This window comes from Thermococcus sp. M36 (assembly GCF_012027355.1).
Taxonomy (GTDB): domain Archaea; phylum Methanobacteriota_B; class Thermococci; order Thermococcales; family Thermococcaceae; genus Thermococcus.
The window spans coordinates 597,781-706,631 of sequence record NZ_SNUH01000001.1 but is presented as its reverse complement, the minus strand read 5'-3'; the positions used below and the strand labels follow the sequence as shown (position 1 = coordinate 706,631).

Below are 108,851 nucleotides of genomic sequence, written 5' to 3'. Positions count from 1 at the left end.
CTATGAGCAGCGTCCCGCCGTTGGGCTTCGTGAGGCCGAGTATCTCGACCACTTTCAGCCACTTTCCGGCTGGGATGTGGTCTATGACGGTCCCCTCGGGGATGACCTCAATCTTAAGGCTCTCCGGCATCTGAATCACCCCAAAACTCCGAGCGCCAATCCAAGAAGAGCCATCCTGACCGGCACGCCCGAGAAAACCTGCCTGAAGTAAAGGGCGTGCTCTGTCCTGTCCACTTCGGGGTGGATCTCGTCAACCCTTGGGAGCGGGTGCATTACCCTGAGCGTCTCCTTGGCGTTCTTAAGGAGGGAGAGGTTCACCTGGTAGCTCCCCTTCACCTTCAGGTACTCCTCTTCGTCGGGGAAGCGCTCGCGTTGTATCCTCGTCACGTAGAGGACATCGAGCTCCGGTATAGTCCCCTCCAAATCCGTCGTTTCGTGAACGGTTAAGCCCCTCCCGCGGAGTTCCTCAACGATGTACCTCGGCATCCTCAAAAGCTCTGGCGAGATGAGGTACAGTTCGACGTCATAGAACGCTAAAGCCTCTGCCAGGCTGTGAACGGTTCTCCCGTACTTTAGGTCTCCCAGAAGGCCGATGGTCAGGCCGTCTATCCCCCCGAAGGCTCGCTTTATGGTGTAGAGGTCGAGCAAAGTTTGAGTTGGGTGCTGGTTGCTCCCGTCGCCGGCGTTGATGACTGGAATTTCAGCCACCTCTGCTGCGAGCCTCGCGGCGCCCTCCATCGGGTGTCTGATGACAATTACGTCGCTGTACTGCTCGACGGTCTTTATGGTGTCCGCGAGACTCTCCCCCTTCTTGACGCTCGTGCTCGAGGCGGAGGAAAATCCTATGACCGAACCGCCAAGGCGGTGCATCGCGCTCTCGAAGCTCAATCTGGTTCTTGTTGATGGCTCGAAGAAGAGCGTCGCCAGGATCTTTCCCCTCGCGTAGTCGAGCGGGCCCTTCTTGAGCTCTTCCTCAAGCCTTTCGGCGACCTTCAAAAGGAACTCGATGTCCCCTTTCGAGAAGTCCCTAACGCTTATCACGTCGCGTCCTTTCCAGTCCATAAAAGCCCTTCTAGTGTAAAAATCGATGGGTTTTTAAACGTTTTTTAACATAAATATGTTGATATCTTTCCAGTAACGCTTTAAACCCCGGTTCGAGATTTCAATAACCCGGTTTTAGGGTGGTAGCATGAGGACGCCGAGCGTTTACATCGCCGAGGAGCTGATGCCCTATCTGCGTGCACGGGTGGCAGAGAACCTCTACCGTGAAGGTATGAAGCAGTCGCAGATAGCCGAGTACCTCGGCATAACCCAGGCTATGGTGAGCAAGTATCTCTCCGGCAGGTACAAGAGGCCTCCTGCTGAAGTTGCCGCAAAGCTCGATTCAATAGCGGACGAGATAGTTAAGGTTATCCTTTTCGGGGGAAATAGGTCAGAGGTCATAGTCCTCACTGCGAGGCGCCTTTTCGAGCTCTTCCAGAGTGGCTTTCTGTGCAGGTTCTACGCGGATTATTCCGGTGTGAGTGAAGATGCCTGCCGCTCGATGTTCTCGGTTCAGCGCGACAGGGGCGAGGTTCTTGAGGTTCTCAACCTGGCCCTTGGGGAGCTTACGAGGCTTGAAGGCTTTCCCTCACTCATTCCTGAGGTCAGGAGCAACTTTGCTTACGCCCTGTCCTCTCCGAGGGGCCCCGAAGATGTGGCCGCCGTTCCGGGCAGGATAACAACTGCCAGGGGCAGGATGTTTGCCCTGCCCCCGGAGTTCGGAGCGAGCAGCTTCACAGCGGGCATACTGGTGGAAGTCGGGAGGATAAGGCCCGAAATCAGGAGCGTTCTGAACATACGCTACGGCGGCGACATCGAGGAGGTTCTGGAGTCTGTCGGTTTCAAGGTCGCGAGGGTGAAGACGGGTGGTCTGTCCGAAGAGGAGGCCGTTAAAGCCATAGCGGCGGTTTTTGAGTCTGGAACCTACGACACCGTCGTGGATGAGGGGGGTTTAGGCGTCGAGCCGCTCACATACATCTTTGGCAGGGATCCCTTTGAGGTCGTCGATAAGCTCAGACGGCTGGTGAGAGCACTTGAAAAAGCTGAATGATATCTTTTTAATGGTCTATCTGGTTTTTCTACTGCTCTTGAACCTTTTTCCGAGGGTTCCGGTCTCTCCTGTGGAGAACGGGGACAAACTGGTTCACCTATTGATGTTTTTTCTTCTGGGGCTCATCGGCTCCGGCCGCTGGCTTTACCTCCTTCCGCTCCCCTTTCTCACCGAGTTTCTCCAGCTCTTGGTTCCCGGGAGGACGTTCTCCTTCATGGACATGGCCGCAAACCTAATAGGTTTCTTAGCCGGAGTCCTGCTCGGGTGGTGGCATGAAGGTCATAACGAGGGAACTCAGGTTTCAAACGAAGGGAGAGATTGACCTGATTGATATAACCCGTGAGGTTGAGAGGATCGTCGAGGAGTCGGGAATAGAAAACGGACAGGTTCTGGTCTTCGTGCCCGGTGCCACCGGTGCGATAGTCACGATAGAGCATGAGTTCGGCCTGCTCGAAGACTTCAAGCGCGCTTTGAGGGAGCTCATCCCCAAAAGCGCCGGCTACCTCCACGACAGGATTGACGACAACGCCCACAGTCACCTGAGGGCCACTCTGCTGGGCGCGAGCGAGTGCTTCCCGGTTATAGATGGTCGCCTTATAAGGGGAACGTGGCAGCAGATTTTCTTCGTGGAGCTGGACGTCAGGCCGAGGCACAGGAGAGTCGTGGTGCAGGTTGTGGGGGAGTGATCTTTTATTTTTAAAACGTGAGAATTCGCAGTTCTCAACCATTTATAAAGATTGAGAAATTGAAGTTCTCAAAATTTAAAAATGGACTAAAGCTTGATGGAGAGCTCAGCATTATCACTCTTCTTGAGCTGGATGGCGAAGAGGGCCTTCTCTATGGAGCGCTTGCGGAGATAGAAGATGACGGTTAAAACAAAACCCACCAGAGCTCCCGTTGATGAAATAAAAAACATAAACCAAATGCTGACCAGTTTCTTATCGCAATGTTCCCCGTTGTTGCACCCACTTCAAGTAGTGATGCCCAGATACTTAGCAACAACCAGGATGCTAAGGAGTATTCAAATCCCTCTTTTACAAAAGGACGGCACGTTGAGTAAGCTTTCTCGAGAATCTCCATTTCAGAGACATCTTTGCTCTTGTTGTCCATCTTAAAAGCTTCGACAAATTCCTGGGGGTCTGCATGTGTATGGAACATGATGACAATTAAAAGGATGATTAGTCCAACTGCGGGAATGATTGCGGCAAACACAAACACAGGGGCCCAAGAACTGCTGTCAAGATCTATTGCTAAGAAAAATAACCCTCCTGTGAGCAGAAAGACCCCAACAACCATGCCAACAAAAGATTTAACATCGGCGTCGTATCCTTTTATCCGGGAAATCAACTCACTGGCCCTTTCGCCAGTTTTAACTGCCATTTCCCTCCTCCCGGAGGGTAATATATTGGGAGAACCAGTTCTTTGAGGTTCAACCACAAAAGCCTGGCAGAATAAAGGGGGTAATAACCCGCCCAAGTTCATTGACTCCGCCTTCGGCGGTGCTCCCCGGGCGGAGGGAGTTGGACTTTCTCCCTAAAAGGCTTCCGGTTTGTGGCCTGGCGACATGCCGAACCCCTCGCTGACATGGCATGGGCTATACTGGCACTGCAAAGGTATATAATCCTTGGATACTTAGTGCTTCTGAACGAATGGGATGGAGATTTTTGTGATGGAGGTTATTATATTGGGGTCTGGTGTTTATAGCGGCACTCCTAAACCGCTATGCAACTGCGAGAACTGTTCTAAAGCCAGGAAGTTTCCATTATACCGGAGAACGCGCTTCTCAATCTACATTTCCAAACTTAGGGCACTAATAGATCCCTCACCAGACCTGCACTACCATTTAGAACACTTGAACGAAAAAATCGAGCATGTTTTCATTACCCACGCCCACTTTGACCACATAGGTGGGCTTCCGGAACTTCAGATTTTTAAGCACATTAGGCTTTACGGGCATCCTAAAACCCTCGAGGTGGCTAAATACTTGCAAAAGCTCTTTGTCGGGGAGAGCAGGTGGAACTGGGAGTACTTTCCGCTGGAATTCAACAGGTGGTATGATTTTGGCTTTAGGGTCTACCATTTTAAAGTTGTTCATCAGCCAATAGAAGTAGCAGGAGGGTTTATAGTTCAAATTGGGGGCAAAAAGATTGTGATTACCGGCGACACCGGGCCGGAAATCCTCACTGATGGCAGGACACTGGGCGAGATGAGAGGCGCCGACCTACTCGTGGCGGATTTGACCCATAAGAGTTCAATCCCGAAGGCTCATCTTGGGGTTGATGACGCTGTGAAGCTGGCCCGGATGGTCGGGGCAAAGAAGGCGGTTTTTGCCCACATAAGCCACACGAACTACACGCACGAGGAGCTCGAGGAGATGGTGAAGCCGTACATGGTGGCGAGGGACTTTATGCACGTCCGGATTTAAATGTCAATACTTAGCAAAATATGTGTCAGACATGTTTTGCGCCAACCCTTCAAGTAGAGCGACCCTCTCCTCCACTATTCTCCTGTGCTCTTCTTCCGTCAATGTGGGGGCCTTGTTCTTCCAGAACCTGTCGCATGGAATTTCCCCGCACTGCCCGCAGTGCTCCAGCCCTTTATCGAGCACGCAGCACTCATAAAAATCGCATACCTTGAGCCCCACCTCGTGCAGCCAGCACGGTCCGCCTTCTACGATATAGCATCCTCCACACTCATTTCCATACATTTCACAGTTGCTGCATACACACCCGCATACTCCAATAATTTTTTCCATAACGATGCCTCCTTTGGATTTTTAATTTTTGTTTAATTCTCCATTTAAACTTCCCCTTTCTAGGGGAATGCACTTAAACCTCCGTTTTTGTCCTTAAACGCCAGCCGTCGATATCAAACCCTCCCATCTTTTCAAAGACATGGGAGATGAGCTCCTCAAGCGCTTCAACTTCCTCATTCCTCATTGCCTTCAGGAACAGTTCAACAAACCTCTCATCGGGGAACGGCTCGAAGAGGTATGCCTTTCTAAATCCTTCTTCGGTGAACAGGCGGTAGGCCTTGCTCGCCGGAGGACCTTCCACGCAGAGGAATTTTGAGTAAATTCTAAGGGTCTCGTTGATGGCAATATGGTACAGATGGGAAAAGCTCGGGTCGTTCCTCTCCTTCGCGTCCTTTACGCTGTCGAGGTGGTCCCATAGGCCGTACTTTGCAATCTCGACCCAAACGCCATCTGGCCTCTCAAAGGGCTTTCTCATGTACTCCAAGGCCTCTTTTTTGAGCTCCTCTGTGATGCCGGTTTTATCGAAGAGCACCTTTCCGATTGCCACTATCCTTGCCGTGCACCTGCTGCCCTCCTCATGTTCCTTTTCGAAGTAGTGTTTAATCTGCCGGGGCGGGTTTGCGAAGTATTCTATTAAAACACCGTCGATAACCTTGTTTCCCCTCTCGCGCCACCTGACATCCTCTGAGAGGATGATGTAGACATCAACGTCCGAGTGCACTGTTTCCATACCCGTTGCATGGCTCCCCGTGAGCAGAGCAGCCTCAACAAAGTCTTTCTCCTTCCATTCTTTAAGAAAAATTTCCAAAGCGAATTGCCAGTTGTTTTTGTTTGATAACTTTTCCAAATTCAGTCCCTCCATTTACCTTATCGTTTTCATGGTGCTTAAAACCTTCAATATATGTCTCCTCAGCTCATTGTATGCAGTAGCTCCTGTGACATGCCCTCTGTTTATAATGTGCAGTTTTTTTCTCGTCATAACACTGCTCTTGTCGCTCAAATACGACTATCCGGTCGTGTCTTGCTAGCAAGGCCTCGGGGTCTTTGATGAATACTTTTACGTCCTCCATGTTTTGCTTGAAGTTGTTCGCCAACCTTTCAAGGTGTTCCGTCATCCATGGAAGTTTTGCACCAATTTGCTCTATCTTTGTTCCATCGCTCGCTCTTGCTCCCATCTCCAGCTCCTGAAGTTCCAATATCGGGTCGTCAACCGCACTGAGCCACTCTTTGATGCCCATCCCGGTTCTTTGCTTGAATATCCTCTTGACCCACATCCTTGCGAATCTGTTGAGTTCATTAGTCTCTTTTTCCACATCTTCCATGATTTCCTTCAGCTCCCGGGCTAGTTCAAGTACCGTTTTTCTGCCTGGTGTATCATCCCTCGGAGCAACGGCCTCTGCGTTGGCCACAGTTTCCGATTGGTTGGGGAGTTCCAGTAGACCCGCACCGGCGAGAGGATGGAATGGGTCGGCCACCTGCCCGTGATAGTTTTCCGCGTGAACGATGCAGTAAGCGAGACCCGCCGCACAGTCCTCGGCGGGCATGGGGCCGTCATAGCCGGGGTTTAGGGGTTGGTTGATGAACTCATCATATGTCATGCCGTAGAGGGGAGCCAGCTCACGGGCGGCGCTCCTTATCCCGGGCGTATCCACCATTCCCGGAGCAAAGACGAAGACGGACACGCCAGAGTCTTCACCCAGTTCGGCAGCTAAGGAGAGCCCAAATGAACTTAGGGCAGCTTTGGATGATGAATATGCCGCTACGTAAGGCATTCCTTCCTCAGAAGTCATTGCTACAATGGTTCCCTCTCCTCTTTTCATCATACCGGGTAAAAAGGCCTTTGTTAGCAGAACTGCACCCCTAACGTTAACTTTCCACGAGGTGTCCCAATCATCGATGGATGCATTCAGTATTGAACCGGTCTTCACTACAGCGGCATTGTGAACCAGGATGTCTACCCCGTCGAACTCTTCAAAAACTCTCTCTGCGAGTTCCTTGATGCTCCCCTCATCGGAAACGTCGGTTCTTATGTACAGCGCTTTGCCACCCTCCGAACGGATCAGCTCTTCAACCTCAGCTCCCGATTCGGAAATCTCGGCAATAATAACATATGCACCAAGCCATCCCAAAGCTCTTGCGAGCTCCTTACCGATACCGCGCCCTGCACCCGTGATGAGCGCAACCTTTCCGGAGAGCTCGCCCTTAGACAGACTCATGATTTCCAGTTTTTCATATGGCACATTAACGACCTCCAGATGTTCGGTTTATTTTCCCAATCACCTTTTACAACGACAGTTTTGGCAACTATGTCCCCAAACCGCTGCTTCTTCCTTGATGTTGCGATGAGCAGGACTCCAACTAGATATGAAGCAATCCCGTCCACCGCCCGGAGGAGGTTTCTTATGAGCGCTTCACGCATGCCACAGGGCTCACCGTTTTCTTTCTGCACCATAATCCCCAGCACTCGCTTCCCTATCGTGAAGCCCATTGTTCCTTCAAGCACCGTGAAGTAGCCCAGATACAACCCCAGATAGAGCAGGCAGACGGGATGCGTCGTTAGCAGTCCTTTCATATCTGGCGGATGCCTTACCCAGGTGCCGAAGATGAGAAAGTGCGCCGTCCCAAAAAGTGAGAACAGGACAATGCTGTCCACTATATATGCGAGCGTCCTTCTAAATACCCCCTGGTATTCAACTTCCATCTTCTTCCCTCCCATCCGGATTAATTCAGGAGTGCGGGGCTGTGAAATCAAAACCCCCGCCACAGACCTATTTCTCAGATTCTCAGTGATCTCGCCCCGAATCACTCTTCATGCAACTGGCTCGCCCGTTTCCATCCCTGCGGAGATTATCGTCTTCTCGTGCTTCAGGAAGTAGTACACCGTCACGGCGAACCCGACGGTCCCCGATGTGAGCAGGATTGAATATGGGGCGAAATAATCGAGTGCCGTGCCGGCAATTGCCACACCTACTGGTACTAACGCCTGTGCCAGAAGCTCAAACACTGAAAACACTCTGCCCCTCAGCTCGCTCGGCACAAGCTTCTGCATTTTCGTGAAAAACGGCACGTTTACGAGTGCGTTCGATGCTCCCCATACGACATTCATTCCAGTGAAGATTAAAAACAGTACCGATGCACTAAACGCTACCACTGGGGAGACGAGGAGAGCCAGCACTATGAATAACCCGACCTCAATAAAGAGCGCTTTGAACAGTAGCTTTTCAGCCCTGCTGCCGAGCTTTGCCATTATGATGCCGTTGCCCAAGAGCATTCCAACCATGAACGCCGTCTGCAGGGCACCGAACTGTTCCGATGTGAATCCTATCTCTATCCTGTACACGTATGGCAGAACCACAGTCAGCGCGGGTGTCAGCAGGAAGTTTATCATCAGGGCGTAGCCCATTATGAGCTTCAACGGCTTGTTGTCCCTGAGGAAAGCCACACCCTCCAGCAGGTCTTTTTTAACCTCTCCTAGATTACTGAGTTTTCTGGTCTGCCATCTGTACTCTATGAACACCTCGAACAGTCCCGAGCCAAGGAAAGAGAACCCGTTTATGAGTATCGCGAGTTCAATGCCACCAAGGGCGTAAATTATTCCACCCAGAAGGGGCCCGGATATTCTGGCGACTATTGAGAGCGACTGGACTGTTGATGTTGCCTTGGCCAATTCGTCCTTTTCCACGAGGTCTGCAAACATGGCGCTCGTTGCAGTTCCGAAGAATGTCCCCATTATGCTCATTAACACCTGTGCCACCAGAAGTGCATTCAAGTTCAAAAATCCGAAAAGCACAATTCCAAGGAGCAGAATACCTCGGGCTATGTCAAGCCAAACCATAATGGCTTTTCTGTTGTATCTGTCCCCGACAACGCCCGCTATTGGGGAGAGTATCAGGCTCGGAATCATCCCTGCCATAAGAAAAACGCTCATCATCGCACCGCTTTTCGTAGTATCAAGAACGTACAGAGGAAGGGCAACGTTCTGCACAGCCCACCCAACCTGAGAAATAAAACGGCCTATGGCATAGAGCCAGAAGTTTCTGTTGAGCCTCATTTTGTTTTGCCCCCTTTCCTAGAAACAAGGTAGTAAACCAACGCCAGACACAGCTTGCCTATGGATCCTGCAATGACTGGAACGACTGGGAGGTTCAGCAATATCGCCGCCAGTGCCCACACCGTTTTCTCGCCGCGGGACATGGTCTTCTGCCTTACGATGATGTCAAGGATTATCCACGCGGTGGCCGTCAGTCCTATTACCCACATCGCCCAGAAGGCGCCAAATTCGGTTCCGATATGTGGCATCTTTTCCATCCCCAGCAGGATTTGGTGCTGATTTTAGGGGGTTCCCCATATGGGGAGTAAAAAATGAAACGGTGCTGTTCACCATCTGTTGCTGACTTCGTGGGCCTCTTTGAACGCCCACTCCCTCATGACTTCGCCCTCATTGCGTCCGACCTTTTTCCAAAACTTCAGAGCCTCGAAATCAAACATTTTCTCCACCTCCAGCTTTCAAGTGCCGCTTCCATGCCATGTATGATATGATGTACTTCCCTTCCATGTCAAGTACAGATTTTTGTAGTACACTTTTATGTACTCAACCTCACGGGGGTTTAAAAACTTATCGGTTACTACTTTCTCTGTCAGGCTCTGTGGATGTGACAGTTTATGGAACATCTCAGTTCAGAGCCCAGTTTTCCAGAGGTCACAGCGAGCTCACATGAAACATAACCTCCACCTTTGCAGTTTGCGGAGTGGCTCATCCCTTCTCAAAACATCCCAACAGCAGAAATCTCCCATAGATCAAATGTGTAGTGCCTTCCTTGGATCTGGACATGCCTAAAATGGTGAATTTTCTTGGAATTATCCCCAGGGAGCCGATCCTCCCCAAGCACTGAAGATGTGGATGTTGTATATCTCTAAGGTATCATGCTGTGGAACCCTTCTCCTAATGTCCTCAGCAATACCAGTGGGCCCTTTGTGCTCCCCTTGTATTACTTAGACAGACTGAGAACCTGCCGGAAATATAAAACCTTCATTTGGTTCAGGAATTGTTAAAGTTAAAAAGTAATGAAGATTCAGATCCATCAGTAGGCGGAGGGGACATTATACTCAATGTCCACGATCTCAATCTGGTCGTAGCAGAAATCTCCTGTTTCTAGTTTCCAGACTATGTTGACCCTGCTTGGGACAGTAACGCCGTTGAATTCGTTATATTCCACAATCTGCCCCTCCCAATCCCTTAAAACGAACTTTCCATTCACTTCCATGGTACCGTTTTGTAGTGATTCTAGTTATTTCGCCCTTTTCATTGAAATAGAAGATTGCTGAAGCTGAAACATTCTCACGGGTTATCGTGGCTCTTGCTGAGGTGTTGTCTGTATCTTCCCATGTGATGTGCTCGTTTTAAAACGCTGCGGGGAACCAGATGCACTCGGCGAGAAACCTCAAGAGTTCTCCGTGGTCAATCTCGTCTCCTTTCGCATCAACAACCGTAATTAGCCCTACGAGTTTTACCACCAGATTGCCTTTGCCATCAACAAACTCATCCTTTGCATGTATCTACAGCAGTGGGGCCGCCTTCACTTCCGCCATCCAGATGAACTCGGCGGAGTCCACGCTAAAATACTGCTCCGCTGTTATTGGCATCCACCTTTGATCCTCCTTCATGCGGAAATGTCCACTCTGTTTTAGCCTAACAGTGTTAATTTTTTCCTTGCCTATGACCTGGGTATATCTTAAATACCCTTGAACAGGCTCGGGCAAATCCTTTATTTCTTCTTCGGTAACAATCTTGGATTTCTCTAACTCACTAATTTTCAAAAAGCTTCCTTGCCTCGTCTCTTGTCCTCTTGGTGAACGCAATACCACCGAGAAAGGAGACTGAAACAATAAGGATAACAACTACACCCAGCACGACTAATATGCTTTTCATCATTTCTTTCTAACCTCTTTTATGTAATTGCAACGTTCGTTGCTGGCAAAGGTTATATACCTAATCTGACATATTAGAAAATGTTCACTTGAAAGTCCACAGCAGGTATGCATCTATCATGAGGATAAAGCCGCTGCTTGTTATCTTGGTGGTTCTCTCGGCTTTACTGCTCGGCTGTCTGAGGGAAGGGGAAACCATTGTCCTAACCGAGCCCGGCTCAAATAGAAGGATAGACTACAACGGCACCGAGCTTATAATGGAGCTCAACTTTTGGAACATCAAGACGTTCAACGGTAGCGCTGAAATGATTTATTACAAAAGCAACCATACGATAAGGTTTTACGCAAATCTGAGCGATATCGTGATGAAAGAGCCTCAGCACTACGTTCATGGATATCCTGAGGTTATTTACGGCTATAAGCCATGGACTGGGCATGGAACCACTGGAAAGCTCCCAGAAAAAGTAAGGGACATCGGAAGTTTCAGGATAACGTTGGAATACTTCCTCTGGCACGAAAGGGATCTTCCCATAAACTTGGCCATGGAAACGTGGATAACCTCGGAGAAGAAAGCGGAAGGAGTTAAAGAGGGTGACGTGGAGTTGATGGTATGGCTCTACTCAAATTCACTCCTGAGGCCCGCGGGGAGTGAAATTAAGACTATACAGGTCCCGATGATTGTGAACGGTACTTTGATGGAAGCAGAATGGGAAGTGTGGCTCTACTGTAATGCTTTTCCGTGGGATTTGATAACTTTCCGCTTAACGGAACCTATTAAGAGTGCGAAGGTCGAACTTGATATTGTACCATTTTTATCCGCGGCTGAAGAGGTTTTTGAAGAAAACCCCTGCAGAGTTAAAAGCTTTGGGGAGCTTTATCTGGAAGACTGGGAAATTGGAACGGAGTTTGGGAGCCCTTATAAAAGGAGCGCCAGCTTTGAGTGGTGGATATATGAATTCGATGTTAAAATGAGAGGGGGTAATGAACCCCCTTAAGGGTGTTACTCCCCTGCCTCCTCGTACTTGTGCTCTCTCTTGACTATGATGTAGTAGATTATTGCGCCTATTATGTTGAGGAAGAAAGCAACGAGTATCCATATGATCTTCTCAACATCGGGCATCCTCTTCTGCTTGGCCAGAACGTCGTAGATTACCCAGACAACGGCAATAAGGCCGAGGATTCCTAGAACCATTCCAAAGCCCCACATGGCGAAAAATATTCCTTCTCCAATCATAGCTATCACCAATGAATTATGTGGACTTCTTTTTATAAAAGGATTACTCTCTGTCTGAAGTATAGAAAAGAAAACAGGAAATTAAGAAGCTCACTTCTTGAGCTTCTCGCACTTCTCGACGAACTCCTTGAGGATGTCCTTGAGCTTCGGCTCGCCGATCTCCTCAAGCTCGTACCTGACCCTGACGGCCGGCTTGTTGAGCTTCATGACGCGGCGGAGGTCGATGGGAGTACCCATGATGACGACGTCAGCGTCAGCCCTGTTGATGGTCTCCTCAAGCTCCTTGATCTGCTTGGCGCCGTAGCCCATAGCCGGCAGGATGACGTCAAGGTGGCTGTACTTCTTGTAGGTGTCAATTATTGAGCCGACGGCATAGGGCCTCGGGTCGATTATCTCCTTGGCGCCATACTTCTTGGCGGCGATGTAGCCAGCACCGTACTTCATGCCGCCGTGGGTGAGGGTCGGACCGTCCTCGACGACGAGAACGCGCTTGCCCTTGATGAGCTCCGGCTTGTCCACGTAGAGCGGTGAGGCGCCGTCGATGACGATGGCGTTCGGGTTAACCTTCTCGATGCTCTCCCTGACCTTCTGGATGTCGTCCCTGTTGGCGGTGTCTATCTTGTTGATGATTATGACATCGGCAGCCCTGAAGTTGGTCTCACCTGGGTGGTACTTGAGCTCGTGGCCAGGCCTGTGCGGGTCGGTGACGACTATCCAGAGGTCTGGTTCGTAGAACGGGAAGTCGTTGTTTCCGCCGTCCCAGAGGATTATGTCAGCTTCTTTCTCGGCCTCGCGGAGGATCTTCTCGTAGTCAACGCCTGCATAGACAACCATGCCCCTGTCGATGTAGGGCTCGTACTCTTCCCTCTCCTCGATGGTGCACTCGTGCTTGTCGAGATCCTCGTAGCTGGCGAAGCGCTGGACGATCTGCTTCCTGAGGTCGCCGTAGGGCATCGGGTGTCTGATGGCAACGACCTTGTAGCCCATTTCCTGGAGGATCTGGGCCACCTTTCTGCTGGTCTGGCTCTTTCCACAGCCGGTTCTGACGGCGGTGACCGCTATGACCGGCTTGGTGCTCTTTATCATGGTGCTCTTTGGACCGAGGAGCCAGAAGTCGGCACCAGCGCTGTGGGCCCTGCTGGCGAGGTGCATGACGTGCTCGTGGGAGACGTCGGAGTAGGCGAAGACGACGATATCGATGTTGTGCTCCTTGATGATCTTCTCAAGGTCGTCCTCACTCCATATCGGGATCCCGTTCGGATAGAGCTCTCCGGCGAGCTCGGGCGGGTAGAGTCTGCCCTCGATGTCAGGGATCTGGGTCGCGGTAAAAGCTACAACCTCGTACTCTGGGTTGTCGCGGAAGAACACATTGAAGTTGTGGAAGTCCCTTCCGGCGGCTCCAAGAATAAGAACCCTCTTCCTCCTCTTTTCGGTCATCTCAACCCCCCCAAAAGCTTTCAATTCGGCACTGGTGTATCGTTTTTGGCATTTATAACGGTTTTTGTTTAACAATGCAAGCTTATTGCGTGGTTTATTCGGTGCGGACATGGATGGACTGAAAAACCTTCAAACGGCGCTGGGTGTTCCCCGTCGGGATTTACCAGCCGGGTTGATAATACCGCAGGGGTTAACTTCCCGATTCCCGAAGAGATAACGACCCTAAAGGTTGTCGTCATCGAGGGCTGGAACGTCAACGCCTGCAAGAGGAGCACACTGGAACAACGGGGGAAGTCAGAGAAATAAAAATCTGGAAGGTCAGGTTCCGGAAGAGCAGGGAACTGCTGGAGATCAGCTTCGACGTTATGGATTGAGGTCCCCTCATTCCCTCACCCAAAGCGCCCCCGCCATGCCGAAGTAGGTTGGACAGGCGTAGGCGCTCTCGATGAGCTTTACCCTAACGCGGTGCATTACGCCCAGCATTATCAGCATCTGCCAGTAGCTGTCTGGCAAAGCTTTCCTTATCAGCTCTTCGGAAATTTTTGGGAGCTCATCAAGCCTGTTCTCATTTATCAGCTCCATTATCAGCCCGTCGTACTCCTCGCTCTCCTTCCTGTAGCCGTAGGGGCCGTTCTCGTCGTGTGCGTGTCCGTGGTCTGCGCTGATTATCAACGCTGCTTTCTTCCCGCTTACCTCGATGACATCTCCAAGCGTTTCGCCGAACTTAACTAGCATCTCCCTGCTAAGATTCCTCGCCGGGGTCATGAGGACCAGTGGTTTCCTTTCAAGGAACTGGAGCGGTATGAGTTCGCCCCAGCTCAGAGGCCATCTCGAATACTTCCCGCTCCTGCTGGCGAAGTGGAGGTCAACGACCGGAAAGTCTCTCTCCTTGGCTTTCCGGTAGATTTCCTCTGCCAGCTCTCTGTCGGTCTCCCACTCCCCTGGAAGTTCGACCCCATCGAAGCCGAGCCATGAAATCAGGTGCTCCGCCATGACAATCCCGAGGTGCTCGCTCATTCTGACGTTGTGGGGGCTTATGAGGACGTAGGAGTCTGCTTTAGAAAAAGCTTTTCCAATCCCTTTCAGAACCTCAGCAAGCCTCTTTGTTTCATCATCCTCTGGGTTCAGAACGGGGTTCCCGTGGGGCATCAGGCCGATCCCGACGAGCATGCTATCACCGGTGTTGCTGTGTCCTTTCCCGTTTATACGTTTTGCCCGGTTTTACCCCTCGCTGTTTCCTTCTGGACTTTGAGTCGGAGTAAAGCTTATAAACATTTACACCGTTGTAAATGTTTGGTGGGTGGTGTGGATTTTGGGCTGTTGATGGAGCGTTATGGCTATGCGCTCCTGCTCAGGCTCATGATTGCCCTGTCATTCGGCATTATGGTCGGGACGCTGCTCTTCTGGGGGTACTTCACCAACGGCATCGCTGCATTCTTTGTGGGGCTTTATGCCGGAGTCATGCTCCTCCTGAAGCGCCTTTACGAGCTCCTGTTCGCAGAGAACCCTGATTTGCTGTCCGAGAAAAACGAGGGGAACAGGCAGCGGGCGAGGCGCTTCTTTATGAACCGCTTCTGATGCAGTTTTCCAGCTCTTCCAGCGGACACTCCACTATTCTGCCCCCCGTGATATGGGGGGCCGTCTTCAGGCCGGAACCTGTGAGTATTGAAACGACCTTCGCGCCCTCTGGCAGGTCCATCTTTTTGAGGGCCGCTATGCCTGTCGCACTCGCCGGCTGGACGAAAAGGCCTTCGCTGGCGAGCTTCCTCTGGGCTTCAAGGATTTCATCGTCGCTCACTGAAACGCAGCTCCAGCCGAAGTCCCGTATGAGCTTCAGAACCGCGTTCCCGCTCGGCGGATAGGGGTTGGCTATGGCCTTGGCTATCGTTTTAGGACTCTCAAAGCGCTCGATTCTGGCTTTTCCCTCGCTGAAAGCCCTGCATATCGGTGAGCAGCCTTCAGCCTGGACGGCGATGAGGGTTGGGACTGCATCGATGAGCCCGCTCTCGTGAAGCTCGATAAAGCCCTTGGCGATTCCCCTGAAGAGACCTCCCGAGCTGGTCGGGATTAGAACGTAGTCAGGGCTCAGTTCTTCGGCTATCTCGAAGGCTATGCCTTTGTAGCCCTCAATCCGGAAGGGATTGTCCGAGTTCATGAAGTAGACGCCCAGCTTTTCTCCCAGCTTCAGGCTCTCGAAGTAGAGCCTCCCGTAGTCGCCGCGAACCCTGATGACCTCACCGCCGTAAACTGAAACGGCTTTCAGCTTCTCGTCGCTCGCGTTTTCAGAGACGAGGATTTTGGCCTTCAGACCGGCGCGGGAGGCGTAGGCTGAAACGCTCGCCGCCATGTTGCCGGTTGATACCGTTCCGACCGCTTTGTAGCCGGCCTTTAGGGCATAGCTGATCGCCAGAAACGTCCCCCTGTCCTTGAAGCTCCAGGTTGGGTTTACGGTCTCGTTTTTGAGGTGGAGTCTGATTCCGAGATCTTTACCAAGCTTGGACTTCACCAGCGGCGTGTCCCCCTCGCCGAGGGAAAGCTCCAGTGCCGGTTCCACCGGCCAGAAGTCCCAAAACCTCCCCCAGACGCTCTTTCCTATGTATGGTTCTCCCTTAAACGTCTCAAACTCCACCGGCTCACCGCATTCGCACCTCTGAACCGGGTTTTCATAGATCTTTCCGCAAGCCGGGCAGTGAACTTTCATTCTTCATCCCTCATGGACACCAGTACCGTCGAGTTTCCCTCAACGGACACCTCAAATCTTGCGAAGTCGTCACCCACGGCCAGTTTGGTGAGGACGTCTCGGAAGCGCTCGGCAGTATCCCTGTCTTCGAACGTGACGTTCCAGAGCAGAAGCATCACTGTGCCGTTGACAGCGATGGTGGCGTTGTCTCCGACCCACGCACGTGCGAACTCTTTCCCGCTTCTTCCTGCCCTCTCGGCCACCTGAGCGACGTAGAACGCCCCGAGTCTGTCGGTGTATATCCCAGTAAATCCTTCCGGCAGGTTCGCGCGCACACTTAAAGGTTTCCATCCTTTGAGGTAGAGCTCGGGGAACATGACAACCTTCTGGGAGCTGGGCTCCCTTGAGTACGCTTCGTCCACGAGGCTCCAGCCGCCCTTCCTGTAAAGATAACTGACGAAGTCATAGCCCGCTATGTACGGAAAGAAGTTCAGGTTCGTTAGGGGGTCCACGGTGTACTCCGACAGCCTCTCCACCGGCAGCCCCCTGTCCCGGCAGTACAGGACGGCTGAAAGTGTGGCGTCCCCCTCAACAAGGCTCCTGACGGCTAGGTACCCATCGTACTCGCGGGGGTAATTTACCTCAAAGTTCTGGCTCTGGAGCACGTGGGTGAGCTCGTGGGCTATAACGCCGTAAGCCTGCTGGGGATCCTGGTAGAAGTTCTCCCTGATTATGTACAGCAGATTTCCGGAAACCAGGGCGACCCACCCTGCGGTCTGTCTCTCCTCGCTGGCCCTCAGGCTGTAGTTTGCGGGGAGGAGAAGGGTCATCTTGTAGAGTCTCTCCCTGAGCCACAGCGCCTGCGGGTTCTGTCTTGTGGGGCCCCACCTCTTAACGGCTTCTTCCCTGCTTATTACCGCCACCGCAGGGAGGCCCCTGAACCTCAGGCCTCGTGTTTTTTCAAGTCCGGCGGAGATGTTGTATACAAGCCTTTCGATATCGGGGCCCGCGGTTCTCTGGGGTGCGGTCTGGTAGTATGCCGTGATGGAGGAGACAATGAAAATGATCAGAAGAACGGCCAGGGCCTTTTTCATGCCGTTCACTCCGAGAACTCGACGAACTCCTCCTTCATTCCGTCACGGGTTATTGTGACAACCTGTATCTTCCTACTCCCAGTGTATACGTCCCTCTTGCCCGCGGTTCTAACTGCCCTTACCGCCAGCTCCTTGGCCTCTTCTATGTCCATGCCCTTTCTGAAACCGTCCTCAAGGACGGCTATGGCGAACGGGCTGCCGGAACCGGTCGCGGTGTAGTCGTCAAAGATCAGGCCGCCCAGCGGATCTAGATTAGCTAAGGTCGGCTCCTCGACGTAGCCGCCGATGATTATCTGGACAAGGTATGGGAACCACTTGTTCCCGTTGAGGATGTTGCTCAGCAGGTTTGCCATTGCCCTGGTGCTCAGGGGCCTGCCCCAGGTAAACTGGTAGTACCTCGCTTCCGCCCCCAGCATCCTCGCCAGAGCCTGAACGTCGCCGACGCTTCCTGCAGTGGTTATGGCTATCCTGTCGGTGATTGGGAGGATCTTCTTTATGTTGAGGGTCTCGACCATGTGGTCGAGGGAGGCCTGAGTATCGGCCGCCAGGATGATGCCGTCCCTGGCCCTTATTCCCACGGTGGTGGTTCCGGTCTTTTTCGTTTCCATTCTCTCACCCCAGAGGCTTATTCTCACGTGATGTTTTAAACTTTTGTGAGTTCAGGCAGGACAACCCTGTGCCCGTCCACCTCGGCTATCCTCACCCGCACCCCATAGACCTCAGCGAGCGTCTCAGGCCTCAGGCTGTCGGGCTCCCCCTCCCAGTACTTTCTACCCCTGTGAAGGAGGATCAGCCTGTCCGCGTAGCGCAGAGCTAGGTTCAGGTCGTGGAGAACCGCTATCACAACTTTTTCACTCTTCATCTTTTTCAGGAGCTCCATTATTTCAAGGGCGTGGTTTATGTCAAGGTGGCTGGTCGGCTCGTCCAGGAGGATTACTTCGCTCCCCTGTGCCAGGGCTCTCGCTATGAGAGCAAGCTGGTACTCCCCGCCCGAGAGACTGGTGACCGGCTCCTTTCTGCGCTCCCAGAGCCCCACCTTTCTAAGTGCCTCTCCGACGTCCCCTTTCGTTGCGTACGTCCCCAGCTCAACGAACTCTTCTATCATAAATGCAAACTCCGGGAACGAGCTCTGGGGCACGTAGGTTATCAATCCGGCCCTCTCCTTCGGCCTGAGGTCGAGCAGGTTTCTCCCCTCGAACCTGACGTACCCCCTGGGCCTCAGGATGCCCACCATGCACTTCAGGAGGGTGGACTTCCCGGCGCCGTTGGGGCCGATTATGGCCAGAAGTGCCCCCTTTTCGGCGGTGAACTCGACCCCTCTGAGCACCTCCCTCTCCCCGTAGGAGAACGAGACGCTGACCTCAAGCTTCATGAGTACAGCTCACCCCTCTTGTGCTTCATCAGGAGGTAGAGGAAGAAGGGCGCACCCATTACCGCGGTTATTATTCCCACCGGGAGCTCTGTGGGCCTTGCAACGGTTCTCGCCAGGAGGTCTGAGAGCACGAGCAGGGTTCCTCCAAAAAGGGCACTCGCGGGAACAAGGTTCCGGTGGTTCGGGCCCAGGAGGATGCGGGCTATGTGGGGGCTGACGAGGCCTATAAACCCGATTATCCCCGCGGTCGAGACTGCAAAGGCTGTCAGGAGGGCTATCACCCCGATAAATAGCTTCCGGTAAAGGTGAAGGTCGAGGCCCAGGGCTATGCTCTCTTCTCCGAGGAGTACCAGGTTGAGCTCGCGCCACTTCCACACCAGGAATCCCACGCCCATGAGGGACACCACGGACATCTCCCCTACTTCTTTCCATCCCGACCCGTTGAACGTCCCCATGAGCCACATCCAGGTTATGTGGGCCCGCTCCCCTTGGATTATCACCAGGTACCACGTGACGGCACTGGCAAGGAAGCCGTAGGCTATTCCCGCCAGCAGGAGGGTGTCAACAGGGACGCGGCCGTCCACCCTTGAGACCGTGTACACTATAAAAACAGAAACGAGTGCGGAAATCAGAGCCAGCGTCCCCATGTGGGCTGGGGCGTACACGGCCCCCAACGCGGCCCCCACTCCCGCCCCTGCGCTGACACCTATTATATACGGATCAGCGAGGGGGTTGCGGAAGAGGGCCTGGCTTGCCACTCCAGCGCTCGCGAGGCTGAGTCCGACAAGGTAGGCCAGAAGAACCCTCGGCAGGCGAAGCTCCCATATGATGACGAAGTACCTAGGTTTCTCACCGGAGTCCCCCTGCTGGTAGAGGAGGGATTTTATCCCGTACACTATGCTGGAGGTAATGTCTCCGGGGCTCACACCGACCGAACCGATGTAGACTCCCAGGAAGAGTGAGGCTAGTGAGAGGATGAACAGCGCCGGTAGCCACTTCCTCATGGGGTCGGATTATTTGTCCAGGCGTTTAAACCTTTCGGGCATCAGCCAGGAATCCGGTCATCATCCCTGGGTCAGGTTCGAGAGTGCTCATCACGCCGGGGTGGCCACCCCGCTTAGAGTTCCCTCAAGTCTTAAAAGCTTTGACGCGTGGTTTATAACTTAGTAATCGAAAATCTTTTATACTTCAAATAGTTTACTGTCGGCGGTGGTGTGAATGAGACATAGAAAAATTGTTGCGTTGGCTCTTAGCTTACTGATAATATTGCCTATTCTTTGGGCGATTTTCAGCACGCCGGTTGAGGCGAGCGACTACACGGAGGTTAAGATTGCCTACTATCGAACTCTGCCGTTCAAGGAGCCGGAAGCCAGGATCCTCATTCCGAGCAAAGGCGTGAACACCGTTACCGTCCTTGGAATGCTCCCCAACGGCACACCGGTTGATCTCGGCACTTACGCCGGCAAGGATTCAATCAAGCTGGACTATAGGCGGATTGAGAAATATCTTCAAACCTGGGAGGAATACCTCGAAAAAACCGGAACCGATCCGTCCCTCGTGAATCCGGGAATAGTTCTTCTCGGCACGAGCCACAAAAAAGACGGGCTCAAATATTTTGTGAAGGGCGTGCCCTTGAACCTCAAGGAGGTTCTAAAGGGGAGGAGTTTCAAGGTTTCAGTTGCCAATGACTTTCGCCCCCTACTCTCCCTCAAAGAGCTTGAGCGGCTAAAGCCTCTTGAAGCGAGTGCAATCGCGGGAAAGACAGCTGGCGTTGATTCCTTCCCGCCCGGCTCCTTCCCGGAGGAGTGCTATCCCGGTCCCTACGGCACGTCGGTCTGCTTTGACTGGGTACTCGAAGAGGTCTACGACACAAAGGACAACACCGTAATACCCCTCGCCGCTGCCTTCTTAAACGGGGACGTGGGTGAGATCGACGATGTTCTTCTCAGAGAGCAGTTCAGGTCTTCAAGAACCCTGGGAGTTGAGATAGGATTTTCGGCGGTCGCAGCGGTTGACAGGAGTGGTTCGGGGGCAAACTACGAGGCCCAGATAGCCGGGATGGTGTACACACTCAAAGGAACACGTCTGTGGCTTGATAATGTGACAAGAATTAGGGGAGAAGACATAAGGAGGCCGACTGTAGTCGGAATCGGGATAAAGGGAGACATAGCCCTTGCCAAATATCGCTTGTATGGGCCTTATGGATCATTAAAGGCCACGATGTACGTCGTTATGGCCCAGCCAGAGATAAGGAACGGAAAGCTGATTCCCACGTGGGGCAAGGAGGAAGGGGCACCGTCCAGATACGGTGGGACGTTCAGAAGAGCCATGTACTACATAGAACGCTACTGGAAGCAGGGCTTTACGGTTAAGTCAAAAGACTTCATTGAGGTTAACAATTTCCAAGTCTCTCAGAGCGTATCTACACTACCGCTCTTCAGCATTGCCGCGCCTGTGCTTCCAAAGCTGGACGGCCCACTGGGAACCGAAGTGTATCCGCTGTTGCTTTCGGCTGGTGTTGGAGTGACCAAATACCGCTCCGAGTATGCCCTCGTAGGAATTACAGTGGAGCTCGAACACAGATACAGAGAAGTCTCTGGTACTTTCTACAAGAGTCCAGTTCGCTTTGAGTACAACGGAAACGAATACTGGCTCAGCTCAATGTACGCGGACGTTACAGTACTCCCACAATTCAATCCAAGGTGCGACCCACGTACTGGAATTTGCCCTGAAAATGAAGAAAACCCAGAAAGCTGATGTTCCTGCCATATCTTTACCTTTTTTCGGGAAGGCTAAACATTAAAAGTCTTGACTCGTAGGTTATACTATGAGCGTATCCATCCAACCCGTTGGGGGAAGGGTTCCCCTTCCGATGGTCGTCATAAGGCCGGCCAAGCTCTTCGACATCCCGGACATCGTCAGGATAGAGAGGGAGTCCTTCAGGGAGGAGTACCCAAGGGGAGTCTTTCTGGTCTTCCTTGAGAACAACCCCGAGACTTTTCTGGTGGCCGAGCACAGCGGCAGGGTTGTCGGCTACGTCATGGGCTACCTGAGGCCTGACCTTGAGGGCCACATAATGAGCATAGCCGTTGACCCCGCCTACAGGGGCAAAGGCATAGGCTCCGCCCTCCTCACCGAAGTGATCGAAAGGCTCATAAAGAAGGGAGCCAGGTACATAGGCCTGGAGGTTCGCGTGAGCAACGAAAGGGCCATAAAGCTCTATGAGAGCTTCGGCTTTAGGAAGATAAAGAGAATAATCGGTTACTACGCCGATGGCGAGGACGCCTACTACATGCTCCTGCCCGTTGATGAGTGGGGTGGAAGGAATTGAAAGAGCCTCTGGAGTTCTACCTCAGCGGGGACAGGGTCTTCAGCGGACGGGAGAAGGCCATAAACCAGCTCTACAACAAGCGGTACTTCGGCAGGATAATCAACGGCAAGCTCTTTCTCTCGCTCCTTGAGGCGGCGTATCTTGTTGAACGGGGGAAGATAACGGTTCTCGACGGTGAGAGGGAGCTTTCCTTCGAGGAGATAATGGAACTCGGCAGGAGGAACGATGAGCTCTTTGACGCCAAGTACCTCGTCTACAAAGACCTCCGGGACAGGGGCTATACCGTCAAGTCAGCCCTTAAGTTCGGCTCCCACTTCAGGGTCTACAGGAGGGGCATGGATGAGCACTCCCAGTGGCTCGTCTGGGTGGTTCCCGAGAACCTGCGCTTTAGCCCCAGCGACATAACCGCCCGCGTGAGGGTTGCCCACGGTGTCAGGAAGAACATGGTCATGGCAGTGGTTGACGACGACGGTGACGTTGTGTATTATAAGGTGGAGTGGGTGAAGTTTTAGACATTAAAATTTATTAAGAGCAACTAACTACCTTTCACAAGTGGTGAAAATAGAATGAGTCAATATATTTATGTTGACTCATTAACTCCGAGGCAATTTGAGGAATTGGTTGCTCAGATTTTCCAAAGGCTATATCCTAGTTCTAAGGTAGTAGTGACTAGATTCTCAAATGACTATGGTGTTGATGTTAAAGTTATAAGTTCTTCCAAAGTTGTCTATGTTCAGTGCAAGTACTATAATTCCAAAGGCACAGTAGGTAGACCCGTTATCCAAAAGTTACATTCTATAATGGTCGCTGACAATGTTACAGAAGGAGCCGTTGTAACAACAGGCAAATTTTCAAAATCAGCTATTGACTATGCAAACAAGTTGTTTGAGAAGTTTGACATAAAGATCCATCTAATAGATAGGGATTCTCTTAAAGTACTGTCAAGCAAAGTCGGCATAATATTACTAGATGAAAATGACAAAGAGATTTTATCGTTTACGCCTTGGAACCTCCAGGAAATGAAACAGTTTGTAAAATCTAAAATAAAAAGCTACCCTATTTTCTTTGATTACTTAGTAAAAGCCTTTGATTACAATGTAGAAGCAGTTCCGTTAATATATGTAAGAGCTTTTGTCAACAAGGACTGTACTACTAGTACTGGAAGGATTATACATAGTACTAAGGTGGACAAGCCAATTCTATTTGTTCTAGACAACGGAAAGAAATACGAAAAATATCTATCAAGAAACCTTTCTCAAGTTTTGGGCATTGTCCTTTCAGACAGCTCAAATTTGAGAAAATTCTACTCTATTTATCCCTCTGATACGGTCAGGAAAATATTGAGCTCCTATGCGAATGTTAAACTTAAAGATGTGGTCTCCACCATTAAAGGGAACATTTCCAAGAAGTACACTAAAATAGTAACTTATAGGGGCAGAAACAATGTAATATACCGCAAGCTCTGTGAGATTCGCCCCAAAGATGTAAAGATAAAAGAGACGCTCAAACTTGTGGTTCCTATATTTGACATTACATTAAGAACGCTGAAGAGCAACCACAGAATTCTTGGAATCTCAAGAGAAAGAAAACTCCCTTTGATACTCCATACTACATTGCCATCTGAAAATTTAGATGATCTCAGATTTTGTAATGCATGTGGGGAAATAATTCACAAGAGTGATTCCATTGTATGTGCTGGATGTGGAGCGATTGTCTGTAAGAATGACTCAATAAAGTATGATGATCAAGAATATTGTGATGTATGCTACGAAAAACTTGGATTCAATGAGAGAGATGAGAAAATAGCTCATAAGTACAATTACTCGTTATCTCGCTTGAATATCGCAATGGTGCTTTCGTTCATACCTGGATTTAATCTGATGATACTAAAGAAGAAGTCCCTAAGATTTGTTGGTATTATGCTTTTGTTTTTGATGCTATTTCTGTTTGCTGAGTATCCTTTGTACACGCTACAAACATGGGGAGGTTGTGGAGTTATATCCTTTTTGAGTGCTCTTCTAGAAAGATATAGAGTAAAGAATGCCCTCAATAATTTGGCTACTTTCAGCCGATTAGAACAAATCTCCATACTTCGAAAAGCTCCTGTGGACATGATTGACAAAAAGTGGAGATGGTATAAGAAAGTAAAAAATTAACTTCTATCACTTCGAGAACCCCTTCTTTTTCCCGGGGATCCTCAAAGGCATCCAGCACGTACTGGAGGTCTTCCTTGCTGTGGGCGGCGGAAGGCTCGAGTCTGATACGAGCGGTTCCGAGCGGGACGGTCGGGTAGACTATTGCCTGCGCGAAGATGTTGTACTCCTCGTAGAGCCTCCTGCTGAACTCCTGGGCGAGCTTCTCGTCGTAGAGCATGACCGGAGTAATCGGGTGCTTGGTTTCTGAGAACATCCCCTTCCATCTAAAACGACATTAATAAGGGCAATGATGTCGTGTGCTATAAGGTCGAGCAGATAAAGTTCTGAGGGCTGATTCACTGGCCGGACAGCTTTTTGGTATCGAGGATTTCAAACTCCCTCCGCAGGAGGCCGAGTGTTTTCTCGTCGAGGGTTCTTCTGTCGAGGGGCACCAAAATGATTGTCTCGTTGGTGACGGCGTAGTCCTTCAGGGTTGTCAGGAATTTGAAAACAGGCACGAAGCCGTTTTCAACTATGAGGTTCTCCACCCCGTCCAAGAGTATCAGCTTGGGGCCATGGGTCTTCCTCATAAAGTCTACCAGGGTCTGGAGGAGGTGTTCGAGGTGTGTTGGAGAAACGGTTCCCTCGCCCCTGACCTTGGTGAGCCACAGGACGGGAGTTTTCTCTATTCTCAGGATCCTCCTCACCTCATCTGGAGGGTGTCTGGAGACGATCAGACCCGCCCTGCCCCTGAGGAGCCTGGAGACCACGGAGTGGCAGTTTGCCAGTGTGCAGAGGTAGAGACCGGGCATCATCGGGTCTGTGTTTCCCCCGTCCCCAAACTCGATTACCGGAACCAGCTCGTACCGCTCCACCATAGCGTTCAGCAGCCCAACCCATCCACCCATGAGCAGGAGGACGGTGATCAGGAAAAGCAGGTTCCCCGTGGTGTTGAGGAGGGCCGCCTCTCCGGGGCCGAGCGCTATGGTCCCATCGTTTTTGAGGTCGAGGATTATAAAAACGAGTTTGGCCAGCGAGCCCGTGAAGAACGCTAGGATTCCCAGGTCGTAGAACTTCCTCAGTTCAGGATAGCGTGAGATAAACCTGTCCCTGTGCCTCAGGGCGGTTATAAGGATCCCCACTAGCGCCAGTTCTACGAGCACTGCAACCCCGACCGACATGAGTGCCACCACTGCGGCCGCTCAACCCGGAGTGAGCCTCAGGAGAAATTAATTTTTCGGTTTGAGGGTGTGACCTGCGCATGCAAGTATGGTTCAAAATTTTACCCAATATCTGAATGTCGGTTTAATTTTCGATCTCCTTGGACACAGATGATATAAAAATTAAACCGAAAAACATGAGGTGACTCACTTCAGGAAGCCCGTCTTTTTCCCAAGGTCTTCGAAGGCATCAATGACGTACTGGAGGTCTTCCTTGCTGTGGGCGGCGGAAGGCTCGAGTCTGATACGAGCGGTTCCGAGCGGGACGGTCGGGTAGACTATTGCCTGCGCGAAGATGTTGTACTCCTCGTAGAGCCTCCTGCTGAACTCCTGGGCGAGCTTCTCGTCGTAGAGCATGACCGGAGTAATCGGGTGCTTGGTGTTGCCGAGGTCGTAGCCGAGGTCTCTCAACCCGTTCTGGAGGAAGTGGGTGTTGTCCCAGAGCCTCCTAACCAGCTCGTCGCTCTTCTGGAGTATCTCAACGGCGGCTATTGCTGCCGCGACATCGGGCGGGTTCGGGGCACTTGAGAAGAGGAACGGCCTTCCACGTTGGCGGAGGTATTCGATGGCCTCCTCCGGGCCGGCGACATAGCCGCCTATGACACCGAAGGCCTTGCTAAGCGTTCCCATCTCGAAGTCGATCCTGTCGTGGAGCTTGTAGTGGTCGACTATACCCCTTCCGTGCTCACCGAGGACACCCTCACCGTGGGCGTCGTCAACGTAGACCATCGCGTCGTACTCTTCGGCCAAGTCGGCTATCTCCGGGAGCGGGGCGAGGTCACCGTCCATTGAGAAGACGCCGTCGGTAACGATGAGCTTCTTCTTTTTGTCCTTGACCTCTTCGAGCTTCTTCTTGAGGTCGTCCATGTCGAGGTGCTTGTAGATGACCTTCGGCGCGCCGCTGAGGCGCATTCCGTCTATGATGCTCGCGTGGTTGAGCTCTTCACTGACGAAGACGCCATCGTCCTTCTTTGTGATGAGGGCACTTATGGCACCGAGGTTTGCGTTGTAGCCGCTCTGGAAGAGAATCGCCGCCTCCCTCTTCTTGAACTTCGCCAGCTTCTCCTCAAGCTCGACATGGAGCTCCATGGTTCCTGCAATGGTTCTGACGGCCCCCGCACCGACACCGTAGTCGAGGATGGCCCTTATGGCCGCGTACCTTATCTCAGGGGCCGCGGCGAGGCCGAGATAGTTGTTGGAGCACATGTTGAGAACCTTTTTTCCATCCACCACAACCCAGGGGCCCTGGGAGCTTTCAAGCTTCCTGATGGTTACGTAGAGGCCCTTATCCTTAAGTTCTTGGAGCTCCTCCCTAATCCAGTCAAGCTTCGCCATGAGAACCACCGGTTGTTTTTGGGCACCGAGGTATAAAAGCTTTGCACTGTCCCGTTCGGTACACGGACAGGCAAAAGGCTTAATACCCCGGAAATCCATATGCCCCGGTAGTAGGGTGATAACCATGCCGGAAGAGATTCAGGAAGTTAAGATTCTCGAAAAGCCCTGGGTTGAAAAGTACAGGCCCCAGAGGCTCGATGATATAGTCGGTCAGGCTCACATAGTCAAGAGGCTTAAGCACTATGCCAGGACTGGCTCGATGCCTCACCTTCTCTTCGCAGGCCCGCCGGGAGTCGGAAAGACCACGGCCGCCTTGGCCCTCGCGAGGGAGCTCTTCGGCGAGAACTGGAGGCACAACTTCCTCGAACTGAACGCGAGCGATGAAAGGGGCATAAACGTAATTAGAGAGAAAGTAAAGGAGTTCGCGAGGACCAAGCCAATAGGGGGTACGAGCTTCAAGATAATCTTCCTCGATGAGGCGGATGCTCTGACTCAGGACGCCCAGCAGGCCCTGAGGAGGACAATGGAGATGTTCTCCAACAACGTCAGGTTCATTCTCAGCTGTAACTACTCGTCAAAGATTATCGAACCTATTCAATCAAGGTGTGCCATATTCCGCTTCCGGCCGCTGAACGACGAGGACATAGCGGAGCGGATCAAATATATAGCCGAGAACGAGGGGCTTGAGCTGACAGAAGATGGCCTCCAGGCGCTCCTCTACGTTGCTGAGGGAGACATGAGGAGGGCCATCAACGTCCTTCAAGCGGCAGCGGCCCTCGACACGAGGATAACCGACGAGAACGTCTTTCTTGTTGCGAGCAGGGCCAGGCCAGAGGATGTGCGCGAGATGATGAACCTGGCCCTTGAGGGCAACTTCCTCAAGGCGAGGGACAAGCTCAGGGAGATACTACTCAAGCAGGGCCTCAGCGGTGAGGACGTGCTCATCCAGATGCATAAGGAGGTCTTCAACCTGCCCATCCCGGAGGACAGAAAAGTGGCCTTGGCGGATAAAATCGGGGAGTACAACTTCAGGCTCGTTGAAGGGGCCAACGAGATGATACAGCTTGAGGCCCTACTCGCTCAGTTCACCATAATGGGCAAGTGATAGCTATGCCGAGGGAAGTCCCCTGGGTCGAGAAGTACAGGCCGAGGAAGCTTAGTGAGATAGTCAACCAGACCAAAGCGATAGAGCAGGTCAGAGCCTGGATAGGGGCATGGCTTCATGGCAATCCGCCTAAAAAGAAAGCTTTAATCCTTGCCGGCCCGCCGGGAAGTGGGAAAACGACCACTGTCTATGCGGTGGCCCACGAGTACGGCTTCGAGATAATCGAACTGAACGCCAGCGATGAGAGAACGTACGAAAAGATAGAGCGCTACGTCCAGGCGGCGTACACGATGGACATTCTCGGGAGGCACAGGAAGCTCATCTTCCTCGACGAGGCCGACAACATAGAGCCGAGCGGTGCGAAGGAGATAGCCAAGCTCATCACCAGGGCGAGGAACCCGATAGTAATGAGCGCCAACCACTACTGGGAGGTGCCGAAGGAGATAAGGAGCAAGGCCCAGATAGTCGAGTACAAAAGGCTGACCCAGAGGGACATCGTGAAGGCCCTCGTCAGGATACTCAAGCGTGAGGGCATTACTGTCCCGAAAGAGGTTCTCTATGACATAGCGAAGCACGCCAACGGCGACCTGAGGGCGGCGATAAACGACCTCCAGACGGTTGTCACCGGTGGAATCGAGGACGCCCACGAGGTTCTCGCCTACCGCGACACCGAGAAGAGCGTCTTCCAGGCTCTGGCCCAGGTCTTCGCGACCGACAACGCCAAGCGGGCGAAGCTGGCCACGCTGGGAGTGGATATGTTCCCCCACGAGCTCCTCCAGTGGATAGAGGAGAACGTGCCGTATGTGTACACAAAGCCAGAAGAGATAGCAAGGGCTTACGAAGCCCTGAGCAGGGCGGATATCTACCTCGGGAGGGCCCAGAGGACGGGGAACTATTCCCTCTGGAAGTATGCCACCGACATGATGACCGCGGGAGTCGCCGTTGCTGGGGTCAAGAAGAAGGGCTTCGTGAGGATTTACCCCCCTAGGACAATAAAGCTCCTCACCGAGAGCAAGGCAGAGCGCTCGCTGAGGGACTCCATAGTTAAGAAAATTATGGGCGAGATGCACATGGCGAAGCTCGAGGCCCTGGAGACCCTCAACTACCTCAGGGCGATATTCGAGAACAACCCGGAGATGGCCGCGCACTTCGTTGTCTACCTCGACCTTGATCTCAAGGAGGTCGAGTTCATAGCCGGGGACAGCGAGAAGGCGAAGACGATATGGGCCAAGAGCATGAACATCGAAAAGAAGCTGAAGAGGGAAGGGGAGCTGGAGGCAAGAGCCAGGGAAGCTGGGAAAGGGATCGAGGTGGCCGCCGAGGAAACTGCGGAGGAAGAGGTCGGGGATGAGCAGGAGATAAGCGAGGAGGAGCTCCAGAAGGCCGAGGAGGAGATTGAGCCCGTAGGCAGGGAAAAGTCGGAGAAGATAGACAAACCGAAGAAGAAGGGCAAGCAGGCGACGCTGTTCGACTTCCTTGGACGGAAGTGATGTATTCTATCCCTTTATTCTGACGTCGGCACACACTTTGAAAACGTGCGGCTTGAAGTCGCTCACTTTCTTTATCCTCACCCCGCACTCTTTTCCCTGTCTCCTGCACTCCTCAAGGATCCTCCCCCTGAAGTTCCTGATTTCCGTTTCATGCACGAAGTCGTAGTAGTGGAGCCACCGCCCGGTTTTGCTGAGCGTTAGGGCGAGCGCGTCAACACCCCTCGGTGTTGGGCTTATAACGCGGTCGTAGGTCGGAAGCTCCGGGAGAACCTCGAAGACATCCCCGTGGATGAACTCTATCTCTCCCTTCAGGCGCTTCCTGTTGAGCTCGAGGTTCTCAAGGCCGAGCTTGTATGCCTCTTCGTTCAGCTCAACCGCGGTGATTTTGACCTTTTTATAGCGTGCTATTACGAGGGCATACGGCAGAACGCCGGCGAAGGGAATCAAAATTCGCTCGCCGTCGCGGACAAGCTGGGCCAATCTGTACCGCTCCCCCTTCATCCTCGGGTTGAAGAAAGCCCTGCTTAAGTCCACCTTTATCTCGACGCCGTTCTCCTTGTGGATCGTTTCGAGTCTTCTCTCGCCCCAAATTATGGAGTAATCCCTTATCCTGAAGGCCCCCTCGTGGAAGCCCTTCTTGGCGACCACCCTTATGAAGGGGTGAACCTTCCGCAGGCCCCAGACGATGTCGTCAACCCTGTGCTCAAGCTCCGGAGGGATCTGGATTACCGCGATGTCCCCGATCACGTCATACCTCCTTAGGTGCTTCAGCTCCTCCTCGCTCAACCTCTCCGCCAAAACGCCCTCAAGGTTCTTGTAAATCTGCCTCTCGGGCCTGAACGGGAGCTCAACATTGAGAACCTCATAACCGAGCCTGTGAATCTCGGGATTGTCAAAAACCGGCAGGAGAACGTGCCCATCCTCCCGCTTGGGCCGCCTCTTCCCGTCGTAGAGGCCCAGCTTTTTCAGCTTCCTCTTGACGGGTTCTGCCTCTCGCCTTGGAACTTTTACCGCTGGCAATCTCTCACCGGGGGAAGTTGGGAAAGGGGCTTAAAAACGCTTACCTCCAGTATGGTTCGCGCATGAGAACCGCCCGTCTGAACAGATCCACAAGCTCCGAATCGCTTGCGCCCCTCCTCATAGCGGACACAAAATCGATGAGGTCGTGCTTTCTCAGGAGGCAGGTCTTGAACTTCCCGTTTGAGGTGACCCTTAAGCGGGTGCAGTTGGCGCAGAACACTGTGTTGTGCATTGCCCTCACGACCTCGACTTCGGCGGTTCCATAGTCAGTTGGGACGAAGTATTTTTTCCTGCGGTGCATGCGCCTCTCCCTGACCTCCACTGCTCTTTTCTCAAGCTCCTCCTCAACTGGCTTCAGGGGGTAGAAGTACTTCCTGAAAAATCTCGTTTCGGTGAACTCCCTCGGTGCCTCAAGCTCGATGAGCTGGAGTACGGCCCCTGTTTTTGCTGCGAACTCTATCATTTCCCATATCTCTCCATCGTTGAGCCCCTTCATGACAGTCATGTTGAGCTTGACGGGTGAGAGGTACTTCACAGCCTCTTCGATCCCCTCCAGAACGGCCTCGAGCATATCTGCGCCGGTTATCCTTTTATACACCTCTGGCCTGAGACTGTGGAGGGAGACGTTGACCCTGTCTAGGCCGGCCTCCGCCAGCGGTCTGGCCAGCTCCTTTAAGCGACTCCCGTTGGTTGTCATGGAGAGATCCCGTAGGTAAGGCTTTATCCTTCTGACTATTTCCAGGATGTCCCTCCGGACTGTGGGCTCCCCTCCTGTGAGCTTCACCTTTCTGATCCCCAGGCTGGACGCTATTCTGACCAGCCGTTCTATCTCGGCTGGGGTCAGTTCGAGGGGCGCATTGAAGTGCTGGCCCTCTCTGTGGCAGAAGAAGCAGGAGTAGTTGCAGTCCTGGGTCAGGGATATCCTGAGGTTGGTCACGGGCCTGCCGAAGCGGTCGTAGAGCACCATCACGCGCACCGCCTGGATTAGTTTTCCGGCTTAAAAAAAGGTTTTGGGAAAGCAGTTGTGTTTAACAGAGGCCCATCGAAAACTACAAGTAGGGGTAGGGCCAAGATAAGCCCAGGGGGTTTTCCGCATGAACGTTGACGACATCAAGGCCCAACTCTCCCGCATTGAGGAGCTCCACTCCAATTTTGAGGCCCAGTTTCCGGGGATATACGGGGAGAAGGACTGGGAGTCCCTCCACGATAAGATAAATTCCCTGTACAAAGTGTCCCTTGAGAAGCTGGAGCTGGCCGCGATGCTGTACAGGGAGGCAGGCCAGCTTGGGGGGGCCATCGGGGAAGAGGCCAAAGAGCTCTACAGGAACGAGCACCAGATGAAGTTCCGTCTTGAGGAAATACTTCCACTGCTTGCTCGTGGGCACGACTACGATGCCAGGATGCGGCTCTCCACGGCCGTTGAGAGGCTCGTACAGTTCCACCGGGTCTACGATTACGCCGTCAGGAAAGCCGTGAGTGAAATCCTCCGAGAGGTCGAGGGGCTGAGCTTCTTGGCGGGGGGCGAAAAGGAGAAAAAGGTGCCAGTGGGTATAATGGAAGAGCTCCGGAAAATCAAAAGGCTGGAGGCCGAGCTCGAGGCCCTGAAGGCGCTCCTGTTCAGGCTCTACGTCCACCCCGGAGACGTCCATAAGGTTGAGGAGGCCCTCAGGGACTGGCACTCCAGGGGTTTGCTGTGGGTGGAGGCGAGAAACGTTGAGAAGCTCAGCGGCGTGAGGGATGTGGAGCAGGTGCTTGAAGGGCTCGCGCTCATTGGAGTGGTGGAAAAGAAGATGCGGGGTGGTGAAAGTGTCTACAGGCACAGGAGTTTCAGTCCGGGTTAGGGGCATTTACTCAACGGCCCTGACAAGGCTTTTCCTTGACAGAGGCTTCGGCATATCCCAGCCGAGCAACAGGATCATAGAGCGCTTCGACCTCGAAAAGACTTACGACGAGTTCGATGTGGATGTTTACGACAAGAGGGATCACCACGGGGTGATACTTGTCGGCACCAGGGTCGAGGAGGTTAAGGCCGCCCTCGAAGAGGAGCTCATTGACGTGTTCTTCAGGAAGCTTCCGTACCAGCTCTACGGGATCTACCGCGGCATGGTCGTCAAGAAGGACGAGAGACACGTCTACATTGACATCGGAAGTGCCATCGGCACGGTTCCGGCGGGCGAACTCCCGCATGTTGCCGAAGGGGACGAAATACTCGTCCAGGTCAAGAAGCACAACCTCCTCCCCCACCTGAGCGTTACCCTCACGATCCCCGGGGACTACGCCGTCCTCATACCGAAGCCGGTTGGGGCCCAGAGACACGTCAAGATCTCGCGCAAAATACGCGATCAGAGCGAGCGCGAGCGGTTGCGCATACTAGGCCTCAGCATAGACCTTGGTGAGTGGGGGATCCTCTGGAGGACAGCCGCCGCCTACAAGGACTGGAACACCCTCAGGGACGAGATAATAAAGCTCTCCAGGCTGGCCGACAGGCTCAAGAGGGCGGACTCCTACACCGCCCCTTCGCTCATCATAGAGGGCCGCAACATCTACGAAGTGGAGTTCGGCGGCGGTGCCAAAAAGAAGCTCGACGAGATACGGAACAGGGTCGTCCCCACCGTTGAGGGCCACCACCAGCTGAAGGCCTACGATCCGGAGCTGAGCTTTGCGGTCGAGATAGCCGAGGGAATACTGGCCAAGATGCCCGCCCAGAGGGAGAAGGTAAAGACGGGCTTCTGGGAGGCGCTCATATCCAACAAAGGGCCGAAGAAGGGCTGGCTCTTCAGCCTTGAGCACTACAAGCCCGATGGACAGCGCATCAAGATAGGCCCTGGAGAGATAGTTGAGGTCTCCACGGATCCCCTGAAGGTGACCTTTAAACGCCACCTGAAGCCAGGGAAGTTCTACGACGGGCTGGACATACCTATCGAGTTCGGGGACTACGTTATCACCGAGATAGAGGCCGGGAAGTGGTGGTTTGTTCACCGCTACTACGACAGGAGCGGAAACCTCAAGGGCGAGTACTACAACATCAACACGCCTGTCGAGATATACCCTGACAGGGCGCGCTACATCGACCTCGAGGTTGACATCGTCAAATGGCCAGACGGCAAGAAGGAGGTAATCGACAAGGACAAGCTCACGGAGCACTACGAGGAGGGCATCATCAGCGAGAAGCTCTACAAGGCGGTCCTGAGGATAGTGAGCGAGGTTTACGAGAGGGTTTAATCTCCGAATTTCCCTTTTTTGCAACCCCCTAGTAGTCGGGGGTGAAGGGGACGCAGAAGCGAGGGCTTCATTGTCTTTAGGGCGTTATCTTCTTTGCCCCGTTGATGGCTTCCTCGATCCCTTTCTCCGTTATCCTGAAGTACACCATCCCTCCCTCGGGTCTAAAGCGGTGTCTCTCTAGGATAGCCACCCTCAGGCCTGGACTGCTGAGCCTGTCGAGGCGGAGGATGTCTTTAGTGCGGTAGCCGAGCGTGTGCTCGGCGACGGGCTTCATTCTCTCCACCCTGCTGTCGAAGTGAACCTGGTTGATGACTATTACAGGGATGTCGTTCTTTCTGGCTATCCAGAGGAGAACCTGGAGCTGTTTGCCGAGCTCCGCCGTCAGGTTCCTCCTGTGCTCCTCGACCCTGTAGTGGGCGGTTATGGAATCCACAACCACGAGGGAAAATCCCCTGTCAACAACCTTCTTCAGGTTGCCTATTACCCGCCGTTGCTCCTTGAAGTCCGCGGGGGTAAAGAGAATGAACCTGCTGAGAGCATCTTCAGGGTCAAGGCCCCTCGCCTCTGCAATCTGGCCCAGCCTTTCCGGGGAGAATCCGCCCTCGGTGTCTATGTACGCCACTCTTCCCCCGCTTAGCAGGCCGATTTGAACCGCGAGAGTTGTTTTGCCCGTAGCAAAGCTCCCGTAAACCTGGGTGAGAACTCCCTCCCCTATTCCCCCTCCGAGGAGCTCGTCCAGTGATTTTACACCGGTGGTGAGCATCAGCCCCACCGCTACAGCGTGAGCTCCTCGTACAGGGCCATGGGCCTGACCATCACCCATATGCGGCGCTTTTTGAGCTCTTCCTGGAGCTTTTCAACGCTCCCAGTACCGTAGACACCATAGTGCATGGGTATCACGACCCTTGGCCTGATGTCTTCAATGATCTGCGCCGCCTCGCGTTCGTTGGCAGTCGAGCGGCCGCTTATAGGGACCATCAGAACGTCCACCTTTCCCCGAAGCCGCTGAAGTACCGGGGTGGAGTACGTGTCGCCCGTATGGAACAGCCTCTTGTCGCCCTCTACCAGGTAGCCCACAGGGTACTGGCTGGAGGGGTGCTCCATGTAGACCGCGGTGACTTTAACGCCGTTTTCCAGCTCCAGAGTCTGGTTCTCTTCTATTTCCCTGGCTCTGGTTATGCCGTCGCTTACGGCCATCATGTAAACTGTTGGGGGTCCTATGACTGTGGCGTCCCTGAGCCTGGAGAGGAGCTCCACCTTCCCATAATGGTCTGTGTGCTCATGGGTTATCAGAATGTAGTCGACATCGCCTATCCTGTCATCGTCAACCTCTGGGTACGGGTCTATTAGGAGCCTCACACCTTTGGTCTCGATCCAGAAGCATGCGTGCCCATACCAGATAATCTTCATCGGCCTTACCTCCCTCTGTGGCTTCGGTAAGGTGGACTTAAAGTTTTTCATCCACACGCTCCTGAGGTGCCTTCTGGACATGTCTGTGACGCAGGTTTTATAAACTTCCTTTCACCCTTTCTATTGATGCGCACGGATGGAAGGAACCCCAGGAAGGGCCTGATAGTCCGGGAGCCATTTGCGACCCTCCTCGTGGAGGGTAGGAAGGTCTGGGAAATCCGCAAGTCCCGGACGAAGTTCAGGGGGGAGGTCTTGATACTCAGCGGAGGGAAGGCACTGGGAAAGGCCGAGCTGGTGGATGTTCTCGGGCCGTTCACTCCTGAAGAGCTTGCGGAGCACAGGGACAAGCACCTTGTCGATCAGGAGTTCCTCAGGGAGTACTCGGCAGGAAAGCCGCTGTACGCTTGGGTCTTCAGAAACGCTCGGAAGTTTGAAAGGCCAGTGGATGTTAATATTGCCAGAGGTGCCCAGATATGGGCGAACGTGGTGGTAGAGGATGAGCAGGCGTAGTCTGATAGTACCCCCCGTTTCGCTGCCCGTTCTGCTCGTAATGTTCGTCGTGTTCGTTGCGGTCTTTGTCGTGTTCTCCAGCATAGTCATGGCCGCCTTTGAAAAGCTTGGGATTCCTCCGGAGGTCGCTTACCCCCTGTTTCTGTTTGCCCTTATTGGGAGTTTTATAAACATCCCGATAGCTGAGGAGACCTCCTATGAGCCGGTTCTGGCAGTCAGGGAGGTGAGGTTCTTCGGCATCTCGTATCCCGTCCCCTACGTTGACTGGAGTGAAAGGAGAGTCATCATAGCCATTAACGTTGGCGGTGCCCTGGTGCCCCTGAGCATAGTTCTGTACGAGGTGTTCAGACTCATCTATATGGCCAACTTCTCCCTCCTCTTCAACACCCTGGTTGCGGTCGCAATAGCTGCCATGTTCAGCCACGCATTTGCAAAGCCCGTGAAGGGTCTGGGAATTGCAATGCCGATGTTCTTCCCCCCGCTCATAGCGGTTGTTCTGGGATGGCTCCTGGGCAATGGGAACCCGACCCTTGTAGCCTACGTGAGCGGGACGATGGGCGTTCTCATAGGTGCGGACATCATGAACTGGAACCGGATCAAAAACCTCGGGGCCCCAATGGTGAGCATAGGCGGCGCCGGCACCTTCGATGGCATCTTCCTCGCTGGTGTAATTGCCGTTCTTCTGACATAACGGTGGGTTTATAAGTTCCTGATTGAACACCTCAACGGCAAAACGAGGTGATGCTTATGTTCGTGGTTGGAAGTGGTGCCATGCACTTGGAAGACGAGCTCAGGATCCTCGGCGCTGAGGTTATTGGGGTCGAGATAAAGAAGTTCCCTGACGGGGAGAAGTACGTTCGTGTCCTGGGTTCAGCCGACGAGGTGACCGTTGTCCAGTCCACCTTCAGGCCCCAGGACGAACATCTGGTCGAGCTGATTCTCATGGCGGACGCGCTGCGTGAGAAGGGAGTTCAAAAGCTCAGGGCTGTTGTCCCATACCTCGCTTATTCCAGACAGGACAGGGTTACGAAAGACGGGGAGCCTGTGAGTGTTAGGGCGATACTTAGAACCCTTGCCGTTTACTACGATGAGCTCTACGTCTTCGATCTTCACAATCCTGAGACCCTCAGGCTCTTCCCAGGCAAGGCAGTCAATGTTTCCCCTGCCGGGGCCATAGCGGACTATTTCGGAGAGAAGCTTGGTGAGGGCGTTGTTCTCGCCCCTGACAAAGGGGCTCTGATGAGGGCAAAGGCTGTCGCCGAAAGGCTGGGCCTTGAGTACAGCCACTTCCACAAGGTCCGCATCTCCCCGACAGAGGTGCAGATGAAGCCGGTTGATGTTGACGTTAAGGGAAAGAACGTGCTCATAGTTGATGACATCATAAGCACCGGTGGGACTATGATCAGGGCGGCAAACCTGCTCAAGAACATGGGTGCGGAGAAAGTTTTCGTGGCGGCAACGCACGGTGTCTTTGCTGAAGGCGCTATAGAGCGCGTTGGTAAGGCCGTTGACGAGCTGGCGGTTACCAACACGATACCGACGCCTGTTTCGAAGATAAGCATAGTGCCGGACATCCTAAAACTCTGAGGGCGGTTCCCGTGCAGGTGGGAAAGCTGGCTTCCCTCGTCCCTTTTCTCTTCTTTGCGGGTGCCGGGTTGATTCTTCTGTCCACGGTTGCTCTTGACGTTACTGGCCTTCCGTCGAGGTACATGGGACTTTCGGTGGTTCTGCCTCTGTTACTCATGCTCCCCCTAACAAAGCGTTTGGCCATCTGCACCGGGACGGATGAGGAGACTGCGAGGAGAGTGGCCGTTCTCGTTGGAGCACTCTCGGCGGTTTTGTTCTACCTAACCCTACCCAGAGCGGGGGTGTTAGGATGAAAGGTAAAGCTATCCCTTTTGCTGTGGCTTTCATCATCATGACGTTCCTTGCTTCCATTACATGGATTTTCCTTCTGGCCCGGGTACTGCCGGTGAGGGGTCGTTTACTTCCTTTACTGCTTTCCATCCCGATGATTCTACTTGGTGGCTACCTGGCCACATATTGGTCCCGGTGCTTTGGGTTCGAGGGTGAGGAACCCCTCACAGTTGGGATTTTGGTCTCGGTTGTGTCGTTCTTGGCGATGCTCTTTTTTGCCCTCTGATTGCGAAGTTTTTGCCTTTTTCATGTTTAAAATTGTGCATTTGGTTTGAGCTTTTTGACGTGTTCTTTTCTAAAAATCTCCCCGGGTAGAGGTTTTGCAAAAATTTTGTATCGGTGGGGTTCAGCCCTATTGGGTGGAGCGCCCGAACAGGGCGCGACAAAACCCGGGCGCCAAGACGGCGGCGTCGGGGGGACAGGGTGCAAAGCACCCACGATGAACCCCGCCCTCCAGCCCGGGTCACAAAAAGGTGCGCTCCCGAGGAAACGCCGAAAGGCGGACCCCTCGGGGGTAAGGCAGGCCCGACATCCCGACTAAACCCCGGACGGATATTTGGTACTTCCCCTTGAGGGAAGTCCCACCGGCCGTACTCCTTGCTCAATTCCGGTTGATCCTGCCGGAGGCCACTGCTATGGGGGTCCGACTAAGCCATGCGAGTCATGGGGCGCGCTCTGCGCGCACCGGCGGACGGCTCAGTAACACGTCGGTAACCTACCCTCGGGAGGGGGATAACCCCGGGAAACTGGGGCTAATCCCCCATAGGCCTGAGGTACTGGAAGGTCCTCAGGCCGAAAGGGGCTTCGGCCCGCCCGAGGATGGGCCGGCGGCCGATTAGGTAGTTGGTGGGGTAACGGCCCACCAAGCCGAAGATCGGTACGGGCCATGAGAGTGGGAGCCCGGAGATGGACACTGAGACACGGGTCCAGGCCCTACGGGGCGCAGCAGGCGCGAAACCTCCGCAATGCGGGAAACCGCGACGGGGGGACCCCCAGTGCCGTGGCATCGCCACGGCTTTTCCGGAGTGTAAAAAGCTCCGGGAATAAGGGCTGGGCAAGGCCGGTGGCAGCCGCCGCGGTAATACCGGCGGCCCGAGTGGTGGCCGCTATTATTGGGCCTAAAGCGTCCGTAGCCGGGCCCGTAAGTCCCTGGCGAAATCCCACGGCTCAACCGTGGGGCTTGCTGGGGATACTGCGGGCCTTGGGACCGGGAGAGGCCGGGGGTACCCCTGGGGTAGGGGTGAAATCCTATAATCCCAGGGGGACCGCCAGTGGCGAAGGCGCCCGGCTGGAACGGGTCCGACGGTGAGGGACGAAGGCCAGGGGAGCGAACCGGATTAGATACCCGGGTAGTCCTGGCTGTAAAGGATGCGGGCTAGGTGTCGGGCGAGCTTCGAGCTCGCCCGGTGCCGAAGGGAAGCCGTTAAGCCCGCCGCCTGGGGAGTACGGCCGCAAGGCTGAAACTTAAAGGAATTGGCGGGGGAGCACTACAAGGGGTGGAGCGTGCGGTTTAATTGGATTCAACGCCGGGAACCTCACCGGGGGCGACGGCAGGATGAAGGCCAGGCTGAAGGTCTTGCCGGACACGCCGAGAGGAGGTGCATGGCCGCCGTCAGCTCGTACCGTGAGGCGTCCACTTAAGTGTGGTAACGAGCGAGACCCGCGCCCCCAGTTGCCAGTTCTCCCCGTTGGGGAGGAGGCACTCTGGGGGGACCGCCGGCGATAAGCCGGAGGAAGGAGCGGGCGACGGTAGGTCAGTATGCCCCGAAACCCCCGGGCTACACGCGCGCTACAATGGGCGGGACAATGGGATCCGACCCCGAAAGGGGAAGGAAATCCCCTAAACCCGCCCCCAGTTCGGATCGCGGGCTGCAACTCGCCCGCGTGAAGCTGGAATCCCTAGTACCCGCGTGTCATCATCGCGCGGCGAATACGTCCCTGCTCCTTGCACACACCGCCCGTCACTCCACCCGAGCGGGGTCCGGGTGAGGCCTGATCTCCCTTCGGGGAGGTCGGGTCGAGCCTGGGCTCCGTGAGGGGGGAGAAGTCGTAACAAGGTAGCCGTAGGGGAACCTACGGCTCGATCACCTCCTATCGCCGGAAATCCGTCCGGGGGGTTTAAGGGATGTCGGGCCTGCCATCCGTGGGCCGGTAGCTCAGCCTGGGAGAGCGTCGGCTTTGCAAGCCGAAGGCCCCGGGTTCGAATCCCGGCCGGTCCACCACGAAGAGGTGCACATCCCGAGCACGGCTCGGGGTGGAAGGGTCCTAGGCCCCGAATAGGGGTCACGATGAGGACCGTGCACAGGCCGATTGACCCAAAAAATGCCCAGCCCCCTGAGTAGGGGGCAGAAAACCTAAGCCGCCTGGTGGATGGCTCGGCTCGGGGCGCCGACGAAGGGCGTGGCAAGCTGCGATAAGCCCCGGCGAGGCGCAGGCAGCCGTCGAACCGGGGATTCCCGAATGGGACCTCCCGCGGCTCTTGCCGCACTCCCAGTCGGGAGGGGGAACGCGGGGAATTGAAACATCTTAGTACCCGCAGGAAAAGAAAGCAAAAGCGATGCCGTGAGTAGGGGCGACCGAAAGCGGCACAGGGCAAACTGAACCGTCGGGGGAAACCCCGGCGGGATGTGGTGTTGCAGGGCCCCCGAAAGACCCTCCCGGGTGAAGCCGAAGTCCGCTGGAACGCGGCGCCGTAGAGGGTGAAAGCCCCGTAGGCGCAAGCCCGGTGGGTCTTGGGGTGTCCCTGAGTACCGTCGGTCGGATATCCGGCGGGAAGCTGGGAGGCATCGGCTCCCAACCCTAAATACGTCCCGAGACCGATAGCGAACTAGTACCGTGAGGGAAAGCTGAAAAGCACCCCTGGCAGGGGGTGAAAAGAGCCTGAAACCAGGCGGCGATAGGTGGGTGCGGCCCGAAAGGGTTGACCCTCCCCGAAGGAAACACGGGCGACCGTGGAGTACGAGGGGAGGCGACCGGGGTTGCACCGTCCGTCTTGGATCACGGGGCAGGGAGTTCACGGCCGTGGCGAGGTTAAGGGGGTTAAGCCCCGAAGCCACAGGGAAACCGACAGGTCCGCAGCCCGTAAGGGTGAGGGACGGGGTGTGAAAGCGCCCGGAGTCACGGCCGTGAGACCCGAAGCCGGTCGATCTAGCCCGGGGCAGGGTGAAGTCCCTCAACAGAGGGATGGAGGCCCGCTAGGGATGCTGACGTGCAATTCGCTCCCGTGACCCCGGGCTAGGGGTGAAAGGCCAATCGAGGCCGGCGATAGCTGGTTCCCGCCGAATTATCCCTCAGGATAGCCCGGCCGGAGGTAGGTGGTGGGGTAGAGCACTGATTGGGGGTTTAGGGGGAGAAATCCCCCGGCTCCCTGTCAAACTCCGAACCCACCACCGCCGTAGATGGCCGGAGTAGGGGGGCGGTGTAAGCCGTCACCCGAGAGGGGAACAACCCAGACCGGGGTTAAGGCCCCTAAATGCCGGCTAAGTGTTACTCCAAAGGGTGTCCCTGGCCTTAGACAGCGGGGAGGTAGGCTTAGAAGCAGCCATCCTTTAAAGAGTGCGTAACAGCTCACCCGTCGAGGTCAGGGGCCCCGAAAATGGACGGGGCTTAAGCCGGCTGCCGAGACCCCGGCGCACGGACCGATTGGTCCGTGATCGGGTAGGCGGGCGTGCCGGTGGGATGGAAGCCGGGCCGTAAGGTCCGGTGGACCCGTCGGTATTGTGGATCCTGCCGGGAGTAGCAGCATAGCCGGGTGAGAATCCCGGCCGCCGAAGGGGCCAGGGTTCCACGGCAATGTTCGTCAGCCGTGGGTTAGTCGGTCCTAAGCCAGCCCGTAACTCGGCGCTGGCGAAAGGGAAACGGGTTTATATTCCCGTACCGCGGTGGTAGGTGCGGCAACGCAAGCCCGAGGGGTGACGCCTCGGGGTAGGCGGACCGGTCCACAAGGCCGGCTAAGCGTATAAGCCCGGGGAGTGCCGTAATGGCGAGAACCGGGTGAAAGCGCGAATGGCCTCCCGTAAGGGGGGTTCCGCTGATCCCTGGGGCCCGTGAAAAGCCCCTCGGGAACGATCCACCGCGACCGTACCGAGAACCGACACCGGTGCCCCTGGGTGAGAAGCCTAAGGCGTGTCGGGGGAAACCCAGCCGAGGGAACTCGGCAAATTGGCCCCGTAACTTCGGGAGAAGGGGTGCCTGCGGGTGCGCAACCCGCAGGTCGCAGTGACTAGGGGGGCCCGACTGTTTAGTAAAAACACAGGTCCCAGCTAGCCCGAAAGGGTTTGTACTGGGGCCGACGCCTGCCCAGTGCCGGTATGTGAAGCCCGGGTCCAACCGGGTGAAGCACCGGTAAACGGCGGGGGTAACTATAACCCTCTTAAGGTAGCGAAATTCCTTGTCGGTTAAATGCCGACCTGCATGAATGGCGTAACGAGGTCCCCACTGTCCCCGGCTGGGGCCCGGCGAAACCACTGCCAGGCGCATATGCCTGGGACCTCCGGTGGGAAGCGAAGACCCCATGGAGCTTTACTGCAGCCTGCCGTTGCCGTACGGCGGGGGGTGCGCAGCGTAGGCGGGAGGCGTCGAAGCCCGTCCTCCGGGGCGGGTGGAGCCGTCCATGAGACACCGCCCACCCTCTGCCGTACGGCTAACCCGCGGAAGCGGGGACAGCGGTAGGTGGGCAGTTTGGCTGGGGCGGCACACCCTCGAAAAGGTATCGAGGGTGCCCTAAGGTCGGCTCAGGCGGGTCAGGAATCCGCCGTAGAGTGCAAGGGCAAAAGCCGGCCTGACTGGACCCGTAACAGAGGCGGGTCCAGCCGCGAAAGCGTGGCCTAGCGAACCCCTGTGCCTCCCCGGTGGGGGCCAGGGATGACAGAAAAGCTACCCTGGGGATAACAGAGTCGTCTCGGGCGAGAGCCCATATCGACCCCGAGGCTTGCTACCTCGCTGTCGGCTCTTCCCATCCTGGCCCTGCAGCAGGGGCCAAGGGTGGGGGTGTTCACCCATTAAAGGGGAACGTGAGCTGGGTTTAGACCGTCGTGAGACAGGTCGGATGCTATCTACCGGAGGTGCTGGCCGCCTGAGGGGAAGGCTCCCCCAGTACGAGAGGAACAGGGAGCCGCGGCCTCTGGTCTACCGGTTGTCCTACAGGGCACAGCCGGGCAGCTACGCCGCGTCCGATAAGGCCTGAAAGCATCTAAGGCCGAAGCGGTCCCCGAAAATAGGCGGCCACTCCCAGGCGCAGGGGGTCGGGCGACCGGTCCTTTGCCTGGGACGAGGGCTCGGGAAGAAGACCCGTTTGATGGGGCGGGGATGTAAGCGGGAAGGGAAACCGACCCGTTCAGTCTGCCGCTCCCAACAGCCCGAGGTTTCTGCCTCTGAAAGGGGGGCTGGGCATTTGATAGGTCAATCGGCCTGTGCACGGTCCTGGCCCTAAAACCTCGTTCTGCTTTCGTGTTCTGGATTCAAAACCTCCAGTGCTGATGATCTTGTGCCGCAACAATTAAAACTCCCCCAGTGGAGCTTTTCTGGTGGTTCAATGAAGCTGTTGATCCTTGATCTCGATGGCACCCTCTGGGATCACGAAGATGCCTCACGGCTCATCCCACCATACGAGTTCCACGGTGATTATCTTAGGGATGTCCACGGTGAAGGGCTCCGTCTCTTCCCTGGTGTTCGTGATTTCCTCGGCTGGGCAAGCGAGAGGTTCGTCCTCTCCATTGCCAGCTGGAACGTTGAGGAGAGGGTCAGGCCCATCCTTGAGGGCTTCGGTCTCTGGGGCTACTTCGTTTTTCCAAAGATAGAGTTTCATTCGGATAAGGCTGACATGATAAGGAGAACGCTTAGAGAGATGGAGTCCGCTGGATATGAAATTGACCATGTGACTTACATCGACGACAGGAACATCCACGTCGATGAAATCAAGATGGAGCTTCCGGAGGTTCACTTCATCCACATGTGGGTGGACGTAAAGTCTTTTGAGGAGCTTAGGAAACTACTCCAAAGGTGGGGTGATTATGATGGAGCTGCTCATCGTTAAAGACAAACGCATCGGTTACGACGGCTCGGCCATCCAAAGCCACTGGGCCTATAGGAACTTTGGAATCCTCGGTAACTCGCTTATCGTCTTCCGTGGAAAGTGCGATGTCAAGGTGGAGGAGATGATAGACATTGAAGACCTGCGCCAGAGTAAAGAGATCAAGAGCGATGACATGGTGCACTACATAATCGAGGTCTTCGACTTCCCCAACGTCCTGCTCGCCTCTACCCTTCAGAAGCTCTTCATTGCCAAACTCTGCGAGGTTCTCGGCGAATATGGTGTGAAGACCTTTAGGAAAGGAGACGACATCTACGTCAACGGCAAAAAACTCAGCATATCCATCGCCACGGTCTCACCGGTCAGCATCAAAATCCACATAGGGATAAACGTCGAGGCGAAGGGAATCCCCGAGGGTGTCGAGGCAATTGGCTTGAAAGAGATTGGTATCACCGACGTTGAGGACTTCATGGAGAAGACTGGAAAAGCTCTCGTTGCCGAGTTCGACAAGGTGAAGAAGGACAGCCTGAAGGTTCGGTGGGCTCAGTAGAGGAGGAACAGCGCGCTCCCGACGAGCGGAACCGCTAAGTTGTCGTCAAGCCATGGCTGATACTCTGCAAGCATTAGGATAGCTGCCCACCTTATTTTTCCAACCGTCCCAGCTTCGAGGAAGAGGAACGCGATTATAGCGGCTGTTATGAGATAGCCAAGGCTCCCGGTCCAGTGCTTCTTGAGCTTCACGTTGAAGCCGCGCCTCCTGAAATAGTAGTGCCTTATTATTCCCGTGACGCCGTCGCTGACCGCCATCGCCAGGAGCAGTGCAGTAGTGTATCCCCTCGGCAGTATCAGCGGAATCACCGATGCCGAGAATGCAAAGAAGACCTCTCCGTAGTTGTTCTTGATCTGATACCACGAGAACTCGCTGTTCCTTATGTGTGGCCAGAGCTGAAAGATACCGAAGATGAAGGCCGCGGCGCTGAAAACCTCCGCCGGGATGAACTCGAAGTAGAACATCAGAACGGCCGGAACAATGCTGAAGTGTATTATCTTCCTATTCACCCACGCCCACTCTGGGCCGAGTCTCCTGGTGAGTGCTATTGCGGCCAGGATGAAGAGGGCAGCCAGACCCGTGTATGGGAGCCACTCAAACATCGATTCCACCAAAAATAAAAGAGGGGGTTGGGGTTAAAATAGCTTCCTCACCCGAAGGCTCCCATAACCTTGTTGAGTGCGTTCACGAAGTCCTCCGCGTGGACGACGATGTACCAGTCATCGGTTCTCGTGAGCTCCCCACGCGATTTTCCCATCAGCTCCCCGTAGAGCCCCTGGATTCTAACCCTAGGCTCGGTCGTTGAGAGCTTGAGCGTTATCTCGCTAGGTTTTCCATTTTCCCAGACGATTCCCACTTTTAGCCCTGCCCGCGTCTCCTTCCTCTTCTTCAAACCGAGCTTGAGATAGCGGAGCCTCTCCTCTGGGACGCCGTTCTCCTCGGCATTCTCCCTGAGGTACTCGTCAGCCAAGGTCAGTCCGTGCAGGCCTAAAGCATAGCCGAAAACGGGGATTCCGAGGTCTTTTCTGTTCCTCCCCTTGTAGGCATAGACCTCTATCCTCTTCCCGGAGCCCCTCGATGCCAGATAGAGGCCCTTCGTTTCTCTGCTCCCGAACTCGTTTAGGAACTCAGTGAGCTTTTCGTAGGCCGAGAACGGAAGCGAAAAGCTCGCCCACGTTCCCCATATCCTGGGTGGAACTGAGACAAAGCCCATCTCCTCTAAGTGATACTGGATGGGCTTTGGCCTGAGTACGAGAAACCCCCTCTCGGTTGGCTCCATTTCAAGGGTTGCTCTCTCACCCAGAACCAGCGCGAACTTTCCGTCACTCTCGAAGTCGTTTGCCTTTAACAGCCTGTCCCTCCTGAGCCTCCTCTCGGCCCTGGAGCTGACGACCACAGGCACGGGTGTCTTCCTTCCGCTCTCTTTGTCGTAGGGAACCTTGAAGCCCGCCTTGAGGAGCTCCTCCTGTATCTCGAGCGATGCCGGGAAGAAGACCTGCATCCTCTCCAGCTCAACCTCCATTGGTGGCCCCCCTTACTCTTTATGGTGGTTTTACTTTCATAACTTATAAATTTTTCCTCTTTTGAGTTGTTCCAAACGCCGAGCTTAAGCTTAAAAGGCCCTCGTCAGAGCTAAGCGCGGTGGTGAGAATGGTTCACTGGGCGGATTACATGGCCGAAAAGATAATTCGGGAAAGGGGCGACAAGGAGGAGTATGTGGTAGAGAGCGGGATAACCCCGAGCGGTTACGTTCACATCGGCAATTTCAGGGAGTTCTTTACGGCCTACATCGTGGGCCACGCTCTCAAGGACAGGGGCAAGAAGGTTCGCCACATCCACATGTGGGATGACTACGATAGGTTTAGGAAGGTGCCGAAGAACGTCCCGCCAGAGTGGAAGGAGCACCTTACAAAACCCGTCCGCGAGGTTCCGGATCCCTGGGGCTGCCACGGCAGCTACGCCGAGCACTTCATGGCTATCTTTGAAGAGGAGGTTTCCAGGCTCGGCATCGAGGTGGATTTCCTCCACGCCTACGAGCTCTACAAGTCCGGTGAGTACGCAGAGGATGTCAGGCTGGCACTCGAAAAGAGGGACGAGATAAAGGCCGTCCTCGACAGGTACCGCGAGAGAGCGAAGCAACCGCCCCTCGAAAAGGACTGGCAGCCGGTTATGATATACTGCCCCCACTGCAGGAAGGAGGCCGACTTCGTTTCCTGGGACGGCGAGTGGAAGGTCTCCTACAAGTGCCCTCACTGCGGCGCGGAAGGCGAGACCGACATAAGAGAAGGCAACGTCAAGCTCCGCTGGCGCGTCGACTGGCCGATGCGCTGGGCCCACTTCAAGGTGGACTTTGAGCCGGCAGGAAAAGACCACCTCGCGGCGGGTGGCTCTTACGATACCGGAAAGGACATAGTGGAGCTCTTCGGCTGGCCCGCCCCCATAACGCTCATGTACGAGTTCGTCGGAATAAAGGGCCAGAGGGGCAAGATGAGCGGTTCGAAGGGCAACGTTATCCTCCTCAGTGACCTCTACGAGGTTCTTGAGCCGGGCATAATCCGCTTCATCTACGCGAAGGCGAGGCCCAACAAGGAGCTCAAGATTGACCTCGGTCTCGGACTGCTCAACCTTTACGACGAGTTTGACAAAGTGGAGAGGATATACTTCGGTCTTGAGAAGGCTAAGAATCTGGAGGAAGAGGAGGAACTTAAGAGAACCTATGAACTCTCAATGCCAAAGGTTCCAGAGAGGTTACTGGCTCAGGCTCCCTTCAGGTTCCTTGTTACGCTCGTCCAGATGCCGCACCTCGACGAGAATGGAATAATCCGCGTCCTTCAGGAGCAGGGCCACGTTCCGAAAGAGCTGAGTGAAGAGGACGTTGAGCGCATAAGGCTCCGCATACGCTTGGCTAGAAACTGGGTCGAGAAGTACGCGCCGGACGATGTTAAGTTCAGTCTGCTTGAAAAGCCGCCTGAAATTGAGCTCGAACCCGAGGTCAGGGAGGCGATGCTGGAGGTCGCAGGGTGGCTTGAAACTCACGAAAAGTTTGCCGTCGATGATCTCAACAACACCATCTTTGACGCGGCAAAGAAGCGTGGAATCCCCAGCAAGAGGTGGTTCAAAGTCCTATACAATATCTTCATAGGCAAGGATCGTGGCCCGCGCCTGGCCCCGTTCTTGGCCTCACTGGACAGGGATTTCGTTATAAAACGCCTCCGCATGGAGGCATGAGCTTTAAATTTTCCGGCTGTTTTCTTATATTTGGAAAACTTTTTCGAAACAGGGCGGCTTTCCCGAATTTTATGGACAACAGATTTTTATCCCTCTGCGCGAAGGTTGTGCGGTGGTGTTAATGGAGTTCAACCTGATAATCACCGGCGTCGGCGGGCAGGGGGGTTTAACCCTTTCCAGGATAGTGGGAAACGCCGCTATGCATGAGGGCTACAACGTTCGCATAGGTGAAACCCTTGGGATGAGCCAGCGCTACGGTAGCGTTCTCAGCTACCTTCGCTTTGGGGAAGGCGTCTATTCTCCCCTAATCGAGGAGGGGGAAGCGGACCTCATGCTGGCCCTTGAACCGGCGGAGGCTTTAAGGAACGCGCGTTTTCTGGGTAAGAACAGCTATGCCGTCGTAAACGCGTACCCGATACACACCGCGACGACACTCGTCGGAAAGGAGAAGTACCCGCGGCTGGACGAGATAAGGGATGCTCTCGGCAGGATATGCCCCGTTTACATGAGGGACTTCCAGGCAGAGGCCGACAGAATAAACCCCCGCACCCTCGGCGTCCTCATGCTCGGCTATGCCCATGGCAAGGGTCTTGTGCCCCTCAAGAAGGAGTCTCTCTATGAGGGCATAAGGCTCACCCTGAGGGAGAAGCTCTGGGAGGTCAACTTCAGGGCTCTTGATCGGGGAATAGAGCTCGCAAAGGGCTGACTTTTCTTTTCCTTCACTTGTTGTGCTTGATGAAGAAGGCGTAGAATATCACCGTCGCGACAACGTAGAGGAATGCAGTCGCGTAGAACGGGTAGCTCAGGGAGAACCCGAAGAGCAGTCCCCCGACGTAGTTCCCTCCTCCCCTCATAAAGGTTGAGAATGCCCTCCTTATCCCCGCCGCGGTTGCTTTCTCTTCCGTCGAGAAGAATCCCATCATGAAGGAGTCGTTTATGGGCCAGACTATGTTCATCAGTATTGAGCGGATAACGTAGAGTAGGGCCGCCAGCAGAAACGTCTCTATTGACGGGAATATGCCGAATAGAAAGGCCGCCACACTCTGAAAGGATGTTATGACCTTGACTGGCCCTATCCTGTGCACGAGCCTGGGCAGGACAAAGGAGCCGAGCCCCATGGCCAGTTGCTGGAAGAAGAATATGCCGCTTATAGCCGCTAAAGTCTGTCCAAACTGGAGCTTGAAGTAGAGGCTCATGTAGGGTATCGTTATTCCTGCGCCGAAGCCTATAAGCGCGCTAGGAAGCGAGAACTTGAGTATCTTGATAACCAGCTCGCGGTTCCAGTTTATACGGGGGTTCTTCACGGGAACGTCATGGATGACCAGCAGTGCTGGGATGACCACCAGGAACTGGAGGAGTGCCAGCGATATGACGAGCCGATAGGCTATTCCCTCGCTCATCCCCAGTCGAATCAGGAAGTCCGGGGCAAAGCCCGCTATCAGAACCCCGAGGGCGTTGAAAATAGTCCCTATGCCGAAGCTTATTGAGAATGCGTGGTGTCTCTGTTCCTCGCTGACTTCCTCGCTGAGGAGTGCCGTGAAGTTCGGCTGCCTGAGCCCCATATTGGCCCCCACGAGGAAGAAGCCGAGCGCCAGAACGTACGGGCTGAGGGCCGCCACCTGGAGGAGCCTTCCGGCCAGACCGAGGAGGGCGCTGAGTATGAGGGTCTTTCGGTACCCCAGTTTCAGGGAGATATGGCCCGCCAGCAGAAAGAACAGGCCCCCTGTAAACGTCTGTATCGAAAAGAACGTCCCCATGGCCGCCATGTCGTAGCCGAGGACGGCAAGATAGAACGGCATTATGAATATCGAGAACTGCAGGAAGAGCTGGCCTGCGGCATTTGCGGCAATGAGTATCCTGGCGTCCCTGCTGTATCCTTGTAGCATGTGTGCAATTTAAATCGTAGCGTTTATAAGTCTGTCGAAGCGAACCCTTTTATATTAGCCTGCTGTCTATATATTGGGTGTGAGATCTATGGAGTTCAGGAAGATCCAATTTACCGGGAGGAGTTCATACATAATATCCCTGCCCAAAAAATGGGTTCGTGAGCACAACCTCAGCCAGGGGGATGTGGTTCCCCTCGCAATAAACCCCGACGGGAGCATAACCATCTTCCCGAAGGAACCAAGGGAGGTCAGCGAGAAGAAAATACTCACGATTTCCCGCGAGTACTCCCCGGACATGGCGGTCAGGCTGGTCATATCGGCGTACATCCAGGGCTACGACGTCCTTGAGATAAACCTCTCCGGGGAGATGCCCCTTTATAAGGTCAAAATCAGGAAAGTCCTCCAGAGCCTTCCGGGCGTGGAGATAATCCTCGACGAGCCCCAGAGAATAGTCGCCAAGAGCCTCCTCGATGAGGAGGAGGTGAATCTCGCGGAGCTCCTCAACAGGATACGATCGCTCATAATCTCCATGCTCGGCGACCTTGAACTGCTCATCCAGGATCCGGACAACTCCGAGATCCTGCGTGATATAAATGACCTTGAAAACGAGCTGGACAGGTTTTATTTCCTCATCATACGGGCTGTTAACAGGCTCCTCAACAAAAGGGGGGTCACGGAGGAGAGCGGCATAATAAAAAGGACTTTTGACCTCCTCGGTATACTGTTCATAGTGCGCAACATAGAGCGCATAGGGGATCACATCATGAGGATAGCCGAAAACCCCGGGGAGGTGAACATCCAGTACCTTAAGGAAAAGTTTGACCAGATGATAGCCCAAATAGAGGAGAGGGATCTTGGCAGGATAGATAGGCTCATGCTGGAGCTCAAGGACGAGATACGTTCGATAGACTATCGCCAGTCCATAGCCCTTGAAAGCTACCGCAGGATACTGGAGTACCTTGAGAACATAGGGGAAACGGTAATCAATATGGCCCTGAGCTGATGCACCTTTTCTCGTTTCCATAATCCTTTTAACCGTTCGAACGTTCTTTTCTCCGGTGGTTCTCATGGTCGCGATCATAGTCCACGGCGGTGCCGGCACGATACGGAAGGAAGAGCGGATTCCGAAAGTCATTGATGGTGTAAGGGAAGCTGTACTGGCCGGCTGGAGGGAACTCAAGCGCGGTTCGGCCCTCGATGCCGTTGAGGAAGCCGTCAAGGCCCTGGAAGACAATCCCCTCTTCAACGCTGGAACCGGGAGCGTTTTGACGCTCGACGGAAAGGTCGAGATGGACGCGGCCATAATGCGCGGCAAAACGCTCGAAGCCGGCGCCGTCGCCGGGATCTGGGGCGTCAAGAACCCGATAAGCGTCGCTCGAAAGGTCATGGAGAAGACCGACCACGTCCTCCTCGCGGGAGAGGGTGCGGTTAAGTTCGCCCGCCTGCTCGGCTTTGAGGAGTACAACCCCGTAACCGACGAGAGGCTCGGACAATGGGAGGAGCTCAGGAAGAAGCTCATAGAGAGCGGTGAGACCCGGCACTGGAAGAAGCTCAACGAGCTTATCAAGGAGTATCCCGAAGTCCTCAGGAGCACTGTTGGTGCGGTCGCCTTCGACGGCGAGGAAGTCGTGGCTGGAACGTCCACCGGTGGGGTCTTCCTCAAGATGTTCGGCAGGGTCGGCGACACGCCGATAATCGGCGGCGGAACCTACGCCAATGAAGTGGCAGGGGCCTCCTGCACGGGTCTGGGGGAGGTGGCCATAAAGCTTGCCCTTGCCAAGAGCGCCACCGACTTTGTCCGCCTCGGGATGGACGCCCAGGCGGCTAGCGATGCGGCGATAAGCCTCGCAACGCGCTACTTCGGCAGGGACACGATGGGCATCATCATGGTTGACTCTAAAGGCAACGTCGGCTTCGCCAAGAACACGAAGCATATGAGCTATGCCTTCATGCAGGACGGTATGGACGGGCCGGAGGCGGGTGTTTAGTGGGGAGCCGCCTTAGGGACGTCTGGTTGCTCAACCTGTCCACGTTTTTCTTCTTCCTGGGGATAAGCGTAGTGAACCCCATAATCTCGCCATTTGCGATCACGCTCCGTGCGACGCCGTTTCTCGTTGGCCTGGTAGCGGGCATAGCATCGGTCATATCCTTGATTTCGAAGCCCCTCGGCGGCCTGATCGGGGACAGGGGCTACCGGTTCCAGGCCATGATACTGGGGAATGTCCTTGGGATGATCGCAGGGCTCCTCTACGTGTCGTCCGCCCTCCTGGGGAACCTGTGGGTGTTTGCGGCAGCCAGGGCGATTCACGGGTTCTCAATGGGGATATTCTTTCCCTCCAGTCTCTCCACCGCCGTTGACCTCGCACCTGAGGGAAGGGTGGGGGAGACCCTCGGCTGGCGCGGTATGATGTTCTCCCTAGGCAACATCGTGGGGCCTGCCCTCGGAGGGTACCTCTCGGACATTCTGGGCTTTGTTGGGGCATTCACCTTTACGTTCATATTTGCCCTCATCGGTGCCGCCTTTGTGATACCTGTTTGGATGGGCGAACGGGGGCTCCAGCACAAAAGTGTTCACACGGGGCATGTGGGTTACTCCGAACTTCTCCGCCCCTACTTCATAGCCGCCTCACTGGCCCTGTTTTTCTTTGCCTTCTCATACGCGGGCGTTATCACGTACCTACCGGCGTTCTACAAGACCATCGACCTTCCCCAGAGGGTGTTCGGCCTCTACATGATGGTCATAGGTGTGGCGAGCTTTATAATGAGGCTGATAGGGGGCAAGACCGCGGACAGGATCGGCCCCATACCCGTCATAAGAACGGGGGTTCTTCTGGTCATTGCGGGGTACGTGGTTCTCATATACCACAGGCTCCCCTACCTGTCCTACATAAGCGCCCTTCTGATAGGTGGGGGGTTCGGCCTTTCGGTTCCGGCGATGCAGCTTATGGCCCTCGCCCCCCTGCCGGGAAGGATACGGACGATGGGTTCGAGTGTGTACACGATGTTCTTTGACCTCGGAATGCTCGGGGGACAGGTTGTCCTCGGCTACGTCGCGGGTTTGAGGGGATACGCCGGCGTCTTTCCTCTGCTCCCCTTTATAGCCGCCGCATCGCTTATAATAGTCCACGTCCCCCTTATCACGGGAGGTAGAGGCGATGAAAATTAGGGTCTCCTACGGAACTGCGATAGCCATGGGTCTCGTGAGGGCTAAGATTCTCGCGAAACCCACGACGGCGTACCTGATGACGTACTGGCCGGGACACTGCAGGAACAACTGCGCTTTCTGCGTCCAGGCGAGGGAAAGCCGGGCCGACCTTGAGAAGCTGTCCCGCGTTACTTGGCCTGCCTTCGAGCTGGATGAGGTGGTCGAAAGCCTGCCCGCGGGGGGCTTTGCGAGGGTCTGCCTCCAGACCGTTGATTACCCCGGCCTGGTAGACGACACGGTTGAAATCCTGAGCCGCCTTCAGCCCCTGGGGATGCCAGTGTCGGTCTCTATAACCCCCGTGGGGAGGGACGTCCTTGAGGAGTTCAGGCATCTCGGCGTCGATTACATCGGCGTCGGCCTCGACGTTGCCAGCAAGAGGTTGTATCCCGTGGTCAAGGACTCCATGTACTCGTGGGATGACATGTGGCGTTTCACAGAGGACGTTATCGAGGTATTCGGTGAGGGGAAAGCACTCGTGCACCTTATAATCGGTCTCGGGGAGACGGACAGGGAGCTTGTTGAGGCCATTGAGGCTGCTTACTCTATGGGCGCATGGGTCTCCCTTTTTGCTTTCACCCCTGTAAGGGGAACCCGCCTTGAGAACGCAAAGCCCCCGTCCCTCGAAAGGTACAGGCGGATCCAGATAGCCCACTACCTCATAAAAGAAGGCATTATGGGGGCGGACGGCTTTGAATTCGACAGCAACGGTTCTCTGGTGGGCTTCGGGATGTCTAAAGAGGAGCTGGCTTCACTCCTTCCCCCGGAGATATTCTCGACCCACGGATGTCCCGGCTGCAACAGGCCCTACTACAACGAGAGGCCTAGGAAGGAGCCATATAACTTCCCTGTCCGTCCGGACGGCTCGTACGTACGCAGGGTGCTCGACTCTATCCTTTGAGGCTTTCAATTATCTCACGCATCTCTTTGGACTCGAAGGTTCCCTCAACATCTTCTCCCCTAGCGAGCCGTATGATGGTGAGGACAAACCTGTGGAGCTCCTCTCTGTCTTTTATCAGGCTTAGGGTAACTTCCATGTCCTTTCCAAGCTCCGCCAGCCTTCCGTTTTCTTTCATCATAAACAGTATGTCCCCCAGCATCCGGAGTCCAAGGCGGTATAGCTCATCGTTCGGGGCCGCTCTCACTGCCCGGATGGCGCACTTTACGGCCCCCCTGTAGTTGTCCTCCTGGAGCAGGATGTCAGCCAGCCGGAAGCATGCCTCAAAGTATACCTCCGGCCGTTCGTTCTTGGTCATCCCCATTATTTCGTCGAGCTTTTTCTTTGCCCTCTCAAGGTCCCTGGCGTTCTCCGCCTCAACCGCCTCTCGAAAGAGGGCGGCTATTCTCTCCATGCTGTTCATCCCCTTTTACCTCTGCTCTCACGCCAGGCGTCTTCAAAGACGGGCCACACCTCCTCAAACTTCCTCTCCACGCGCCACCTCCTCCTGAAGGCGTTCAGCAGCACTGTTATGTCCCTCTTTAACATCTCATAGCTGTCAGGGTTTGCGGTCGTGAGGTACTGTGCCCAGTCTATTATCAGTATGTCGTCATTGGTTAAAACTATGTTGAACTCGCTCATGTCGGAGTGCACTATCCCGAAGCGGACTATCTTGAGGTACTCCTCCAAAACCCTGTCTAGGACGTTTCCGGCCTCCTCAGTGGTGAGATCGCTGTCCCTCAGCTCCGCCAGTTCAGTGCCCTCGACGAACTCCATGACGACCACGTGCCTGTTCCAAGCTACCGGCCTTGGAACCCTGGCTATGGGGCTGAGCAGAACCAGGGCGTCGTACTCCTTCTTGGCTATCAGCCTCGAAACGTAGAGCCAGCTTGTGTGGCGTTTGTCGTGGAAAACGTCCCCATGATAGGCCGCTTTCCGCGAGGCAGTCCTCCCACCTATCCTGTTGAACTTCACCGCGACCTTTTCCCCAGACGGGGTTACCCCGACGTAGACGTCCGCGTCTTTACCGACCCCTATCTGGGCGGTGCTTATGGCCTCGACCACCCCCCTCTTCGCCAGCGCCCTTATGGCGAGGACATCGTAGCCGTGTATCGTCAGCTGATAGCCGATGTAGCCTATGTCGCTCCTCCTCCTGACTAGGGACATATCGTCCAGCTTTCCGAGGCGGAACGATGCGGTCTCCACGTCCACACGGGCAAAGCGCGCCACGTCCTCGAGGGGAACCCACCTGTGGTGCCGCATGTTCAGCTCTACCCCTCGCAGTATCCGGAAGTCCAAGTCTCGCAGCATAGGGTACGCTTCCAGTGCCAGCAGTTTGCTCACCATGGCCTCTCCCTTGGACCGGTATCCACGGCACCTTATAAATATTAATTGGCTCCCAACAGTTTTTTAAACGTACAGTCTTTTATCGAAACCATGAAGAAGAGGCTCCTCCTGCTGGTGTCCCTGGGCTGGATCTTCAACTACGCCCATAGAATGGCCGTTCCTCCGCTGATCCCGATGATACGGGCAGAGCTGGGGATAAATAACGCTGAGGCGGGCCTCCTGATGACGGCCCTTCTCCTTCCATATGCGGTAGTTCAGGTTCCCGCAGGGTACATTGGGGATCGGATCGGTAGAAAGAGGCTCCTCGTCATGAGCATAATCGGCTACTCTCTTTCCTCCGCCCTGATACTGTTCGCCAGGCAGTACTGGGAGCTTCTGGCCGTTAGGGCGCTTTACGGTGTGTTTTCTGGGCTTTACTATGCCCCCGCCACCGCCCTGATAAGTGAGGTCTACCGGGAGAGAAAGGGCTCTGCCCTTGGGTTTTTCATGATCGGTCCGCCGGTCGGGAGCGGGATAGCGCCCATCATAGCTGCCCCCATCGCCCTGGCACTCGAATGGCGTTATGCCTTTGTCCTGCTGTCAGGGATGAGCCTCCTCATCGGCCTTGCCCTTGCGTTCGCCGTCAGGGGGGAGGTATCCCGCCCCTCCAGGGTTAGACTTTCGCTCCCGGGGAACGTATACCTGCTGAGTGCCGCCAACTTCATAGTCCTGGCGGCTTTCTTCGGTCTGCTCACGTTCCTTGTGTCCTTCCTTGTCAGCTACGGCGTTTCCATCCGGAGGGCCTCCATGCTCTTTTCCCTGCTGTCCTTGGTGGGTGTGGCCGGCTCCCTTTTCGGTGGGGCTCTCTACGACAGAATCGGCCGGAGGAGCGTTTCACTGGTTTTTGGGCTGAACGCCTTTCTGACACTCGTTCTGGCATTGAGCGCATCTCCCTGGGTAATACTGCCTCTGGGACTGACCTTTTATTCCGTTGGGGCCATTGTAACCGCATACGCCTCCGAAAAGGCCACGTCTGAAAACTTGGGATCGGTGATGGGCTTTGTAAACATGGTCGGGTTCTTTGGGGCAACTGTGGGGCCCTACATCATGGGGCTGCTGATAGACTCCTTAGGATACAGGGCCGCGTTCCTCTCAGTTCCGGCAATGTATGCGCTTGCACTTGGGATTATGGGACTGGAAGAAAAGATTGGGGAAGGCGGCTTCAGCCGTACATGACCTCATGCATTGCTATCTGCTGGGCAAGCCTCTGCTCCGCCCCGAAAACCTTCTCCACTGCCCTCAGGAAGTCGTCCTGAGTGACGTACTCACGCCTGTCCCTTATGGCGAACATCCCGGCCTCTGTGGCTATGGCCTTGAGGTCCGCCCCACTCGCCCCCTCCGTCAGCTCGGCTATGACCCTCAGGTCAACGTCTCTGAGGTTCATTTTCCTGGTGTGGACTTTGAGGATCTCCAGCCTTCCGCGGAAGTCTGGGAGGGGCACCTCTATGAGCCTGTCGAAGCGTCCGGGCCTGAGCAGGGCAGGGTCAAGGATGTCCGGCCTGTTGGTGGCGGCTATTATCTTGACGTTGCCCCTTGGGTCGAAGCCGTCCATCTCGGCTAGGAGCTGCATCAGGGTTCTGTTGACTTCCCTCTCTCCACCGGTCGTCTCGTCCATTCTCTTTGCCCCGATGGCGTCTATCTCGTCAATGAATATTATGGTGGGTGCCTTCTCCTTGGCCAGCTCGAACAGTTCGTGGACGAGTCTTGCGCCCTCTCCTATGAACTTCCTCACGAGCTCACTCCCAACGACCCTTATGAACGTGGCGTTGACCTCCCTGGCGAGGGCCTTTGCCATTAGGGTTTTTCCGCAGCCGGGGGGACCGTAGAGGAGGACACCCTTCGGGGGCTCTATACCAACCCTCTCGAAGAGCTCCGGATGCTTTAAGGGCAGCTCTATTGCTTCCCTCAGCTCCTGGAGCTGCTTGTTGAGTCCGCCGATGTCCTTATAGCTGACCTCCGGCCTCTCGATGACTTCAAAGCCGAGGACGCTTGGGTCTTTTTCGCTCGGGAGGAGCTCCACAACCGCCATCGTCCTCTGGTCGAGGGCCACCCTTGCACCGGGTTTGAGCTTGTCCCTCTCTATCCATGGTGCAATCCTGACGACGAACCTGGGGCCGTTGAAGTTCTGGACTATTGCCCTGTCGTCGTCCAGAACCTCCAGCAGGGTGCCGGCAAAGGCCGGAGGCTGCCGGAGACGGGACATTTCCATCCTCAAGCGGGACAGTTCCCTTTCAAGCCTCTCCTTGTCCGCCTCCAGTGTTCTTACCTGGAGCTCAAGCTGTCTGATCCTCCTTTTAAGGTATATGACGTAATCATCGTACTCTTCTGAAGGTTTTACTCCAACGTTCTCAACGCTCATAATTTTTCACCTCTCACGGACTGGGCTGTGTAGAAGTGCCCTTTTAACTCTATCCTTTCCATGTACTTCTCTGGTATGCTCACTTTATATACCTTTGGTGTCATGGGTGTGGATATTTCCTGACTTGATTCCGGAGTAATCAATGGATGGTTCATCTGCGAAATTCTTATTAACTTCTAGTGCCAACTATAAAGAGGTTATAGCAAGGGGTGGGATGTAATGAGGATTGAGATAAAGTTCAGGCCCGCAAAGGAGGGTACTGTTCTCCCTTTCAACTACAACTATGATGTGTACACTCAGCTCATCGAAAAGATGGCGGTGGTCTCCCCGGAGATAGCCCGGGAGGCCGAGGTAAGTCACGTTGACTACTTCACGTTCTCACGGATCATGGTGAGGAAGCGCGAGCTCATCCCTGACAAGGGGATAAAGGTGCTGTCGGACGACGTGTCGCTCTACGTCTCTTCCTCGTCCGGGGAGCTCATAAAGGCAGTTGTGGAGGGCTTCATTGACAGCCCGGTTCTCCGTCTTGGCGAGGCCGTCTTTGTGGCGGATGATATAAAGATTCTGAGGGAGCCGAAAATAAAGGACGGCTCGCTCTTCTCCACACTGAGCCCCATAATGGTGCGGACGGTCAAGCTCAGCGGCAACCGCATGAAGATATGGGATCTCTATCCGAACGAGGAGGCCTTTTTCGACAAGCTCCGCAAGGTAATGCTGATGCGTTATTCATCCATCATGGGCACCATGCCCGAGGACAGGGACTTCTCCATTGATGTCATCAAGTTTAAGCCGGTCAGGATACTGGTCAGGGACACCTACTACCGCGGTTCCCTCATGATATTCCGCTACCACGGCTCCCCTGAGATAGCGCGGTTCGGGTATGAAAATGGCTTTGGGGAGAAGACCCGCTACGGATTTGGGATGGTCAAAGTAATAGATGAAGAGCCAGGACGAGAAGGCCGAGGGTAGCCTCTATCAGCCAGACTATCGCGACCAGCTTCGGTTCGGTGGTTCTGACCCTTCTCATTATTATCCCCAAAAAGCTCGGGTACGGTGGTGCCCTGAGCGTTCCGTCTGGCAGTACCGTTGTTCTCCCGTGTTTCCTGACCCCGAACCTCACACCTGTCGCTTTTATCGCGAAGTCCAGGAAGTGCGGCAGCAGGAGCACTGCCGTGTAGACCTCGACCTTCCCCACGACGCCGACCACACCTATCAGAGCCCCGAGGCTCAGGGTCCCGGTGTCCCCCGGGAACACACGGGCGGGATAACGGTTCCACCACAGAAACCCCAGGGAGACTCCCAGTCCCGCCAGTGCCAGCAGGCGGGCGTCTCCTTCAGTTATTGCCGCCAGAACTGCCAGGGCTATTGCCGATGTCCCAACCTCAAGCCCGTTGAACCCCGCCAGCATATTAACGAGGTTGGCTGACCCCGTGACGAAGAGCACCACCAGGAGGGGGTAAAGGGCCCCCAGGTTCACGGAGTGTCCCAGGACGTAAACACTCTGGGGGACTCCAATGAACGCGGCCGGGACGGAAACCAGGAGGGAGAGCACCACTTTGTGGAGCTGCCTCAGGCGGGTCAGGTCATCCACTATTCCAACTAGGCCGAACAGGAGGAATATGGCCACCGCCTTGGCCATGGTTGTGTCCATGAACTGTGAGAGCGCAATGGGGAGTGCAATTAGAAGCGCGAGACCCCCCATTTCCGGAACTTCTGGCTGGTCGGGCTTGTGTATGTCCCGTCCGGTTACCCCGGCTTCTCTCATCCTCCCGGATATATACCATGTGAGCACGAGTGAGAGGGTTAAGCCTATAAGCAGAGCGGCCGCTATCATACTCTGGACACCCCATTTCCTTACAGCGGTCATAAAATAAACCCTTCGGTGAAGGCGATGGACATCAGACTGGTGGTCTTTGACCTCGACGGAACCCTGGTGGGGGCCCCGAAGCCCTTTGCTCGGATAAAGGAGGATCTTAGATCCGGGCTCATTGGGATAGGAATCCCTGAGGATCTCATGGGGGACCTTACTCCAATGTACGAGAGCCTTCTGAGGATCTCTGCGGAGAGCGGTAGGGACTTCGACGAGCTTTATTCCATTCTGGTTGGGCTTGAGAGCGAGCGGATAGAGGAGAGCTTCCTTTTTGATGGTGTTCTGGACGTCCTTGAGTTCCTCAGGGGCATGGGCATACCGATGGCAATCATGACAAGGAGCTCCCGCAGAGCGGCCGTGAAGGCCCTGAAAATGCACGGGATAGACGGGTACTTTTCCGTGGTCTCAACCAGAGACGATGTTCCGCCGGAGGAACTGAAACCCCGCCCGGGCCAGCTTGAAAGGATAATCAGGGAAGTCGGGGTTGAACCAACTAAGGTTCTGGTGGTGGGCGATCATGGCTACGATGTGCTTCCAGCAAAAAGCCTTGGCAGTCTGAGTGTCATGGTGACGGGCCATGACGCAGGCAGAATGAGCTTTTCTGTGGACGCCCTTCCGGATTTTGAGGTTCGGGACATGGCCGAACTGCGGCGCCTCATTGAGAACCTTCTGAGCACGTATGTAGTTGTCCCCGCATACAACGAAGAAAAGACCATCGGCAGGGTTCTTGATGACCTGCTCCGCTACTTCAGGAGGGACGAGGTAGTAGTGGTCAACGACGGCTCCATGGACGGGACTGAGGAAATCGCACGTTCAAAGGGGGTGCGCGTCCTCACCCATCTGGTCAACCGTGGCCTCGGCGGTGCCCTCGGTACAGGCATCAGGTATGCGGTAACGAAAGGGGCCCGGCTGGTACTCACGTTCGATGCCGACGGACAGCACCTTGTGGAGGACGCCCTGCGCGTCATGAAGCCCGTGGCTGAGGGAAGGACCGACTTCGTGGTGGGTTCGAGGCTCAGGGGTGACGTGAGCCAGATGCCCCTCGTCAAGCGCTTTGGGAACTTTGTCCTCGATGCCATAACAGCGGTCTTTGCAGGCAGGTACATAAGCGACAGTCAGAGCGGACTGAGGTGTCTGAGCCGGGAGTGCGCTTCCAGAATCCGGATAACTTGTGACCGCTACGCCGTCTCCAGTGAGATAATAATTGAGGCCTCAAAAAACGGCTGCCGCATCGTGGAGGTCCCCATCCGGGCCGTTTACACCGAGTATTCAATCAAGAAGGGGACAAACGTCCTGGAGGGCGTTAAGATAGCCCTCAACCTGCTGTTCGATAAGCTGAGGTGATGGGTATGTACACCGTTCAGTACCTCGCCATTGTCGTTGTGGTTGCCCTGATGGTCTACGTGCTGGGCAAGTACGGAAAAAGGGAAGTTGAGTGGGGGGACTTCCTGTTCTGGGAGGCCGTCCTTCTGGCGCTTCTGGTGGTGTCGGTATTCCCTCTGAGCATCTCCCAGGCAGTAAGGAGGATTCTTGGGCTCGGCAGGGGCCTAGATGCGCTCTTCGTCGCCGCCATAGGTATTGCGTACATAATGATGTTCAGGCTCTACATGGCGGTTGACAGAGCTGAGAGGGAGATAACCGAGCTCACGCGGAAGATAGCCATAGAACTGGAGGAGATAAACGAGAAGCTGGAAAAGATCAGGGAGGAGACTTAGTCGGAGAACTCCCCGAAGAGCTCCTCAAGGAAGAGCCTTACCCTCTCCTTTGAGAGCCTGAACTGCCGTATCTTTACTATCCCTTTCTCCTGAGCTTCCCTGAGAAGTACCTCAGTGGCCCTGTTCGGGTACATCTCCTCATAGACTATCTCCTTTATCCCTGCGTTCGTGACGAGTTTGAAGCATATGTCGCAGGGAAAGTGAGTGACGTAGAGCGTTGCCCCCTCAAGGCTTATGCCCTTCCTTGCAGCCATCGCTATGACGTTCTGCTCCGCGTGGACAGCCCTGTGGCAGTGTCCGTCGACCATCAGGCACCCAACGTCGATGCAGTGATCCATCCCCCTCGGTGCGCCGTTGTATCCCGTGGCGAGTATGTACCCATCCTTTACGGCAACGGCCCCGACGCGGAGCCTCGGGCAGGTCGCCCTCAGCGAGACTAGCTTTGCTATCAGCATGAAGTACTCGTCCTTTGTGGGCCGGATGCGCTTTATCTTCTCCGCCTTTTCCCTGTCGAGGAATATCTCGACTTCCATACGCCATCACTGCATGCGCCTGTTGAACATGTTGCTGCCGTTTATCTCGACCAGTATGCGGAATATCCTCTCGTCGTAGCTCGGGTGGGTTTCTATCCTGGGCACCTTCTGGCGCCTCTCTATGGCCGGTTCAATGCTCGGAACTGCACTCACCCTGACCCCGGCGCCGCTCCTCAGATCCTCGTAGTATTTGAGCTCTTCAAGGGCCTTCATGAGACTCATCGGGACGTCAAGGAGCTTCAGCGCTGTCTCGTCGGCAAGGAACTCCCTGTCCTTCAGGAAGTTCGCGCGGGAAAGCTCGTACATGCCGTAGAGTATAACTGCAGCGACCGCCGTCCACAGGCTCGTGGTCAGTATCACCAGGACCACTGTGAAGGTTATCATGAGGTACCGGGAGTAGGCCAGCACCGGGAAGAGCCTGGTGTCCCCGTTCTTTATGTGTCCAATCTCGTGGGCGGCCACAGCCAGTATCTCATCCTCGTCAAGGACTTCGAAGAGGCCCAGAGACAGCACTATGGTGTCCTTGAAGGAGTAGGCCAGGGGGATGTAGTCGTCCAGTATGTAGACCGTTGGCATTGAGATGCCGGCTTTCCGCGCCATCTCTGCTATTCCTTCGTAGAGCCAGGGCATCTCCTCCTGCTGTAGGAGAACGTAGTCGCCCTTGATGTCCTTTTTTGAGACCCAGAAGTAGAGGGTCAGTATCAGTGCAAACGCGGCCAGTGATATCTCTAGGCCGAGCTGCTCCAGTGCAATAACCGCCAGCAGGCCCTCCAGGACGATGACTGCTAGGAGCATTTCACATCACTACTTCCTTATTCTGGACAGGTAAGCGTACGTCGCCTCCTTGAAGTTGGTCATGAGCGCCTCAAGTATGCTCTGCACTACCCGCTCCTCGAACTCCTCCCTGGTAGTGGTGATTGAGTAGACGTACCTCATGCCTCCCCTGCCTTTTTCGACCTTCCTCGTGAGGAGGCCCCTTTCGCAGAGCCTGTTCATGAGTATGCTTATGGTGGATCGCCTTATGTCGGGGTGCTTCTCCTTCATGTACTCGTAGACCTGGCCAGCGGTGGCGACCTTCACCCTCCACATGTGCTCCATTATCTCCGCTTCGAGGGGGGGAAGAACCGCTTTTATGCCTTCCTCCGTAAGCTTGAACTCGTGGGGTTGCATTGCCACCATCCTCCTCTTATCCTTGGAGCACCTACGGCACTTTGACTAAAAAGTTTTTGTACCTCCTGTTTTTTCGGCCCCAGTTAGATTTTTAAATCGGTCGGGGGAGTATTTATGGGCCGTGGGCCGGTGGCTTAGCCTGGACAGAGCGTCGGCCTCCGGAGCCGAAGGTCGCGGGTTCAAATCCCGCCCGGCCCGCCAGCTTTTCAGCCTCCTGGAACCTTGTAGATCACCATGCCGTCCTTCTGGAAAACTGGCACTAAACGTGTTTTCAGCGAGGGACCTATCCCGAAGCGGGCGACGCAGGCCCTGATCTTGACCCCTGAACTGTCTGCTGGATCGTATCGTATGTATTCAACTCTGCACGGAATCCCGTTTTTCCTGAGGTATCCGCTGTACTCGAGGGGAACCCAAAGAATATCGTTGATCGCGACCTTGTCTACGTACACGTACTTAACCCCATATTTTTGAAGGAGTTCTAGTGACTTGGTGGTGTTGTTTCCGAGGAGTACCACGATCATGTCGGCACTTCTCTTATTGTAGTCCACGAAGGGGGATGCATGGGTTCTCCTGAACAGCACCGTCTTCCTTCCGGATATAGAGAACACCATGAATGAAGATTCATATGAACTGAGTATTACGTCTGATGGCTTCGTATGTGAAAGCAACCACTTCCTCAGCTCCGGAAACTTGAATTCCTCATATCCGAGCTGTACCCATTTGGAGGATGTGTATGAGTCAACCGTCAGCACCGCGAGTCCCACTAAGGCAATGAGAAAAGCTCCTTCGACGAGCTTTGGATTTTTGCTGAATTTGAGGATTTCAAGATCCCTGCAAGCACAAGGACAGCCCTCAGCGCGAAGAAATACATCCTGGTGCTGTACGCTATCAGTGGGCTGCCAGCCAGGATGAAGAAAGCCCCCATGAGGTAGAGCCCAGCAAATGATCCCAACAGAGCCTCTCGGAGGATCCTTCTTTTTGCTCCGGCCAGCATCCCTGCTAGGGCTATCCCCGTCAGGAAAATCCATGCGGAGGGCATGAATATAAACGATGCCATATCAGCGGTAAAGTCTTCGAGGGAGTAGTGGCCGAGAACCAGGCTCTGGTACGGGTTGGGAGTCTGTGCGTGGTACACAAACAGAAGTGGGCCCCAGTATATCATGAGGATGGGTATCCCAACGGCTAATATGACAGCATAGTTCTTTATGGTTCTCATGCTTCTCTCTTGGAGGAGCTTCAGGCCAGTATGGACAGATACTACGGCCCCTATGCCGAGGGTTCCCATAACATGGGTTAATCCGGCAACCCCCCAGGCCACCCCCACTGCGGCGGCGCTCTTTGGGGATTCCTCCCTGATATACCGCAGGAACACAACGTAAAACAGGGGTATCCATGCCATTATCAGCATCGTGTGAGGGTGGGCGTCGGGAAATCTCAGTGCCAGGGGCAGTAAGAGACCTATCCGGGCATTCTTCTTGCCCGCAAGTTCTCTGGCGAGAAAGTATCCCGCTGTGGCAGCAATCATCATTATTACAGGGGGCATGACATACGTCGTAACTGTCATAACATCCCCAGTGATCTTCGCGATGGCCGCGGCGATAACGTGGTACAGCCACGGATAGAAGGCGTAGCCCCCTGTGTTAGTGGGATCGTGGATTGGAAGTTCCCATGGAATATCGCCTCCGCTATTCCGTTGTGAAAGTACAGATCGCCCCCGTAGGGGGGACCGGGAATTGATCTGAACTGCAAGACCACGGATATTACAAGGATCATGCTCATTAGGAAAAGCGGGGCATTCCTGGCGTTCATGGTCTCCCGTTCTATGAAGGTTCGATGTGTTTTTAATCTTGCCCCTCTCCGCATCCCCTCCGCAGTCAACCTTAAAAGCGTAGCCGTTAACGCTCCCTGGTGAGAGAAAATGGCGATTTACTTCATAGGCCTCGGCCTCTACGACGAAAGGGATATCACGCTCAAGGGGCTTGAGACTGCCAGAAAGTGCGATCTCGTCTTTGCCGAGTTCTACACCTCCCTGCTGGCGGGCACAACCATTGATAGGATTGAAGAGCTCATAGGGAAGCCGATAAGGAGGCTCACGAGGGAGGACGTTGAGCTCAACTTCGAGAGGATAGTCCTCAAAGAGGCCAGGGAGAAGGACGTCGCTTTTCTGACTGCTGGAGACCCGATGGTCGCCACCACCCACTCAGACCTCCGCATAAGGGCCAAGCAGATGGGGATAGAGAGCTACGTGATACACGCCCCGAGCATATACTCCGCCATAGCGGTAACGGGACTGCACATCTACAAGTTCGGCAAGAGTGCGACGGTGGCATATCCTGAGAAAAACTGGTTCCCCACGAGCCACTACGATGTGATAAGGGAGAACATGGAGAGAAACCTGCACACGATGCTCTTCCTCGACATAAAGGCCGACCAGAACCGCTACATGACGGCCAACGAGGCCATGGAGATACTCCTTCAGGTGGAGGAAATGAAGGGCCAGGGGGTTTTCACGCCGGACACACTGGTAGTCGTTCTTGCGCGTGCGGGCTCGCTCAATCCGACGCTCAAAGCTGGCTACGTTAGGGACATGCTCAGCGAGGACTTCGGCAGACAGCCGCACGTGATGGTTGTTCCGGGCAGGCTCCACATAGTCGAGGCGGAGTACCTGGTGGCCTTCGCGGGTGCGCCGGAGGAGATACTGGAGGGGGTCTAGCGAAAGCTTTATATTTCTCTCCCCACCCATTATTCCGGGGACGGGCCCGTGGTCTAGCCTGGTTATGACGCCGCCCTCACACGGCGGAGGTCCGGGGTTCAAAGCCCCGCGGGCCCACCATTACAAACTTCGCGCAGGCGAAGTTTGATCAAAGTTGGTAGCTCCCTCTTAAAGTGCAATTCTTAGAAGGATTTTCTCATCTTAAAGCACCAAGCGTGGTGGAGAAAGGTCAACTTCCAAAGGAATCACAAACTTTGATGGAACTCTGCCTTGCAAGTTACATTCCATGGATTCTCTGACTCCAAACCACTCGGCAGGAATGGATTAGGCAATTGCCGAAAAGCTTATAACGATTGACGAATACTTTACCAACATGCTTGAAAAGGAAAAAGAAGCTCTGGCGAAGAGGATAGCGGGGGAAATAACCCTCTCCTCCGACCCCGGAAAGACAATGCGCAAGTGGCGCGAGATATTTGGCATCAGCCAGACCGAGCTTGCCGATTATCTCGGAGTTTCTTCTTCGGTCATTAGCGATTACGAGGGCGGGAGGAGGAAGAGCCCGGGTGCCTCAACCATAAGGAAGTTCGTGGAGGCCCTTATCGAGATCGATGAGCGGCGCGGCGGAAACGTCATCAAGGCCTTCAGCAAGACCATCGGGAGCGAGCTCCCCACGAGCGCCATCCTTGACATAAGGGAGTTTGCCCTCCCCGTGACGATCAAGGATCTTGTCTCCGCCGTTAGGGGCGAAGTTGTTGCGAATATGCACCTCCTCGATAGGCGCATCTACGGCTACACCGTCGTCGACAGCATAAAGGCGATCCTTGAAATGTCGTCCGAAGAGTTCCTCAAGCTCTACGGCTGGACCACCGAGAGGGCGCTTGTCTTTACCAAGGTCACAACCGGGAGAAGCCCCATGATAGCCGTCCGCGTCCAGGGACTCAAGCCGGCAGTGGTGGTCCTCCACGGCGTCAAAAAGCTCGACGAGCTCGCGGTAAAGCTGGCGGAGCGCGAGAGGGTCCCGCTGGTTGTGTCCAACGCCTCCTCTGAAACCGAACTGATAACGAACCTCAGGAGGCTCGTTGAAAAAACGGAGAGAGAGCTCTAAGCCTCCAGCTCCTTCTTTCTCCAGACACCACCCTCAGCGAGCTTGGTTAGTCTGTCCCTTATATGGATCAGAACGTCGCTCAGGATCCTTCCGTTGTCGTATTCTTCGAGTATCTCCAGTAGCTCCTCCCTGCTGTAGTCCTTCATCTCCCTGGCCAGCTCCGTCATCCTCGGGTAAGCCCTGACGATATTGTCCACTATAGTTATGTCGGCCATTCTGGCACTCCTTGAGAGCGGGTTAAGGTCGACAGTTATCACGAACTTGCCCATCTTTACCAGCGCCTCCGTCCTGTCGCCGTCCTCCAGCGGAACAACGACCACATCTGCCTTCCATATTCCCTCTTCGTCAACCCTGCCGCGCTCGTGCTCCAGGCCCGGAATGCGCTTCGTGGGGTTTATCCCGAGGAGCTCTATTTCCTGGTCGTACTTTCTCAGCTCCTCTGTTATCGCTCTAACGCGCTCTTCGGTGCGGTAAAAGAGGTTTATTTCAAGCTTTGCCCCAAGGGCCTTGGCGAGCTCTATGGTCTCCTTTGGGACTAGTGCGGCAACGTTCCCGTTGACTGAGATGACGGGGTGCTCCGCGAGGAGCAGCTTGGCTACTGCAGCCCTCATCGCCCTCTCGGCGGGTTCTATGGTTCTTTCGCCGATAAGGTAGTCGAAGGCCTCACCCCTGCCGTGCGCTATGAGGCCCGCTTTGGCTGTCATGCCCTTCTCCATACCCTCTATGATCTTCTCCCTGTAATGCAGGCTCCAGTATCTGGGATGACTCCTTGGGATCTCCACCATCTTGGCCACCGGCGGTAGTTGGTGCCCCAGGGTAAAAGCCTTTCCTATGGTCCGGGAGTTCTGAACCTTTGGTTTAAAAAATACATATAAAATCCAAACGTTCTAAACTAAGCGTGAACAACTTTGAGCACATGATCAGGGTGGTGCATTATGGGGTACACGATAACGAAGAAGGAAAACCTGAGCGCCATCGACTTCTTCATGGAGGTCGAGGCGCCTCACATAGCTAGGTCGTGGAAGGTGGGGCAGTTCGTGGTTCTGATTCCTGACGAAAAGGGTGAGAGGGTCCCGATGTCCGTCTACTATGCGGAGAATGGAAGGATAGGCATGTTCATAAGGCGGCACGGGAAGACGACCCTCAAGCTCTGGTACGAGTTTGACGTTGGGGACGAGCTCCTCAGCGTTACGGGCCCCCTTGGAAAGCCCATAGAGGTAAAGCACTACGGAAACGTTGTTTTCGTGTCGGACGCTGTCTGCGCCCAGGCCGAGAGCTACGCCACACTCAAGGCGATGAAGGAGGCCGGCAACTACACCATAGCCATCCAGACCTTCGAGAACGAGGCCAACGTTTACCCCGAGAGGTACCTGGCGAAGCCCGTCGCCGACGAGCATTACCTCACCACGGAGGACGGGAGTGTTGGGATAAAGGGACACTACCTGGACGTTCTGAGGGAGCTTATAGAGAAGGATAAGGTTGATATCGTCTTCGGCGGCGGAAAGCTGGGCTCCCTTAAGAAGCTGGCCGAGCTCACAAGGCCCTACGGAATCCCGACCATCGTAACGGTCAGGCAGATAATGGTGGACGGAACCGGGATGTGCGGCTCGTGCAGGGTTCTCTATGGGGGGGAGATAAAGTTCGCCTGCAGGGACGGGCCGATGATGGACGCGCACAGAATAGACTGGGACGACGCGATAAAGAGGAACGCACGCTTCGCCGAACAGGAGAAGATTGCAAGGGAGAAATACCTCGCCAAGCTGAGGGAGAAGGGGGTGATCTGAATGGCGAGAGCCAAGCCTAAGCTTATCAAGGAGCGCGTTCCTACTCCGGAAGTGCCAGTGGAGGAGAGGGTGAGAAGCTTCGTTGAGGTTAACCTCGGTTATGACTTTGCTTCGGCCGTGAAGGAGGCGGAGCGCTGCATACAGTGTCCACCCGAGTACGCGTCATGCATCAAAGGATGCCCTGTCCATATAAACATACCAGGATTCATAAGGGCCCTCCGTGAGAACTCTGATAACCCGGATGAAGCAGTCAAGAACGCCCTGCGTGTAATATGGAACGACAACACATTGCCGGCCGTTACCGGCCGCGTCTGTCCACAGGAGGAGCAGTGTGAGGCGCCGTGCGTCATGGGCAAAGTCGGAGACCCCATCAACATAGGGAAGCTTGAGAGGTTCGTTGCGGACTACGCTAGGAAGCACGGGATAGAGGAGGAGCTCCTCAAAGAGTTCATGGCCAGCGAAAGCGGGACGAAGGGCAGGGTCGCCGTTATCGGGAGCGGTCCGGCGGGACTCACAGCGGCCGGAGAGCTCGCCAAGATGGGCTACAGCGTGACCGTCTTCGAGGCCCTCCACAAGCCAGGTGGAGTACTCATCTACGGGATTCCCGAGTTCAGGCTCCCGAAGGAGATACTGGACAAGGAGATAGCCAAGCTCCGCGAACTCGGTGTCGAGATAAAGCTCGACTACATCGTTGGAAAGACAGTTACTCTTGAGGAGCTCCTGGAGGAGTACGACGCTGTGTTCATAGGAACCGGTGCGGGAACGCCCAAGCTGCTCAACATACCGGGCATACTCCTTGACAGGATATACACCGCCAACGAGTTCCTGACAAGGATCAACCTCATGAAGGCCTACCTGTTCCCGGAGTACGACGAGCCGATAGCGGTCGGAAAGAAGACCATCGTGATTGGGGCCGGAAACACCGCCATGGACGCGGCCCGCTCCGCATTGAGGCTCGGAACAGAGGTAACAATAGCATACCGCAGGGGAAGGGAGGACATGACCGCCCGCGTCGAGGAAATCCATCACGCTGAAGAGGAGGGAGTCAAGTTCGAGTTTTTCCTCAACCCTGTGGAGTTCATCGGCGACGAGGAGGGCAGGGTAAAAGCCGTCAAGTTCGAGAAGATGCGCCCGCTTGAGGAGCGCGATAGGAAAGGAAAGCGCAAGATAGTCGGCACCGGCGAGTACGTCACGCTTGAAGCCGACACCGTCATCATAGCGATCGGCCTTGAGCCCAACAGGATAATAAGCGAAGAAGCCACTGGCCTCAAGACGAACCCCGATGGGACGCTCGTGGTGGATGAGAACCTTATGACGAGTATTCCTGGAGTTTTCGCCGGTGGGGATGCGATAAGGGGTGAGGCGACAGTTATCCTTGCGATGGGTGATGGAAAAAGGGCCGCAAAGGCGATAGATGCCTACATCAGGTGGAAGAAGGCGAACGCCTAACCCCTTAGCTGTTTTTCTGTTTTCTGCCTTTCTATTTCTAATGCCCTACCACTGCCTCTTTCTGTCGCCGAAGAAAAACTTCATAAAGCCCGAGAAGTCCTCGCCGCGGAAGGCCGCGTAGAGCTCCTGGGTCTCCTCAGGCGTCAGCCACTCGATGTGCTCCGGGATCCCCTCCTCGAAGATGTATAGTATCTCGTCGTCCTTTCTGGCCACGTCGAGGGTGTATATCTTCTTTCTCTGCTCCTGGGCGATCTTTATCTCCCTGACGACGAGGGAAGTGAACTTTCCGACAACGGCTATGGCGACGAATATCTCCGCCTCTGGAATGAGGTGTTCCGTCGTCCTGAGGCCGTAGTCTGAGGGAATTACAAAGTTGTTCGAGCCGAGCTTTTCCTCCAGGAGCTGGAGGATGGCCTTCTCCGTGTGGGTGTGGTAGAGTATGGTGGGCTCGCTCAGGTACACGAGCGGCCCGTAGATTTCCTTCTTCTTTCGCCTGAAGAACCCGAGCATTGAACCACCTCAGGTGGGGATAATCTCCTCATCCGTTCAGGAGGGATGACACTCATCATCGGTTTGCGGACGGAAACCACTCTACAGCACCACTCATCGTCCACTTGCTTTGACCCCTCTTTTCGAGGCCCCAAGAGAATAACTGACCTTAGTATTCAAAGGCTTTTTGGTCGTTCATCGCTTTTTAGTTATTGTCTTGATTTTTCAAATTAAATGAAGGAGAATCATCCGCTGAAATGTCGGGATGAACGGAAGCCTCATTATCAAGCCTTTTAGTATCTCTCCCTCTCTGTAGACCATAATAGACTCCCTCCCGTCCCGGATAAAGATACCCTCCACTTTATACGACGCGTCACTGGTGAATAGTGCCTTTGTGAGCAATTTGTAATCCTCGTCCTTCTCGTCCATAGCTTCTTCAAGAGATATAAAAACCAAGTCCCCCAACTGGCTCAAGGTTTCGATGTAACGTTTGTTCCGCCTAGGTTTGGGGAGGACTATTTTTGTATTCAATCCTTTACGCTTTGCAATTTCGAACGCTTTCTTGAACTTAAACCCTAGTTTCCAGTCAACAAGTGCTGAGATGAACTCCTCCTCCTCCGCCCTCTCTGCTAAATCCTCAACGTTACGTTTTATGTTCCACTCGCCCTGTAAATACCAGATTGGAAACCATTCTTGTCTCTGTTCCTTTTGATAACTCTTCAGCTTGATTATGACATCCTCTGCCGATTTAAGGTACATATCCCTAAGCGAGGCAACCACTTTTTCAGGATCAGTAGCCTTAAAGTAAGTAGGGCTCCCTTCGCTTATATCCACAAAACCCTTCTTATGAAGCTCTTTTAAAACCTCGTAAACCTTTGGCCTCGGAACTTCACTTTCCTTAGCTATCTCACTCGCTTTCGAGGGCCCAAGGATTACCAAAGCGGCATAGACCTTTGCCTCGTACTCCTTGAGACCAAGAAGCTTAAGTTTTTCAATAATCTCCTGCTCAATCACGTAACCACACACCTCCAATTCCTGTAGCTCCTCAGCTAAATATATATCTTTGCTTGAGCCGCTGACGTTTGCATAAGTAAAAATAAAAGAAAGTTCATTTTAATCCTTCATAACTTCTTCTGCAAAAAATATCGGGATGAGCACTATCAGAAACATTGCAATCACTATTGAGAAATTCACATAGTATGCTGTGGGCGAGGGTGCAGTACCAGTACGGTATATCGTGAGAATCGCTCCGCCCACGGGAGGAGCTATGGAGGAGCCAATGTTTCTAAAAGTGGTAAAAAGGCCCGTTGTTAATCCCAGCCTCTCCCTGGGAGCGGAGAACGTTAACAGGTTAATTAGGGACACGTTCAGGAGAGCCATTCCCATAGAGCCCACACTCATAAATCCCAGCACATACGTAACTCCATCATAGAGGTGGAGAACGGCCAGCGAGTAGCCCAACACCGCCGTTAAGATTCCAAAAACGGAGAGGGTCTTCGCCCCAACCCGGAGTATAACGCGACCTGCTATAGGAGCGGCTATCAGATATGTCAAAACAAGGGGCGTCATATAAAGGCCGGCCTTAAACACGGGGAGCCCGTATCCATGGGGTTCAGGCATCTGTAGCAAATACGTCAAGGTTAGCGAGTTTATCTGAAATGCAAATGCCACGACAAAGGTCGCAAAGACAGCGGCCTTAACATTCCTGTTAAAGACCTCGCGAGGAATGAAAGGATGCTCAGTTTTGGCCTCATGGAAAAGGAATGCAAAAAGGGAAACGGCGGAGAAGGTTATCAGAAAGATAACCTTTTCAGATGTCCATCCCCACTGAGAACCTTTTGATAAGGCTATCAAAAAGGACACCAGGAAGGCGGCGAAAAGAGGTACACCAGCCAAGTCTATCCGCTTGTCGTGCTGGATGAACCTGCTTTCCCTTACGTATAGAGCGATTAATACAACCAGCAGAATCGCAAAAGGAGCAACCGTGTGGAAAGTGGCCCTCCATCCGTAGTTTTGCGCAATCCAAGCCCCTACCGGAAACGCAATGATGATGCCCACTCCATTCATGGCGGAGATGAGTCCCTGAGCCATAGGTGCAAGCCGCCGGGGGAACTGCTCCCGGACTAAAGAGTAAGCGAGTGGCAACATGGCCATACCTACACCTTGTACGGCCCTTGAGAGAAGCAACGCTCTAAAGGTGGGGGCGTATCCATTGAGCACTAAAGCAAGGGTGTAAAGAGAAAGGGCCGTTAAGAGGAGCTTCTTTTTTCCGTACATATCCCCCAGGGTACCAAAGATCAGCGCACAAATTGTCCCGGTGATTAAATAGGCCGTGAGGATCCATGACACATCGGCCTGCGTTATGTTGAATTCCTGCTGGATGTAAGGCAAGCTCGGTATTAACATTGCCTCGGTATAAAGAACAAGGAGAGATGCAAGACTGAGGAGAGGGGTGACTCTCCAAGCGTATTTGACATCGTAGTCCTTCATTTGCTTACCTCCTCTCGCTCGATCTCAACGGAGAAAACCAACCCCCTGTTGCCGTCAACCCGGATGTACTGCCCGTCCTTGAGCACTTTCGTTGCTACGCCGGTTCCCATAACTGCAGGAATGCCGTACTCGCGTGCGACAATTGCGGCGTGGGACAACGGCCCACCTGTATCAACCACCACCGCTACCGCCAGCCGGAAGAGTGGTGTCCAGGCTGGAGTTGTGTAAGGCGCAACTAGCACATCTCCAGGCCGAAGCTTGTGGAATTCTGAACTGTCTCTGATTATACGGGCAGGACCCTCTGCCACTCCCGGACTGCCAGGTATGCCGACCAGCAGAGCCCTCTGTGCATCCTCAGAGGTATCTTGGACGTACAACAGCCGTGGGTCTATGAAGGGCTTGTCCTTTAGGTTCTCCCACTTTTCCTTTCTACGAGACACGAGAGCACGGAGTTTCTCTGCAGTATCATCTGAAAGTGGCCACTTCTTTATCTGCTCTATTTCGCTTAGCTTTAGGTAGAAGATGTCCTGAGGAACCTCCAGTACTCCTGCATCTACTAGGCGTTTGCCCATTGTCAATAGAGCGCGTCTTAGTATTGGTATTGGCATCATAGCGTAAAAGCGCCCGTCCTCGCGGAGCCTGTGGAGCTGACGCGCTTCTTCAAGAACGCTCAGGAACATGGAGCGGAAAGGCCGTAAACGCAGCAGTGGATGAGTTAGTACCTGATCGAGGGCCTCTCTAAATCTCGCGCAGGAGTCCCCATGTTTCACCTCCGAGGTGGCCAGACTTGCGACTATTCCAAGCACAACCTCCGGCTCCTCTTTCCACGTTCCATGGGAAATCAACGCCGAGCCCCTGGCTTCACGATGCCCGTATTTTTCGAGGAATGCCTCGAATTCAGATAGGAACTCGTGACCTGCTGGCGTTTTTTCAAGAACGGAAATCAGCTGTTTCGGCTCATATTTACGGAAGAGCTCCATGAGTTCAGGGTTTTTCCTTACCATCTCTGCGAGCTTCTCCAGTTCAGCATTTGCCTCGGTAACTTTTGTGTTGATGCATGTAAAGAGGAGGGTTGAGAGCAGGTGCCTGCGCCTAAGCGTCCGCAGTGAGAGGGATATTATCCCAGCAGATATCAAGGCTCTGGGGAGGTAACGCTTACGTATTTCACCCGCCAGTGACGGTATTGAGAGCGCCTCGTGCACCGTATCAAGAAGCTCCTCCCACGTGCTTCCTTCCGGATCGCGCTTTTTCAACGAATCAACACGGGCTTGAATCTCGGAGAGGAGCGGGTCGGATTCCCATTTTGTTGAGTCGTACCGTAAAGCCAGCCATATCAGCCGGAAGGGTGCCAGCAACACCCCCAATGAGGGGCGTATGGAGAAGTCAGGACGAACTTTTACAGCTATACCGTCTTCCTCCACGAAGATCTGTTCCAAAGCAGGCACTTTGATACCGAAATAACGCGCAATCTTGCCTACTGCATTGGAGAAAATGGTCTCAATCCACACCATGTCCAGCGGATAGGGCCTCTCCGGGATTATCTCTGCTAGAGTCCTTATGAGCATCCTGTTGAGTTTACCCACTCTTGGCAGGGGTTCGGGGAGTGTGGTAATGGGACGCGCCTGAAGTATGAATATTTTCCCGTTGGCCAATGCCCACTCGATGTCCTGCGGCCTGCCAAAATAGCTCTGGATTTTAACGCCGAGGTCTGCGAGCTTTTTTAAAATATCGTCCGACACAACCGGCTGAGTGACATTCGATGTTTTGATCTCTTCAACTCCCCCATCGGCCTTGGGCTTAACAACAACTTCTCTCCGACCAAGACGTCTCTCTACAATGCGCCAGCCAAAACGGGTTTTGCGGAGGATGTAGTGATCCGGTGTCACCAAACCAGATACAACAGCTTCGCCGAGTCCAACGTTCACGTCTATAACCACTTCGTCCCGTGCCCCGGTGATGGGGTTGGCCGTGAACATAACGCCCGAAGCCTCAGCCGGCACCATACGTTGAACTATAACGGCCATTTTTGCCATTCTGTGGTCTATTCCCATCTTCTCACGGTAGGCTATTGCACGGTCATCCCATAGAGAAGCCCAGCACCGGCGTACGGCCTCTACAACGGCATCGGCACCGACTACGTTAAGAAAAGTCTCATGCTGTCCCGCAAATGCAGCATGAGGCATGTCTTCAGCCGTTGCAGTCGAGCGCACGGCAACGGGCCCGGATCCCATAGTTTGGTAAGCAGCACGAATAGCTTGCGCCACCTCTTCAGGTATTGGGGCGCTTAGGAATGTTTTTCTAATGGCCTCACCATCAACGGGTCTCTCTTTCAGGGCACGCTCAATGACCTCGTCCAGATGATTTCTTGAGACAAAAAGATCATAGGCAAGAGTCGTTACAACGAAACCAGGTGGAACTGGAAACCCGAAGCCAACAGCTCGCCAAGGACGGCAGCCTTGCCGCCTACAAGATGGATATCCTTTCTGCTAATTTCTTTTAGATTCAGGACATAACGCTTGTTCATACAGCAACCCCCGCGAAAACGTGAAAAAAGTCAGAGATATAAAATTTATGTAACTATGGTAGTTACAGTTTTTAATTCTTAACTAAAATCGTAGGAAGAGTTTAGTTTTCTCACAGACCGAACAAATAGCTTCTATGTTGCCATACGTCCCCTCATTGTCCTAGAAATCAAAATGTCTCAAAGTGTGAGCACGAGAAGCAACCTTTAAAGGAAAACCTCGAACTAAGACCATGCGCGTCCTCCCACTCGCATCGGAGAGCCTCGGCGTTAGAAGTCTGGCAACGTTCGTGGAATCCGGAGGAATAAAAATCCTCATCGACCCCGGTGTCGCCCTCGGGCCGAAGCGCTACGGCCTTCCACCGGCAAAGGCTGAAATTGATGCCCTCCGACAGATGAGGAAAAAGCTTCAGGGCTACGCGCGGAGGAGTGACGTCGTCGTTATCTCCCACTACCACTACGACCACTACACACCGTTCTTCGAGGGACTCTACGAGAGCTCAAGCGAGAGCTACGCGAGGGAGATATACGAGGGAAAGCTCCTTTTCATAAAGCATCCACGGGAAAACATAAACTTCAGCCAGAAAAAGAGGGCCTGGGCCTTCCTCAAAAACGCGGAACCGATAGCGAAGAAGATTGAGTTCGCCGATGGCAAATCCTTCGACCTCGGCGGCGTTGAGTTGGAGTTCTCTCCGGCCGTTCCCCACGGAAGCGAAGGTTCCAGGCTCGGCTTCGTTGTGATGACGTTCATAGATGACAGCTCTGAGAGAGTAATCCACGCGAGCGATATTCAGCTCCTCAACAAAAAAGCTGTAAAGTGGATAATCGAGAAGGTCCCAGACCTGCTCATAACTGGGGGACCGCCGACATACCTCGGCAAGCGCGCTGAGGGAAGCTGGGAGGCGGGCATTAAAAACCTCAACGAGATAATTCGCGAAACAGGAGCAGAAATAATACTCGACCACCACATCATCAGGGATAAGAACTATCCAAGGTTCTTCGACGAGCTCGAGGAGAGACCAAAGACATTCGCGGGCTACCTGAAGGTTGAAGACCGACCGCTGGAGGCTTACAGGCGGGAACTTCACAAAATCGAGAAAGGTGAGGAGGTAGAAGTGCCGTTCAAACTAAGGTGAGGGGAATATTCTCCTTTTCGTTTTTTCGCCATTCATATCCACTACCCTACCCAATCAAAACTCACGGGTGCTCGATTCCATCAATAACCTCCCCTTCTTGAAACGCCCTGAGAACACGCTTTATCCAGTCCTGCGCAAGATGCCTCTGATCTATGTTTTCCCTGAGGATCCAGCCGTCAAAGACCCTCTTCGCTATTATTTCCCCCCTAATAGGTTCGATTATCAGGCGCATGTATCTGGCTTCTGTGTATTTCTTGCCGAGTTTCCCGAACTTGTCGGCTATGCACAGAATGAAGACAGCCACCCTCTTACCATCAAAGCCGTTTCTGGAGCGGATGAATTCTATAACACTCGGCAGGGGTCTCTCGTAGTAGATGGGAGCGCCTATGACCACTAGATCGCAGTCGTCAACGTTGGGGCTTTCGGTGACCCTGGATACTCTTACCTCCGCTATGTCCCTTATCGCCTCCGTTATCCAGTGAGCGACCTTCTCCGTCGAGCCTCGCTTGGTGTCGTATATTATGCAGACCCTCACGATTTCACCTACTGACTGGTCGGTTTTGGTACTACTTAAACCTTTCAAACGAGGAAAGCCTTAAATCGAGGGGAGGGGAAAGTTGTTTCAGGTGAGGAAGATGAGGGATTTCTATATCGCCCACGAGAAGGATATAAAAGCCGGAAAGACCACTGACGTTTACTTCATCAGGACAAAGAAGATCCTCGAGGAAAAGGGCATCCACAAGAAGGTTTTCGCCGACGTAACCACGACGGGACTTCCAAAGGGCTGGAAGTGGGGAGTTCTGGCCGGAATCGAAGAAGTTGCCAAGCTCCTCGAAGGTCTGCCGGTGAACGTCTACGCCATGCCGGAGGGGACGATATTCCATCCCTACGAACCAGTTCTTCAGATTGAGGGATACTACGAGGAATTCGGCATCTACGAGACTGCTTTACTTGGAATGCTCAGCCAGGCGAGCGGTATAGCCACCGCAGCATTGAGGGTTAAGATCGCCGCGAACTTCAAGCCAGTATATTCCTTCGGCATAAGGCACATGCATCCAGCCATAGCGCCGATGATTGACCGCTCGGCATTCATAGGCGGTTGCGACGGGGTTTCTGGTGTTCTAGGGGCGGAGATGATAGGTGAAAAGCCCGTTGGAACGATGCCCCACGCACTGATTCTTACCGTAGGCGATCAGGTGAAGGCATGGAAGTACTTCGACGAGGTCATCGAGCCAGAGGTGCCAAGGACAGCGCTGGTTGATACCATCTGCGACGAGAAGTTCGAGGCTCTGATGGCAGCTGAAGCTTTGGGAGAACGCCTAACCGCTGTGAGGCTCGACACGCCCGGCTCGAGGAGGGGCAACTTTAGGAGGATAATCGAGGAGGTTCGCTGGGAGCTCGACCTGAGGGGCTACGAGCACGTTAAAATCTTCGTCAGTGGCGGTCTAAACGAGGAGAGCATAAGGGAGATAGTGGACATCGCAGATGCTTTTGGCGTTGGCTCGTCCATCGCCAGTGCGAAACCCATAGACTTCTCCCTTGACATAGTCGAGATCGAGGGAAAGCCTTTCACCAAGCGCGGCAAGCTCAGCGGAAGGAAGCAGATATACCGCTGTGAGAACGGTCACTACCACAGGGTTCCAGCGGATAAAAAGCTGGAGAGGTGTCCAGTCTGTGGGGCGAAAGTCGAGCCGCTCTTAAAGCCGCTCATCGAAAACGGCGAAATAGTGGCAGAGCTTCCAAAGGCGAGGGAGATAAGGGAGTACGTCTTGGAGCAGGCGAGGAAGTTCAACCTGACGCTTGAGTGAGCGGCTCTGTCATCATTTCCATTTTCCCTTTTCTGCCGGGAGAAAGTCCTATTGATATCAACTCACTGTAGAACAGGAACCAGCCGGAAGTTCCAACTAAGGAGTAAGGAAAAAGAAGAGGTTTCAGGCCTCCTCAACAGTTATGCAGCTGACCGGGCAGGCCTCAGCGGCCTCAACGGCGCAGTTGTAGAGAGCCTCGTCCTCGATAATCTCGACGATCGGCTGGGCCTTGCCCTCGTCGCCCATCTCAAAGACGTCCGGGCAGAGGCTGGCACAGATGGCATCTCCGATACAAACGTCCTGGTCAATCCTAACCTTCCACGCCATGGAACATCACCGGGTTTAGATGAACTCTGAGGAATATAAACTTTTCGTCGGAAAAAAGGACGCCAGATGGCGAAGATCCGTGGAAAAAGGGAGGAACAGGCTCTTCAATGAACAAAAATTGACAGGATGGGTCAGAAAAGCCCCAGCCTCTTTTTATACTCCTCGCTTATCATCTCCGGGCTCCAGGGCGGGTCAAAGGTTAGCTCGATTTCCGCGTCCTTAACGCCGGGAATCTCCAGTACCTTGTCCTCAACAGCCCTGAGGATCCACATCGTGAGCGGGCAGCCCGGTGTAGTCATGGTCATTTTGACGTAGACGGTGTTGTCAGGCCTTATCTCAAGCTCGTAGATTAGTCCGAGGTTGACGACGTCAACGCCTATCTCGGGGTCTATGACCTCCTTGAGCTTCTCAAGGATCATCTCCTTCGTGAGCTGGACGCTCTCTCCGGTTTCCTGGACTCCCCTCTCGCGGTTTATGGTTATCATGCCGACTCCGTCGAGCTTTCCAATCTCTGAGTGGAGCTTGATGAGGACGTTGTCGATATCGGGGGTGTCCCTTGAGAGGGTGACGGTTACATTGCCCTTTTCATCAACCTCTATGGATTTGACAAACTTCTCATCAACTATCCCCTTAACGGTTCTCTCAACGTCTTCCTTTGTGATCATTTTTCACCACCTAAGGCCGAACTCGGGGGCACCAAATTTAAACCTTTTGGGTCAAAACTGGGTATTAAACTGAGAGAATATCGAATATCAGCCTTTCGGCCATTTCGGGTGTAAGCGCACGGGCGCGGAGCTCCCTGAGAACGCGCTGGATGCCGTACTTCTTGAGGGAAGGCGAGTTTCTGGCGGCCGACCTCCACAGGGTGCAGCCGAAGCCAAGGGCGTATTTCCTCCCGAGGGTCGCTATGGCCTCGCCCTTGTCGAGGGCGAGAAAAGCCGGCAGATTGAGCACGACAATGTCGCCCTTCCTGTAGATCGATATGAGGCCCGAGCTCAGCAGGTCGCCGCTCGCGACGATCTTTATCCCGTTCTCCCTAGCGTAGTCCTCAATGGCGTCCATCACCATGGTGTGGCAGCGGCCACAGATGGGGGCACCCTTTCTGACCTGTTCCTTTATAATGTCCGTGTAGTGGGGTATCTCGACGAATACAGCTCCCTGCGCCATCGCGCCGAGGATAACGGGCTCTCTCATCTGGGGGAGCTTGGCCATCACTGGGATTACCTCAAAGCCCGCCCAGCGGAGGATTTTAAGCGAGGCAGTGCTGTCCGACCCCCCTGAGAACGCGAGGGCTATCTTAACCCCCACCGGCGAGCGGTCGAAGTCCCTCCCGGTTAAACGGTACTCTATGAGCGCCCTGAGGCGGGAGTATGCTTCTTCTCCGATCTCATCCCTAACCTTTTCGAGTGCCTCCAGGTTGTACTGCAGGCGGTACCTCTTGATGAAGTCGTCTCCAACCGGCCCTATCATCGGAGGGCAATCGGTGGACGGTTTATTAAACTTGCCGCTGGGAAAACCTTAAAAGAGGCCCATCCTAACCCCGTCCACGAACCAAAAATGCTTCTGGAGGTGCTTGCGATGAGGGAGATAGTTGAGAGGGTTAGGGAAAAGACGAGCATCCCCGTTTACGAGAGAACCATAGAGAACGTTCTGAGCGCCATTCAGGCGAGCGGTGACGTCTGGCGCATCGTCGATCTCAGCGAGGAGCCGCTCCCGCTCGTCGTTGCGGTCATCACTGCACTCCACGAGATGGGCTACATCGCCTTTGATGGCAGCAGCGTCGTCCTCACCCAGAGCGGCAAGAAGCTGGTGGAGAAGTACGGAATCGGAGCGAGGAAGGACTACACCTGCGCACACTGCGAGGGCAAGACCGTTGAGCTCGACGCCTTCAGCGACCTCCTCGAGCAGTTCAAGGAGATAGTCAAGGACAGGCCCCAGCCGAAGCACGACTTCGACCAGGCCTACGTCACGCCGGAGACCACCGTTGCTAGGATCGCCCTGATGCACACCCGCGGAGACCTTGAGAACAAGGAGGTCTTCGTCCTCGGCGACGACGACCTTACCAGCATAGCCCTCATGCTCTCCGGGCTTCCAAAGAGGATAGCCGTCCTCGACATTGACGAGAGGCTCGTCAAGTTCATCGAGAAGACGGCCGACGAGCTCGGCTACTCCGACATCGAGATGTTCACCTTCGACCTCCGCGAGCCGCTCCCCGACTACGCGCTCCACAAGTTCGACACCTTCATTACCGATCCGCCCGAGACCGTTGAAGCCATCAGGGCCTTCGTCGGCAGGGGTATAGCGACGCTTAAGGGCCCTGGCTGCGCCGGCTACTTCGGAATAACGAGGCGCGAAAGTTCGCTCGACAAGTGGAGGGAAATCCAGAGGCTCCTCCTCAACGAGTTCGGCGTTGTCATCACCGACATCATCAGGAACTTCAACGAGTACGTCAACTGGGGCTACGAAGAGGAGACGAGGGCATGGAAGCTCCTTCCCGTCAAGGTCAAGCCTTCCTACAACTGGTACAAGAGCTACATGTTCAGGATTCAGACGCTCGAAGGCTCAAAGGGATTCGAGGACAGGATAGAGGTCGGAGAGGAGCTCTACAACGACGAGGAAGCTTCGACCACATAAAAAAGAAAGGGATCACTTCCTCTTGTTCTTTCTCTTCCAGCCCTTCCCGACGGCCACAACCGCGAGGGCTATCAGGACAACCCCGACACCGATGTAAATATAGGCGCTCTTCTCGCTTCCTCCCTCCAGCCCAGAGGCCACAAATCCGTTCACGGCATGAGCTTCTATCACCAGAGGGTTGTTCACAGGGTACATCACAACGTATCCGTCCAGGCCGGTGGTTTCAGCGGTGTCGGTTGAGTTGCCGGTGTATTCCGAGCCTTTAACAAACAGGAACGTCGCGTTCTCCAGCTTTACCCTGCCGTCTTTCTCTTCGAGCTCGGGGATGTCAGCGTAGAGGAGCTCCCTGAGGAAGGAGACCGCCTTAGAGTAGAGCTCCGTTCCAGTAAGTCCCGCCTCCTGAAGGGCCCAGGCCGCTTTGGCCGTCGAGGTTATTCCCGCCACCGAGCCCTGCGTGTAGGGGAAGGCGCCGTTGGGATACTGCCTCTTTTTGAGGATTTCGAGGGTCTCGTCGAGTTCCTTCTCCATTCCAAACTCCTTGAATACCAGTAGGGCATAGGCGAAGTAGTAGGTGGGTGTGTTGTAGTAAACGGGATTGCCGGTCTTCGGGTCTTTAGCGGAGATCATCCAGGTCAGGTTTTTGGAGAGGTACTCCAGCGATGCGCCGTAGTCGTAGCTCACGTTGAGCTGCTTAAAGACCCAGATCACGTATTCGGTGTTGTAGAAGTCGCGCCAGACGCCGTTCTTCTCCGTTGAGAGCAGATAGCCGATTTCATCTCCATAATCCTGCCCGAGTTCTGCCTTTACCCTCGCGACCTCCGCCACCTGCCAGGGGAGCAGTTCGGAGAGGTTCTCCGGCAGTTCGGGCTTCTTCCCGCAGGTGAGGTGGTAATCCGCCAGAGCGGCCTTCTCCCACTCGTCCCGTGGCTGGATTTTGTCAACGTAGGGGCACGCAATTGCCTTCAGATCTTCAAACCCCTCAACCTTCGAAACGCTCAGGAGATCGAGGACGCGGTAGTGCAGGGTTCCCCAGAACCCAAAATGTTCCCTCCTCAAAAGCTCCCCGCGGTATTTTTCCTCCCCTGTGGCGTAGAGGGCCATGGCAACCGAGACCGTGCTCTGAAAGTCCCCGTCGAGCTCGACCTCCCTTCCGAGGTAGGCGAGTGCGAAGGCCCGGTAGGCTTTAAGCTCACCGGAGACCTCCATCCTCTCTAGATCGTCCGCCCTTCCGAGGGCCATGTAGCCGAATATCCTCTCCGTTTCGGTTTTAGGTTCCGTACCCATCAGCCAGCCGGTGGCCCTGTCTATGGCCTCCTTCACCTGCTTCTCAAAGCCCGTGAGGCCGGGATTGATGTGGCCCCCTTCCAGGAACTCCCTGAGGGCCACCAGCGCGAGGGCCGTGCCGGTGTAGTCCTCCCATGAACCATCTGCATTCTGTTTGTATATCAGCCAGTAGGCCGCGTTGTTGAGGGTTTCGGAGTACCTTCCGTGGGCGATATTTTCCCCGCGCATCAGGGCAAGCATGGCCATGGCGGTGTACTTTGCGCTGTGTTCCTCGCCGTAGGCCATCCCCCAGGAACCTAGGGGAGTCCTCACGGCCATCAGCCATTCGCAGCCTTCGAGGACTTCACCGTAGTCCCCTGTTCTGTACAGGGCCAGAACCGCGAAGGCTGTATCTGGAACGGTCGGCCTGTAAACGTAGGGCTCGATTTTAGCAGTCCCCAGCGGAAGGGATGAGCCGATGAGCATGATGGCGAATATCACCAGGAGAACACGCCTCATTTCAACCACCCTAGCACCATAAAGGAAATAATGAAAGGCCATTAAAAGGCTTCAGCCGTAGTAGACAACGACGTCAAGCTGGTAGCTGGCCCAGCCGTAGGTGTTGTAGGCGTAGACGAGGAACTTCCAAGTTCCCGGGGCCGGATTGAGGTACTCGACGTGCTCGTAGCTGTTGTAACTTTCGGAGCGGTCAACGAGGTTGCCGTTGGGGTCGTAGAGGTAGAGATCGAGGTCGTGGAGGCTGGTGTCAAAGATCAGGTCGCCGGTTATCTTGGTTGCCCCGCTGTTGACGGCCATGGTGAAGCTGTCGCTGGTGTCCCAGAAGTCGTGGACGGAACCAGTGAAGGTCTGGCTGTCGGTGGTTGGCGTTGGGGTCGGGCTCGGGGCTGGGGTGGTTCCGGTGGACTGGCTGAGTGTGCCGTCGCTGACGACGTCAACCTGGTAGTTTGCCGCACCGCTGTAGCTGACGACCTTGACCGTCCAGGTTCCCGCGGTCGGGTTGTAGTAGCCGACCTTTTCGAAGCCGTAGTACTGGGTGTAGGAGTAGTCAACCTGGTTGCCGTTGGGGTCGTAGAGGTAGAGGTCGATGTCGCTGGCGCTGTTGTCCCAGTAGAGAGTAGCCGTGACAAAGGTGGCACCGCTGATGTCGAAGGAGTGGGTGGCGCTTCCCTTATCGGCCACGGAGCCGGTGAAGACCAGCTTGGCGTAGTTGTCGTAGTTTATAGCCTTGTAGACGTTGACCCTACCGGCACCGTAGGCGATGTCCACTATCTCAGTTGGAGCTACTATGTCCGCGGTCTCGATGAGGGCGGTCTTTATCTTGTCGGGGGTCCAGGTCGGGTGGGCCTGAAGGATGAGTGCAGCAACACCAGCAACGTGCGGGGTCGCCATGCTGGTTCCGGAGGCCTTGGTGTAGTAGGTGTCAATGGGGGTTCCCATGCTGGTTCCGCTGGCCCTCGGGGCGATGATGTCAACACCGGGGGCAACGACTTCCGGCTTGAGCCTTCCGTCGGCGGTCGGGCCCCTGCTGGAGAAGCTTGCGATGGTATCGGTGTTGTCAACGGCACCCACTGTTATCACCTTGCTCGCAGCGGCCGGTGAACCGACTGTATAGGTGTTCGGCCCGCTGTTGCCCGCGGCGACGCAAACGACGAGGCCGGCCGCCCAGGCGTTGTTGACGGCCTGGCTGAGGGAGTCGGTACCGTCAGAGCTCTGGCTTGAGCCGAGGGAGAGGTTGATGACCTTTATTCCGTACTTGTCCTTGTTCTGGACGACCCAGTCAACTCCGGCAATGATGTCAGAAATCGTTCCGGAGCCGTCGGCGGAGAGAACCTTGACGCCGACGAGCTTCGCACCGGGGGCGACGCCTATGTACTGGCCGTTGCTGGCGGCACCGGTTCCCGCGACTATACCCGCGACGTGGGTTCCGTGTCCGTTGTCATCGTACGGGGTGGTCTTGCCGTTGACGACGTCGTACCATCCGACAACCTTGCCCTGGAGGTCCGGGTGGTTGGCATCTATACCAGTATCAATAACTGCGACAACGATTCCGGTGCCATCGTAGCCAAGGGAGTTCCAGACGGTGTCGGCCTGTATCTGGGCGACGGACGTGGCGTCGGAGACCTGAACCTTGTAGTCCTCCTGGATGAACCTGATTCCTGAGACCTTCGAGTTACCGAGGAAACCGGTGTCTATCATGCCTGCTATCACGAGAAGGTCCCTGACCTTCATTTTAACCGCGACGGCTGGGATTATCTTGTAGCTGTACTTGATTTCAGCGCCCATGAGCTTCAGTATCCTAAGGGCGGAGTCCCTGCTCCTCGGGCTGTCAAACATTATCACCGTGCTGATCTGCTGGTTCCAGTCCATCCCCTGAACCTTCCTGAACAGGCCCGGGGTCATAAGCCCGTAGCTCTTCTGTTGGACTGTGCCGGCCCTTGGCGCGGGCTTCACGGGGGCAGCCACGGCCATTCCGGCCACAAGGCTGATTACAACCAGTGCAACAACGACAGCCTTCCAGCCTTTCATCTTTGAACACCTCTTTCCATGGCTTCACCCGTGTATCCATCCGGGCACCTGGCCCGTCATCAGCGTACCATTTTGGACATGCAAATATAAGCCTTTCGGGTCAGCGTGGTATTTTTTAGTTCAGACATGGTACTGGGAGAAAATTGTATATGTAAGTAAAAAATGGACACAACAAAGTGTAAGTTGCAGGAGAGTGAACCTCCTGGCCAAGAAGCACCCGGAGGTGGATGTGTTACAAAAGAACACAGCGCCCGGCCGTATCAGCGGGCCTGGGGGTGGGCAGCAGGGATGAAACAGTTTGGAACATCCTGAACCGGTAGGACCCTGGACGTGCAAACACCCTATCCAGCAAACAGGATAAGAAAAGGAATGGGGTCAATTGAACCCAATCTCTTTGAGGAGTTCAACGACCCTGTTGAAGGGCTCTGCCAGAACCTCCTCGTCCCAGAATTCCTCAGGAACAGCCATCTTAGCGTGGATCTTACCGTCTTTCTCATAGAGAAGCAAGTGACAGGGCGCAACCATGCCAATCTCTTCGTTCCTCTTGTACAGCTCGTAGAAGATTTTAGCGTTGCAGAGGCCAAGGGTCTTGTACTTCGGCATGTCAATGCCCAGCTTGTTCTTCACAACAGCCGTGAAATCCTGCTCCCAGACGACGGCAAAGCCAGCCTGCGGAAGAGCCTCCTTGACCTTGGCCTCTGCCTCCTCAAAACTTCCGTCGAAGACAAGCTTCGCCTCAATCATTTGACCACCCCTTCGGCCACTTATTCTGGAGTTTTCTTGCTTTATCAGCGGACGGAACAGTGTGAGCCGCCGGGACTTTATAACTTTTTTGGGTAAATTATTTGGTTTACTGCCTAATTATGGTCAGGGGCATTTATGAAAGTAATGCCGACGTTGACAAAAAGCTAGATTCCGTGCATCGAACAGACCAACAATGGGGGCCAGTTCTACACATAAAGCATATACATGAAGGCCTAGGTTTTGATCTCGGTTTGGTGTTGCGAAAAGAGAAGGCATTAACATGTCGAAGCTGCTTGAAGAAGTTCTGAAAGCGTTTTATTCTGGGAGAAGCGTTGTTCTGGGGCCGGGGCCGGGATTTGAACCCGGGCTAGGGGATCCACAGTCCCCTGTGCTGACCAGGCTACACCACCCCGGCCATGTCCAGCTAAACCTTTTGGGTTAGCTTTATAAAGTTTTCGACACAACGGGCTGAAAGAGAGAGGAGATGCCTTTTACTCACCACAACCGGGCTCTGGAGGCGCTTTAGAGACAATCAACAATCATACGGGGGTTTCGAGATGAAAGCCAAGCGCGAGGCTTTGACGAGCCTCTTCACGGCGATGAGGGAAGGAAAGGTGGATGGGGACATAATAGACCTCCTCCTTCTCATCAACTCGATCAAAGGCATCTACACCACCTCCTCCTGCTCGGGGAGGATCGGAATTATCGAGGAGCCGGCCCTAGGCGCAAAGCCCCTCTCGCGCTGGCTCATTAAGGAGCACAAGCCGATAACCTTCGAGGAGGCTAAGGAATCCATCCAGAAGGCTGAGAATGGTCTGATATTCCTCAAGAGCCAGCCACCGATATTCCATGTAGTGGCCGAAGATATTGGGCGGGCCAGAAAACTCCACGAGCTCGGCCTGGCCAGTGGCTTCAAGTACACCACTTTCAAAGTGATCTCAAAGCGATACCTTGTCGAAATAAATGCCACCGAGTACCTAACCGCGCCCCTCGGCAGGGACGGTAATGTTCTCGTCAGCGATGAGTATCTGCGCTTTGCCCTGGAAGTCGGCAATGACATGCTTAGGCGCTCGAAGGGAAGGCTTCCGCGCCTTAAGGAGAACTTCAGAAAGCTGAGGGAGGAACTCGGGGAGGACGGGCTCTTCTACGAGCTCGCTGAGAAGTTCAGGATAGGGGAAAATTGGAGGCTCCCCTAATCAGCGCATCTCGTTCCACTCCGGGTTTCCGTACCTCTCTTCCACCAGCTTCTCGGCCAGCTCAAGCTCGTATTCTGTCAGCTCTCCCTCTTCCAGGGGGAAGGCATTGAAGAAGCGGTCTTTAAGTAACTCGTAGGCCTCCCAGCGGCTGAGCTTTATCCCCTCGCGCTCCAGAGTTGTAACGCGCTCCCAGATGCTCGAAATACCTTTGTCCTGAAGTTTGAGCCTGGGGACGCGGAGAACTTTTCCAAGAACCTCGACCCTCGTCGAGTACATGAAGGTGCCGTGCTGGAGGATTACACCTTTCCTCCTCGTCTGGGCGGAGCCGCTTATCTTCTTCCCGTTGGCAACTATGTCGTTGAGGCCGGAGAAGCCAGCATCAAGGCCGAGCTCCTTGAGTGCATCCACGAGCGGGCCGGCCAGATAGCGGTAGCTGCTCTCGACGTTTTTAAGCATCGGGTGCAGATCCTCACCCGCTATCACCGAGTAGGTTATCTCGCCGTATTCGTCGTGGAAGACCGAGCCTCCGCCGGTTATGCGCCTGACCACCGGAATTCCAAGCCTTCTCGCCTCGTCGAGGTTGACGTCGTGGACGACGCTCTGGAAGCGGCCTATCGTGACTGAGCTGGGTGAAAATGCGTAGAGTCTCACCGTGTCGGGAACCTTCCCCTCAATCCTGGCCCTCATTATTGCCTCGTCTATTGCCATCTGGACCTCGGGCATTGCAACAATGAGCGGGATGAACCTCATGGGAACCACCAGGGTTAAAAGGTCGCGAGCGTTTTTAAGCCCAGCGATGATGAGGCCCAAGCCCTTCCGAGGGGACGATGAGGAGAGCGGTCACCACTGAGCGCTACTTTGCTTTTCGAAATCTGGTGCCTCCGGAAAGTCTAACCTCCTTCCCCGGCCCTGAAGGGCGGGGCTTTCGAGAGAAAAAGGTAAACTCCGAAACCGGTATCGTGAGTCCCACGGGGGTACAAAAAGAAGCCGTACATTTCGCCAGCGCCCCTGAAAACCTTGGTGCGGGGGCGGGGATTTGAACCCCGGAACCCCTACGGGACGGGACCCTAAATCCCGCGCCTTTGACCAGGCTCGGCTACCCCCGCGCGGGTTAGAGTTCTCGCCTTCGATTTAAAAACTTTGAGGAAAAGCTTATATGGATGTAAAGGAAGCTTTACGTAAAGGAAACTTTACATGGTGATGTGAATGAACCTGAAGTACGAAGGCCTGCTCGCGGTTCTAATCGGGGGGATGGTTATCGGCCTAGCCTACTCAACGAAGTCGGGTAGGGCGTATCTGGCGGTAGGCATATTCCTCCTGGGCGTCCTATTGGTCTACGCCCTGAACTGGTACTACAACTCCCGGGTGGAGAAGATAGAGGACGAGAGAACCGAGCTGATAAGTACCAAGAGTACAAGGAACGGCTACGCCGTGATGAGCGTTATCCTCTTTGCCGAATACCTCTGGGAGTACTCCAACGGAAACACGGAAACCGCAACGAAGCTCCTCATTCCACTTGCGCTAGGTGTCCTTGCACTCCTCGTCTCCCAGTACTGGTACGAGAGGGTGATGTGAATGAACGAGCTCGCCTTGGTCTCGTTGATTGCCCTGATTGGAGGCGGACTCCTCGGATACTTCATGACCAGGACGATAGTGAACAACATCGGCCTTCCCTCCGATGAAAGGGCCAAAGAAATAGCCAAAATTTCCGCCATGAGGACGCTGGAGCTGGTTCTACTCGTAACGGTGGTTTCGCTGTACTACTCGTGGCTAGTTCTCAGGGACGAACGGTGCACCAACCTTGCAGGCCTGATATTTGCAACGATATTCTTTGGAAACCTCGCCTTCAGGGCTTACTACTCCCGGAGGATGTGAGGTGTTTTCATGAAGAACCGCCTCCGCGAGCTGAGAGAGGAGAAAGGCCTGACCCAGGAGGAGCTGGCCAGAGCGTTGGGAGTAACCAGACAGACGGTAATAGCGATAGAGAAAGGAAGATACGACCCGTCGCTCAGGCTCGCGTTCAGGATAGCTCGCTTCTTCGGGGCCAAAATCGAGGACATCTTTATTTACGAGGAGGGTTAAGACCTGGGGGAGGGCGGAAGATGCCGATGGTTGAAGTCCTGAACCTGGAGAAGGACTACGGAAAGGTGAAGGCACTCAAAGGGATAAGCTTCTCCATCAATGAAGGCGAGATATTCGGCTTAATCGGGCCAAACGGGGCAGGAAAGAGCACTACCCTGAAGATACTCTCAACCCTTCTCAAACCAACGGGTGGAACCGCGAAGATAGCCGGTCATGACGTGGTCAAAGACGCCTCCAAAGTCCGCGAACTCATCAGCTACCTGCCGGAAGAGGCTGGAGCCTACAAAAACCTCACAGGCTACGAGTACCTTGAGTTCATGGCGAGGCTCTACGCGAAGGACGAGAGGAAGGCGAGGGAAATGCTGGAGCTCGGCGTGGAGCTAAGCGGTCTCGGCGAGAGGCTCAACGACAAGGTTTCAACGTACTCAAAGGGAATGACGAGGAAGCTGCTCATAGCGAGGGCCCTGATGGTGCGCCCCAGGCTAGCCATACTGGACGAGCCTGCGAGCGGCCTCGATATAGTGAACGCATACTCGATACGGCAGACGATAAGGCGCTTCGCGAGGAGCGAGGGTGTTACGTTCCTCATATCGAGCCACAACATGCTCGAAGTCGAGCACCTCTGTCACCGTGTTGCTCTGATAAACAAGGGGCGGATAGTCGAGGTCGGCACGCCGAAGGATCTGAAGGACAGATACGGCGCGGAGAACCTTGAGGAGGTCTTCATGAGGGCCGTAGGGGCAGAGATCGATGAGCCCGTTGGGGGTGAGGGTGCATGAGCGACTTCTGGGTCATGGCGATGAAGGAGCTGAAAAACCTCTTCAGGGACAGGAAGCTTGTCTTCGGCCTCGTTATAGTCCCGCTGATCCTCCTACCTGTCATGGGCAAAGCGGTAAACGTCGGAATGGAGCAGGCCCGGGGAGAGACCCACGTGACCATAGTGAACTTTGACGACGGTCCGTACGGCGGCCTCCTCATAAAGGCCCTTGAGGTGACCCCGAACGTAACCGTCACCGTTGTTAACGCCACATCCATAGACGGGGCCATACAGCGGGCGATTCAGGAGAAGCAGAACGTCCTTGTCGTCATCCCGCAGGACTTCACGGCGAAGCTTCAGGCCAACGAAACCGCGACCGTTGAAATCTACGGCATCTTTACGAGCATCGGTGCCGGGATAAAGGAGAGCGTAAGCGAGGGGAGGATAAACGCCGTCCTCCAGGTTCTTAGCGAGGAGATAGCTAGGATAAAGGTGAGGAACCTGGGCGCCGAAAACCCGGACGCAATACTCCAGCCGATAACGACGGTCAGCAGATCGGTTATAAACGGCAACGTCGTTGACGTCTCCCCGACGGTGGTCTCGACCGTCATAGCGGCCCAGGCGTTCTCGATACCGCTTATAGTGTTCATAATGGTCATGGTGACCTCCCAGATGGCGGCTGGAGCAATAGCGAGCGAGAAGGAGAACAAGACGCTGGAGACGCTCCTAACGCTCCCGGTCCCGAGAACCCACATCGTTGGCGCCAAGATATTCGGCACCGCGATGATGGGACTGGTGGCGGCGGTGGCATACATGGTGGGCATGAAGTACTACATGGGCTCCTTCGGGCTGGGGTCCAGCGGAGTAAGCCTCGAAGACCTCGGGCTGGTGGTTACCGCCACGGGGGCCGGCCTCTTTGCCCTTGTGGTGTTCCTGACGATAATAATTGCCCTCAGTCTGGCCATGATAGTGGCCACCTTCGCGGAGGACGTTCAGAGCGCCACAACGCTTGTCAGCGCGGTGATACTCCCGCTCGCTTTCCCTGCATTTCTGCTCATGTACACAGACATCAATGACCTGCCCGTGATGGCTAAGTACGCCCTGCTGGCGGTGCCCTTCACTCACCCCGTCATAGACTACCGTTATGTATTGCTGGGGGACTACAGGCCGTTGCTCACAAGCCTTGTCTACTTGGCAGCAATAGCGCTCCTCATACTCTACGCAACAGCCCGGCTGTTTTCCAGCGAGAGGATTATGACGGCACAGGTCAGCTGGGGCAGGAAGAAAAAGGTGGGGTGAGGCTTTTCTTTTTTCACTCTATCGGCACACCGTCCTTCGTCCTCGGCGCGAGCCACTTCATGAGCCTTTGCGGATCTTTCGTGCGGATTATTATCGTTATCGGGCCCAGGGGAGACTCCTCGTTGAAGTTGACGACGCCCGCGTAGGCGGCCTGCTTGTTCACCTTCACGATTATCTCCTCGCCGAAGTAGCCCTCCTCAAGGAAACTCCTGGCGGTGTCGAGTATCGCCTGACCCCTGAAGAGCTCGTAGAGCCTGCTCAGGGCCTTCCTGCTCCTCGTCTTTCCGGTGAGGATAATGTAATCGCCCCTGTCAAATGCATCGAACTCCAGATCCGGAACGAGGTTCAGCATCGCCCTCTTTACCTTCTCGATGTCCTCCGTTGGATAAACATAAGCCTCAACTTCGACCTCTTCGAACAGCTCCATCTTTTCCCACCGGGGTAAGGTCGGAAGAAGCCTTATAAAACCCACCGCCCAATGTTTTAGGGTGGCCTAAAGGTGTTAGAGAACTTCATCGGAACACTGGCCGGGTGGATACTCGACCTTTCAAACGGCAGCATGATGTGGGTGGCCTTCTATGCCGGCCTGTTCGTGGCCCTGATGACCTCTTTCGGGGCCATGGTGGCGATATTCGCGAAGAGGTTGCCTGAAGGAGGAGTTGATTTCGCTTTGAGCTTCGCCGCCGGCGTCATGATAGTGGCCAGCTTCACGAGTTTGATACTGCCCTCGATAGACATGACGGGCTCGTTCACACCTGCTGGGATAGGAATAGCCCTTGGTGTGCTTGCCATATACCTCATAGACCGCTTCCTCCCGCACGAGCACCTCGTCATGGGTTATGAGGGCCCCAAGGCCATGAAAGACAGGCTGAGAAAAGTGTGGCTTCTGGTAATAGCCGTGATAATCCACAACCTCCCGGAGGGGATGGCCGTTGGAACTTCCCTCGTTTACAGCCTTGAGGCGGGGCTCGTCACGACCCTTGCGATAGGCATACAGGACTTTCCCGAGGGCACCATAGTGGCGCTTCCCCTCGCAACGATACAGGGAAAGCGCGTGATGCCGATAGCCATGGGCGTTCTCAGCGGCTTCGCGGAGATGGCGATGGTTCTCCTCGGGGCCTACTTCTTCGGGGCCTTCTCGTGGCTTCTCCCCTACGGTCTCGGCCTTGCCGGCGGGGCCATGCTTTACGTGACGGTGAAGGAGATGATCCCGGAAATATACCGGAGGGAGGAAAGGTATACCCTCGTGACGCTCGGCTTCTTTGCCGGATTCTACGTCATGCTCTTCCTGGACTCAATGCTCGGCTAGGATCCTGTCCACTAGGCGTTTTACTTTTTCCTCGTACTCTTCCCTTGGGCCGTCGTTGACGAGCATGTAATCCGCCATTGCAATGACGTTGCCGATTCCGAACTTGAGCTCCTTCCAGTCGCGCTCCTCGAAGTCCTCCCAGGTCTTCGGATCGTCGTGTCTGCCCCTGGTTCTGAGTCTCTCGAAGCGCGTGTGGGGCGGTGTGTGGACGGCGATGATGACTATATCCTCCCCAGGAAAGGCGCTCCTGAAGGTTCCGACCTCGTCGAGCGAGCGGACGCCGTCAATAACGACGACCCTGCTGCGTCCGAGGAGGTGCTTCACCCTCTCGACCGCCAGCTTTGCAACCGCGTTCTGTCCGAGTTCCTGTCTCAGACGGATGCTAACCTTGGCGACGTTTTCCTTGGTCAGCTCCAGACCGCGCTTTGCCGTCTCTTCCCTCACGACGTCCCCCATAGAAACGCTGGGAAAACCCCTCCTCTCAAACTCGTGGACGATTTTGCTCTTTCCCGAACCAGGCATTCCGGTCACGATGATTATCATAGTGCCCACGCCCGGATAAAATTGGGGGATTTAAAAAGTTAGCCCTATTTGAGGAACGCGTCCAAAGTGCCCTTTTTCCTGGCTTCCGCTTTTTTCCCTGCCTCTTTTACCTTTCCAGGCATCTCGACACCGAAGTGCCTGAAAAGGCCCTCCACAACCTTCATGCCTATGCCCTCCACCTCGAGGAGATCCCTGACCTTCGCGCGCATTATGTCATCGGCCGTTCTGAAGCCCGCGTTGTAAAGTGCCCTGGCCCTCTTTCTTCCGATGTTGGGCAGTCTGACCAGTTCGAGGAGCTCCTCCCTGACTCCGTGCTTCAGTCTGAGGTGCAGGTCGCGGAGGTACTGGAGGACGTCATCCTTTGGCTCAAAGAGGCGGTAGAGCTCGATGAGGGCGTACATGAGCCAGTCGGCGAGCTCAAGAATCCGGTATAAGTCGCCGGGGTCAATGTTGTAGGTCTCGTAGATCCTCGCCTCCGGAACCTCGTTTATCCAGTCGAGGAGAACCTTAGCCGTCTTCACCTGGCTGAGGAAGCCCTGGAAGCGCGAGTCCTCGTAGTAGGGGATGTTGGTGTAGAGCCTGTCCTCGAGCTCGTAGGCGAGGTCGAGGTAGTCCTCCAGCTCGCGCTTTCTCGCTGTGAGCGTCGCCATGTCCGGCGTGGACGCTATCAGCTGGAAGATTCCGAAGGGGTTGGGGTTCCTCTCCAAAGCTGGAAACGCGTCCCTGAACTTTTTGGCCGTGAGAGGGTCTATGTAGAGCTGCGACGTCCTTTTCCCGAAGGGCAGGGCCATGAAGCGGTCCTGCATGTCCATGTCGATGAACTCGTTCTCGATGAGGAAGTAGACGACGTTCTTCGCCTTGTACTCTAAAGCCGCTATGTCTCCTCTCTGGTGGGCGTAGAAGGTTCTCTCAAGGAAGTCCACCAGCTCGCGGAAGTTCCCTATGTTGAAGTTGGTTATCAAAGCGAGAACCTGGCTCCTGAAGGCCTGCTCGTTGGCGAGCATCGAGAACAGCTTCTCAGGCTTACCGTGGATGTACTTCTCCATGAGCTTCCTCGGCTCATCTGTCCTGGCAACGATTATGGCCTCTCCAACGCGGTCGTACTTCGGTCTCCCCGCCCTTCCCATCATCTGCTGGATTTCGAGGACGGGGATGTCAGTCCAGCCGAAGCCGGCGTAGCGCTTGGTGTCCCTTATGATAACGCGGAACGCTGGGAGGTTTATTCCGGCGCTGAGGGTTGGCGTTGCCGTTATAACCTTAATCAAGCCCTCTCTGAAGGCGTCCTCTATCAGGGCCCTCTCAATCCTGCCCAGGCCCGCATGGTGGAAGGCCACGCCCCCCTTCAGGGCCCTCTTGAGTTTCTCGGTCGTTGGATTGTCCTCTATCTGGGAAATAATCCCCTCAAGCTGCCTCGTCTCAGGTTTCGTGAGGAGCCGAGAAATCTTCGATGATAGAGAAACCGCCTCTTTCTCAGCGCTTCTCCTCGTATTAACGAAGACCAAAGCCTGCTTGCCCTTCTTCACAGCGTCTATAGCTAAGCTCTCCCAGTTCTCCGGGTAGCGGTCGATCTTGCCATCCTCCCAAAATAGGGTTCCCAGGTGGAAGACGCCTTTCCTCAACTCAACCGGACGCCAATCGCTGACAACTAAGGCTGCATCGAGCCACTCTGCAAGCTCCTCGGCGTTTCCAACGGTCGCGCTTAAAGCTAAAATCTGGGCCTTTCCAAGGAGATGGCTTAGGATCATCTCAAGGGTTGCCCCCCTGTCGTAGGAGCCTATGAGGTGAACCTCGTCGGCGACGATCAGCTTTACGTCCTTCACCCACTTGGGACTGTGTCTCAGCAGGGAGTCAAACTTCTCGGCTGTGGCGACTATGATATCGTATCTGCCGAGCCACTCGTCGGTCGAGTCGTAGTCGCCGGTGGTTGCTGCGACCCTTATTCCTAAACTCTCCCACTCCTTGAACTCGCGGTACTTCTCTTCAGCCAAAGCCTTCAGCGGAACGAGATAGACGGCCTTACCACCCTCTTGGAGGAGCTTGTTCACCATGACTATCTCGCTGACAAGGGTTTTTCCGCTCGCGGTCGGGATGGCCAGAACTAGGTTCTTCCCCTCCAGCACGCCGCTCTTCAGAGCCTCTGCCTGCGGCGGGTAGAGCTCCTCTATGCCTCTCTCGCGTACTACCCTTTTGATCCTCTCGTCCACGGGCAGATCCTCAACCTTCATGGCCCTCAGCTCCGCAATTACTCTGTCGGCGGTTTTATATGCTTATCCCACGTACTCAACGGGGGGAGATGCATGAGGCTGAGGGTTCCCTACGTGCTCTTCGAGACAAGAACCGGGATGTACGGCGTGGACGCGTACTTTTCGCTGAGGGTGGAGAAACCCGAGAGGCGTGCAACGCTGATAAGAAAGGCCGAAAACCTCCAGCGGCTCGAGGCCAGACCTCGAGGGGCCCTGCTGGAAGAGGACTCCCTGAGGAACTACCTGACTTCCCTCTTCGTGACCCTCTACGACCTCAGCGGCGAGAGGTTCAACGAGAGGGCGCACCACATGAGGCGCTGGAACATCTGGAGAATCATCGGCATACCAACCGGCCACCAGCGGCACGTGGACAGGGACGAGGAGCTGGCCAAGAAGAACCGGGAAGCCCTGCTGGCCTTGGCGATAATGAGGAAGGTCCTCGGGATAAAGAGTCCCGCGGAGCTGGGGGAAACTGTGGTGAAACCCCGGGGCTATGCAGTCCTCGAGTTTGAGGTGAACGGTGGGGAAGTCAGCGACCCCGTTTACAGGGAACTGTTCAAAATAGACTCCAACGCAGGAATGGCACTCCAATGGCTGAGAACGGAAAAGATAGAATAGAAAAATCATGCCTTTCCGTAGAGCCAGCAGGCGACGTAGTGGCCGTTCTCGACCTCCACCAGCGGGGGCTCTTTCTTGTCGCAGAGTCCTGCCTTGGCAAATGGACATCTCGGGTGGAAGCGGCATCCCTGGGGCGGGTTTATCGGGCTCGGTGGCTCCCCCTCAACCTTCATGCGCTTTGCCTTGAGCTCCCTCGACAGCTCCGGGTCGGGAACGGGTATGGCAGATAGCAGGAACTTGGTGTACGGGTGGAGGGGGTTTTCGAAGATCTCTTCCGCCGGGCCGACCTCCACGAGCTTTCCGAGGTACATCACTCCCATTCTGTGGCTCATGTACTTGACGACTCCGAGGTCGTGGCTTATGAAGAGGTAGGTGAAGCCGTACTGCCTCTGGAGGTCCTTCAGCGTGTTGAGAATGTTGGCCTGAACCGAGACGTCGAGCGCTGAGGTCGGCTCGTCGAGGACTATGAACTCCGGCCTGAGCGCGAGGAGCCTCGCCAAAGCTATGCGCTGCCTCTGCCCGCCGGAGAACTCGTGGGGGTAGCGGTAGAGGTGCATCTCGTTGAGGCCGACGCTTTCCAGGAGCCTTATCACGAACTCCTCGGGGTCATCAACGGGTATCTTGTGGAAGCGGACGGGCTCCATGATGACCTCGAAGACCGTCTGCCTGGGGTTGAGTGAGGAGTAGGGGTCCTGGAACATGATCTGGGCCTTCCTGCGGAACCACTTCATCTCCTCGCCATTGAGCTTCGTGACGTCCTTGCCCTGGAAGATGATTTGACCGCTGGTGGGTTCGATGAGGCGGAGGATGGTCCTTCCGGTGGTTGTTTTTCCACAGCCGCTCTCTCCGACGAGACCGAAGGTTTCACCCCGGTTTATCCTGAAGCTGACGTCGTCAACGGCCTTGACGTAGCCCTCAGTTCTGAAAAGGCCTCTGATGGGGAAATACTTCTTGAGGTTTTTAACTTCGAGTATCGGCTCGCTCATGGTATCACCTCAGTAAAGGTGGCACGCCACGAAGTGACCGGGCTCTATCTCCTTCAGCTCGGGGACCCTATCCTTGCAGACGCCCATGACCCTCGGGCACCTCGGGTGGAAGCGGCATCCTCCGGGCGGCTCTATCAGGTTGGGAACCGTTCCCGGGATGGTCTCGAGCCGCTCTATCTTGGCCAGCGGGTTGGGAACTGCCCTTAGGAGACCCTGCGTGTACGGGTGAAGCGGGTTCTTGAATATCTGGTCAACGGAGCCTATCTCGACTATTTTACCCGCGTACATGACCGCCACACGGTCGGCCATCTCAGCGACCACTCCCATGTTGTGGGTGATGAGTATCACGGTGGTGTTGTACTCGCGCTTGAGCTTGTTCATCAGCTCGAGTATCTGAGCCTGGACCGTGACGTCGAGGGCGGTCGTTGGCTCGTCAGCGATGAGTATCTTGGGGTTGTTGGCGACGCCCGTTCCGATGACGACACGCTGTTTCATTCCTCCGCTCATCTCGTGGGGGTAGTTCTTTACCCTGTTCTCCGGGTCGGGGATGAGAACACGGCGGAGAATATCGACGGCCTTCTTAAAGCCCTCTTTCCAGTCCTTGACTGTGTTGTGAACCACCATTCCCTCGGCTATCTGATACCCCACCGTGTAGAGCGGGTCGAGGGAGGCGTGGGGGTCCTGGAAGATGTAGGCTATCTCCTTGCCCCTTATGTCTCTTATCTCCTCAGTGCCCAGCTTTAGGAGATCGACGGTCGAACCATCCTCCCTGTGGTAAATCACGCTGCCCTCCACGATCTTTCCGGGGCTCTCGATGAGCTGGGTGAGTGCGCGCGAGGTGACGCTCTTTCCACAGCCGGTTTCACCGACGAGCGCGAAGGTCTCGCCCCTGTAGACGTCGAAGGAAACCCTTTCGATGGCCTTGACTATTCCAGCGTAGGTGTAAAAGTGGACGGTCAGGTCGCGAACCTCAAGGATCGGCTCAGGCATTGCTCTCACCCTCCTTCTTGGCCTTCTTAACCTTGAACTCTATGCTCCTCCTCGTCTTCGGGTCGAGGATGTCCCTCATCGTGTCACCGAGGAGGTTCCATCCGAGGGCCACGAGCATGATCATGAAGCCCGAGAACGTAACGAGCCACCAGTGCTCCGGGAAGTACTGGGAGCCGTCGTAGACTATCCTACCCCAGTCGGCTATTGGCGGCGTTGCACCAAGGCCCAGGAAGCTCAGGCCGGCCTCCATGAGGATGACGCCTCCAAAGTCGAGGGTTATGTAAACCAGTATCGGGCCGATGATGTTGGGCAGGATGTGCCTGAACATTATCGTTCTGGAGCTGAGTCCTATGGCGCGGGCGGCTTCAACGTAGAGGCTCTCCCTCTCGGTGAGAGTCGAACCGCGTGTTATCCTGGCGTAGGCAGGCCACCAGACTATGATCATAGCGAGTATGACGGCGAGGAGCTTTCCGAGATTGCCGGCGTCCTGAGGTTCAAGCGCGAAGAGCCACAGCACGAAGCTCTGGACGGACTCATGGGTGGAGATGAAGTTCTGAAGCCTCTGCGGGAGCACGGCGGAGAAGGCCATGGCGAGGATGAGCGCCGGGAAGGCCAGGAACACATCGGTGATGCGCATGACGAGCTCGTCAACCTTGCCGCCGTAGTACCCGGCGATGAGACCCAGGATGATGCCCAGGGGCACACCGAGGACTATGACGACTATCGATATCACCAGGGAGACCCTGGCTCCGTAGAGGATGAGGCTGACGAGGTCCCTACCGAAGTTGTCCGCACCGAGCGTGTAGTGGATGTTCGTGGTGTACTGGATGATGTTGTCCCCCCTAAGCTCGGTAACGTTCAGGAAGTACGTCGAGCCGGGCGGGGCGAGGTAGGTGCTCATGTTGTAGTTGGTCGGGAAGAACCTGTAGTTCCACGTGGCGAGGCTGGGGCCGAATATGCCGAGGAGCACAAACATCAGCACGAGCGCCAGTCCTATGAGGCCCGGCGGGGAGCGGTTGAGGGCGTAGAGCATGAGCTTCCATTCTTCCATCTTGGAGCGGTTTTTCTTCTTCCAGTCCTTCTTGAACAGGCCTATGAAGCTTCCAAATCCCTCGACGAGCTTGTCGGAGAGCTTGTCCAGAATGTTTGATTTGTACTCTTCCCTGCCCATTTTATCACCCCAGCGTCAGTACCTCACCCTCGGGTCTATCAGGGCGTAGAGTATGTCCACGACGAGGTTTGTTATGAGGAATATCAGGGCGAAGATCATGGTTATGGCCACGACCGCAGGGAAGTCGAGGTTCCTGATTGAGTCGATGACGTAGGAACCCATTCCCGGGAGGCCGAACACCGTCTCGGTGATCGGAGTTCCGCCGAGGAGGCCTCCGAACTGAAGGCCGAGAACGGTGACTATCGGAACCATGGCGTTCTTGAGGGCGTGGCGGTAGATTCCCCTCTTGGGAACGCCCTTGGCCTTGAGGAACCCAACGTAGTCGCTGCCTATGGCCTCAAGGAAGCTGTTCCTGACGAACCTGGCGAGAACGCCGGCACCCATGAATCCCAGCGTGAAGCCAGGGAGCCAGAGCCTGTGGAGGTGCTGGCTGAAGGTTGAGAGGTCCCCGGTGATGAGGGCGTCTATCATCGGGATGTGGGTTATCTGGTGCTCGGGCGGGGCCGGGAAGCCGGCGAGCGTTATCCAGTGAACCTCGACGAAGAACACGTATATGAGAAGGTAGCCCAGCCAGAAGACCGGCATTGAAACGCCGGTGAGGGCGAAGAACCTGATAACGGTGTCTACCCACGTGTTCCTCTTAAGGGCCGAGATTATACCAAGGGGAATACCTATTATCAGGATGAAGAAGAACGCCACCAATGCCAACTCAAACGTCACGGGGAAACGATCTCTTATATCGTCAAGGACGTAGTTGGACGTCCTCGGGTCGATTATGCTGTTCCGCGCCAGTCCGCTCACAAGGAACCAGTACTGGTCGTACCAGGGCTCGTCGAGGTGGTACTCCTTCTTTATCTGCTCCATGTACGCCTGACTCGCCTTCTCACCGCCAGCCCATGCCCTGGCAACGTCCGCAGGGATGACGTAGGCGATCAGAAAGACTATGAGGGTAACTCCAATGAGGGTGGGGATAAACGTGAGGAGCCTTCTTATTAGGAACTTCTTCAGGTTCGCCAATCCGATTCCCCCCTGTGCCGTTGACTTTATCATTCTAGATCTCCGCCAAAAACCACGAACAGAAAAAAAGAAAGATCAGAATCAGCTGACACTTACCTCGACGCTCGTGAACTCGGTGGCGCCGTAGAGGAACGGGCCAACCCAGTTGTCGGAGTCGAGGTAGTCCGGGACCCAGCCGACGATGTAAACGTCGTACTCGCCGTGCTCGGTCTTGTCAAGGTAGGTCGGCCAGTTGTAGCTGTTGATGGTAACCTGGAAGCCGAGCTGGCTCCAGACGTTCTGCAGGAGGGTCATGATCTTCTCACGGGCGCTGTTGCCCTCGTTGTAGATGAGCTCGATCTTGTACTCGGTCGGGTCAACGCCCGCCTGGTTGAGGAGCTGCTTGGCCTTGGCAAGGTTGTAGTTGTACTTGATTATTCCCTCCTCGGTGTAGCCCGGCCACGGCTTCGGTATCGGACCGTAGTTCCTGGCGAGGAGTCCCTGGTAAACGACCTGGGAGATCTGGTCGTACGGAACGGCGTAGGCCATGGCCTCCCTGACGAGCGGGTCATTGAAGGGCTCCTTCTGGGTGTTGAAGACGAGGAAGGTCAGTATCGGCTGGAGGATGTCGGTCTTAACGACGGACTTGAAGCCCTGAAGCTCGAGGCCCTTAACCGTGTCCATCTTCTCGGGCGGTATGGCAACGACATCGGCGGTGCCGGTCTTGAACAGGTTGATCCTGGCCATGGCGTCGCTGTTGATGACGTAGATGACCCTCTTGTGGCCTGGGTTGGCGGTGGCGTTCCAGTAGTGCGGGTTGTACTCGAGGACTATGTAGGCGTCCTTCTGGTAGTCGGCGATGTAGAACGGTCCGGTTCCGACGGGCTTGTTGTGCATGAGCTGGTGGGTCGGGTCGCTCTTGCCCTCGCTCAGGTAGCTCCACCAGGCGCTCGGGTTGTGGCCGTTGTCGCTCGCCTGGAGGGCCTCCTGGTACTTGTCGCCGAGGAGGTACTCCATCGGGACGACGCTGAGGAACGGGTCGGCGAGTATTCCGAGAACCGGGGCGTACGGGGCCGGGAGAACGAGCTTGAAGACTCCAGCGGTGTCGCCGCTGTAGCCGAAGAACTGCTTGAGCTCGTCGAGGCTCTTGACCTCGGTGCTCTTGCCGTTGAACTCAGCTATGAGCGGGTGCTCTTTGAGGTACTGGTCGAACTCGTCCTCGGTGATGGCGGCGGAGTTGTTAACGTCTATGAAGCTGTCAACCATCCAGCTGACGCTGTGGCCGAGCCTCTCAACGCGGAGGAAGGTGAAGGCAACGTCGGTGGCGTCGATCGGGTAGGTCTTGTCGTCCCACGGGTCGTAGGCCTGGACACCGCCGCGGATGAGGAAGTACCACTCGGTACCGTCCTCGTTGTGGGCCCAGGCAACGGCAAGGTCCGGGCTGACCTCTTCGGTCTCCTCCTTCCAGTAGGTGACGAGGGTGTCACCGACCTCGTGCCAGATCTCCCATCCGAAGGTCTCGTAGGTCATGGCCGGGTCAAAGCTCTCCGGCCAGCCAATGGTGGCTATGGTGTAGGTCTCGGGGTCGTTCTTGTAGTCCTTAATACCGATCTTGACGGAGGGGGCGTTCTGGTCCTCGCTCAGGAGGTCATAGCGCTCCGCGAGGGTCGGGTGGTAGTACCTGCCCTTGACCCAGTCCCAGTAAACACGGAGCTGCTTGTTCTGACCGAGGATAACCTCGGGGGCAAGCTTGTTTCCGAGCATGTAGACGGCTTTGAAGAGCTCGGTTCTTATGGTCGGGTCGGTCTGGCGCCTGGCGGCCACAACGAGGGCATCGACGTGCTCATCGCGGAAGAAGGCCGGATCGATGGCACCGAATCCCTGACCCTTCTCCATGAGGGTCTTGACGTCCGGGGTGTTGGCGGTGTCAACCTCGTACTCGACCTTTATGACCTTCCTGTCGCTCGGGATGTCAACGGTCGGGCTGGCACCCTTCGGGCCGACGACCACGACGCTCTTGTCGGTGACGACAACGTAGACGTCACCCATCTCCAGTATCCCGGGCTTTACCTCCGCGGGGGCCTGCGTCTGGGTGGTCGACTGGCTTGATGTCGTGGTGGTACCGCCGGAAGTCGCCTCAGAAGACGTGGTCTGGGCACCCGTCGGACTTTCCGTGGTGCTCTGCGGGATGGTGGTTGTCTCACCGCTACTTCCACCTATACAGCCGCTGGCTGCAACAGAAAAAACCACCAAAAAAACCACTAACAGGGCTATTGAACCCTTGACCTTCATTAATACCCACCCCTATACATTAAGGGCATATTCTATAGGATTGATGAGGTAATAAATCTTTCGATACCACTTTTAGTGCCGTGTAAGCCTCTTAAGCGCACTATTGGTTACTTATAGGCAGCGTTCTCAATATGCAACTCCCCAAAGATATCCGAAAAAACTACGAAAAGCTTAAATGAGTTGGAGGGCTAGATAGAGACGTAAAGCCTTTCCGCGGTGATGAAAAATGGTTAGGTCGTACGTTTTACTGACCGTTGAGATTGGGAAAGTCGAGAGCGTCATAGAGGCGCTCAAACAGATTCCGGGCGTCACCAAGGCCGACGCCGTCACCGGGCCGTACGATGCGATAGTCCATATCGAGGCCAACGACCTCGGCGAGCTCACCAGGAAGATACTCCACGACATACACAACATTGACGGCGTTATCGATACCACTACCGCCATAGTCGTAGAAATGGAAGAAGAGGAGTGATCACCTCTTTTTCTTCCCGGATTTGCGTTTCTTCTTGCCCCGGGGCTTAACCTGGGTCTTTCTGATTTCCCTGATCTTCTGCCCAAGCATCCTCAGGGATTTGCCCTTAGGGTGCCTGCTCTCGATTCGGAGCATTCCCCTGAGCCTGTACTCATCGTCGAGACCTGCCAGCCGGGGGTTGAGTTTCTCCTCATCGAGCTCGATCACCTTCATCCCGAGGGCCAGCGCGGCATCGGCTATCTCCTGAACCTTCGGTCCGTCGATGGCAAGTTCCCTGCCCACCATCCTTCCGTATTTCCGGCTGAGCCTTGCATCGAGCTCGTTGGGCCACACCACGAACTTTCTCATTTTCCCCACCTGAAAGGTTTAAAAGACGCGCTGTTAAAAACCCTTTTGGTGAGCCGGGATGATGTACCCCCTTTTCGATGAGTACCTGTTTGGAAAGATCAATCGCGGTGATATAGTCCTGATAGAGTATCCCTCACTGTACCCCATCGAGGAGTTTTCATGGGGCTTCGTGATACCCCTTGTAACCGAGAGAGACGGGGCTGCCGTGGGAGATTTCTTCGGGGTCGGGAACATCCTGTTCAAAAACTACGTCCGCAGGCTTTCAGGGAAAAAATACCGCGAGCTAATTGAGATGATAAAAAGGATAAAGGTCGTTAAGATCGGCCCCGGCTCGATAAGCTACGGGGAGGTCATCGAGGAGGTCGTTCCCACGTATAGCGTCCAGAGCTTTCTCAAGAATTACTACTCTGTAATCAACCGGATAGGACACCTCCCCACCAAACCCGGCTACTTCCTGACCTTTGGACTTGGCCACTACATACACTTCGGCGGGAGCGACGCCATGAAGGCCATACTGACGGGGCTCAGCACGATACCTATGGAGGAGTGGGCCACGATACACTTCATAAACGAGGATCTGATTTCAAGGGAACACCTCGCCATGCTGGAGGAGATATCCTCAGTGGTCTTTTACGTGTCCAATGAGGGCCTTACCGTGAAGAAGGGCGGTGATGCCATTGATTCAGGAGGGTGAGAGGGTTCTGCTTGTTGACAGGAGGGGCAAGAGGTACCTCGTAACAGTCTCGGAGAGGGAGTTTCATACCGACTTGGGGATACTCAAGCTCGGCGAGCTCATCGGAAAAGACTATGGAACCTCGATAACCAGTCATAAGGGAGAGGAGTTCCGCGTTCTGAAACCGGACATCAATGACATCATAGCGAAGATGAGGCGCGGGCCCCAGATCGTCCACCCGAAGGACGCGGGCATAATCATCGCCTACGCCGGCATCTCTCCGGGGGACACCGTCATAGAGGCCGGTGTTGGGAGCGGTGCGCTCACAATTTTCCTAGCAAACATCGTCGGGCCGAGCGGAAGGATCATCAGCTACGAGGTCAGGGAAGACCACGCCGAGATAGCCAGGAAGAACGTCGAGCTTGCCGGCTTCTCCGACAGGGTAACGATAAAGCTCAAGAACATCTACGACGGCATTGATGAGGACTACGCCGACCACATCGTCCTCGACCTGCCCCAGCCGGAGAACGTCCTCCCGCACGCCGTCGAGGTGCTCCGCCCCGGCGGCTACTTCGTCGCCTACACCCCCTGTATGAACCAGGTCCACCGCTTCTTCCAGGTGTTCCAGGAGTACAGGGACCACTTCTACAGGCCGAGGGTCGTTGAAGTCCTTGTCAGGGAGCACGAGGTAAAGAAAGAGTGCATGAGGCCAAAGACAACGATGCTGGCCCATACTGGATACATAACCTTCATCAGGAAGCTGTAGTCCCGCCGTTTTTTTCTGCACCCTCTTCCTCACTTTTCCCATCGTAGCTGAGGTACGCCGTCCCGCCGAAAAGCAGCAGTCCGACTATTGCCTGGAGCACTGGGTTGCCCGGTATCCTCTGAAGTGCAGGGACGTTGCTGTAGATGACGGGCCAGAACAGCGACACGGCAGTGAGGACGATGGACGCGTGGTACACCAGTTTCTTCATGGCTTTTACCCCCTGCCCCTTTTCTGCGAACGTTTTTTAGTCTTTTCCCATCCGGGCCGAGAATCCTTTCGGATATTGAACCATAGGTTAACAACAGGTTTATAAGCACCCAAGGTTGTGAACCTTTAGATGACCAACTTTGAACCCATGTATGGAGGTGTTCATTGTGTATAAGATCCTCGAAAAAAGGGAAATCGCCATGAGGAACACATGGTATAAGATTCACGCTCCCCACGTGGCCAGGAAGGTTCAGCCCGGCCAGTTCGTCATAGTCAGGGCATTTAAGAACGGCGAGAGGATTCCCCTCACGCCGGTTATGTGGGACAGGGAAGAGGGCTGGATAGTTCTCATAGTGTTCACCCGCGGGAAGACCACCATGAGGATGGCGGCCGAGCTCAGGGAGGGCGACGGGATACTCAACATAGCCGGCCCACTCGGAAACCCCGTCGAGATGAAGAAGTTCGGGAAGATACTCGCCATCGGTGCCTACACCGGAATAGTTGAGGTGTATCCAATAGCCAAGGCCTGGCAGGAGCTTGGAAACGATGTCACAACGCTCCACGTCACCTTTGAGCCGATGGTCGTCCTGAAGGACGAGATGGAGAGGGCTGTGGGCAGGCACATCCTCGAGACCGTTCCGATAGACATGACCAAGAGCTTCCCCGAGAACATGAAGAACGTCACCAGGAGGCTCACCGAGAAGGTCAGGGAGCTTCTCGAAAAGGAGCACTTCGACCTCGTCTTCATGGTCGGGCCGTCCGGCGACCAGAGAGCCGTTTTTGAGGTTGTTAAGGAGTTTGGCGTCCCGATGAAGGCCGACCTCCACCCGATAATGGTGGACGGAACCGGTATGTGCGGTGCCTGCCGTGTGACCGTTGGCGGCGAGGTCAAGTTTGCCTGCATAGACGGGCCTGAGTTCGACGCCTACAAGGTCGACTGGGACGTCCTCATATCAAGGAGCGGCTACTACACCGACATGGAGATGATGGCGATGCAGGAGTACATGAAGGCCTTAACCGGAGGTGAGCAGTGATGGCCGTCAAAAGGAAGATCATCAAGGAGCGCGTTCCCACTCCGGAGCGGCCGCCGGAGGAGAGGGTTAAGAGCTTCGTCGAGGTCAACCTCGGCTACACCTTTGAGCTGGCCGTGAAGGAGGCCGAGCGCTGTCTGCAGTGTCCCTACGACTACGCGCCCTGTATAAAGGGCTGTCCCGTTCACATTGACATTCCGGGCTTCATAAGCAAGCTCGTGGAGTACCGCGACGATCCTGATAGAGCTGTTAAGGAGGCTCTCAACGTCATCTGGGCTTGCAACTCGCTTCCAGCCACCACCGGGAGGGTCTGCCCGCAGGAGGACCAGTGTGAGATGAACTGTGTCATGGGCAGGGTCGGCGACAAGATCAACATCGGTAAGCTGGAGAGGTTTGTGGCTGACTACGCCCGCGAGAAGGGCATTGACGAGGAGCTTCTCTTTGAGATAACGCCTAAGATCGAGAAGAAGGGTCAGAAAGTTGCCATCATAGGCGCCGGTCCGGCAGGACTTACTGCCGCTGGAGAGCTGGCGAAGCTTGGCTACGATGTCACAATCTACGAAGCCCTCCACGAGCCCGGAGGAGTCCTGATGTACGGAATTCCGGAGTTCAGGCTGCCGAAGAGCATCGTTGAGAGCGAGATAGACAAGCTGAGGAAGCTCGGCGTTAAAATCCTCACCGACCACGTCGTAGGGAAGACCGTCACGATGGAGGAGCTCATGGAGGAGTACGATGCGGTCTTCATAGCATCGGGAGCGGGAACGCCAAGGCTTGTGGATGCCCCAGGAATCAACCTTAACGGCATCTACACAGCAAACGAGTTCCTCACGAGGGTTAACCTCATGAAGGCCTACAGGTTCCCGGAGTACGACACACCGGTCAAGGTTGGCAAGAAGGTCATAGTCATCGGTGCAGGAAACACAGCAATGGACGCGGCGCGCTCAGCGAGGCGCTTCGGCGTTGAGGTCACCATAGCTTACCGCCGCGGCCCGGAGGATGTGAGCGCGCGCGTTGAAGAGGTAGAGCACGCCAAGGAGGAGGGCATTGAGTTCGTCTACTTCGTCAATCCGGTGGAGTTTATCGGCGACGAGGAGGGCAGGGTCAAGGCTGTGAAGTTCGAGAAGATGAAGCCCCTGGATGAGAGGGACGGCAGGGGCAAGAGGAAGATAATCGGCACCGGCGAGTACGTTACGCTTGAGGCTGAGACGGTCATCATCGCCATTGGAAAGCATCCGAACAGGCTCATAGTCAACACTCCCGGTCTCAAGGTCGAGCGCGGAAAGATAGTAGTGGATGAGAACCTTATGACCAGCATCCCGGGAGTTTTCGCCGGTGGCGACGCGATAAGGGGAGAAGCGACCGTTATCTTGGCAATGGGCGACGGAAGGATGGCGGCTAGGGCCATCCATGAGTACCTCACGAAGAAGAGGGAAGAGCAGAGAGAGAACGCCTGAGCTCTTTTCTCTGTTCTTCTCAACTTTTCTCTTACAATTACTGCCCCAGAAGTTGCGGCAACTTTATCAATTCCCTGGCGAATGAAACTCTGGCAATGACGAGCTCCGGAGTGGCTGACCGGTGATGAAGGGCATACTGGCCGAGCCGCTGGGTTTTTAACTCCTCCTGAAGACCATAGAACGAGCGATGACGACCTCTAGGGTATCTGAACCGCTCTGGTTGAGCGGATGATGAGAAAAGAGAACGGAGCTCACTCCTTCATCTTTTGCTCATGTACCCTAGTCTCTGGAGACTGCCCTCTCGACAAAAGACTTCGGAGAACGGTCGGAAGGTAATGAAAAGGAACCAGAATCAGAGGCTCTCAAGGTACTCGGCGTAGGCTTTAGCGTCCATGAGCTCCTTAAGCTCCTCGTCAAGGTTGCCCGGCCTGAGCTTGGCTATCCAGTTCTCGTAGGGGTCTTCGTTGAGGGCCTCCGGGCTGTCCTCAAGGGCTTCGTTGACCTCGACAACCTCGCCGCTAACGGGAGCGTAGACCTCGCTGACGGCCTTGACGCTCTCCAGCTCACAGAGAACGTCGCCCTTGCTGACCTCTTTACCGACCTCAGGAAGCTCGACGTAGGCAAGGTCGCCGAGCTCCTTCTGGGCGTAGTCGCTTATTCCGACCAGAACAGTCCCGTCGTCGAGAACCTGGACCCACTCGTGGTCTTTGGTGTAGTAAAGGCCCTCCTTGACCTTATATTCTCCTACCTCAATCATGAGCATCACCGTTTCTCCATAAAGCCGCCTGAGATTTAAACCTTTCCATTGTGGGCCATTCTCAACGCCGGGCGCGATTGCGGCGCAAAAATCTGCGGTTTTTGGGGCACTGTTTGAAACAGGTTTCGATGTTTTGGGTTATCTTTTTGTCCCTGCAAAAGCGTTATAACTCCCCTCAACGTAAACCTCCACATGAGCCGCGTCCCCTTCTACCTGAAGGAGAGGCTGGAGAACCTGAAGGGGAGGGTTCTCCACGAACAGTTCGAGGCGTCCGACCTCCCTGCCTGGGAGAGGGTCGTGCTAACGTGGGCCGTCCTGATGGCCTTCTGGGTCGTTATCTCCGCGAGCTTCGGCCCCGGGAACCTTGTAACGGGCGCGGCAGTTACCCTTGTAATAGCGGCTTTTATGAGGGATCTCCTCACTGCGGACATCCGGAGAACCGGCCACATTGTGGAAAAGCTCCTCTACTTCGCGTTCATCTACCTCCCCCAGTACATCGTGATAATGGCGTTCAGGCTCCTTGAGAGCAACCTCCGGGTGGCTAAAAACGTCATCCTGATGGACATCAACCCGGGGATAATTAAAATAAAAACCGACCTCCACTCGGATACGGGCATTGCGATACTAGCGAACTCCATAACTCTGACCCCGGGGACGCTCACCCTTGACGTCAACAAGAAGCTGGGGGAGACCTACCTTTACGTCCACTGGATAGAGGTGGAGACCCTCAACAGGGAGAAGGCGGGAGAAAAGATAAAGGGGGACATCGAGGAATGGCTCAAGAAAGTCTTCTGGTGAGCGCCTTCTACGTGCTCATCTTTACGGCACTCCTGGTGACCTACCGTGTGCTCAGGGGGCCCACCCTTCCGGACAGGATAGTGGGCCTCAATACGATAACGACGAAGGTCGTCGTTATAATTGCCGTCGTCTCCGTGATCAGGAGGGAGTACTACCTGATAGACCTGGCGATAGTCCTGCTCATGGTGAACTCTGTCGGCGGGCTTATCCTGGCGAAATACATGGAGCGGAGGGCAGGTCATGATTGAGGTGTTCCTGATGCTCTTCGGGGAGGCCGTCATGGTCTTCGGGGCACTCGGGATTCTTCGCTTCCCCGACGTCTACACCCGGTTGCACGCGGCCAGTAAGTGCGACACCGGTGGGGCGATGGGCATAATCTTGGCCCTCATCCTGATTATGGACGCCCCCGCAGTGGTCAGGGCCAAGTTCCTCGTGCTGGCTTTCCTTATAGCGATGATAAACCCGATGGTCAGCCACGCCATAGCCCGCGGGGCTTACAAGTACGGGGTGAAGCCGAAAGTTGTGGTGGACATGTATGCTTGGGACAATCCTTGACGTGGTGTTCGTGGCAATGGTGGTCCTTGCGGTGGCTGTGGTTGAGGAGAAGGATCTGGTTAGTGCGGTTGTTAAGTACGCACTCCTAAGCCTGCTCTTTGTCCTGGCTCTCTTTGAGCTCAAAGCCCCCGACGTGGCGCTCTC

116 protein-coding genes, 5 tRNA genes, 2 rRNA genes and 4 pseudogenes (2 of these 127 only partly in view) are annotated in these 108,851 nt (G+C 54.9%); 61 read left to right on the top strand and 66 right to left on the bottom strand.

What is annotated here, in order from left to right; all coding sequences use genetic code 11:
- Nucleotides 1-130, bottom strand: the start of a protein-coding gene (gene pyrI, locus E3E36_RS04100; RefSeq protein ID WP_167894065.1) for an aspartate carbamoyltransferase regulatory subunit. 329 nt of this gene lie to the left of the window's left edge; only the first 130 of its 459 coding nucleotides appear in the window; its start codon is at nt 128-130; its stop codon lies off the left edge, out of view.
- Nucleotides 131-135: 5 nt separating this feature from the next.
- Nucleotides 136-1,062, bottom strand: a complete 927-nt coding sequence (gene pyrB / locus E3E36_RS04095; protein ID WP_167894064.1) for an aspartate carbamoyltransferase — start codon at nt 1,060-1,062, stop codon at nt 136-138.
- Between the two features lie 127 nt (nt 1,063-1,189).
- Between pyrB and E3E36_RS04090 the strand changes: the two genes are divergently transcribed.
- From E3E36_RS04090 to E3E36_RS04080, 3 genes are read left to right on the top strand one after another with little or no spacing between them, the layout of a single operon-like run.
- Complete coding sequence (locus tag E3E36_RS04090) at nt 1,190-2,092, top strand: thiamine-phosphate synthase family protein (protein WP_167894063.1); 903 nt, start codon at nt 1,190-1,192, stop codon at nt 2,090-2,092.
- Nucleotides 2,076-2,414: a VanZ family protein gene (locus tag E3E36_RS04085; protein ID WP_240911764.1), complete on the top strand. Its 339-nt coding sequence runs from the start codon at nt 2,076-2,078 to the stop codon at nt 2,412-2,414. The genes E3E36_RS04090 and E3E36_RS04085 overlap by 17 nt, the downstream gene beginning before the upstream one ends.
- Nucleotides 2,365-2,778 (top strand): secondary thiamine-phosphate synthase enzyme YjbQ, encoded by a 414-nt coding sequence (locus E3E36_RS04080; RefSeq protein ID WP_167894062.1) that lies wholly within the window; start codon nt 2,365-2,367, stop codon nt 2,776-2,778. The genes E3E36_RS04085 and E3E36_RS04080 overlap by 50 nt, the downstream gene beginning before the upstream one ends.
- A gap of 184 nt (nt 2,779-2,962) precedes the next feature.
- On the opposite strand, the gene E3E36_RS04075 is transcribed toward E3E36_RS04080, so the two are convergent.
- Nucleotides 2,963-3,574, bottom strand: a complete 612-nt coding sequence (locus E3E36_RS04075; protein ID WP_167894061.1) for a hypothetical protein — start codon at nt 3,572-3,574, stop codon at nt 2,963-2,965.
- 187 nt (nt 3,575-3,761) lie between these two features.
- On the opposite strand from E3E36_RS04075, the gene E3E36_RS04070 reads away from it, so the two are divergent.
- Nucleotides 3,762-4,517 carry an MBL fold metallo-hydrolase gene (locus E3E36_RS04070; protein WP_167894765.1) on the top strand — a complete coding sequence of 252 codons (756 nt, stop codon included), beginning with the start codon at nt 3,762-3,764 and terminating at the stop codon, nt 4,515-4,517.
- Between the two features lie 3 nt (nt 4,518-4,520).
- On the opposite strand, the gene E3E36_RS04065 is transcribed toward E3E36_RS04070, so the two are convergent.
- The 8 genes and pseudogenes from E3E36_RS04065 to E3E36_RS13335 form a co-directional block, all read right to left on the bottom strand.
- A complete protein-coding gene (locus E3E36_RS04065; protein ID WP_342764375.1) occupies nt 4,521-4,736 on the bottom strand; it encodes a DUF3795 domain-containing protein in 216 nt (71 codons plus the stop codon).
- A 184-nt stretch (nt 4,737-4,920) separates the two neighbouring features.
- Nucleotides 4,921-5,655 carry a nucleotidyltransferase domain-containing protein gene (locus E3E36_RS04060; protein WP_240911763.1) on the bottom strand — a complete coding sequence of 245 codons (735 nt, stop codon included), beginning with the start codon at nt 5,653-5,655 and terminating at the stop codon, nt 4,921-4,923.
- A 106-nt stretch (nt 5,656-5,761) separates the two neighbouring features.
- Complete coding sequence (locus E3E36_RS04055) at nt 5,762-7,087, bottom strand: SDR family oxidoreductase (protein WP_206203472.1); 1,326 nt, start codon at nt 7,085-7,087, stop codon at nt 5,762-5,764.
- Complete coding sequence (locus E3E36_RS04050) at nt 7,060-7,548, bottom strand: RDD family protein (protein ID WP_167894058.1); 489 nt, start codon at nt 7,546-7,548, stop codon at nt 7,060-7,062. The genes E3E36_RS04055 and E3E36_RS04050 overlap by 28 nt, the downstream gene beginning before the upstream one ends.
- 108 nt (nt 7,549-7,656) lie before the next feature.
- Nucleotides 7,657-8,898 carry an MFS transporter gene (locus E3E36_RS04045; RefSeq protein WP_167894057.1) on the bottom strand — a complete coding sequence of 414 codons (1,242 nt, stop codon included), beginning with the start codon at nt 8,896-8,898 and terminating at the stop codon, nt 7,657-7,659.
- The gene (locus tag E3E36_RS04040) at nt 8,895-9,155 is read right to left on the bottom strand and encodes a hypothetical protein (protein ID WP_167894056.1); all 261 of its coding nucleotides are present in this window, start codon (nt 9,153-9,155) and stop codon (nt 8,895-8,897) included. The genes E3E36_RS04045 and E3E36_RS04040 overlap by 4 nt, the downstream gene beginning before the upstream one ends.
- Nucleotides 9,156-9,928: 773 nt before the next feature.
- Nucleotides 9,929-10,111 (bottom strand): DUF6920 family protein, encoded by a 183-nt coding sequence (locus tag E3E36_RS04035; RefSeq protein WP_167894055.1) that lies wholly within the window; start codon nt 10,109-10,111, stop codon nt 9,929-9,931.
- Nucleotides 10,053-10,712: pseudogene (locus E3E36_RS13335) on the bottom strand (DUF6544 family protein). The gene E3E36_RS04035 and the pseudogene E3E36_RS13335 overlap by 59 nt, the downstream one beginning before the upstream one ends.
- Nucleotides 10,713-10,894: 182 nt before the next feature.
- On the opposite strand from E3E36_RS13335, the gene E3E36_RS04025 reads away from it, so the two are divergent.
- The gene (locus E3E36_RS04025) at nt 10,895-11,770 is read left to right on the top strand and encodes an endoglucanase (RefSeq protein ID WP_167894053.1); all 876 of its coding nucleotides are present in this window, start codon (nt 10,895-10,897) and stop codon (nt 11,768-11,770) included.
- A gap of 5 nt (nt 11,771-11,775) precedes the next feature.
- On the opposite strand, the gene E3E36_RS04020 is transcribed toward E3E36_RS04025, so the two are convergent.
- Nucleotides 11,776-12,009, bottom strand: coding sequence for a PLDc N-terminal domain-containing protein (locus E3E36_RS04020; RefSeq protein ID WP_167894763.1), 234 nt, complete (start codon nt 12,007-12,009; stop codon nt 11,776-11,778).
- A gap of 90 nt (nt 12,010-12,099) precedes the next feature.
- The gene (locus tag E3E36_RS04015; RefSeq protein WP_167894052.1) at nt 12,100-13,446 is read right to left on the bottom strand and encodes a cyclic 2,3-diphosphoglycerate synthase; all 1,347 of its coding nucleotides are present in this window, start codon (nt 13,444-13,446) and stop codon (nt 12,100-12,102) included.
- 195 nt (nt 13,447-13,641) lie between these two features.
- Here E3E36_RS04015 and E3E36_RS13175 point away from each other — a divergent pair.
- Nucleotides 13,642-13,820: pseudogene (locus tag E3E36_RS13175) on the top strand (alanyl-tRNA editing protein); the annotation flags it as partial.
- 7 nt (nt 13,821-13,827) lie between these two features.
- On the opposite strand, the gene E3E36_RS04005 reads toward E3E36_RS13175, so the two are convergent.
- A complete protein-coding gene (locus E3E36_RS04005) occupies nt 13,828-14,616 on the bottom strand; it encodes an extradiol dioxygenase (protein WP_167894051.1) in 789 nt (262 codons plus the stop codon).
- 126 nt (nt 14,617-14,742) lie between these two features.
- Here E3E36_RS04005 and E3E36_RS04000 point away from each other — a divergent pair, with 126 nt between their 5' ends.
- Nucleotides 14,743-15,024 (top strand): hypothetical protein, encoded by a 282-nt coding sequence (locus E3E36_RS04000; RefSeq protein ID WP_167894050.1) that lies wholly within the window; start codon nt 14,743-14,745, stop codon nt 15,022-15,024.
- On the opposite strand, the gene thrC is transcribed toward E3E36_RS04000, so the two are convergent.
- From thrC to E3E36_RS03975, 5 genes are read right to left on the bottom strand one after another with little or no spacing between them, the layout of a single operon-like run.
- Nucleotides 15,008-16,147: a threonine synthase gene (gene thrC / locus E3E36_RS03995; protein ID WP_167894049.1), complete on the bottom strand. Its 1,140-nt coding sequence runs from the start codon at nt 16,145-16,147 to the stop codon at nt 15,008-15,010. The two genes, E3E36_RS04000 and thrC, sit on opposite strands and share 17 nt — an antisense overlap.
- Nucleotides 16,144-17,220, bottom strand: a complete 1,077-nt coding sequence (locus tag E3E36_RS03990; protein ID WP_167894048.1) for a hypothetical protein — start codon at nt 17,218-17,220, stop codon at nt 16,144-16,146. The genes thrC and E3E36_RS03990 overlap by 4 nt, the downstream gene beginning before the upstream one ends.
- Nucleotides 17,221-17,225: 5 nt before the next feature.
- Nucleotides 17,226-17,828 (bottom strand): archaeal proteasome endopeptidase complex subunit beta, encoded by a 603-nt coding sequence (gene psmB / locus E3E36_RS03985; RefSeq protein WP_167894047.1) that lies wholly within the window; start codon nt 17,826-17,828, stop codon nt 17,226-17,228.
- 35 nt (nt 17,829-17,863) lie between these two features.
- Entirely contained in the window at nt 17,864-18,592 is a 729-nt protein-coding gene (locus E3E36_RS03980; RefSeq protein ID WP_167894046.1) for an ABC transporter ATP-binding protein, read from the bottom strand.
- A complete protein-coding gene (locus tag E3E36_RS03975; RefSeq protein ID WP_167894045.1) occupies nt 18,589-19,596 on the bottom strand; it encodes an iron ABC transporter permease in 1,008 nt (335 codons plus the stop codon). The genes E3E36_RS03980 and E3E36_RS03975 overlap by 4 nt, the downstream gene beginning before the upstream one ends.
- Nucleotides 19,597-19,810: 214 nt before the next feature.
- Here E3E36_RS03975 and E3E36_RS03970 point away from each other — a divergent pair, with 214 nt between their 5' ends.
- The 4 genes from E3E36_RS03970 to E3E36_RS03955 all read left to right on the top strand — a co-directional run bounded on the left by E3E36_RS03970 (nt 19,811) and on the right by E3E36_RS03955 (nt 24,079).
- Nucleotides 19,811-21,349, top strand: coding sequence for a protein cytosolic protein (locus tag E3E36_RS03970; protein ID WP_167894044.1), 1,539 nt, complete (start codon nt 19,811-19,813; stop codon nt 21,347-21,349).
- Nucleotides 21,350-21,419: 70 nt separating this feature from the next.
- Complete coding sequence (gene rimI / locus E3E36_RS03965) at nt 21,420-21,923, top strand: ribosomal protein S18-alanine N-acetyltransferase (RefSeq protein ID WP_167894043.1); 504 nt, start codon at nt 21,420-21,422, stop codon at nt 21,921-21,923.
- On the top strand, nt 21,920-22,435 hold the full coding sequence (gene endA, locus E3E36_RS03960; RefSeq protein ID WP_167894042.1) for a tRNA-intron lyase: 516 nt from the start codon (nt 21,920-21,922) through the stop codon (nt 22,433-22,435). Before rimI ends, endA begins: the two co-directional genes overlap by 4 nt.
- A gap of 54 nt (nt 22,436-22,489) precedes the next feature.
- Complete coding sequence (locus E3E36_RS03955; RefSeq protein ID WP_167894041.1) at nt 22,490-24,079, top strand: restriction endonuclease; 1,590 nt, start codon at nt 22,490-22,492, stop codon at nt 24,077-24,079.
- 10 nt (nt 24,080-24,089) lie between these two features.
- Here E3E36_RS03955 and E3E36_RS03950 read toward each other — a convergent pair.
- The 3 genes and pseudogenes from E3E36_RS03950 to E3E36_RS03940 form a co-directional block, all read right to left on the bottom strand.
- Nucleotides 24,090-24,320: pseudogene (locus E3E36_RS03950) on the bottom strand (aminotransferase class I/II-fold pyridoxal phosphate-dependent enzyme); the annotation flags it as partial.
- Nucleotides 24,321-24,414: 94 nt separating this feature from the next.
- A complete protein-coding gene (locus E3E36_RS03945; RefSeq protein WP_167894040.1) occupies nt 24,415-25,239 on the bottom strand; it encodes a DUF835 domain-containing protein in 825 nt (274 codons plus the stop codon).
- A gap of 186 nt (nt 25,240-25,425) precedes the next feature.
- On the bottom strand, nt 25,426-26,613 hold the full coding sequence (locus E3E36_RS03940; protein WP_167894762.1) for a glycine C-acetyltransferase: 1,188 nt from the start codon (nt 26,611-26,613) through the stop codon (nt 25,426-25,428).
- Here E3E36_RS03940 and E3E36_RS03935 point away from each other — a divergent pair.
- Nucleotides 26,612-27,718, top strand: a complete 1,107-nt coding sequence (locus tag E3E36_RS03935) for a replication factor C small subunit (RefSeq protein WP_394353038.1) — start codon at nt 26,612-26,614, stop codon at nt 27,716-27,718. The genes E3E36_RS03940 and E3E36_RS03935 overlap by 2 nt on opposite strands.
- Nucleotides 27,719-27,723: 5 nt before the next feature.
- Nucleotides 27,724-29,208: a replication factor C large subunit gene (locus E3E36_RS03930; RefSeq protein WP_167894038.1), complete on the top strand. Its 1,485-nt coding sequence runs from the start codon at nt 27,724-27,726 to the stop codon at nt 29,206-29,208.
- 6 nt (nt 29,209-29,214) lie between these two features.
- Here E3E36_RS03930 and E3E36_RS03925 read toward each other — a convergent pair whose 3' ends face one another.
- Nucleotides 29,215-30,228, bottom strand: a complete 1,014-nt coding sequence (locus E3E36_RS03925) for a class I SAM-dependent methyltransferase family protein (RefSeq protein WP_167894037.1) — start codon at nt 30,226-30,228, stop codon at nt 29,215-29,217.
- A 40-nt stretch (nt 30,229-30,268) separates the two neighbouring features.
- Entirely contained in the window at nt 30,269-31,192 is a 924-nt protein-coding gene (gene moaA / locus E3E36_RS03920) for a GTP 3',8-cyclase MoaA (RefSeq protein WP_342764393.1), read from the bottom strand.
- Between the two features lie 130 nt (nt 31,193-31,322).
- Here moaA and E3E36_RS03915 point away from each other — a divergent pair, with 130 nt between their 5' ends.
- Nucleotides 31,323-32,069, top strand: a complete 747-nt coding sequence (locus E3E36_RS03915) for a hypothetical protein (RefSeq protein WP_167894036.1) — start codon at nt 31,323-31,325, stop codon at nt 32,067-32,069.
- The gene (locus tag E3E36_RS03910) at nt 32,035-33,450 is read left to right on the top strand and encodes a ribonuclease E/G (RefSeq protein ID WP_167894760.1); all 1,416 of its coding nucleotides are present in this window, start codon (nt 32,035-32,037) and stop codon (nt 33,448-33,450) included. Before E3E36_RS03915 ends, E3E36_RS03910 begins: the two co-directional genes overlap by 35 nt.
- A 76-nt stretch (nt 33,451-33,526) precedes the next feature.
- On the opposite strand, the gene radB is transcribed toward E3E36_RS03910, so the two are convergent.
- Together radB and E3E36_RS03900 are read right to left on the bottom strand one after the other, a co-directional pair.
- Nucleotides 33,527-34,213 (bottom strand): DNA repair and recombination protein RadB, encoded by a 687-nt coding sequence (radB, locus tag E3E36_RS03905; RefSeq protein WP_167894035.1) that lies wholly within the window; start codon nt 34,211-34,213, stop codon nt 33,527-33,529.
- 11 nt (nt 34,214-34,224) lie between these two features.
- Complete coding sequence (locus tag E3E36_RS03900; RefSeq protein WP_167894759.1) at nt 34,225-34,860, bottom strand: MBL fold metallo-hydrolase; 636 nt, start codon at nt 34,858-34,860, stop codon at nt 34,225-34,227.
- Nucleotides 34,861-34,986: 126 nt separating this feature from the next.
- On the opposite strand from E3E36_RS03900, the gene E3E36_RS03895 reads away from it, so the two are divergent.
- From E3E36_RS03895 to E3E36_RS03850, 10 genes are all read left to right on the top strand, one after another.
- Nucleotides 34,987-35,370: an ASCH domain-containing protein gene (locus tag E3E36_RS03895; protein ID WP_167894034.1), complete on the top strand. Its 384-nt coding sequence runs from the start codon at nt 34,987-34,989 to the stop codon at nt 35,368-35,370.
- On the top strand, nt 35,357-36,061 hold the full coding sequence (locus E3E36_RS03890) for a DUF1614 domain-containing protein (RefSeq protein ID WP_167894033.1): 705 nt from the start codon (nt 35,357-35,359) through the stop codon (nt 36,059-36,061). Before E3E36_RS03895 ends, E3E36_RS03890 begins: the two co-directional genes overlap by 14 nt.
- Nucleotides 36,062-36,117: 56 nt before the next feature.
- Nucleotides 36,118-36,957, top strand: coding sequence for a ribose-phosphate diphosphokinase (locus tag E3E36_RS03885; RefSeq protein WP_167894758.1), 840 nt, complete (start codon nt 36,118-36,120; stop codon nt 36,955-36,957).
- Between the two features lie 11 nt (nt 36,958-36,968).
- Nucleotides 36,969-37,250 (top strand): hypothetical protein, encoded by a 282-nt coding sequence (locus E3E36_RS03880; protein WP_167894032.1) that lies wholly within the window; start codon nt 36,969-36,971, stop codon nt 37,248-37,250.
- Entirely contained in the window at nt 37,247-37,513 is a 267-nt protein-coding gene (locus E3E36_RS03875; RefSeq protein WP_167894031.1) for a hypothetical protein, read from the top strand. Before E3E36_RS03880 ends, E3E36_RS03875 begins: the two co-directional genes overlap by 4 nt.
- A 378-nt stretch (nt 37,514-37,891) precedes the next feature.
- Nucleotides 37,892-39,380: ribosomal RNA gene (locus E3E36_RS03870) — 16S ribosomal RNA — on the top strand.
- A 52-nt stretch (nt 39,381-39,432) separates the two neighbouring features.
- Nucleotides 39,433-39,509, top strand: a tRNA-Ala gene (locus E3E36_RS03865).
- Nucleotides 39,510-39,629: 120 nt separating this feature from the next.
- Nucleotides 39,630-42,660: ribosomal RNA gene (locus E3E36_RS03860) — 23S ribosomal RNA — on the top strand.
- Together the 16S and 23S rRNA genes with 1 tRNA gene alongside form the textbook arrangement of a ribosomal RNA operon.
- A gap of 160 nt (nt 42,661-42,820) precedes the next feature.
- Nucleotides 42,821-43,321, top strand: coding sequence for a magnesium-dependent phosphatase-1 (locus tag E3E36_RS03855; RefSeq protein ID WP_167894030.1), 501 nt, complete (start codon nt 42,821-42,823; stop codon nt 43,319-43,321).
- Nucleotides 43,302-43,868, top strand: a complete 567-nt coding sequence (locus tag E3E36_RS03850) for a DUF366 family protein (protein ID WP_167894757.1) — start codon at nt 43,302-43,304, stop codon at nt 43,866-43,868. Before E3E36_RS03855 ends, E3E36_RS03850 begins: the two co-directional genes overlap by 20 nt.
- On the opposite strand, the gene E3E36_RS03845 is transcribed toward E3E36_RS03850, so the two are convergent.
- Together E3E36_RS03845 and E3E36_RS03840 are read right to left on the bottom strand one after the other, a co-directional pair.
- A complete protein-coding gene (locus E3E36_RS03845) occupies nt 43,862-44,470 on the bottom strand; it encodes a hypothetical protein (RefSeq protein ID WP_167894756.1) in 609 nt (202 codons plus the stop codon). The genes E3E36_RS03850 and E3E36_RS03845 overlap by 7 nt on opposite strands.
- Nucleotides 44,471-44,517: 47 nt before the next feature.
- Entirely contained in the window at nt 44,518-45,390 is an 873-nt protein-coding gene (locus tag E3E36_RS03840) for a PhoI (protein ID WP_167894029.1), read from the bottom strand.
- A 128-nt stretch (nt 45,391-45,518) separates the two neighbouring features.
- Between E3E36_RS03840 and lysS the strand changes: the two genes are divergently transcribed.
- Nucleotides 45,519-47,096 carry a lysine--tRNA ligase gene (lysS, locus tag E3E36_RS03835; protein WP_167894755.1) on the top strand — a complete coding sequence of 526 codons (1,578 nt, stop codon included), beginning with the start codon at nt 45,519-45,521 and terminating at the stop codon, nt 47,094-47,096.
- Nucleotides 47,097-47,217: 121 nt separating this feature from the next.
- Nucleotides 47,218-47,802 carry an indolepyruvate oxidoreductase subunit beta gene (locus E3E36_RS03830; protein WP_167894754.1) on the top strand — a complete coding sequence of 195 codons (585 nt, stop codon included), beginning with the start codon at nt 47,218-47,220 and terminating at the stop codon, nt 47,800-47,802.
- 13 nt (nt 47,803-47,815) lie between these two features.
- On the opposite strand, the gene E3E36_RS03825 is transcribed toward E3E36_RS03830, so the two are convergent.
- On the bottom strand, nt 47,816-48,982 hold the full coding sequence (locus E3E36_RS03825) for an MFS transporter (protein ID WP_167894028.1): 1,167 nt from the start codon (nt 48,980-48,982) through the stop codon (nt 47,816-47,818).
- Between the two features lie 88 nt (nt 48,983-49,070).
- Here E3E36_RS03825 and E3E36_RS03820 point away from each other — a divergent pair, with 88 nt between their 5' ends.
- The 4 genes from E3E36_RS03820 (at nt 49,071) to E3E36_RS03805 (ending at nt 53,085) form a co-directional block, all read left to right on the top strand.
- A complete protein-coding gene (locus tag E3E36_RS03820) occupies nt 49,071-49,985 on the top strand; it encodes a phosphate uptake regulator PhoU (RefSeq protein ID WP_167894753.1) in 915 nt (304 codons plus the stop codon).
- Between the two features lie 64 nt (nt 49,986-50,049).
- Nucleotides 50,050-50,970: an isoaspartyl peptidase/L-asparaginase family protein gene (locus E3E36_RS03815; RefSeq protein ID WP_167894752.1), complete on the top strand. Its 921-nt coding sequence runs from the start codon at nt 50,050-50,052 to the stop codon at nt 50,968-50,970.
- The gene (locus E3E36_RS03810; protein ID WP_167894027.1) at nt 50,970-52,148 is read left to right on the top strand and encodes an MFS transporter; all 1,179 of its coding nucleotides are present in this window, start codon (nt 50,970-50,972) and stop codon (nt 52,146-52,148) included. Before E3E36_RS03815 ends, E3E36_RS03810 begins: the two co-directional genes overlap by 1 nt.
- Nucleotides 52,138-53,085 (top strand): radical SAM protein, encoded by a 948-nt coding sequence (locus E3E36_RS03805; RefSeq protein WP_167894026.1) that lies wholly within the window; start codon nt 52,138-52,140, stop codon nt 53,083-53,085. The genes E3E36_RS03810 and E3E36_RS03805 overlap by 11 nt, the downstream gene beginning before the upstream one ends.
- Here the strand turns inward: E3E36_RS03805 and E3E36_RS03800 are convergent.
- Together E3E36_RS03800 and E3E36_RS03795 are read right to left on the bottom strand one after the other, a co-directional pair.
- The gene (locus tag E3E36_RS03800; protein ID WP_167894025.1) at nt 53,075-53,545 is read right to left on the bottom strand and encodes a tol-pal system YbgF family protein; all 471 of its coding nucleotides are present in this window, start codon (nt 53,543-53,545) and stop codon (nt 53,075-53,077) included. The two genes, E3E36_RS03805 and E3E36_RS03800, sit on opposite strands and share 11 nt — an antisense overlap.
- Nucleotides 53,542-54,468: a serine/threonine-protein kinase RIO2 gene (locus E3E36_RS03795; protein WP_167894024.1), complete on the bottom strand. Its 927-nt coding sequence runs from the start codon at nt 54,466-54,468 to the stop codon at nt 53,542-53,544. Before E3E36_RS03795 ends, E3E36_RS03800 begins: the two co-directional genes overlap by 4 nt.
- 90 nt (nt 54,469-54,558) lie before the next feature.
- On the opposite strand from E3E36_RS03795, the gene E3E36_RS03790 reads away from it, so the two are divergent.
- Nucleotides 54,559-55,683 carry an MFS transporter gene (locus tag E3E36_RS03790; RefSeq protein WP_167894023.1) on the top strand — a complete coding sequence of 375 codons (1,125 nt, stop codon included), beginning with the start codon at nt 54,559-54,561 and terminating at the stop codon, nt 55,681-55,683.
- Here E3E36_RS03790 and E3E36_RS03785 read toward each other — a convergent pair.
- Both E3E36_RS03785 and E3E36_RS03780 read right to left on the bottom strand, forming a co-directional pair.
- Entirely contained in the window at nt 55,670-56,866 is a 1,197-nt protein-coding gene (locus tag E3E36_RS03785) for a proteasome-activating nucleotidase (RefSeq protein WP_167894022.1), read from the bottom strand. The two genes, E3E36_RS03790 and E3E36_RS03785, sit on opposite strands and share 14 nt — an antisense overlap.
- On the bottom strand, nt 56,863-57,009 hold the full coding sequence (locus E3E36_RS03780; RefSeq protein ID WP_167894021.1) for a hypothetical protein: 147 nt from the start codon (nt 57,007-57,009) through the stop codon (nt 56,863-56,865). Before E3E36_RS03780 ends, E3E36_RS03785 begins: the two co-directional genes overlap by 4 nt.
- 76 nt (nt 57,010-57,085) lie before the next feature.
- On the opposite strand from E3E36_RS03780, the gene cas6 reads away from it, so the two are divergent.
- Nucleotides 57,086-57,835, top strand: a complete 750-nt coding sequence (cas6, locus tag E3E36_RS03775) for a CRISPR-associated endoribonuclease Cas6 (protein ID WP_167894020.1) — start codon at nt 57,086-57,088, stop codon at nt 57,833-57,835.
- Here the strand turns inward: cas6 and E3E36_RS03770 are convergent.
- A complete protein-coding gene (locus E3E36_RS03770; RefSeq protein WP_167894019.1) occupies nt 57,792-58,700 on the bottom strand; it encodes a glycosyltransferase 4 family protein in 909 nt (302 codons plus the stop codon). The genes cas6 and E3E36_RS03770 overlap by 44 nt on opposite strands.
- Before the next feature lie 57 nt (nt 58,701-58,757).
- On the opposite strand from E3E36_RS03770, the gene E3E36_RS03765 reads away from it, so the two are divergent.
- Both E3E36_RS03765 and E3E36_RS03760 read left to right on the top strand, forming a co-directional pair.
- Complete coding sequence (locus E3E36_RS03765) at nt 58,758-60,080, top strand: glycosyltransferase (RefSeq protein WP_167894018.1); 1,323 nt, start codon at nt 58,758-58,760, stop codon at nt 60,078-60,080.
- Entirely contained in the window at nt 60,080-60,451 is a 372-nt protein-coding gene (locus E3E36_RS03760; protein WP_306463667.1) for a DUF2304 domain-containing protein, read from the top strand. Before E3E36_RS03765 ends, E3E36_RS03760 begins: the two co-directional genes overlap by 1 nt.
- Here the strand turns inward: E3E36_RS03760 and E3E36_RS03755 are convergent.
- The 3 genes from E3E36_RS03755 to E3E36_RS03745 are packed head-to-tail and all read right to left on the bottom strand — an operon-like array spanning nt 60,448 to nt 62,154.
- Entirely contained in the window at nt 60,448-60,984 is a 537-nt protein-coding gene (locus E3E36_RS03755; protein WP_167894017.1) for a cytidine/deoxycytidylate deaminase family protein, read from the bottom strand. The genes E3E36_RS03760 and E3E36_RS03755 overlap by 4 nt on opposite strands.
- Nucleotides 60,985-60,990: 6 nt before the next feature.
- On the bottom strand, nt 60,991-61,779 hold the full coding sequence (locus tag E3E36_RS03750; RefSeq protein ID WP_167894016.1) for a M48 family metallopeptidase: 789 nt from the start codon (nt 61,777-61,779) through the stop codon (nt 60,991-60,993).
- Nucleotides 61,780-61,788: 9 nt separating this feature from the next.
- Entirely contained in the window at nt 61,789-62,154 is a 366-nt protein-coding gene (locus tag E3E36_RS03745; protein WP_167894750.1) for a BlaI/MecI/CopY family transcriptional regulator, read from the bottom strand.
- 123 nt (nt 62,155-62,277) lie between these two features.
- Here E3E36_RS03745 and E3E36_RS03740 point away from each other — a divergent pair.
- Nucleotides 62,278-62,355: transfer RNA gene (locus E3E36_RS03740), tRNA-Arg, on the top strand.
- Nucleotides 62,356-62,360: 5 nt separating this feature from the next.
- On the opposite strand, the gene E3E36_RS03735 is transcribed toward E3E36_RS03740, so the two are convergent.
- Together E3E36_RS03735 and E3E36_RS03730 are read right to left on the bottom strand one after the other, a co-directional pair.
- On the bottom strand, nt 62,361-62,765 hold the full coding sequence (locus tag E3E36_RS03735; RefSeq protein ID WP_167894015.1) for a hypothetical protein: 405 nt from the start codon (nt 62,763-62,765) through the stop codon (nt 62,361-62,363).
- A gap of 152 nt (nt 62,766-62,917) precedes the next feature.
- Entirely contained in the window at nt 62,918-63,718 is an 801-nt protein-coding gene (locus E3E36_RS03730; RefSeq protein WP_167893433.1) for a glycosyltransferase family 39 protein, read from the bottom strand.
- Between the two features lie 354 nt (nt 63,719-64,072).
- On the opposite strand from E3E36_RS03730, the gene dph5 reads away from it, so the two are divergent.
- The 3 genes from dph5 to E3E36_RS03715 all read left to right on the top strand — a co-directional run bounded on the left by dph5 (nt 64,073) and on the right by E3E36_RS03715 (nt 65,972).
- Nucleotides 64,073-64,867 carry a diphthine synthase gene (dph5, locus tag E3E36_RS03725; RefSeq protein WP_167894014.1) on the top strand — a complete coding sequence of 265 codons (795 nt, stop codon included), beginning with the start codon at nt 64,073-64,075 and terminating at the stop codon, nt 64,865-64,867.
- Nucleotides 64,868-64,909: 42 nt separating this feature from the next.
- Nucleotides 64,910-64,987, top strand: a tRNA-Val gene (locus E3E36_RS03720).
- 253 nt (nt 64,988-65,240) lie between these two features.
- Nucleotides 65,241-65,972 carry a helix-turn-helix domain-containing protein gene (locus tag E3E36_RS03715; protein ID WP_167894013.1) on the top strand — a complete coding sequence of 244 codons (732 nt, stop codon included), beginning with the start codon at nt 65,241-65,243 and terminating at the stop codon, nt 65,970-65,972.
- Here E3E36_RS03715 and E3E36_RS03710 read toward each other — a convergent pair.
- Nucleotides 65,969-66,757, bottom strand: coding sequence for a 4-phosphopantoate--beta-alanine ligase (locus E3E36_RS03710; RefSeq protein ID WP_167894749.1), 789 nt, complete (start codon nt 66,755-66,757; stop codon nt 65,969-65,971). The genes E3E36_RS03715 and E3E36_RS03710 overlap by 4 nt on opposite strands.
- Before the next feature lie 150 nt (nt 66,758-66,907).
- On the opposite strand from E3E36_RS03710, the gene E3E36_RS03705 reads away from it, so the two are divergent.
- Together E3E36_RS03705 and gltA (E3E36_RS03700) are read left to right on the top strand one after the other, a co-directional pair.
- The gene (locus E3E36_RS03705) at nt 66,908-67,756 is read left to right on the top strand and encodes a sulfide/dihydroorotate dehydrogenase-like FAD/NAD-binding protein (protein WP_167894012.1); all 849 of its coding nucleotides are present in this window, start codon (nt 66,908-66,910) and stop codon (nt 67,754-67,756) included.
- Nucleotides 67,757-69,205: an NADPH-dependent glutamate synthase gene (gene gltA, locus E3E36_RS03700; protein WP_167894011.1), complete on the top strand. Its 1,449-nt coding sequence runs from the start codon at nt 67,757-67,759 to the stop codon at nt 69,203-69,205.
- Between the two features lie 45 nt (nt 69,206-69,250).
- Here gltA (E3E36_RS03700) and E3E36_RS03695 read toward each other — a convergent pair whose 3' ends face one another.
- From E3E36_RS03695 to E3E36_RS13165, 5 genes and pseudogenes are all read right to left on the bottom strand, one after another.
- Nucleotides 69,251-69,715: a hypothetical protein gene (locus tag E3E36_RS03695; protein ID WP_167894010.1), complete on the bottom strand. Its 465-nt coding sequence runs from the start codon at nt 69,713-69,715 to the stop codon at nt 69,251-69,253.
- A 204-nt stretch (nt 69,716-69,919) separates the two neighbouring features.
- Entirely contained in the window at nt 69,920-70,708 is a 789-nt protein-coding gene (locus tag E3E36_RS03690; RefSeq protein ID WP_167894009.1) for a TrmB family transcriptional regulator, read from the bottom strand.
- A gap of 99 nt (nt 70,709-70,807) precedes the next feature.
- On the bottom strand, nt 70,808-72,184 hold the full coding sequence (locus E3E36_RS03685; RefSeq protein ID WP_167894008.1) for an MFS transporter: 1,377 nt from the start codon (nt 72,182-72,184) through the stop codon (nt 70,808-70,810).
- Nucleotides 72,181-72,756: a PEP-utilizing enzyme gene (locus E3E36_RS13170; RefSeq protein WP_240911806.1), complete on the bottom strand. Its 576-nt coding sequence runs from the start codon at nt 72,754-72,756 to the stop codon at nt 72,181-72,183. The genes E3E36_RS03685 and E3E36_RS13170 overlap by 4 nt, the downstream gene beginning before the upstream one ends.
- Nucleotides 72,757-73,791: 1,035 nt before the next feature.
- Nucleotides 73,792-74,598 (bottom strand): annotated as a pseudogene (locus E3E36_RS13165) (PEP/pyruvate-binding domain-containing protein); the annotation flags it as partial.
- Between the two features lie 340 nt (nt 74,599-74,938).
- Here E3E36_RS13165 and E3E36_RS03675 point away from each other — a divergent pair.
- Nucleotides 74,939-75,841 (top strand): MBL fold metallo-hydrolase, encoded by a 903-nt coding sequence (locus E3E36_RS03675; protein WP_167894006.1) that lies wholly within the window; start codon nt 74,939-74,941, stop codon nt 75,839-75,841.
- 61 nt (nt 75,842-75,902) lie between these two features.
- Here the strand turns inward: E3E36_RS03675 and E3E36_RS03670 are convergent, their stop codons facing one another.
- A complete protein-coding gene (locus tag E3E36_RS03670) occupies nt 75,903-76,376 on the bottom strand; it encodes a flavodoxin domain-containing protein (protein ID WP_167894005.1) in 474 nt (157 codons plus the stop codon).
- Nucleotides 76,377-76,476: 100 nt separating this feature from the next.
- Between E3E36_RS03670 and E3E36_RS03665 the strand changes: the two genes are divergently transcribed.
- Nucleotides 76,477-77,649: a nicotinate phosphoribosyltransferase gene (locus tag E3E36_RS03665; protein WP_167894748.1), complete on the top strand. Its 1,173-nt coding sequence runs from the start codon at nt 76,477-76,479 to the stop codon at nt 77,647-77,649.
- A 123-nt stretch (nt 77,650-77,772) separates the two neighbouring features.
- On the opposite strand, the gene E3E36_RS03660 is transcribed toward E3E36_RS03665, so the two are convergent.
- From E3E36_RS03660 to E3E36_RS03650, 3 genes are all read right to left on the bottom strand, one after another.
- Nucleotides 77,773-77,976 carry a ferredoxin gene (locus E3E36_RS03660; protein WP_167894004.1) on the bottom strand — a complete coding sequence of 68 codons (204 nt, stop codon included), beginning with the start codon at nt 77,974-77,976 and terminating at the stop codon, nt 77,773-77,775.
- A 131-nt stretch (nt 77,977-78,107) separates the two neighbouring features.
- Nucleotides 78,108-78,641 (bottom strand): metal-sulfur cluster assembly factor, encoded by a 534-nt coding sequence (locus E3E36_RS03655; RefSeq protein WP_167894003.1) that lies wholly within the window; start codon nt 78,639-78,641, stop codon nt 78,108-78,110.
- Between the two features lie 64 nt (nt 78,642-78,705).
- Nucleotides 78,706-79,446, bottom strand: coding sequence for an ATPase (locus tag E3E36_RS03650; RefSeq protein WP_167894002.1), 741 nt, complete (start codon nt 79,444-79,446; stop codon nt 78,706-78,708).
- A gap of 108 nt (nt 79,447-79,554) precedes the next feature.
- Here E3E36_RS03650 and bpsA point away from each other — a divergent pair, with 108 nt between their 5' ends.
- Nucleotides 79,555-80,610 carry a N(4)-bis(aminopropyl)spermidine synthase gene (bpsA, locus tag E3E36_RS03645; RefSeq protein WP_167894001.1) on the top strand — a complete coding sequence of 352 codons (1,056 nt, stop codon included), beginning with the start codon at nt 79,555-79,557 and terminating at the stop codon, nt 80,608-80,610.
- A gap of 12 nt (nt 80,611-80,622) precedes the next feature.
- Here the strand turns inward: bpsA and E3E36_RS03640 are convergent, their stop codons facing one another.
- From E3E36_RS03640 to E3E36_RS03625, 4 genes are all read right to left on the bottom strand, one after another.
- A complete protein-coding gene (locus tag E3E36_RS03640; protein ID WP_167894000.1) occupies nt 80,623-82,392 on the bottom strand; it encodes a prenyltransferase/squalene oxidase repeat-containing protein in 1,770 nt (589 codons plus the stop codon).
- Between the two features lie 51 nt (nt 82,393-82,443).
- Nucleotides 82,444-84,420, bottom strand: coding sequence for a S8 family serine peptidase (locus E3E36_RS03635; RefSeq protein WP_167893999.1), 1,977 nt, complete (start codon nt 84,418-84,420; stop codon nt 82,444-82,446).
- A gap of 375 nt (nt 84,421-84,795) precedes the next feature.
- Nucleotides 84,796-85,164 carry a DUF302 domain-containing protein gene (locus tag E3E36_RS03630; RefSeq protein ID WP_167893998.1) on the bottom strand — a complete coding sequence of 123 codons (369 nt, stop codon included), beginning with the start codon at nt 85,162-85,164 and terminating at the stop codon, nt 84,796-84,798.
- Nucleotides 85,165-85,502: 338 nt separating this feature from the next.
- Nucleotides 85,503-85,579: transfer RNA gene (locus tag E3E36_RS03625), tRNA-His, on the bottom strand.
- Between the two features lie 142 nt (nt 85,580-85,721).
- Here E3E36_RS03625 and E3E36_RS03620 point away from each other — a divergent pair.
- Nucleotides 85,722-86,360, top strand: coding sequence for a hypothetical protein (locus E3E36_RS03620; RefSeq protein ID WP_167893997.1), 639 nt, complete (start codon nt 85,722-85,724; stop codon nt 86,358-86,360).
- Here the strand turns inward: E3E36_RS03620 and E3E36_RS03615 are convergent, their stop codons facing one another.
- Complete coding sequence (locus E3E36_RS03615) at nt 86,361-87,110, bottom strand: biotin/lipoate A/B protein ligase family protein (RefSeq protein ID WP_167894747.1); 750 nt, start codon at nt 87,108-87,110, stop codon at nt 86,361-86,363. It lies immediately after the preceding gene.
- A 268-nt stretch (nt 87,111-87,378) separates the two neighbouring features.
- Nucleotides 87,379-87,466: transfer RNA gene (locus E3E36_RS03610), tRNA-Leu, on the bottom strand.
- A 100-nt stretch (nt 87,467-87,566) separates the two neighbouring features.
- Between E3E36_RS03610 and E3E36_RS03605 the strand changes: the two genes are divergently transcribed.
- From E3E36_RS03605 to E3E36_RS03585, 5 genes are read left to right on the top strand one after another with little or no spacing between them, the layout of a single operon-like run.
- Nucleotides 87,567-87,935 carry a DUF2178 domain-containing protein gene (locus E3E36_RS03605; protein WP_167893996.1) on the top strand — a complete coding sequence of 123 codons (369 nt, stop codon included), beginning with the start codon at nt 87,567-87,569 and terminating at the stop codon, nt 87,933-87,935.
- Nucleotides 87,936-88,235: a DUF2178 domain-containing protein gene (locus E3E36_RS03600; RefSeq protein WP_167893995.1), complete on the top strand. Its 300-nt coding sequence runs from the start codon at nt 87,936-87,938 to the stop codon at nt 88,233-88,235.
- 9 nt (nt 88,236-88,244) lie between these two features.
- A complete protein-coding gene (locus tag E3E36_RS03595) occupies nt 88,245-88,442 on the top strand; it encodes a helix-turn-helix transcriptional regulator (protein WP_167893994.1) in 198 nt (65 codons plus the stop codon).
- A 20-nt stretch (nt 88,443-88,462) separates the two neighbouring features.
- A complete protein-coding gene (locus E3E36_RS03590; RefSeq protein WP_167893993.1) occupies nt 88,463-89,221 on the top strand; it encodes an ABC transporter ATP-binding protein in 759 nt (252 codons plus the stop codon).
- The gene (locus E3E36_RS03585) at nt 89,218-90,498 is read left to right on the top strand and encodes an ABC transporter permease (protein ID WP_167893992.1); all 1,281 of its coding nucleotides are present in this window, start codon (nt 89,218-89,220) and stop codon (nt 90,496-90,498) included. Before E3E36_RS03590 ends, E3E36_RS03585 begins: the two co-directional genes overlap by 4 nt.
- 13 nt (nt 90,499-90,511) lie before the next feature.
- Here E3E36_RS03585 and E3E36_RS03580 read toward each other — a convergent pair whose 3' ends face one another.
- On the bottom strand, nt 90,512-90,925 hold the full coding sequence (locus E3E36_RS03580) for an RNA-binding domain-containing protein (RefSeq protein ID WP_167893991.1): 414 nt from the start codon (nt 90,923-90,925) through the stop codon (nt 90,512-90,514).
- 72 nt (nt 90,926-90,997) lie between these two features.
- On the opposite strand from E3E36_RS03580, the gene E3E36_RS03575 reads away from it, so the two are divergent.
- Nucleotides 90,998-91,807 (top strand): ZIP family metal transporter, encoded by an 810-nt coding sequence (locus E3E36_RS03575; protein WP_167893990.1) that lies wholly within the window; start codon nt 90,998-91,000, stop codon nt 91,805-91,807.
- On the opposite strand, the gene E3E36_RS03570 is transcribed toward E3E36_RS03575, so the two are convergent.
- Nucleotides 91,793-92,350: a dephospho-CoA kinase gene (locus tag E3E36_RS03570; RefSeq protein WP_167894746.1), complete on the bottom strand. Its 558-nt coding sequence runs from the start codon at nt 92,348-92,350 to the stop codon at nt 91,793-91,795. The genes E3E36_RS03575 and E3E36_RS03570 overlap by 15 nt on opposite strands.
- Nucleotides 92,351-92,394: 44 nt before the next feature.
- Complete coding sequence (locus E3E36_RS03565; RefSeq protein WP_167893989.1) at nt 92,395-94,575, bottom strand: ATP-dependent DNA helicase; 2,181 nt, start codon at nt 94,573-94,575, stop codon at nt 92,395-92,397.
- Between the two features lie 72 nt (nt 94,576-94,647).
- On the opposite strand from E3E36_RS03565, the gene E3E36_RS03560 reads away from it, so the two are divergent.
- A complete protein-coding gene (locus E3E36_RS03560) occupies nt 94,648-95,211 on the top strand; it encodes a hypothetical protein (RefSeq protein WP_167893988.1) in 564 nt (187 codons plus the stop codon).
- Nucleotides 95,212-95,216: 5 nt separating this feature from the next.
- On the opposite strand, the gene E3E36_RS03555 is transcribed toward E3E36_RS03560, so the two are convergent.
- From E3E36_RS03555 to E3E36_RS03535, 5 genes are all read right to left on the bottom strand, one after another.
- Nucleotides 95,217-96,197, bottom strand: coding sequence for an ABC transporter ATP-binding protein (locus E3E36_RS03555; RefSeq protein WP_167893987.1), 981 nt, complete (start codon nt 96,195-96,197; stop codon nt 95,217-95,219).
- 9 nt (nt 96,198-96,206) lie between these two features.
- A complete protein-coding gene (locus E3E36_RS03550) occupies nt 96,207-97,187 on the bottom strand; it encodes an ABC transporter ATP-binding protein (protein ID WP_167893986.1) in 981 nt (326 codons plus the stop codon).
- Nucleotides 97,180-98,358, bottom strand: coding sequence for an ABC transporter permease (locus tag E3E36_RS03545; RefSeq protein WP_167893985.1), 1,179 nt, complete (start codon nt 98,356-98,358; stop codon nt 97,180-97,182). Before E3E36_RS03545 ends, E3E36_RS03550 begins: the two co-directional genes overlap by 8 nt.
- Before the next feature lie 15 nt (nt 98,359-98,373).
- Nucleotides 98,374-99,375 carry an ABC transporter permease gene (locus E3E36_RS03540; protein WP_148883445.1) on the bottom strand — a complete coding sequence of 334 codons (1,002 nt, stop codon included), beginning with the start codon at nt 99,373-99,375 and terminating at the stop codon, nt 98,374-98,376.
- Between the two features lie 81 nt (nt 99,376-99,456).
- Nucleotides 99,457-101,646 (bottom strand): ABC transporter substrate-binding protein, encoded by a 2,190-nt coding sequence (locus E3E36_RS03535; RefSeq protein WP_167893984.1) that lies wholly within the window; start codon nt 101,644-101,646, stop codon nt 99,457-99,459.
- A 226-nt stretch (nt 101,647-101,872) separates the two neighbouring features.
- Here E3E36_RS03535 and E3E36_RS03530 point away from each other — a divergent pair, with 226 nt between their 5' ends.
- Nucleotides 101,873-102,118: an Lrp/AsnC family transcriptional regulator gene (locus E3E36_RS03530; protein WP_167893983.1), complete on the top strand. Its 246-nt coding sequence runs from the start codon at nt 101,873-101,875 to the stop codon at nt 102,116-102,118.
- On the opposite strand, the gene E3E36_RS03525 is transcribed toward E3E36_RS03530, so the two are convergent.
- Nucleotides 102,119-102,466, bottom strand: a complete 348-nt coding sequence (locus tag E3E36_RS03525; RefSeq protein WP_167894745.1) for a signal recognition particle protein Srp19 — start codon at nt 102,464-102,466, stop codon at nt 102,119-102,121.
- Nucleotides 102,467-102,524: 58 nt separating this feature from the next.
- Between E3E36_RS03525 and E3E36_RS03520 the strand changes: the two genes are divergently transcribed.
- On the top strand, nt 102,525-103,160 hold the full coding sequence (locus E3E36_RS03520) for a DUF257 family protein (RefSeq protein ID WP_167893982.1): 636 nt from the start codon (nt 102,525-102,527) through the stop codon (nt 103,158-103,160).
- Entirely contained in the window at nt 103,144-103,905 is a 762-nt protein-coding gene (locus tag E3E36_RS03515; protein WP_167894744.1) for a tRNA (adenine-N1)-methyltransferase, read from the top strand. Before E3E36_RS03520 ends, E3E36_RS03515 begins: the two co-directional genes overlap by 17 nt.
- On the opposite strand, the gene E3E36_RS03510 is transcribed toward E3E36_RS03515, so the two are convergent.
- Nucleotides 103,892-104,113 (bottom strand): hypothetical protein, encoded by a 222-nt coding sequence (locus tag E3E36_RS03510; RefSeq protein ID WP_167893981.1) that lies wholly within the window; start codon nt 104,111-104,113, stop codon nt 103,892-103,894. The two genes, E3E36_RS03515 and E3E36_RS03510, sit on opposite strands and share 14 nt — an antisense overlap.
- A gap of 166 nt (nt 104,114-104,279) precedes the next feature.
- Here E3E36_RS03510 and E3E36_RS03505 point away from each other — a divergent pair, with 166 nt between their 5' ends.
- Both E3E36_RS03505 and gltA (E3E36_RS03500) read left to right on the top strand, forming a co-directional pair.
- Nucleotides 104,280-105,146 carry a sulfide/dihydroorotate dehydrogenase-like FAD/NAD-binding protein gene (locus E3E36_RS03505; RefSeq protein WP_167893980.1) on the top strand — a complete coding sequence of 289 codons (867 nt, stop codon included), beginning with the start codon at nt 104,280-104,282 and terminating at the stop codon, nt 105,144-105,146.
- Nucleotides 105,146-106,597 carry an NADPH-dependent glutamate synthase gene (gene gltA / locus E3E36_RS03500; RefSeq protein ID WP_167893979.1) on the top strand — a complete coding sequence of 484 codons (1,452 nt, stop codon included), beginning with the start codon at nt 105,146-105,148 and terminating at the stop codon, nt 106,595-106,597. The genes E3E36_RS03505 and gltA (E3E36_RS03500) overlap by 1 nt, the downstream gene beginning before the upstream one ends.
- 352 nt (nt 106,598-106,949) lie before the next feature.
- Here the strand turns inward: gltA (E3E36_RS03500) and gcvH are convergent, their stop codons facing one another.
- Nucleotides 106,950-107,354: a glycine cleavage system protein GcvH gene (gene gcvH / locus E3E36_RS03495; RefSeq protein WP_167894743.1), complete on the bottom strand. Its 405-nt coding sequence runs from the start codon at nt 107,352-107,354 to the stop codon at nt 106,950-106,952.
- 192 nt (nt 107,355-107,546) lie between these two features.
- On the opposite strand from gcvH, the gene E3E36_RS03490 reads away from it, so the two are divergent.
- The 4 genes in view from E3E36_RS03490 to E3E36_RS03475 are tightly spaced (each overlapping or abutting the next) and all read left to right on the top strand, a layout consistent with a single transcriptional unit that may run on beyond the window.
- Nucleotides 107,547-108,152 (top strand): Na+/H+ antiporter subunit E, encoded by a 606-nt coding sequence (locus E3E36_RS03490; protein WP_167893978.1) that lies wholly within the window; start codon nt 107,547-107,549, stop codon nt 108,150-108,152.
- Entirely contained in the window at nt 108,128-108,400 is a 273-nt protein-coding gene (locus E3E36_RS03485) for a monovalent cation/H+ antiporter complex subunit F (RefSeq protein ID WP_167893977.1), read from the top strand. The genes E3E36_RS03490 and E3E36_RS03485 overlap by 25 nt, the downstream gene beginning before the upstream one ends.
- Complete coding sequence (gene mnhG / locus E3E36_RS03480) at nt 108,393-108,707, top strand: monovalent cation/H(+) antiporter subunit G (protein WP_167893976.1); 315 nt, start codon at nt 108,393-108,395, stop codon at nt 108,705-108,707. The genes E3E36_RS03485 and mnhG overlap by 8 nt, the downstream gene beginning before the upstream one ends.
- Nucleotides 108,688-108,851: the 5' portion of a hydrogenase subunit MbhD domain-containing protein gene (locus tag E3E36_RS03475; protein ID WP_167893975.1), read on the top strand. Its footprint extends 67 nt past the window's final position; only the first 164 of its 231 coding nucleotides appear in the window; the start codon lies at nt 108,688-108,690; its stop codon lies off the right edge, out of view. Before mnhG ends, E3E36_RS03475 begins: the two co-directional genes overlap by 20 nt.

What these genes read in the sequence shown, in the direction of transcription:
- E3E36_RS03570 (WP_167894746.1), bottom strand. Translation starts at nt 92,350, where the DNA reads ATGATAATCATCGTGACCGGAATGCCTGGTTCGGGAAAGAGCAAAATC.
- cas6 (WP_167894020.1), top strand. Translation starts at nt 57,086, where the DNA reads ATGAGGATTGAGATAAAGTTCAGGCCCGCAAAGGAGGGTACTGTTCTC.
- E3E36_RS03715 (WP_167894013.1), top strand. Translation starts at nt 65,241, where the DNA reads ATGCTTGAAAAGGAAAAAGAAGCTCTGGCGAAGAGGATAGCGGGGGAA.
- E3E36_RS03630 (WP_167893998.1), bottom strand. Translation starts at nt 85,164, where the DNA reads ATGATTGAGGCGAAGCTTGTCTTCGACGGAAGTTTTGAGGAGGCAGAG.
- E3E36_RS03705 (WP_167894012.1), top strand. Translation starts at nt 66,908, where the DNA reads ATGGGGTACACGATAACGAAGAAGGAAAACCTGAGCGCCATCGACTTC.
- E3E36_RS03695 (WP_167894010.1), bottom strand. Translation starts at nt 69,715, where the DNA reads ATGCTCGGGTTCTTCAGGCGAAAGAAGAAGGAAATCTACGGGCCGCTC.
- E3E36_RS04025 (WP_167894053.1), top strand. Translation starts at nt 10,895, where the DNA reads ATGAGGATAAAGCCGCTGCTTGTTATCTTGGTGGTTCTCTCGGCTTTA.
- E3E36_RS03550 (WP_167893986.1), bottom strand. Translation starts at nt 97,187, where the DNA reads ATGCCTGAGCCGATCCTTGAGGTTCGCGACCTGACCGTCCACTTTTAC.
- gltA (WP_167894011.1), top strand. Translation starts at nt 67,757, where the DNA reads ATGGCGAGAGCCAAGCCTAAGCTTATCAAGGAGCGCGTTCCTACTCCG.
- E3E36_RS04040 (WP_167894056.1), bottom strand. Translation starts at nt 9,155, where the DNA reads ATGGAAAAGATGCCACATATCGGAACCGAATTTGGCGCCTTCTGGGCG.
- E3E36_RS03635 (WP_167893999.1), bottom strand. Translation starts at nt 84,420, where the DNA reads ATGAAAGGCTGGAAGGCTGTCGTTGTTGCACTGGTTGTAATCAGCCTT.
- E3E36_RS03660 (WP_167894004.1), bottom strand. Translation starts at nt 77,976, where the DNA reads ATGGCGTGGAAGGTTAGGATTGACCAGGACGTTTGTATCGGAGATGCC.
- E3E36_RS03940 (WP_167894762.1), bottom strand. Translation starts at nt 26,613, where the DNA reads ATGGCGAAGCTTGACTGGATTAGGGAGGAGCTCCAAGAACTTAAGGAT.
- E3E36_RS03760 (WP_306463667.1), top strand. Translation starts at nt 60,080, where the DNA reads ATGGGTATGTACACCGTTCAGTACCTCGCCATTGTCGTTGTGGTTGCC.
- E3E36_RS03990 (WP_167894048.1), bottom strand. Translation starts at nt 17,220, where the DNA reads ATGAAAAAGGCCCTGGCCGTTCTTCTGATCATTTTCATTGTCTCCTCC.
- E3E36_RS03650 (WP_167894002.1), bottom strand. Translation starts at nt 79,446, where the DNA reads ATGATAGGGCCGGTTGGAGACGACTTCATCAAGAGGTACCGCCTGCAG.
- E3E36_RS04090 (WP_167894063.1), top strand. Translation starts at nt 1,190, where the DNA reads ATGAGGACGCCGAGCGTTTACATCGCCGAGGAGCTGATGCCCTATCTG.
- E3E36_RS04035 (WP_167894055.1), bottom strand. Translation starts at nt 10,111, where the DNA reads ATGGAAGTGAATGGAAAGTTCGTTTTAAGGGATTGGGAGGGGCAGATT.
- E3E36_RS03520 (WP_167893982.1), top strand. Translation starts at nt 102,525, where the DNA reads ATGATGTACCCCCTTTTCGATGAGTACCTGTTTGGAAAGATCAATCGC.
- E3E36_RS03890 (WP_167894033.1), top strand. Translation starts at nt 35,357, where the DNA reads ATGAGCAGGCGTAGTCTGATAGTACCCCCCGTTTCGCTGCCCGTTCTG.
- E3E36_RS03900 (WP_167894759.1), bottom strand. Translation starts at nt 34,860, where the DNA reads ATGAAGATTATCTGGTATGGGCACGCATGCTTCTGGATCGAGACCAAA.
- E3E36_RS03970 (WP_167894044.1), top strand. Translation starts at nt 19,811, where the DNA reads ATGAGACATAGAAAAATTGTTGCGTTGGCTCTTAGCTTACTGATAATA.
- pyrB (WP_167894064.1), bottom strand. Translation starts at nt 1,062, where the DNA reads ATGGACTGGAAAGGACGCGACGTGATAAGCGTTAGGGACTTCTCGAAA.
- E3E36_RS13170 (WP_240911806.1), bottom strand. Translation starts at nt 72,756, where the DNA reads ATGGGCAAACGCCTAGTAGATGCAGGAGTACTGGAGGTTCCTCAGGAC.
- lysS (WP_167894755.1), top strand. Translation starts at nt 45,519, where the DNA reads ATGGTTCACTGGGCGGATTACATGGCCGAAAAGATAATTCGGGAAAGG.
- E3E36_RS03675 (WP_167894006.1), top strand. Translation starts at nt 74,939, where the DNA reads ATGCGCGTCCTCCCACTCGCATCGGAGAGCCTCGGCGTTAGAAGTCTG.
- E3E36_RS03830 (WP_167894754.1), top strand. Translation starts at nt 47,218, where the DNA reads ATGGAGTTCAACCTGATAATCACCGGCGTCGGCGGGCAGGGGGGTTTA.
- E3E36_RS04080 (WP_167894062.1), top strand. Translation starts at nt 2,365, where the DNA reads ATGAAGGTCATAACGAGGGAACTCAGGTTTCAAACGAAGGGAGAGATT.
- E3E36_RS03855 (WP_167894030.1), top strand. Translation starts at nt 42,821, where the DNA reads ATGAAGCTGTTGATCCTTGATCTCGATGGCACCCTCTGGGATCACGAA.
- E3E36_RS03525 (WP_167894745.1), bottom strand. Translation starts at nt 102,466, where the DNA reads ATGAGAAAGTTCGTGGTGTGGCCCAACGAGCTCGATGCAAGGCTCAGC.
- E3E36_RS03785 (WP_167894022.1), bottom strand. Translation starts at nt 56,866, where the DNA reads ATGAGCGTTGAGAACGTTGGAGTAAAACCTTCAGAAGAGTACGATGAT.
- E3E36_RS03980 (WP_167894046.1), bottom strand. Translation starts at nt 18,592, where the DNA reads ATGAAGCTTGAGGTCAGCGTCTCGTTCTCCTACGGGGAGAGGGAGGTG.
- E3E36_RS04005 (WP_167894051.1), bottom strand. Translation starts at nt 14,616, where the DNA reads ATGCTCGTCGGGATCGGCCTGATGCCCCACGGGAACCCCGTTCTGAAC.
- E3E36_RS03975 (WP_167894045.1), bottom strand. Translation starts at nt 19,596, where the DNA reads ATGAGGAAGTGGCTACCGGCGCTGTTCATCCTCTCACTAGCCTCACTC.
- bpsA (WP_167894001.1), top strand. Translation starts at nt 79,555, where the DNA reads ATGAGGGAGATAGTTGAGAGGGTTAGGGAAAAGACGAGCATCCCCGTT.
- E3E36_RS03595 (WP_167893994.1), top strand. Translation starts at nt 88,245, where the DNA reads ATGAAGAACCGCCTCCGCGAGCTGAGAGAGGAGAAAGGCCTGACCCAG.
- E3E36_RS03845 (WP_167894756.1), bottom strand. Translation starts at nt 44,470, where the DNA reads ATGTTTGAGTGGCTCCCATACACGGGTCTGGCTGCCCTCTTCATCCTG.
- E3E36_RS03535 (WP_167893984.1), bottom strand. Translation starts at nt 101,646, where the DNA reads ATGAAGGTCAAGGGTTCAATAGCCCTGTTAGTGGTTTTTTTGGTGGTT.
- E3E36_RS03730 (WP_167893433.1), bottom strand. Translation starts at nt 63,718, where the DNA reads ATGACAGTTACGACGTATGTCATGCCCCCTGTAATAATGATGATTGCT.
- mnhG (WP_167893976.1), top strand. Translation starts at nt 108,393, where the DNA reads ATGATTGAGGTGTTCCTGATGCTCTTCGGGGAGGCCGTCATGGTCTTC.
- radB (WP_167894035.1), bottom strand. Translation starts at nt 34,213, where the DNA reads ATGCTCACCACCGGTGTAAAATCACTGGACGAGCTCCTCGGAGGGGGA.
- E3E36_RS03640 (WP_167894000.1), bottom strand. Translation starts at nt 82,392, where the DNA reads ATGAGGCGTGTTCTCCTGGTGATATTCGCCATCATGCTCATCGGCTCA.
- gltA (WP_167893979.1), top strand. Translation starts at nt 105,146, where the DNA reads ATGGCCGTCAAAAGGAAGATCATCAAGGAGCGCGTTCCCACTCCGGAG.
- E3E36_RS03770 (WP_167894019.1), bottom strand. Translation starts at nt 58,700, where the DNA reads ATGATAGCGGCCGCTCTGCTTATAGGCTTAACCCTCTCACTCGTGCTC.
- E3E36_RS03850 (WP_167894757.1), top strand. Translation starts at nt 43,302, where the DNA reads ATGGAGCTGCTCATCGTTAAAGACAAACGCATCGGTTACGACGGCTCG.
- E3E36_RS03820 (WP_167894753.1), top strand. Translation starts at nt 49,071, where the DNA reads ATGGAGTTCAGGAAGATCCAATTTACCGGGAGGAGTTCATACATAATA.
- E3E36_RS03490 (WP_167893978.1), top strand. Translation starts at nt 107,547, where the DNA reads ATGAGCCGCGTCCCCTTCTACCTGAAGGAGAGGCTGGAGAACCTGAAG.
- E3E36_RS03935 (WP_394353038.1), top strand. Translation starts at nt 26,612, where the DNA reads ATGAGAACCACCGGTTGTTTTTGGGCACCGAGGTATAAAAGCTTTGCA.
- E3E36_RS03585 (WP_167893992.1), top strand. Translation starts at nt 89,218, where the DNA reads ATGAGCGACTTCTGGGTCATGGCGATGAAGGAGCTGAAAAACCTCTTC.
- E3E36_RS03530 (WP_167893983.1), top strand. Translation starts at nt 101,873, where the DNA reads ATGGTTAGGTCGTACGTTTTACTGACCGTTGAGATTGGGAAAGTCGAG.
- E3E36_RS04075 (WP_167894061.1), bottom strand. Translation starts at nt 3,574, where the DNA reads ATGAACTTGGGCGGGTTATTACCCCCTTTATTCTGCCAGGCTTTTGTG.
- E3E36_RS03580 (WP_167893991.1), bottom strand. Translation starts at nt 90,925, where the DNA reads ATGGAGCTGTTCGAAGAGGTCGAAGTTGAGGCTTATGTTTATCCAACG.
- E3E36_RS03800 (WP_167894025.1), bottom strand. Translation starts at nt 53,545, where the DNA reads ATGAACAGCATGGAGAGAATAGCCGCCCTCTTTCGAGAGGCGGTTGAG.
- E3E36_RS03560 (WP_167893988.1), top strand. Translation starts at nt 94,648, where the DNA reads ATGAGGCTGAGGGTTCCCTACGTGCTCTTCGAGACAAGAACCGGGATG.
- E3E36_RS03710 (WP_167894749.1), bottom strand. Translation starts at nt 66,757, where the DNA reads ATGGTGGAGATCCCAAGGAGTCATCCCAGATACTGGAGCCTGCATTAC.
- E3E36_RS03945 (WP_167894040.1), bottom strand. Translation starts at nt 25,239, where the DNA reads ATGTCGGTCGGGGTTGCAGTGCTCGTAGAACTGGCGCTAGTGGGGATC.
- E3E36_RS04045 (WP_167894057.1), bottom strand. Translation starts at nt 8,898, where the DNA reads ATGAGGCTCAACAGAAACTTCTGGCTCTATGCCATAGGCCGTTTTATT.
- E3E36_RS04050 (WP_167894058.1), bottom strand. Translation starts at nt 7,548, where the DNA reads ATGGAAGTTGAATACCAGGGGGTATTTAGAAGGACGCTCGCATATATA.
- E3E36_RS03565 (WP_167893989.1), bottom strand. Translation starts at nt 94,575, where the DNA reads ATGAAGGTTGAGGATCTGCCCGTGGACGAGAGGATCAAAAGGGTAGTA.
- E3E36_RS03755 (WP_167894017.1), bottom strand. Translation starts at nt 60,984, where the DNA reads ATGGAAGTCGAGATATTCCTCGACAGGGAAAAGGCGGAGAAGATAAAG.
- rimI (WP_167894043.1), top strand. Translation starts at nt 21,420, where the DNA reads ATGAGCGTATCCATCCAACCCGTTGGGGGAAGGGTTCCCCTTCCGATG.
- gcvH (WP_167894743.1), bottom strand. Translation starts at nt 107,354, where the DNA reads ATGATTGAGGTAGGAGAATATAAGGTCAAGGAGGGCCTTTACTACACC.
- E3E36_RS04015 (WP_167894052.1), bottom strand. Translation starts at nt 13,446, where the DNA reads ATGACCGAAAAGAGGAGGAAGAGGGTTCTTATTCTTGGAGCCGCCGGA.
- E3E36_RS03930 (WP_167894038.1), top strand. Translation starts at nt 27,724, where the DNA reads ATGCCGAGGGAAGTCCCCTGGGTCGAGAAGTACAGGCCGAGGAAGCTT.
- E3E36_RS03685 (WP_167894008.1), bottom strand. Translation starts at nt 72,184, where the DNA reads ATGAAGGACTACGATGTCAAATACGCTTGGAGAGTCACCCCTCTCCTC.
- E3E36_RS03750 (WP_167894016.1), bottom strand. Translation starts at nt 61,779, where the DNA reads ATGCTCCTAGCAGTCATCGTCCTGGAGGGCCTGCTGGCGGTTATTGCA.
- psmB (WP_167894047.1), bottom strand. Translation starts at nt 17,828, where the DNA reads ATGGAAACGAAAAAGACCGGAACCACCACCGTGGGAATAAGGGCCAGG.
- E3E36_RS03915 (WP_167894036.1), top strand. Translation starts at nt 31,323, where the DNA reads ATGAACGTTGACGACATCAAGGCCCAACTCTCCCGCATTGAGGAGCTC.
- E3E36_RS03615 (WP_167894747.1), bottom strand. Translation starts at nt 87,110, where the DNA reads ATGAGGTTCATCCCGCTCATTGTTGCAATGCCCGAGGTCCAGATGGCA.
- E3E36_RS03765 (WP_167894018.1), top strand. Translation starts at nt 58,758, where the DNA reads ATGGACATCAGACTGGTGGTCTTTGACCTCGACGGAACCCTGGTGGGG.
- E3E36_RS03620 (WP_167893997.1), top strand. Translation starts at nt 85,722, where the DNA reads ATGAAAGCCAAGCGCGAGGCTTTGACGAGCCTCTTCACGGCGATGAGG.
- E3E36_RS03815 (WP_167894752.1), top strand. Translation starts at nt 50,050, where the DNA reads ATGGTCGCGATCATAGTCCACGGCGGTGCCGGCACGATACGGAAGGAA.
- E3E36_RS03600 (WP_167893995.1), top strand. Translation starts at nt 87,936, where the DNA reads ATGAACGAGCTCGCCTTGGTCTCGTTGATTGCCCTGATTGGAGGCGGA.
- E3E36_RS03665 (WP_167894748.1), top strand. Translation starts at nt 76,477, where the DNA reads ATGAGGGATTTCTATATCGCCCACGAGAAGGATATAAAAGCCGGAAAG.
- E3E36_RS04020 (WP_167894763.1), bottom strand. Translation starts at nt 12,009, where the DNA reads ATGATTGGAGAAGGAATATTTTTCGCCATGTGGGGCTTTGGAATGGTT.
- E3E36_RS03655 (WP_167894003.1), bottom strand. Translation starts at nt 78,641, where the DNA reads ATGATCACAAAGGAAGACGTTGAGAGAACCGTTAAGGGGATAGTTGAT.
- E3E36_RS03735 (WP_167894015.1), bottom strand. Translation starts at nt 62,765, where the DNA reads ATGGTGTTCTCTATATCCGGAAGGAAGACGGTGCTGTTCAGGAGAACC.
- dph5 (WP_167894014.1), top strand. Translation starts at nt 64,073, where the DNA reads ATGGCGATTTACTTCATAGGCCTCGGCCTCTACGACGAAAGGGATATC.
- E3E36_RS03795 (WP_167894024.1), bottom strand. Translation starts at nt 54,468, where the DNA reads ATGGTGAGCAAACTGCTGGCACTGGAAGCGTACCCTATGCTGCGAGAC.
- thrC (WP_167894049.1), bottom strand. Translation starts at nt 16,147, where the DNA reads ATGAAAGTTCACTGCCCGGCTTGCGGAAAGATCTATGAAAACCCGGTT.
- E3E36_RS03825 (WP_167894028.1), bottom strand. Translation starts at nt 48,982, where the DNA reads ATGCTACAAGGATACAGCAGGGACGCCAGGATACTCATTGCCGCAAAT.
- E3E36_RS03840 (WP_167894029.1), bottom strand. Translation starts at nt 45,390, where the DNA reads ATGGAGGTTGAGCTGGAGAGGATGCAGGTCTTCTTCCCGGCATCGCTC.
- E3E36_RS03895 (WP_167894034.1), top strand. Translation starts at nt 34,987, where the DNA reads ATGCGCACGGATGGAAGGAACCCCAGGAAGGGCCTGATAGTCCGGGAG.
- E3E36_RS03805 (WP_167894026.1), top strand. Translation starts at nt 52,138, where the DNA reads ATGAAAATTAGGGTCTCCTACGGAACTGCGATAGCCATGGGTCTCGTG.
- E3E36_RS03885 (WP_167894758.1), top strand. Translation starts at nt 36,118, where the DNA reads ATGTTCGTGGTTGGAAGTGGTGCCATGCACTTGGAAGACGAGCTCAGG.
- E3E36_RS03510 (WP_167893981.1), bottom strand. Translation starts at nt 104,113, where the DNA reads ATGAAGAAACTGGTGTACCACGCGTCCATCGTCCTCACTGCCGTGTCG.
- E3E36_RS03590 (WP_167893993.1), top strand. Translation starts at nt 88,463, where the DNA reads ATGCCGATGGTTGAAGTCCTGAACCTGGAGAAGGACTACGGAAAGGTG.
- E3E36_RS03605 (WP_167893996.1), top strand. Translation starts at nt 87,567, where the DNA reads ATGAACCTGAAGTACGAAGGCCTGCTCGCGGTTCTAATCGGGGGGATG.
- E3E36_RS03875 (WP_167894031.1), top strand. Translation starts at nt 37,247, where the DNA reads ATGAAAGGTAAAGCTATCCCTTTTGCTGTGGCTTTCATCATCATGACG.
- E3E36_RS03745 (WP_167894750.1), bottom strand. Translation starts at nt 62,154, where the DNA reads ATGCAACCCCACGAGTTCAAGCTTACGGAGGAAGGCATAAAAGCGGTT.
- E3E36_RS03485 (WP_167893977.1), top strand. Translation starts at nt 108,128, where the DNA reads ATGGCTCAAGAAAGTCTTCTGGTGAGCGCCTTCTACGTGCTCATCTTT.
- E3E36_RS03555 (WP_167893987.1), bottom strand. Translation starts at nt 96,197, where the DNA reads ATGAGCGAGCCGATACTCGAAGTTAAAAACCTCAAGAAGTATTTCCCC.
- E3E36_RS04070 (WP_167894765.1), top strand. Translation starts at nt 3,762, where the DNA reads ATGGAGGTTATTATATTGGGGTCTGGTGTTTATAGCGGCACTCCTAAA.
- E3E36_RS03545 (WP_167893985.1), bottom strand. Translation starts at nt 98,358, where the DNA reads ATGGGCAGGGAAGAGTACAAATCAAACATTCTGGACAAGCTCTCCGAC.
- E3E36_RS03955 (WP_167894041.1), top strand. Translation starts at nt 22,490, where the DNA reads ATGAGTCAATATATTTATGTTGACTCATTAACTCCGAGGCAATTTGAG.
- E3E36_RS03790 (WP_167894023.1), top strand. Translation starts at nt 54,559, where the DNA reads ATGAAGAAGAGGCTCCTCCTGCTGGTGTCCCTGGGCTGGATCTTCAAC.